Source organism: Sphingosinicella terrae (assembly GCF_003347635.1).
GTDB lineage: Bacteria > Pseudomonadota > Alphaproteobacteria > Sphingomonadales > Sphingomonadaceae > Allosphingosinicella > Allosphingosinicella terrae.
This window is the reverse complement of sequence record NZ_QDFY01000015.1, coordinates 1-84,712: the sequence shown is the minus strand read 5'-3', so window position 1 is coordinate 84,712 and position 84,712 is coordinate 1. Positions and strand designations below refer to the sequence as shown.

Sequence of the window (84,712 nt, the reverse complement as noted above, 5' to 3'; positions counted from 1 at the left end):
CTCGCTCGGAGCCCATGTCGAGAATCTCTACCTCACCGGACGCGAGGCGATCAACGGCACCGGCAACGATCTCGCCAACAAGATCGTCGGCAACAGCGGCTCGAACACGCTTCGGGGCGAAGGCGGCGACGACCTGCTGATAGGCGGCGATCGCTTCGACCGGCTCTACGGCGGCGAAGGCAATGACAGGCTGGAGGGCGGCGCCAATGCCGACCGCTTCTGCTTCGACTCCGCTCTCGGATCGGACAATGTCGATGTCATCCTCGACTTCGCCGGAGGCGAGGACAAGATACTGCTCGACGACGCCGTCTTCCGGGCGTTGCCGTCCGGAGCGCTGGCCGAAGATGCTCTGGGGATCGGCAGCGCGGCCACCACGGCAGCCCATCGCATCGTCTACGATCCCACCAGCGGGGCTTTGTCCTACGACGCCGATGGCGCCGGCGGAGCGGTCGCGGTCCAGTTCGCCAATATCAACGATCTGCCACCGATGCTCGTTGCCAACGACTTCGTCGTGATCTGACGACTCAGTCTTCCGCCGCCAGTGCCGCCAGCTTCTTCGGCGCCACGGCGCGATAGCTTTCGGCGATCCAGCGCTCGAGCAGCTCGAGGTCGGGCGTCTCGCCCGGGGGAAAGCGGCAGCTGATCCAGCCCGAGCGGCCGAGACCGTAGCCGGCCGGCTCGGCGAAATCGAAGACGAGGGCGAAGTCTCGGCTGACGGGAAGCTTGACCGTGAGGCTGAGCCTGCCGTCGCTGCAATCGAGCCAGGTGAAGGTCTTCCCTCTCACCTTGAGCGCGGTATGCCCCCAGGGGAAATCCTCGACGGCCTCGGGAAAGGCGAGGCCGTGCGCCCTGAGCGCAGCAAGGTCCGCCTCGGCCGGCATTGGCGGCTATTCCAGTTCGGCCATGAAAGGCGGATCCGGGATCGCGGCCGCCGCATGGGCGAGCAGGTCGCCCCAGCGCGCCGAAAGATCGTCGAAATAGGAATCGTCGGCTTCGATTCGCCGGGTGAGCGGCGGCCGCCGGTCCGAGGGAATCACCACCAGGTCGAGCGGCCGCGCGATGGCGAGGTTGGAACGGATCGAGGCGTCGAAGGAGAGGAAGCCGATCTTCACCGCTTCCGCCAACGAGGTCGCGGGATCGATGACCCGGTCGAGGATCGGCCGCCCATATTTGTGCTCGCCGATCTGGAAGAAGGGCACGTCCGGCTTGCATTCGATGAAATTGCCTGCGGAATAGACCAGATAGAGGGCCGGCGGCGCCTGGCCGATCCGGCCGCCCACCAGCATGGTCGAGGCGCCGCTGATCTTGATCGAGGCGAGCGCCTGCCCGACCGTGCGATTGGCGACCTGCATCGCCTCGCCGACCAGCTGTGCCGCCCGGAACATCGTGCTCGCACCCTCGATCGTCCGGGTGAGCTGCCCCTCCTCGTCCGCGGGAAGGCCTTCGCGCAGCAAGCTGATGACGGTCTGGCTGGTGGAGAGGTTGCCGGCGGTGGCGACGTAGAGGCTGCGGTCGGGCCGATCGATCAGGCAATGGAGCTTGCGATAGGAGGAGATGTCGTCGACCCCGGCATTGGTCCGGGTATCGGCCATCATGATCAGCCCGGCGTCGAGCAGCAGGCCGAGGCAATAGGTCATGGCGCGGGCGTCCTCCCCCTCAATTCTGTGACTGGGCCTGCGCCTGCCGCATCGCCCGGTCGACCCGTACCTCTACCTTCAGTTCCTCGGCGCCGCCACCCGCCCGCGCGCCGGCCACCGGCGCGGCGTCGCGGTAATCGAGGCCGCTGGCGACTCGGACATAGGCATCGTCGGTGCAGATGCCGTTGACCGGATCGAAAGCGGTCCAGCCGAGATCCTCGATCCAGGCTTCCGCCCAGGCGTGGCCGGCCTCCTGGACCAGCGCACCGTCGCGCCGGAAGAGGTGACCCGAAACATAGCGGGCGGGAAGGCCGATCCGCCGGACCGTCGCGATCATGACATGGGCGAAGTCCTGGCACACGCCGTGGCCGGCGTCGCAGGCCTGCTCGGCGGTGGTGTCGACGGCGGTCGCCTGCGTGTCGAACTGGAACTCCGAATGGAGCCGCGTGGCGAGGGCATGGAGCTTGTCGAGAACCGGGCCGGCGCGGCGCGTGGTCCATCGGGCGAGGCGATCGATGGCCGGCCCGGGCGCGGTGAGCGGCGTCGGGCGGATGAACACGCCGGGCGGAAGATCGTGCGGAAGTCCCTGGATGATCCCGGCGCGATCCTCGGTCAGCACGCGTCCGGCGACGGAAACGGCAAGGCTCGACATCGGCCGATCGATGTAGAGCATTTGGACGATATTGCCGTAACCATCCTGATGCTCGCGAAGCTTCGCGTCGCAATCGACGTCGATCCGCCAGTCGAGAACAGACTGGCCCGCGAAGCTGGCCGGCGTGACGCGCAGCAGCTGGACGATGCGGCGCGGCGGATCCTCGTAATGATATGCGGTGGTGTAGTGGATCGACAGATGCATGAGGGCGTCATCCGAACCTGAATTGCCGCGCGATCGCCTCGTCGAGCGCGGCATTGTCACGGATCTGGTCGTGCAGCCATTCGTGAAGGCCCGACTGGAGGACGGCGCCGATCTGCGTGTCCTCGAGGCGCGCGGAGCGCTTCCGGGCGAGGCGGTCGGCCGGGCCCTGGCGGCCGGTCCGCCCGGCCAGGGCCGAGAGCAGGTTCACGGTCGTATCGGCCGAGGCGGCGAGGGAGCGCGGCATCTCGCGCCGAAGGAGCAGCAACTCGGCCACCAGCCAGGGCTGGAGCGGGCCCTGGTAGAGGTGGCGATAGGCGGTGCGCGCCGCGACCGTCTGCAGAATGGTCGTCCACTGGTCGCGGTCGAGGGTGCCGCCGACCACCTGGCCGGGCGGAAGCAGCAGATAATATTTGACGTCGATGAGGCGCGCCGTGTTGTCGCTGCGCTCGATCACCGAGCCCAGCCGCAGGAACCAGAAGCCCTCGGTGCGCAGCATCCGGCCGACCGCACCTTCGAAGCCGCGCATCTCCGCCTTCAGCTCCTCGACAAGATTGAGCGCGTTCTGCACGCCGCCGGGGCTCGACCGGCCGCGAACCACCTGCCATGCCCGGTTGATCGCTTGCCACACCTCGACCGTGAGCGCGGTCCGCGCCGCCCTGGCATTGTCGCGGGCGGCGGCGATGCAGGAACGGATCGAGCCGCCATTCTCCTCGGTCAGCATCAGATAGCGGGTGGCGTTGAACGGCGTCAGGCCCTCGCCGGCCGCGGCGAAGCTGTCCTCGGCGCCGACGACGCTCAGCGCGCTGCGCCAGGCTGGCTCGGCATCGCCGGGATGGCCGAGCGCGGAGAGCCTTATGGTCGCCTCGATCAGCCGGCAGGCGAATTCCGCGCGCTCCATGTAGCGGCCGATCCAGTAGAGATTGGCGGCGGTGCGCGACAGCATCTCAGCCGCCCTGCGGCGTCGGGGAGAGGATGAAGCTGTCCTTGGTGCCGCCGCCCTGGCTTGAGTTGACGACGAGCGAGCCCTCGCGCAGCGCGACGCGGGTGAGGCCGCCCGGGACGATCCGGAAGCCGTCCGCGCCGGTGAGAACGAAGGGCCGGAAATCGACGTGGCGCGGCGCCACGCCGCGCTCGGTGAAGGTCGGGACGGTCGACAGCGCGAGCGTCGGCTGGGCGATGTAGCGGTGCGGCTCGGCCTTCAGCATGGCGCGAAAGCGCTCGAGATCGGCGCGGGGCGCGGTCGGGCCGACCAGCATGCCGTAGCCGCCCGATCCGTCGACCGGCTTCACCACCAGCTCCTCGAGATGATCGAGCGTGTATCTGAGCGCGTCGCGCTCGCGGCAGCGCCAGGTCTCGACGTTGCGCAGCTTCGGCTCCTCGCCGGTATAGTAGCGGACGATCTCGGGCATGTAGCTGTAGATCGCCTTGTCGTCGGCAATGCCGGTCCCGGGCGCGTTCACCAGGGTGACGTTGCCGGCCAGATAGGCGGCGAGAAGCCCGGGCACGCCGAGCAGCGAATCGGGGCGGAAGAAGAGCGGGTCGAGGAAGGCGTCGTCGATCCGGCGATAGATGACGTCGACGCGGACCGGACCGTCGATGGTGCGCATCCAGACGATGTCGTCGTCGACCTCGAGATCGCTGCCCTCGACCAGCTCGATGCCCATATTGTCGGCCAGGAAGCTGTGCTCGTAATAGGCGCTGTTGTGGTGGCCGGGCGTCAGCAGAACGCAGACCGCGCCCTTCGCCCGCGCCGGCGCGACCGAATGCAGCGTGTCCCGCAGCAGCTCCGGATAGGAATCGACCGGCTCGACGTCGAGAAGCTCGAACAGCTCGGGGCAGAGCCGAAGCATCGCCTCGCGATTCTCGAGCATGTAGGAGACGCCGGACGGGGTGCGGGCATTGTCCTCCAGCACCCAGAAATCATCGGGCCCGGTGCGCACCATGTCGATGCCGCAGATATGGGCATGGATGCCGTGCGGCGGCCGCATCCCGGCGCAGGGGGCGCAATATTGCGCATTGCCGAGGACGATGTCGGCGGGGATGGCGCCGTCGGCAAGAATCCGGCGCTCGCCATAGACATCGTCGAGGAAGGCGTTGATCGCCCGGACCCGCTGCTCGAGGCCGGCGGCGAGCGCCGCCCATTCGCCGGACGTGAAGATGCGCGGGATGATGTCGAACGGGATGATCCGCTCCGCCGCCTGCTCGTCTCCATAGACGGCGAAGGTGATGCCCAGGCTGCGGAAGGCCGCCTCCGCCGCCTGCTGACGGCGGTCGAGCTCGGCCGGCGGCAGATCGCGCAGCCAGGCGGCGAGCGCTTCGAAGCCGGCCCGCGGCGCGCGATTGCGGCTCGCCCCCCACAATTCGTCGAACGCCCCGGCTGCGACCATCGACCCTCGCTCACTCGGGGCCGGCGGCCCCTGCAAGCGCCATCATGCAATGTTCCGCGCCGTCGCGACAGGCGAAAATGCAACCGGCGCCCGCTTCGCGAGAAGCGGGCGCCGGCCGGTGGACATTGGAGTGGAAACGCGAATCAGGCGACCTGGGCGGCCTCCGCCTCGTCGGGCTCGCGCAGCACGTAGCCGCGGCCCCAGACGGTCTCGATGTAATTCTCGCCGCCGCAGGCGAGGCTCAGTTTCTTGCGCAGCTTGCAGATGAAGACGTCGATGATCTTCAGCTCCGGCTCGTCCATGCCGCCATAAAGATGGTTGAGGAACATCTCCTTGGTGAGGGTCGTGCCCTTGCGAAGCGAGAGCAGCTCCAGCATCGCATATTCCTTGCCGGTCAGATGGACGCGGGCGCCGTCGACCTCGACCGTCTTGGCGTCGAGATTGACCGACAGCTTGCCCGTGCGAATGACCGACTGCGAATGCCCCTTGGAGCGGCGGACGATGGCGTGGATGCGCGCGACCAGCTCGTCACGATGGAAGGGCTTGGTGACATAGTCGTCGGCGCCGAAGCCGAGCGCCCGCACCTTCGAATCCATCTCGCTGACGCCGGAGAGGATCAGCACGGGCGTGCCGACCTTGGCGGTGCGCAGCTTCTTGAGCACGTCATAGCCGTGCATGTCGGGCAGGTTGAGATCCAGGCAGATGATATCGTAATCGTACAGCTTGCCCAGATCCAAGCCTTCCTCGCCGAGGTCCGTCGTATAGACGTTGAATCCCTCGGTGGTGAGCATAAGCTCGATGGCCTTCGCCGTGGTCGGCTCGTCTTCGATCAGCAGCACGCGCATCTAATCTGCCCTCCTGTCGCGGACGCCGGCCGACGGCCGTCGAGCGCCCCTCCGACGTGTATTAACCTTTCCACAAGTGAACGCAAAAGGTTAATTTCCTCTTAATCCCATGTAATCCTTGAAAAACCGCACTCGTTGCGGTGGCGATCCGATCATGACAGGGCTCGCCTGAGCCGTTAACGGCTGATCCCGGGCGAGGTTAAGCGGCGTTTACCCAATGATGGAACGAACCGAAAAGCTGCAGGATCGAGTCCTCTTCATAGACGCCGAGGCGCTGGTCATCGACAAGCCGGCGGGCCTCGCCGTCCATGCCGGCCCGTCGACCCGCGAAAGCCTGGAGGATCTTCTTTCCGACCTTCGCTTCGGCTTCCGCCGTCCGCCGAGCGCCGTCCATCGCCTCGACCGCGACACTTCGGGCTGCCTGCTGCTGGCCCGCAATCCCAAGGCGCACAAGCGATTCGCCCAGGCCTTCGAGGAAGGGAGGGCCGAGAAAAGCTATCTGGCGGTGCTGGAGGGCGTCCCGGGGGACGATTCGGGTCGGATCGCCTTGCCTCTGGTCAAGGTATCGAGCCGCGAGGCAGGGTGGCGGATGGTCGCCGATCCGTCCGGCAAGGCGGCGGTGACGGAGTGGCGGACGATCGCGCGGAGGGACGGACGCACGCTCGTGCTGTTCACACCGCGCACCGGACGGACCCACCAGATCCGAGTCCATGCCGCCGAGGGGCTGGGTCATGCCATATCCGGCGACCCGGTCTACGGGCGCGGTGGCGGTGGCATGCTGCTCCATGCCCTGGCGCTGCGCGTCCCGCGCGACCCGAAGCCGGCGATCGAGGCAAGGGCGCCGCTGCCTCGCATCTTTGTCGAGGCGGGGTTCGACGATGCCGGACTTTGACATTCCCGAGGAAGCGCTGAGCGAAACGTTTCTGGCCTCGTCGGGCCCGGGCGGGCAGAATGTCAACAAGGTCGCGACCGCCTGCCAGCTGCGCTGCGACGTCTTCCGACTCGGCTTGGCGCCGTGGGTCTATCAGAAGCTCAAGGAACTGGCCGGGAGCCGGATGAATTCGGCGGGCGAGATCATCATCACGGCGCGCAAGCATCGCACCCAGGAAGCCAATCGCGAGGAAGCACGCGCGAGGCTGGCGGATCTGATCGCGCGTGCCCATGTCAGGGACGCCAAGAGGATCAAGACCCGGCCCAGCCGCTCCGCCAAGGCGAAGCGGGTCGACGTCAAGAAGCAGCGCGGCTCGGTCAAGCAGGGCCGCGGCAGGGTGCGGCTGGACTGACCCGGACGGAAGAAGGAAGACGCCAGCAATGTATGACTTCAGGATCAGCGCCGCGGACAAGCCCGCCCTCTACCGCGAGCTGATCGAGGCCGCGGACGCGCTCACCGCCGGCGAGCCCGACCCGATCGCCAACATGGCCAATGTCGCTGCCCTGCTGTGGGAGGCACTGCCGGACCTCAATTGGGCGGGCTTCTACCGCAATGTCGACGGCGAGCTGGTGCTCGGCCCGTTCCAGGGCCGGCCGGCCTGCATCCGCATTCCCTTCGGCAAGGGCGTATGCGGCGCGGCGGCGGCGACCCTCGAGCCGCAATGCGTGGCCGACGTCGACGCCTTTCCCGGCCACATTGCCTGCGATTCAGCCTCGCGGTCCGAGCTGGTCGTCCCGATTGTCGCCGAGGGCCGGCTGATGGCGGTGCTCGACCTCGACAGTCCCAGCCTGGGCCGCTTCGACGACGAGGATCTGGCCGGCTGTGTCGAATTGGCACAGCGGCTCTCGGCACGGCTGGGCGACGTGGCGATAGCGGCCTGAAGGCGTTAAGACGTTCCTAACCAAGATCCCTGGCGCGCCTCCGTGCCGGGGCAGGTCTGCACAGGGGACGCGGCATGAGAAAGCTTGCCCTTTTCGCGCTTGCGGCGAGCGCGCTCACCGTTCCGACGCTGGCCTCGGCGCAGCATGCCGGCCCGCGCGGAGCCAGCGGTCACAGCTTCGGCCGCGCAGGCGGCAATGCGGGCGTCCGCCATCACAGCATGTCGAACTCCGCCGCGCGCAGCCATTCGACCGCCGTCTCGCGCAGCCATTCGAATGCCGTAGCGCGCAGCCATTCGAACGCCGTGGCGAGCGGGCATTCGCGCCAGATCGTGCGCCATGGCGGCTCCAACGTCGTCGTCCGCCATGGCGGCTCGAACGTCAGCGTCCGCCACGGTGGCGGCCGCCATTTCCGCCATCCCGGCCCGAACTTCCGCCATCACCGCATCCAGCGCGGCGGCTTCGTCCATCCCTACTGGTTCGGGCCGCAATTCCACGTGCAGAACTGGCAGCTCTACGGATTCGCCGAGCCGCCGCGGGATCAGCGCTGGGTCCGCCATTATGACGATGCCTATCTGATCGACCGCCAAGGTCGGGTGCAGGATACGCGCTACGGCCTCGACTGGGACGAATATGGCGAGCGCTGGGATTCGGAAGCCGGCATCCCCTCTTATTACGGACGCGGCGAATATCGCCCGGACGAGCGGGACTATGCCTGGGTGGAGAGCCAGGAGCGCGGCTATGCCGCCGGCGCCGGTCATGACGGCTACGCCGAGGGCTATGACGAGCGCTACGACGACCGGGGCTATGCCGACAGGGGCTATGCCGACAGGGGCTATGCCGAGGAAGGCTATGACGAGCGGAGCGGCGGCGGCGGCGGCTACGCCTACGGCTCGGCCTATCCGCCGCCCGCGGCGGCGTGCCATCCGGCACCGCCTCAGCCCTGCGGCGGCTACGGTGCGGGCTACGGCTATGGATATTATGGCTGGGGCGTCGCCTATCCGGCGATCATCGTCGAGACGACGGTGGTCTCCGGCGGAACCTCCTATGTCGAGGAAGTGACCGAGGAAGTGGTCGAGGTCCGCCGGGCGCAGCGTCCGCGGCGCGCCCACCGGCCGCCGCCGCGCCAGCGTCCGCGCCCGCCCGCCGGCGAGCGGGGCTGAGGCTTCCGCGCGACGCCTGCGCCCTCAGCTCAGCCGGCTGAGAGCATCGTCCTCGAGGCCCGAGGGCACGATGATGAGCGGGCAGGGCAGGCTGCCGGCGACCACGCCGGCAAAATGCGTGATGAGCGGCCCCGGGCCGCCTTCGCGTGCCGCCGCCAGGACCAGAGCGGCGATGTCGTCGCGTTCCTTGAGCAGCTCGCTCACCGCCTTGACCGGCGAGCCCTGCTTGACGGTGATCGAGGGCTTGATCCCGGCTTCCTCGATGATCGCGCCGGAAGCCTGGACGAGCATCGCCTCGGCCCGCAGCCGTGCCTCCTCCTCCATCGCATGCTGGACGCCGCTCCACTGGACGAATTCCTGCTGCGGAATCAGCGCCAGGATCTCGACGCCGCCGCCGGTCCGCGCCGCCCGGCGGGCCGCGAAGCGCAAGGCCGCCTGCGCTTCCTCGGTATCGTCCATCACCACCAGATATGAGCGCATCGGCGCCTCCGAATGACCTTTGAACCCGCCGGCGACGGAACCGTTGCCGCACGGGACGAGTAAACACGCCGACAATCCGGCGACGGTGCGCGATAAGGCGAAATGGCGCAAGTCCGGCTGTTTCGGCCGCCCGGGCTTGACCATGGCCCGGCTGATGCTGTTTGGACGCTCGCGCCGTTCGCGAAAAGGGAAAGCGCTTTTCATGCCGATCGAACTCAAGATGCCCGCACTGTCGCCGACCATGGAGGAGGGCACGCTCGCCAAGTGGCTGGTCAAGGAAGGCGACAGCGTCGCATCCGGCGACATCCTCGCCGAGATCGAGACCGACAAGGCGACGATGGAGTTCGAGGCGGTCGACGAAGGCACGATCGCGAAGATCCTCGTCGCCGAAGGCACGGACGAGGTGAAGGTCGGCACCGTCATCGCGCTCATCGCGGAGGAAGGCGAGGATGCCGCGGCCGCGGCAGCGGCCGCGCCGGCCGCCGCGAAGGAGCCGGTGGCGAAGCAGGGGGGCGAGACCGGCGCCGGCCAGCCGGCGAAGGAGGCTGCATCCGCACCGCCGCCGCCGCCCGCGCCTGCACCCGCTCCCGCTGCATCCGACGGCGGCGACCGCGTCAAGGCGAGCCCGCTCGCCCGCCGTCTCGCCGAGGCGCAGGGCATCGATCTTTCCGGCCTGTCCGGCTCCGGTCCGGGCGGCCGCATCGTCAAGGCCGACATCGAGGCCGCGGCGGGCAAGGCGCCGGCCAAGGCCGCCCCGGCCGCGGCCCCTGCCGCCGAGCGCGCGGCGCCCGCGGCGCCCGCGGCGTTCGACACCGACATTCCGCACGAGGCGGTCAAGCTCTCGAACATGCGCAAGACGATCGCCCGCCGCCTCACCGAGGCCAAGCAGACGATCCCGCACATCTACCTCACCGTCGATATCCAGCTCGACGCGCTGCTCAAGTTGCGCGGCGAGCTCAACAAGGGCCTCGAGAGCCGCGGCGTGAAGCTCAGCGTCAACGACATGCTCATCAAGGCGCTCGCCGCGTCGCTGATGGAAGTGCCGGAATGCAACGTCTCCATCTCGGGCGACCAGTTGCTCAAATATCGCCGCGCCGACATCTCCGTCGCCGTCTCGATCCCGGGCGGGCTGATCACGCCGATCATCGTCGGCGCCGACAGCAAGGCGCTGTCCGCCATCTCGAAGGAGATGGGCGAGCTCGCCGGACGGGCCAAGGAAGGCAAGCTCCAGCCGCACGAATATCAGGGCGGCACGGCGAGCCTTTCGAACATGGGCATGTTCGGGATCAAGCAGTTCGACGCGGTCATCAACCCGCCCCAGGGCATGATCATGGCGATCGGCGCGGGCGAGAAGCGGCCCTACGTGGTCAACGACTCGCTCCAGATCGCGACCGTGATGAGCGCCACCGGCAGCTTCGACCACCGCGCCATAGACGGTGCCGACGGCGCCCGGATGATGCAGGCGTTCAAGCGGCTGGTGGAGAATCCGCTGGCGATGCTGGCGTGACACACCCTCTCCCCTTGCGGGAGGGAGGGATAGCTGCTCGCCCAGCGAGTATGGAAGACGAGCGCTGAGTGACTGCGGGCTTATCGCCGCGGTCAGCGCGCCGGAGCCGCAGAGAGGGGGATTCTCGGTGCACCAGGAGCATCGGTTCGCATTCGTGGCATCCAGGCAACTGAAATTGGCACGAAGCGTATAACTACGACCGAGCTGGCAGCTCTTCAAAGTCAACATGGAACGGAATTCGCCCAGGCCTACCTTACAGGCGCAGGCCGCAATGGCGGCGGGGGAACCTACTACCTCATCCAGGGCACCGACAGGGGCGTCCCAATTCCGATCGGCCCCAATGTCCGGCTGATCAACCACTCCCATCCAGAATTCTTGGACCGTGCGCTTGTCCCACTTCGCTCAAGCCCAGCCGATCAAAATGTGCTACGCATTCTACAACGTGTTGGGTCGCCGCAACGGCAATCGCAGATTGTTCCTGAAGTGGGTAACCCCTTCTATTTTAGAGGTAACTGAGATGACCGAAAGCGTGGAAAATTACGTATACCTTTGGGATGGTTCCCAGACCGGATGGGCACTTCTCACAGCGCCTGAATTGGAGGGGGGGTATTGCATATTCGATGTCGCGAATAGCACGCTCCTGCATATCGACGACAGCGCCCTAAATGCCGCGCTATGCCAGCGCATGAGGGCAGCAGGCTGCGAGGTGATTGACGATCCGGTCAACGCATCCATCGGCGTGGAGACTGTGAAGCCTGACTGATTTGCTGCCGCAAAGGGACCGCGATCTGATAATTTCGCCGCTGACCCTGATCATTGCGGTGGCCTTGGCCGTCGCAATTCTGCGCCCCGGCGATCCGAGCGCGCGACGACGACGAACGGTGCGGGTATTGGCTGCGTCCGCCGCTTTCGTCCTTGCGATAGTGTTCTCGGCGGGAATCGCAACGCACTCACGCCCTCCGAGTCATACGCCGCAACGCTTTGGCAAATGATCTGGGGAGAGGTGTTGACCATCCCCATTCATGTGGCGGGGTTTGGCGTTGCAGATCGGCTGGCAATCCTTGCACAGGCGCGGCGCACGCCCGGCTGGTTTTTTGGCGGCTGTCGTGGCGGCGATGACTTGGTCGATCGTCCTCAACTTCGCACTCACCGGCGATTTCGATCTGAGCGTCGCGCTCGAGTGGGTCGGCATACTCCTTGGAGTAGTGATACCCGGGATCGCGGCCGGCTTCGTCTGGACAAGATTTCTCGCTGCCAGGGAGCAGCAACTAAGCGGCATATTTGAATGATGGGAAGACTAGATCCTGATACTTACGATCTCGTCGTCCTCGGCACCGGCCCCGGCGGCTGTATCGCCGCCATCGGCGTCGAGCAGCTTGGCTCAGGACGGCCATCGACGAGCGCGCGAAGCTGGGCGGAATCTGTCTCACTGGGGCTGCATCCCCACTAAGGCGCTGCTGCGCACTTCAGAGATCAACCATTATCTTACTCACGACTCCGCCTACGGCCTTTCCGCCGAGAAGCTGGGCTTCGGGCTGACGAAGATCGGCGACCGCACCCGCAAGGTCGCCGGCCAGCTTAAAGCCGGCGTCAGAGACCTGGTGAACAAGAACAAAGTGACGGACGTGGGAGGGAGGGCGTCCTCTCCGGCAACAGCATGCTCAAGGTCGCGACGGTGATGAGCGCGACCGGCAGCTTCGACCACAGCGCCATCGACGGTGCCGACGGCGCGCGAATGATGCAGGCGTTCAAGCGGCTGGTGGAGAATCCGCTGGCGATGCTGGCCTGAATCGGCAATCCTCGTCCTCACCGGCAGCGCGAGGTGCGGGGACATGCCTGAAATGCGCGGCGCGAATAGGACCAACTCCGATAAGCTGCCGTCGGGCTTGCTGGGGGGAAGCGCGGCGACGACTGGCTTTGTCCTGGGCTCGATGCACTGGGCGCCGGGGACAGGCCACAGATCATCCTGCATTGACGAGAGTGCCGATTTCACGGGCCTCTGTCCGTGAGCCTTGGCCGGCTCCTCGTCGCGGTGGTGCTGGTTTCTCCGGTGTCGAGCTGCGGCGGGTCGCTTTTCGCCGTCGCCTCGGAATTGTCGCGGGCGGGCGCCGGCCCCGGCTACAGCTCCGACACGATCGTCGCCACGTTCGTCATCGCCGCTATCGTCTCGTTCGTCATCATCTTCGCGGCGCTGCTTGTTGCCGCTCTGCCGCTGACGATGCTGCTCGATCGCTTCGGCATGCCCGGCTTGGCCCGCGATGCCCTTCTCGTCGCCCTCGCCACCGGCGCCGCGATCTGGTTCGTCAGCAGTCTCGGCGCGACGTTCCGGCCGGCCTGGCCGGTCGGGCTCGCTTACGGGTTGCTGACGAGCCTGTTGTGGGTCGCCGCCATACGCCGGCTGTCCCCCCGCCCGCTGTTGGCGGCGGCGGCCGAGGCCCTGTGACGATCGGAAGCTTCGACCAACGTGCCATCGACGGCGACCGGATGATGCAGGCGTTCAACTGGCTGGTGGCGAATCCGATCGCGATGCTTGCCTAGCTTCGCCAGTCATTCCCTCACCCTCCCACCGCTTTGCGGCGGGCCCCTCCCTCTCCCGAAATGGGAGAGGGGCTGGATTGGGCGCTCCCTCGTCGATAAACTCGACCATGAGGGGGCAGTATGAGCGAACTGAGCCTTCGCGCGACTCCGCATGCCTCTCCCCTTGCGGGAGAGGGAGGGGCCCGCTCGCATAGCGAGCGGGAGGGTGAGGGGATCTGGCCTTCGAGGAAGGAGCTTCTCGCCCGAGCCAAATGGATGCGCGCCCATCCGACCGAGGCGGAACGGCGTCTGTGGACCATGCTCCGGGACCGCCGGCTGCAGGCCTTCAAGTTCCGCCGCCAGCAGATCATCGACCCCTATATCGTCGATTTCGTCTGTTTCGCCGAGCGGTTGATCATCGAGGCGGACGGGTCTCAGCGTGCGGACAACAAGGACGATGCGCGCCGCGATTCCTTTCTTCGGCGGCAGGGATTTCGAGTCCTGCGATTCTGGAACAACGAGGTGCTGAGCGAGAGCGATGCGGTTGCCGAGACTATATTTGCGGCGTTGCTGACCCCTCACCCTCCCAAGCCTCCGGCTTGGGCCCCTCCCTCTCCCGCAAGGGGAGAGGGGCTTTAGATGGGCGCTGGCGATCTCATTGGCCTTCTTGGCAGCCTGGTCGGGATCGGCATCGCGGCGTGGTTCGCCCGCAGGCGCCACCTCGCCGATCCGCCGCACGCGACGCGGCTGGGCAGGATCTTCTACGCCGCTTTGGCCTTCGCGCTCGTCCAGCACTTCCAGTATTCGGCCTGGCTCTATCTGCGGCAGGGCGGCAGCGAGCAGCTCGCCGCCAACTTCTTTCCGACCCTCGTAGTCATGCTGTTCGCGGCCTTGCTGATCCTGTTTCCGCTCGAGCTGGTGCTCGGCTGGTTCGTGCCGGTCCGCAGCCGGGCCTGGCTCGCCGGCGCGGTCGCCGTCTTCGCGCTGCTCGGCGCCTTGTTCACCGCCGCGCCCTTCTGGCTGGCGCAGGGAGAGGCCGTGCTCCGGGCCGGACTGATGCTTCCGGCCTTGTCGAGCGCCGCGGCCGCGCTGATCTGGTGGGCCTTCCTGCCGCCGCCGCCGGACCCCGCCTGATCGGCCGCTTGGACATCGCGTCCGGAAGGGTTATTCGGCCCCGATTCCCGACCCGCGCTCGCTCCCGGAGGCTTCATGGCAGACACGTACGACCTCATCGTCCTCGGTTCCGGCCCGGGCGGCTACGTCGCCGCGATCCGAGCCGCGCAGCTCGGCCTGAAGACGGCGATCGTCGAGCGAGAGAAATTGGGCGGCATCTGCCTCAACTGGGGGTGCATCCCGACCAAGGCGCTGCTGCGGACGTCCGAGATCAACCATTATCTGACCCATGCCTCCGCCTACGGCCTGTCGGCGGAGAAAGTGGGTTTCGACCTCGCCCAGATCGTCGACCGCAGCCGCAAGGTCGCCGGCCAATTGAATGCCGGGGTCAAGGGGCTGATGAAGAAGAACAAGATCATTGTCGTCGAAGGGGAGGGCGTGCTCGCCGGCAAGGGGAGGCTAACCGTCACCAAGGGCGCCGGATCGGGGTCCGGGGCAGCCGGGAACAAGACCGAGCTCCAGGCCAAGCACATCATCGTCGCCACCGGCGCCCGCGCCCGCGATCTGCCCTTCGCCAAGGCGGACGGGGAGCGGATCTGGACCTACCGCCACGCCATGGTGCCCAAGGAGATGCCGACCAAGCTGCTCGTCATCGGCTCCGGCGCGATCGGCGTCGAGTTTGCCAGCTTCTATTCGGACATGGGTGCGGAAGTGACGATCGTCGAGATGCTCGACCGCATCCTCCCGGTCGAGGACGAGGACGTCTCCGCCTTCGTCCACAAGGCGCTGACGAAGCAGGGCATGAAGATCCATGTCGGCGCCGGCGTCGAGAAGCTCGAGGCCGGCAAGGCGGGCGTCAAAGCGAGCATCAAGGGCAAGGACGGCAAGTCCGAGACCCAGGAGTTCAGCCACGCCATCGTCGCCATCGGCATCGTCGCCAACACCGAGAATATCGGCCTCGAGGCGCTCGGCGTGAAAACCGACCGCGGGCATATCGCCACCGATGGCTATGGCCGCACCAATGTGGAGGGAATCTACGCGATCGGCGACGTCACCGGCCCGCCCTGGCTCGCGCACAAAGCGAGCCACGAGGGCGTGGTCTGCGTCGAGGCGATCGCCGGCAAGAAGCCGCATCCGTTCGAGACCTGGAACATTCCGGGCTGCACCTATTCGCGCCCGCAGGTCGCCTCGGTCGGGCTCACCGAAGCCAAGGCGAAAGAAGCGGGGCACGAGGTCAAGGTCGGCAAATTCCCCTTCATCGGCAACGGCAAGGCGATCGCGCTCGGCGAGGCGGAGGGCTTCATCAAGACCGTGTTCGACGCGAAGAGCGGGGAGCTGCTCGGCGCCCACATGGTCGGCGCCGAGGTGACGGAGCTGATCCAGGGCTATGCGATCGCGCGCCAGCTCGAGACGACCGAGGCCGAACTCATGCACACGGTCTTCCCGCACCCGACGCTCTCCGAGATGATGCACGAGAGCGTGCTCGACGCCTACGGCCGGGCGATCCATTACTGACCCGATCGGCCTCCGGTCACGGCCGCAGGTGCCGCAGCAGCGGTCGGCGCGCCGTCGTGCCCCCGCACGGCGTCCCGGCGCGGAGCCTCTGGCGCTTCGCCCCCATGGCCGCCTAAGCAGGCGCACAGACATCAGGGGGACCTCCATGCGCCGCTTCTTTCTCGCCTTCGCCGCTTCTGCCGCTGCCCTGGCGGCGCCCGCTTCGGCCGAATCGGTCGTCGTCACCGCCGACCGGATGGTCGACGTGCTCGCCGGCCGGGTCGTCGAGGAGCCGGTGATCGTCATCACCGACGGCCGCATCGCCTCGGTAGTCGGGCGCGGCGGGGCGCGGCCGATCATCCCGGAAGGGGCGACGCGGATCGACCTGCCGGGCCACACCATCCTGCCCGGGCTCATCGACCTGCACGTCCACCTCGATTCGAGCCCTTATTACGGCCCGTACGAATCGCTGCAGTTCACCGACCTGTTCGACGCGGTGCAGGGACCCACTTTCGCGCGCGACATGCTCGAGGCCGGGTTCACCACGGTCCGCAACGTCGGCTCGGACCTCTATGCCGACGTCGCCTACAAGCAGGCGATCGACGAGGGACGGATCCCGGGACCGCGCATCGTCCCGGCCGCCCATGCGCTGAGCGCCACCGGCGGCCATTGCGACGAGACCTTCCTGCCGCCCAGCCTGCACCAGCCGGCGCCGGGCGTCGCCGACGGGCCGCAGGCGCTGCGCAACCGGGTGCGGGAGATGCGCCGCAACGGCGCCGAGGTGATCAAGGTCTGCGCCACCGGCGGCGTCTTCTCCCGCAACACCGAGCCGGGCCAGCAGCAGCTGTCGGAGGACGAACTGCGCGCGATCGCCGAGGAGGCGCATCAATGGGGCCTGAGAGTCGCCGCACATGCCCACGGGGCCGCCGGCATCAGGGCCGCGATCCGCGCCGGCATCGACACGATCGAGCATGCCAGCCTGATCGACGCCGAGGGCATCCGCCTCGCCCGCGAGCGCGGCACCTGGCTGGTGATGGACATCTTCAACACCGAATATACCCAGTCCCAGGGCCGGGCGAACGGGATCCTCGAGGACAATCTTCGCAAGGACCGCGAGATCGCCCAGGCCCAGCGCGACAATTTCCGCGCCGCCCACCGCGCCGGCGTGCGCATGGCCTTCGGATCCGATGCCGGCGTGATGCCGCACGGTAGCGCCGCCGGCCAGTTCCGCTACATGGTCGAATATGGAATGACCCCTCTGGAGGCGATCCAGGCGGCGACCCGCAACGCCGCTCAGGCGCTCGGCCGGGAGGGCGATGTCGGCGCGATCGCGCCGGGCCGGTTCGGGGACATCGTCGCCGTCGACGGCGATCCCCTGGCCGACGTCCGGCAGCTCGAGAGCGTCGACGTCGTCATCCAGAACGGGAGAGTCGTCAGCGACCGCCGCGGCCGCTGAATTGTCCCGCAGCCGGAGACTCGACGATTCGGCGATCGCCCGGCTCTTCGCCGAGCTCGTCAACATGGATCCGGACGAGCTCGAAGCCTGGCTGGAGACACCGGAAAGCCGGAAGGTCGGATCGAAGTCGGAGGGCGGGGAGTCTGTCGGTCATGCCTCCGGCCGGCGGATCGTCGCCATCCTGCGCAAGCCGGCAAGCGGCCGCGACGACGAGGATCGGCGCCACATGCGCAAGGTGGTCGGCTTCATCCGGCGCCATCGCAGCCAGGAGCCGGCCAACATCGTCACCTCGCGCTGGCGCTGGTCGCTGATGAACTGGGGCCACGATCCGCTGAACGGCTGAGGCCGACGCAGCCTGTGTGAGCGCTAACATTAGGTCTTGCCGATCCGCGCCCCGCCCCGCATCAAGGCGGGAAAGCGCCGTACCGAGCGCGGAGGCGGGGAGGAGCATATGGGCGAGGAGGCAGCGGGCGGGCGCCTGGGCGAATATGGCGTGGCCGAGCTGCCGCCGCCGCCGCGCCATGTCGGCCGGATCATCGGCCCGGGCGTGGTCGCCGCCGGGGTCGGCCTCGCCTCGGGCGAGTTCATCCTCTACCCCTACATCGCCAGCCAGGTCGGCCTGGTCTTCGTCTGGGCGGCCGCCCTCGGCCTCGCCACCCAATATTTCATCAACATGGAGATCGAGCGCTACACGCTCGCCACCGGCGAGACGGTGCTCACCGGCTTCAGCCGGCTCGGCCGCCACTGGGGGCTGGTCTTCGTCCTGCTCGCCTTCGCCTCCAATCTGTGGCCGGGATGGGCGACGAGCGCAGCGACCCTCGTCACCTTCCTGCTCGGTGGCAGCGTCAGCTGGATCGCGATCGGCATGCTCGTCGCGATCGGTCTCATCCTCACTCTGTCCCCGGTCGTCTACCGATCGCTCGAGCGGACCCAGTTCCTCAAGGTGCTGGCGGTCGGCGCACTAGTGCTGATCGCCGCGGTCGCCGCGATACCGGGGCCGGTCTGGGCAGAGGCGCCGGCCCGCATCGCCGACGTGCGGCTGCCGACGGCGGAGCTCGGCTGGGCGCTGCTGCTCGGCGCGCTCGCTTATGCCGGCGCGGGCGGCGGGCAGAATCTCTGCCAGTCGAACTGGATCCGCGACAAAGGGTTCGGCATGGGCGCGCACGCGCCGCGCATCGTCAGCCCCTTCACCGGCGAGCCGGTGGCCGCGCCGGGCACCGGCTGGCGCTTCGAGCCGACGCCGGAGGCGATGGAGCACTGGCGACGTTGGTGGCGCTTCGCCAATGCCGAGCAGCTCGCCACCTTCGTCGCGATCAGCTTCGTCACCATCTTGTTTACCTCGCTGCTCGCTTATGCGACCCTGTCGGGCCGCGACGATCTGCCGCGCGACATCTCCTTCCTGGCGGTCGAGGGCGAGGCGCTGTCGGAGCGGGTCGGCCCCTGGTTCGGCCGTTTGTTCTGGGCGGTCGGGGCCTTCTCCCTGTTCGCGGCGGCGCTCGGCATCGTCGATTATTCCAGCCGGCTCGCCGCCGACGTGCTGCGCACCTCCTATTTGCAGGGGCGCAGCGAGAGCGTGCTCTATGCGGCTTTGGTCTGGGGGCTGGTGCTGATCGGCATCACGATCATCGCCAGCGGGCTTACTCAGCCGCTGGTCCTGCTCGTCATCGCCGGCTGCGTCGCCGCCTTCATGATGGTGCTCTATTCGGCGCTTCTCATCCGGCTGAACCGCCGCCTGCTGGCGCCGCCGCTGCGGCCGGCGCCCTACCGGATCGCCGCTCTGATATGGGCCACCGGGCTGTTCGGCATTCTCAGCGCTATCACCGTCTACGACCAGGCCCGGCGCCTGCTCGGCGGGTGAGGTCTTGCGGGCTTGCGCAGCGGCCCGCATTGGGGGAGAGGCGGGGTGCGGCCCCGAGACGATTCCGACCCTCCGGGGGACCGGAACGGAGCCGCGGACGGCCCGTTGATCGACCGAAGGAGCGCTAGGATGAAGGGATATGTCGACAATATCGAGCGGGCGACGGTCGAGAACGAGGATTTCCGCCGCGTCCTCTATACCGGCCGCAACATGCAATTGGTGCTGATGACCCTGCCGCCGGGCTGCGACATCGGCGAGGAGGTGCACGAGGATCGCGACCAGTTCTTCCGGATCGAGGAAGGCGAGGGGGAGATCCGGATCGACGGCGTCGCCAACCGTGTCGAAGACGATTTCGCGGTGATCGTGCCCGCGGGGGCGCGCCACAACGTCGTCAATACGGGCTCGGAGCCGCTTCGGCTCTACACGCTCTACGCGCCGCCCGAGCATCGCGACGGCGTCGTCCACAAGACCAAGGAGCAGGCCGAGCGCGACCACGACAATGACGAGTGGAACGGCGAGACCACGGAATAGGCGGTCGCCAACTCGCAGAGACGGCGCGTAACCGGCAGCCGGTGCTGCCGGCGGAGGCGAGGCTTGTCCCCTTGCGCTGCCTCCGCAATAAACAATGCGAAATTAATGCGGGAGGACGCGGATGACGGGGACGGCCATCCTCTGGCCGACGCTGGCGCTGGTCGCGCTGATCTTCGCGGTCTGGTTCACCCTGTTCGTCCAGCGGCTCGGCCTCATCCGGCGCAACCCGCCGAAGGCGGAGGACTTCGCCACCGGCGCGGCGGCCATGCGCTACTTCGAGCCGGTCGAGATGCCGGCCAACAATCTGCGCAACCTGCTCGAGATGCCGCTTCTCTTTTTCGCGCTGGTGCCGCTGCTGCTGATCACCGGGGAAGCCGGCACGGTCCAGGTCGCCCTCGCCTGGACCTTCGTCGCGCTGCGGGCGGCGCACAGCTGGATCCACATCGTCGTGCGGCGGGTCCCGCTGCGCTTCTTCGTCTATCTCGCCTCCTGCGCGATCCTGTCGGCGATGTGGATCGGCTTCGCGGTCGAGCTCGCTTGGAGCTGAGCCGCTTGCCAACCTCTCCGGCGCGTTCCACCGTCGCGTCATGGCCAAGGGCACCCACGACACGCTCCCGGACCCGCGCAACGCGGACATATTGATCAGCGTCAACGGCGCGCTGAAGCCGCGCGCCGAGGCGACCGTCTCGGTCTTCGACTCCGGCTTCGTCCTCGGTGACGGAATCTGGGAGGGGCTCCGCCTCCACAAGGGCCGGTTCGCCTTTCTCGACGCGCATCTCGACCGCCTGTTCGAAGGCGCCAAGGCGATCGCGATGGATATCGGGCTGGACCGACAGGCGCTCGTGAAGCGTCTTTACGAAACGATCGACGCCAATGGGATGGAAGAGGGCGTCCACGTCCGCCTGATGGTGACGCGGGGGATCCGCTCGACGCCCTATCAGGATCCGCGCGTCGTCGTCTCGCCCGCGACGATCGTGATCATCCCCGAGCACAAGACGCCGCTGCCCGAGACGGTCGAGAAGGGCATCCGCCTCTTCACCGTCCATGTCCGGCGCGGCGATCCCGCGGTCCAGGACCCAAAGCTCAATTCCCATTCCAAGCTCAACTGCATCACCGCGTGCATCCAGGCCGCGCAGGCGGGCGCCGACGAGGCGCTGATGCTCGATCCCCACGGCTTCGTCGCCACCTGCAACTCCACCCATTTCTTCATCGTCCGCAAGGGGGAGGTGTGGACCTCCTCCGGCGACTATTGCCTCGGCGGGATCACGCGCGGCAACGTCATCCGGATCTGCCGGGAGGCCGGAATCCCGGTGTTCGAGAAGAACTTCTCGCTGACCGACGTCTATGGGGCCGACGAGGCCTTCGTCACCGGAACCTTCGCCGGCGTGGTTCCCGTCCGCGAGGTGGACGGTCGCCACCTCACCGACGGGCGCGGGCCGACCGTGGAACGCCTCCAGAACCTCTATCGCGACCTGATCGAAGCCGACGTGGCGACGCGGCAGCGGCCGTGACAGCGCCGATGCGCATCGCCATGTGGTCGGGGCCGCGCAATCTCTCGACCGCGCTCATGCGCAGCTTCGGCAACCGGGCGGACACCTTCGTCACCGACGAGCCCTATTACGGCGCCTTCCTGCGGACGAGCGGGGCGGACCACCCGATGCGGGACCAAGTCATCGCCGCGATGGACTGCGACTGGACGTCGGTCGCGCGCACGCTCGCCGGCCCGGTCCCGGATGGGTCGGCGATCTGGTACCAGAAGCATATGTGGCACCATATGGTCGGTCCGATCGGCCATGGCGATTTCGCCGGCTTCACCCACGCCTTCCTGATCCGCGCGCCGGAGCGGATGATCGCCTCCTATCTGCGCAAGCGCGAGGTGGCTGCATTCGAGGATTTCGGGCTCGACCGGCAGGCCGATTTCTTCGCCCGCGAGGCCGACCGGCTCGGCCGCGCTCCGCCGGTCGTCGATGCCGGCGATATCCTGGCCGACCCGGCAGCCACGCTCGCCGCCTTGTGCGCCGCGCTCGGCATCGCCTTCGACGCGGCGATGCTCGCCTGGCCGGCCGGCCGCCGCGCCACCGACGGCCCGTGGGCGCCGCACTGGTACCAGAAGGTGGAGGCAAGCACCGGATTCGGCGCACCCGAGAGCGACGGCGCCGCGCTTCCCGGAGCGGCTCGCCGTCTGGCCGAGCGTTGCCGCCCTTATTACGAGCGGCTCGCCGCGCATCGCGTCGGCGCTGCGCCTTGTGCGCAGCCCTAGACCTGCTGGCGAGGCTGGACGGTGCGGCCCATCCGAATTATGCTGCACTGCAACAAAATCAGTCGCTCCAGGGTTTTATGGCCTTGCGGGTCGATTCCAGCCCGCGGGAGCAGAATATGCCTTCGATCAGACCAGGACTGCGGCTCCGGCCGAGCCGGAAAGGCTACAGCGCCTTCGCCCCACGGGCGCCCTCGGTGGATCGCCTGACGGACCTGGGGCCCTTCGCCAACAATCCCGGCCATCTCACCGGCCGCTATCACGTGCCCGAGACGGCCAAGGGGTCGATGCCTCTGGTCGTCGTCCTTCACGGGTGCACGCAAAATGCAGCGGTATATGATCAGGGATCGGGCTGGTCCGCCCTTGCCGACCGGCACGGCTTCGCCTTGCTCTTCCCGGAGCAGAGCCGCGACAACAATCCGATGCTCTGCTTCAACTGGTTCTCGGCCAATCACAGCCAGCGCGGCATGGGCGAGGCGGCCTCGATTCGCGCGATGATCGACGCGATGCGCAGAACGCACGATATCGACCCGGACCGCATCTTCGTCACCGGCCTCTCCGCCGGCGGCGCGATGGCTTCGGTCATGCTCGCCACCTATCCCGAGACGTTCGCGGCCGGCGCGATCATCGCCGGGGTCGCTTATGGCTGCGCCAGCGGTGTGGCGGAAGCCTTCGAGTGCATGAACGGGCGCACCCGCGGCGGCGCGCGGGAACTGGGCGACCGCATCCGGCGGGCATCCCCGCACCGGGGAACCTGGCCACGCATCCAGGTCTGGCAGGGCAATGCCGACCGCACCGTCGTCGCGAGCAATGCCGATGCGATCGTCCTGCAATGGACGGACGTTCACGGCCTGCCGCCGCAGCCGAGCCGCAACGACATCGTCGCCGGGCATCCGCGCCGCGCCTGGACGGGTGCCGACGGGAAGGTCCTCGTCGAGCATTACGAGCTGGAGGGGATGGCGCACGGCGTCCCGCTCGATCCGGGAACCGCAGAGGGACAATCGGGTGAAGTAGGCGCACACATGCTGGACGTCGGACTCAGCTCGACCGACACCATCGCCGCCTTCTTCGGGATCGCGCCCGAGCCACAGGCCAGTCCGGCCCGACCGGCGACGGTCAAGGCGCCGGCGGCACCCGTCGGCGGCGCAGGCGCCGGCTTGTCGGCGGCTTCAGGAGTCCAGAAGACGATCGAGGAGGCGCTCCGAAGCGCCGGGCTGCTGAAATAGGACGGCGCGGCCGCGCATGAAAAAGGGAGACGCCGTCGCCGGCGCCTCCCCTGTCCTGCCGGCGCGAGGCCGAGGCTGCGGGCGGTCCGCTCAGAAGCGGAAGCCCAGCGTGGCCGCGACCTGATGGCGGGAAAAGTCCGCTTCGTAGTTCGAATAACGATATTCGAGACCGACGAAGACGTTGCTCGCCACATAATATTGGCCGCCCAGTCCGGCGCGGATGCCATCGGCATTGGCCGCATCGCTGAACGTCGTGGTCCCGACGCGGGCGTCGGCGCGGATGCGGGTGTTGGTGTAGCCGAGCATACCGTAGAGGTTGAAATTCTCGGCCACGGCGCCGGTCACGCGTGCGCCGAGATAGATGTCGCGACCGACGCTGACTTCCGCGAAGTCGTTGCCGTCGACCAGGTCGACATCGGCGGTCGAATCGGTGAGCTCGGCATCGACGCCGATGGACACGGTGTCGCTGACACCGAAATCGTAGCCGGCGCGGATGCCGTAGAGGAAGCCGTCGCGATCGACGTCGCCGAAGCCGAACTCGTCGACGTCGAATTGGCTATTGTCCCAGCCGATGATCGCCTCGACACGGCCGCCGGCAACCGGCGCGGCGATCGAGGGCGTCGCGACAAAGGTCGTCGCGGCGGCGGCAAGCACATGAATCAGTTTCATTTCTACCCCTTATGCTCTCTGGGCTTCGGACCTGCTTCGGATGAAGCGTGCGGCGGGATCGCCGCGGTGCCGGGGCCCCTAGCCACGCCGATTCCGTCGGGAATCGGCGCTGCGACGAAGCTGCTGGAGGGGTCGACGAATCCGCGGCCTGCGCGACGAATCCGTCATTCGGACGGGCGGGGAACCCTCAGTCGCCGCCGGCCGCGATGCCTGCGAGGCAATCGAGCAGGCGCTCGACCTCGGCGAGGGTGGAATAGTGGCAGAGGCCGACGCGAACCAGGCCGCCGCTCTCCCAGAGGCCGAGCCGCCGCACGGGCTCGATCGCATAGAAATGCCCTGACCAGGCATGGATGCGATGGCGCGCCAGCCGCTCGGCGACATCGCGCGGATGAACGCCGTCGAGCGTGAAGGCGAAGGTGGGGACCCGGCCGTCCATCGTCGGCGGTCCGTAGAGGGTCGCGCTCTCGATTTGCCGTAGCCCGTCGAGAAGATGCTCGCCAAGGATCCGCTCGTAGGAGACGCAGCCCTGCATGGCGGCGAGCAGCGCGTCGCGGCGGCTGGCCGGAGGCGTCGGCGCCAGCGCCCGGCCGAGCCACTCCAGATAGTCGATCGTACCGAGCAATCCGGCCTGAGCCTCGAAACTCGGGGTCCCGGTCTCGAAGCGGACCGCCGGCGGCTCGGTCGAGGCCGGACGAACCTTGTAGGCCTCGAGCGTCTTCATCAGCTCCGCACGACCCCAGAGTATGCCCTGATGCGGCCCGAAGAACTTATAGGGCGAGCAGGCGAGGAGGTCGCAGCCGAGCGCACGCACGTCGGTCGGAACGTGCGGCACCGACTGGACCGCATCCACGAAGACGATCGCCTCCGATCCGGCCTTCACGAGGCGAACGATCTCGGCGATGTCGTTGAGGGTGCCGAGCGCGTTGCTTGCCCCGCCGAAGGCGACGAGGCGGGTGCGCGGGCCCACCAGCCCCGGCAGCTGGTCGAGCCGCAACGTCCCGTCCGCTGGATCGAGGTCGAGCCATCGGACCGTCACGTCGCGGTCCTCCGCCGCCATGACCCAAGGCCAGACATTGGCATCATGATCGAGGCGGCTCAGGACGATCTCGTCCCCCGCCCGCCAGTCCCGCGCCAGCGACCGCGATACCGACAGGGTCAGCGAGGTCATGTTCGGACCGAAGGCGATCTCCCCGGCCTCGCCGCCGAGCAGATCAGCCGCGGCCGCATGCGCCCGCTCGCTCATCGCGTCGGTCTCGACGGAGACGGCAAAGGCGCCGCCGGCATTGGCGGTGCCCAAAGCGAGATGGCCTGCCATGGCGTCGATCGCCCGGCGACAGGCCTGGGTGCCGCCGGGCGCGTCGAAGTAGATGCGCGCCCCGCCCGCTTCCTGGACGGCGAGGGCGGGGAATTCCGCGCGCACCTGATCGATGGGAAAGCTCATGTCGCGCTCCGGCTGGTGATGACGGGCGTTCTTCGGATGCCGGTCGCGCCGACGCAAGGGTCCTGGCGTCGTCCGGACCGGACCAGGGCGAGGCCCGCATTTTTTCGGAACAGCCCCCGGAACGCCGCGGCGCCCGCCGCCGTTTACCTCACCCGCGTGCAACTCACCGCAAAGAAAGGACTTTTCATGGCCGACAACCCCCGCGCCACGCTCTATCGCATGGTCCTCGCCGACCACACCTGTCCTTTCGGCGTGCGCGCCCGCCAGCTGCTCGAGCAGAACGGCTTCGCCGTCGAAGACCGGATTCTCTCGAGCCGGGACGAGGTCGAGGCGTTCAAGGTCGAGCACGGAATCGATACGACCCCGCTCATCTTCATCGACGACGCGCGCATCGGCGGCAGCGACGATCTTGAGCGCTATCTTTCCGGACGCGGCTAACCGTCCTGACACGGGACGACGGTGCCGGCGCCGTCGCGACCGCTGGACAGCGTGCGCGACGGCGGTAGAGAGCACCATGCTCGATCACAGAAAGCCGCCCAATCTCTGTCGCACCATGCTCGACGTGCGTGCCGGCATCGATCAGATCGACCGCGAGATCCTGACCCTGATCGGCGAACGCTTCCGATTCATGGAGGCGGCCGCCCGGATCAAACCGGGCCGCGACAAGATCCGCGACGACGGCCGAAAAGCGGAAGTCCTCGGCAACGTGGCCGGCCATGCCGCCGCGAACGGCGTGCCGGCGGAGGTCGCGGCGGAGCTGTACGAGCGGCTTATCGAAGCGTCGATCGCGTACGAGCTGGAGCGCTACGACGATCGCGCTTCCGCGGCCGCTACGGATTGAGCGACATGCTCGGTCCAACCCTGGAGACCGAGCGGCTGATCCTGCGCCCGCCGATCGAGGAGGATCTCGACGGCTGGTCGGCTCTGTTCGGCGACGAGGAGGCCGCCCGGTTCATCGGCGGAACAATGCCGCGTGCGGCAGCCTGGCGGGCGATGGCGGCGATGACCGGTTCCTGGTCGCTCAAGGGCTTCGGCATGTTCTCGGTGATCGAGAAGGCGAGCGGCCGCTGGATCGGCCGTCTCGGCCCCTGGCAGCCGGAAGGCTGGCCCGGCACCGAGGTCGGCTGGGGCCTCCGCCGCGACGCCTGGGGCAGGGGCTATGCCACCGAGGGCGCCGCCCGAGCGATGGACTGGGCCTTCGACCATCTCGGCTGGACCGATGTCATCCACACGATCGATCCGGAGAATGCCGGATCGATCGCCGTCGCGCGGCGGCTCGGCTCCGCCAATCGGGGCGCCGGCAGCCTGCCGGCGCCCTATGAGAGCTTTCGAGTCGACGTCTGGGGCCAGACGCGGGAGCAGTGGCGCCGGCGAGGCTGAGGATCCCTCTTTCCCTGTTTATCCGTCGATGTCCCAACCGAGCGCCACCCGGCCGGAAAGGGCCGCCTGCGGTTTCTCCTGGAGCGGGTGGTAGCGCGCGCCCTGGACATCGCGCCAGGCGCGCTCGAGGCCGAAGGCGCGATAGAAACCGGGGCCGCCGGCCACCTCCATCGCCTTTTCGACCGCGGCGATCGCGCCCTGGGCGACGAGCGTGCGCCCGATCATGGCACGGCTGGTCGTCTCGGGGCCCGGGACTGCCGTCGCGGCATCGGCGATCATCCGATCGAGGGCCATTTCGGCCAGAGCGAAGGCATTCTCCATCTCGCCGACGAGGTAGGGCAGGTGGGGATCGCCGGTGCGACCGCGTGCCGCGGCGATCGCCTGCCGCCGCGCGCCTTCGGCGACGCCGACATAGGTCGAGTAGATGAGCGGAAAGGCGAGCATGGCAATGGCGTGGAACAAGGGATGCCATTTCCCCTGCGGGCGCCGTCCCGAAATGGCGGCGTCGGGCACGAACACGCCTTCGAGCAGGATGTCGTGCGAGCCGGTGCCGCGCATGCCCAGCGTCCGCCAGGTGTCGATCCGCCGCACGCCTGGCGCCTCGATCGGAACGGCGAAATGGAGAACCGTCGGTCCATCCTCTGCCGTCTCATCGACAGCGCTGGTCACCAAGAGGTCGCCGAACGGGCTGCCGCTGGAGAAGGGCTTGCGTGCGGTGATGCGATAGCCGCCTCCGACCTTCACCGCGGTGCCGCCGCTCGGCAGCCAGTCCGAGCCGCCGCTCGAGACCAGCACCAGATCCTCGTTCGCGACCCGTTTCAGCAGGCCGTCCGTCGGTGCCCCCTGGTGACGCCACCGCCAGGCCGCGACGGCGACGAGGTGGCAGTGCATCGAGAAAGCGAGCGCAGTGGACCCGCAGGCGACGCCGATTCGCCGGATGCAGCCGGCAATATCGCGATAGTCGGCACCGCCGCCGCCCAGCTCGACCGGCACCAGCGCCTTGAACAGGCCTGCGGCCTTCAGCCGCGAATAGCCCTCGGCGACGAAGCGGTCCGTTTCGTCATGCGCCGCTGCCTCGATTTCGGCCTCGGCGGCGACCCGCTCTGCTGCCGCCATCCAGTCCACGGCGCCTCCTTCCGCGGCTTCGGCAAGTCCGCATTCCAGCGCCGGCAGCGCCAGACCGTTTGTAATCGACATCAATCGGCTCCTTCTTGTCGCGCGCGCCTCGGCGCATGTCGACTCTCAAGCCCCCGTGCCGCAGATCATGGTCGCCGCTCCGGCCCACGGCTAGTTCAGCAACTGAACTCCGCCGGTATGGAAACTGAACTGGTCACCGGGTCCGGGCGGGCGTAGACTGGAGGTCCAGTGAGGCGTGTCATGGGCGAGCGCAGCTACAGTCAATTCTGTCCGGTCGCGATGGCGGCCGAGCTGCTTTGCACCCGCTGGACGATCCTGATCCTGCGCGAGCTGCTCGCCGGTTCGACCCGGTTCAACGAGCTTCGCCGCGGGGTACCTCGCATGTCGCCGGCTTTGCTTTCGCAGCGACTCAAGGAGCTGGAGAGTGCCGGCATCGTCTGCCGTGTCGCCTCCCGCACCGATCCTGGGATCCACGAATATGCGCTCACCGATGCCGGCGCCGAACTGGGGCCGCTGGTCGAGGCGTTCGGGCGCTGGGGCCAGCGCTGGGTGAGATCGGAGCTGTCGCTGCAGCGGCTCGACGGCACCCTTTTGATGTGGGACATGCGCCGCAACCTGATGCTCTCGCCGCTCACGGGTCAGCGGCAAGTGATCCAGTTCCAATATCCCGAGCAGCCGGACGAGGAGCGGCTCTGGTGGCTCATCGTCGACGAGGACGGTCCGCCCGACCTTTGCCTGATCGATCCCGGGTTCGACGTCGATCTCTATGTCGTCACCGACCTCAGGACGATGACGGCGGTCTGGATGGGCGTCGAGACGGTGCGCGAGGCGGTTTCGCAGGGGCGGGTGATGCTGATCGGCGATGCCGGCCTCGCCGGGACCATGCAGGACTGGCTCGGGCTCAGCCCCTTCGCCCGCGGCGAGCCGGCGCCGGCAGCGCCGAGTCTCCCCAATCCGGTGCCTGCGCTCGACTGAAGCCTCTTCGGAACGCTGTCCGCCCGACTCGACCGCTGGATCACGGGCTGCCGGAGCCCGGCGCCGGTTCAGCGTGCCGGCGGCAGCGGGCGAAGCGCCCGCTCCAGCGCCATCCGCGCCGCCCGGCGCCCGATCTGCTCGCCAGCCTCGTTGGAGAAGCGGTAATGGACGCCCCCGTAGATGCGAGAATCGGACACTTCCTGCGCCCAGGCATTCCAGCTCGGGAAAGTCTGGACCGCGGCGTCGGGACTCAACTGAGAGGCTATCCGGACGCCGCCGGGCGGGCTGACGCCGGTCTCCGCCGTCATCAGTTCGGCGACGGTGCCGGCGACGGTGCAATGGCCGCACGGATATTCGGGGAAGTTAGGCGTCGCCAGCAGCGGCAGCCATTCCGCGTCGGCCGGCGTGGCGTCGTTGCCGTCTTCCGCGCCGTTGCGGATGGCCGTGATCGGGCGCCAGAAATCGTGATGAAGCTTGGCGACCACCATGGCCTGGACCGCATCGTCGAAGGCCATCTGGTAGAGGGCGAACATGCGCGCATTCCGTACCCTGGTCCGCCCCGGCATGTCGCTCACCTGGCGAAGCGCCGGCATCACGTCGCCGGCTTGCCGGTAGCGCGCGACCAAGGTCTGGTGCGCGCTGCGCTCGCGGCTGTCGCGTCCGCCGAGTCGCCTGACCTCCTCATAGTCGCGCGCCCACCGCTCGCTGGCGAGCGGCGGCGGCGGCGGAGGCTGCAGCGAGTCCGTGCTCGACGCCACCCATGGCCGAAGGGTGGCCCAATAGGGCTCGAGCGACGGCAGCGCCGTCGCGACCCATTCGCCCGGGCGCGTCCGCGGCCGGTAGGGGCGCTGCGCAATCGCCGGATCGACCCCGCCGGCCTGGAGGGCGGCAGCGGCCGCGACTTCGCCGACCGCGATTCCCCCCGTCCGAGCGGGGTCGTCCGGAATGGCGGCCATGGCGAGGGCATGGCTTTCCTCGATCGCCGTCCGCTGCGCCGGATAATGGTGGAGCAGCACCCGGTAAGCGGCGGTGACGGCGGCCGCATCCTGCGACGCGCCTGCGTCGGCCGGGGCGAGACCCAGATAGGATTGGTAGCGGCGGTCGATCGCATTCACCGCCTCGAACATGGCGAGCGCGACCCGGCTGCTCGCCCGCTCGGTCTCGGGAGACCGCGGCCCGCGGGCGGCCTGGCCGGCGAGGTAGTAGCGGTTCGCAACTTCCATCCAGTCCGTCACGCTGTCAGCGGCAGCCGGCCGAGCAGCAATCAGCGCCACCGTGGCGGCGAGCAGTCCGATAGCCCTTCTCATGCTTTCCTCCCTTACGAAGGCGCGGGCTTGCGCCTCCCCGGAACAGGAGTATTATTGAAGCAACACACCCAGGAACATGATCCGGGGGGCCAAAGTCATGATCGCCGGTTGCATCGACCAGATGTTGGAGGGCGCCTGCGGCGATTGCGGCCGGCGCGACTCCTGTATCCTCCACCAGTGGCGGGGCCTCGGCCACAGGGCGGGCGCGATGATCGCGGAGCGTCCGAAGCCGACGAATCGCGCGCGTGGCCTGCTTTCCCGCCTCGGCGACCTCGCCAAGGCGATCGAAGCCCAGGCCGGGATCGGCATCGGCCCATTCACCCGCAGGGTGGAAGCCAGCGTCGAGCCGCTGCTCGAAGCGGGCGGCGTCCGCATCGAGGCCGTCGCGCGGGAATTGGGCTGCAGCCGCCAGACGCTGTATCGCCGGCTGAAGGCCGAGAACACGACGTTCGAGCAGGTCGTGGAGCGGCTACGGCGGCGATTGGCCCTGCGCCTGCTGCGCGAGAAGGACGCTTCCGTGAAGGAGGTCGCCTACCGGCTCGGATTTTCCGATCCGGCCGCCTTCTCCCGCGCATTCAAGCGCTGGACGGGATCAAGCCCCAGCCTCGCCTGGAGTCGACAGGAGCGATAGGCTACGCGCCGCCCGCGCCAAGACGATGAGGGGCGTAGAACCGATCATGCCGGTCAGCTCATCGCTGAAACCCTGCGCCGCTCCAGTCGAAGCGCCGCGGCGATGGCAAGGGCGGCAAGGAGGAGTACCGGCAAGGCGGCGAGATTGACGCCGCGCCAGCCGAAGGCGTCGGCCAGGGCTCCGGCGGAGAAGGAGCCGGCGGCGGCCACCCCGACGATGAGGAAATCGTTGAGCGCCTGCACCTTGGCGCGTTCGCTCGGCCGATAGGTGTCGAGGAGCAGGGTGCTGCCCCCGACATAGAGGAAGTTCCAGCCCACTCCGACCAGCACCAGTCCGCTCAGGAAGTTGAGCAGCGCCGTCCCTGAGAGGGCGATAGCGACATGGCCCGCCAGCAGCGCCGTCCCGCCGAGCATGAGCGGGAGAGCGCCGACCCGCCGGATCAGCGGCCCGGAGAAGAAGGAGGGCAGGAACATGCCGAGCACGTGCCACTGGATGACCATGGCGGCGCTGCCGACATCGTGGGCGTGCGCGACCATCGAGATCGGCGTCGCGGTCATCACCGTCACCATCACCCCGAAGGCGGCGGCGGCGCCGATGACCGCAACGCGGAACAGGGGCTGGCGCGCAATCTCGCGCAGCGACCGCGCAGGCGCCTCGCCCGGCGATGACGCCTCCGCTTGCGGCAGCCGCGTGAAGGCGAGCAGGACCGCGGCGGCGAGGCCGAGCAGGAGCACGGCCAGGAACGAACCCGCATAATCGGCCGCGAGCAGGCCCCGCGTCGACGTCCCCAAAGCAGGCCCGGCAAGGGCGGCGATCACGCCGCCGGCCAGCACCCAGGAAATGGCCCGGCCGCGATTCGCCTCCTCCGCAGCTTCGGCGGCGGCGAAGCGGTAATATTGCGCGAACCCCTGATACACTCCCGCCAGCCCCGTGCCTGCACAAAGCAGGACGAAGCTGCCGCTGAGAAGGCCCCACGCGCCGACTGCCCCGGCGCCGGCGCCGGCGAGCGCGCCGATAAGAAAGCCTGCCTTGCGGCCGATCCGCGCCATCAGCAGCGAGGCCGGGACGATCGTGAGCGCCGTGCCGAGCGCGATCGTCGCCAGCGGCAGGGTCGCCATCGCCGGTTCGGGCGCGAGCAGCATTCCGGCGAGCCCGCCGATCGTGACGATCAGCACCGCGCTCGTCTGATGCAGCGCCTGGCTCGCCGCCAGCGCCAGCACGATCCGGCTCTCCGCCTTCATTCGCCTCGCTCCCGTCCGGATCACGCTTTCGCCGGGCGAAAGGCGGCAATCAAGCTGAAAGCCGGACCCGGCCGGTGAATGCGCGCGCCATCACCGCGCGAAACCCAAGCCCGGATGCGCCGATGCGAGCCCGCGTCGCGGCCGGCGCCTCAGCGGGGGCGGCAGACCCGGCGGCTGCGCTGGCGGCCGAAATCGTCATAGACGGCCACGCGCCGGCAGACCTCTTCCGAACGGCCTGCTTCCGGTTCCTGCGCCTCGGCCTCCGGCGGAGCGGCGGGCGCGGGGGTGCCGGTCGCCGGCGGCCGGTCGCCCGGCGCGACCGGTTCCTCCGATTGGGTGGTCAGACGGTCCTGCGCCGCGACGAGCAGCAAGGAGGCAAGCAAGGGAAGGCTCATCCTCAATCTCCCGTTCGAAGCCCCCGGGGCCAGCGCCCCGTCGAGCGGTCGATGCGATCCTCTCTGCCTCGGTTGTCCCCGGTCGCGGCCGAGAGAGCAACGGGAAATTTCAACAATCGATGTCCCGGAAAGGCTCCGAGCCGCGGGTTTCAGGACCTGGCCGGGGCGAGGCTCTCCAGCCACAGCAGGCGGCGGACGGTCTCGTCGAGGCGGCAGCCATCGCGAACCAGCGGCGCCATCGTTTCGCTTTCAAGCGCCGCCTCGGCGTCGCAGCGCACCCAGCGCGTGGCGACCCATTCCGCCTGCGCTTCCGCGAGCCCGCGCCCGGCCGCCGCCGCGGCGGCATCGAGGCGCGGCTGCAGCCGCGCCAGCTCGGCTTCGACGCATTCGTGCGATCCGGCCTCGATGTAGCCGCGATCGGCCATGCAGGCGAAATGCTCGACGCTGATCACCCGATCGGACGCGCCGTCCGGGATGATGAAGGCCGCATAATCAGGAACCGCCGCCGCTGCCGGCGCAGCCAGCAATGTCGCCGCGAGGAGGTGCCGACCTCGCAACATGGAGATCATGGTCCGGACCATCTTCGCCTCTCGTCTCACCCGGCGACGGAATAGACGAGCAGGGCGCGGGTGGCCAGCCGGCGCCAGGGCTCCTGGGGCAGACCGTCGGCGATATCGTATCCGTCACCCTTTTCGGCAACGAGGATGTGCCGCTCCAGCCGGGTCGCCGTGGGCAGGTGGAATTGGCCCATGCCGATGGCGATTCGGTTTCCCTCGTCCGGTCCGTTGGCGCGTAGGGGCGGGGAGGCAAGCGTCTTTCAGCGTGCCTCGTCGGCCAGCCGCGCCGCCAGCCTCTGCTCGCTAGTGTCGGCATAAGCGCGACACGCTGCCGGGTCGATGAAGGGATTGGGCACGCGCCCAGCGGCCAGGCGGGAGATCCGCGAAGCCTGTTGCTGGTCGGGGTGCGAGGTCAGCAGAATATCGCAGGGCATAGCCCGGAAGACGGCGTGGCTGGTCCTGAACGTCGCCACCACCTCGGGATGTGCGCTGAACCGGTAGCCGTCGGCCGAAACCGGGTTGAGGCTCGCCGCGAAGACGATATTCGCGCAGCCGGCTTGCTCGCAGGAGCGCCAGCGCCAGCTCATGCTCCCGACGGTATGTCCCGGCGTCGCCACGGCAACCACCTCGGTATCGCCGAGCCGCAGCGTCTCTCCGTCGGCCACGACGCGGACGGTCTCGACCGCAGGGAAGGGCGGCAGGTGCGCCGCCTGCGGATCTTCGGGACCGACGCGGCCGCTGCGCAACACCTCGGCCGCGGCTGCGCTCGCCACCACGGTGGCGCCGCTGTCGCGCGCCAGAGCGGCGATGCCGCCAGCATGATCGTAATGCGGCTCCGTGCTGAAGATGTAGCGGACGTCGTCGATCGAGAATCCGAGCCGGCGAATGTTCGCCTCGACCTCGTCCACCGCCTGGGGAACCGCGCCGTCGAACAGGAGCAGGCCGTCGCCGGTATCGACGAGCACGACGTTCAACCCCTCGAAACCGACGGCATGGGTCCGCCCATGTATCCGAGCCGGCGCCTGCGCGCCGAGCCATCGAGCCGAATATTCCGGGGCGATCGGCCGGGTCAGCGGGTCGTCGGCCGGCTGCGCCTGCGCCGCCACGGCCAGCGCGGCCGCCATCAATCCTGCCATGAACTGCATCCTTGTCTTCATCCTGGCCTCCCTTGCCGGTCGCCGATCGATGCCCGCTACCGTCCGAGGGCACAAAGCATCTTCTCTCGACGAAGCCATGAGAAGCATTCATGGATCGGCCATGGAACGCGCCCAGCTCCCGCTCAACCAGCTCCGCGCCTTCGAGGCCGCCGCCCGCCATCTCAACTTCACCCGCGCCGCCATCGAACTATGCGTCAGCCAGGGCGCGGTCAGCCATCAGGTCGCCCTGCTCGAGCAGCGTCTCGGCGCGCGGCTGTTCCGCCGGTTGCCCCGCGGTCTCGCCCTGACCGACGAGGGCGCCGCGCTCGTCCCGGTGCTCGCCGAGAGCTTCGATCGGGTCGGAGCCACGCTCGACCTGTTCGTCGGCGGCCGCTTCCGCGAGGTGCTCAATGTCGGCGTGATCGGCACCTTCGCGGTGGGTTGGCTCCTTCCCCGTCTCCACCGCTTCGCGCGCGATCATCCCGGCATCGACCTGCGGCTGATGACCAACAACAACCGCGTCGACCTCGCCGGCGAGGGCCTCGACTGCGCGATCCGCTATGGCGACGGCGCCTGGCACGGCACCCAGGCCGTGCCGATTCTGGACGCGCCTCTCGCGCCGCTCGCCGCGCCGCCGGTGGCGGCGCGTCTCAAGGCGCCCGCCGACCTGCAGCGTGAGACGCTGCTGCGCTCCTACCGCGCCGACGAATGGCCGCGTTGGTTCGCGCTGGCCGGCGCCGCCAGTCCGCCGCTGCGCGGGCCGGTCTTCGACAGTTCGGCCCTGATGATCGCCGCGGCTTTGTCCGGCCATGGCATCGCGCTCGCGCCGCCGGTGATGTTCGCGAACGAGTTGTCGGCCGAACGGCTCGTACAGCCGTTCGCGATCGCGCTCCCGGCCGGCCGCTATTGGCTGACCCGGCTGAATTCACGGCGCGAGACAGCGGCGATGCGCGTCTTTCGCGAATGGCTCGAGGGGGAGGCCGCCGCCTAGACGGCCGGCGCCACCATGCGGCGCTAGTCCTATGGGCCGGGCTGGGCTAGGAACGCGTCGCCGGACCTTCCGGCGAGGAGAGCAGTCATGGCCAAGGGGCAGAAGAAGAGCAACAAGGAGGCCCGCAAGCCGAAGAAGGAGGTGGCGAAGAAGATCGCCGCCAATCCCTCGACCAAGGGCGTGGTGGCAAGGACCTGATGGCGCGTCCGTTCGTCCGTCATCGCCAGCCCTGGACGAGCGAGGAAATCGCGAAGCTGCGCGTGCTGGCCGGCAAGGGCATGGGGCTCAAGGCAATCGCCAAGGCCCTGACCCGCAGCGAGGAATCGGTCGAGGACCGCGCCAGGACCGACGGCATTCGGATCGCGAAGCTGCGATAGAGCCGGGAAGGCACCTGGCGGCGGCCAGCACCAAGCGCGATGGAGCGACACCGGACCGGTCGCGAGTCCCGGCGGCGCCGGCCGGGCGCCCGCCTGCACGGCCGGCGACGGGGTCGATCTCCGCCCTGGAAATCGGCCGCGAGCGCTCGGATCACCAGGCTCACGCCTCGCCTTCTCGCGCATGAAACGAAGATTCTGTCACCGGCCGAGCACCATTCCCCGCTGCACCCGCAGCACCGGACGGCGCAGGATCTCGATATCCACCGTCGGATCGCCATCGAAGGCGAGCAGGTTCGCCTCGGCGCCCTCGGCGAAGCGGCCGATCGCTGCCTCCGGGAACATGGCGCGGGCGGTATCGGCGGTGGCGCGGCGGAGCAGCTCTCCCCGGGGAAAGATGCCGAGCCCGTCGAGATAGACGAGCTCGTCCACCACCGTGCCCATCACATCGTCGCTGCCGAGCGCGAGCGTGACGCCCGCATCACGAAGGAGGCGGAGATTTTCGCGCTGGAGCGCCTGCAGGGTCGCGGCGTTTTCCGGCCTGCGCGCCATGTCGTGCCGGGCGACGCCGGCGGTGGTGATGACGATGGTTCCGCGCCGGGCGGCTTCGGCGACGATGGCGTCGGAAAGACGGTAATTGGCCGCGTTCATCCCAGGGGCGATCCGGTAGCCCGGCAAATGGGCGATGATGTCGGCTCCGGCCCGGACGGCGATAGCGAAGTCCGCCGCAGTGTCGGCGTGGGCGACGACGCGAATGCCGGCCCGGTGGGCGCGTTCGACGATCGGAACGACCAGGGCCGGATCGATTCCGCGAAAGCCGAAGGTGGACGGGTCGGCGAGCTCCTGGGCACGCCGCTCGCTGTTGATGAGGATGATCTTGATGAGGCGCGGCCTACGCTCCAGCAATTCCGGCCACAGGCGGTCCAGATCCGCAAGCGTGTCGACGGGATCGTAGAAGCGCCGCGCCTCCGCCGGCTCCATCTCGATTCCGAACTGCCGGGAGGACGCCAAGGCGATGCCGAGGGGGTGGCCGTCCGCGGCGGAGAGGCAGGCCTCCGCATAGCGCACCGTCATCATCCCCGGTTGGCCGAAGAATCCGCCATAGTCCTCCCGCGCGGACGGTCGCGAGCAGAGCTGGATCGAATGGAATATGCCCGCATGCATGTTCTTGGCATTGGAAATCGCGCCAAATCGACCGCTTTGGGCGTCGTGATTGTGCGCCTCGATGAGCGACGGGAGGATGAAGCGGCCAGTGAGGTCGAGGACGGCGTCGATCCTTTCCGGCCGGCTCGCCGTCAGTCTGCCGTCGATCGAATACCAGGAGCCGGGCGAGAAGCGCTCGCCGTCGAACCACAGCCCTCCGCGCAGCTCGAGCGCCGGCGCCGGTGCTTCGGCAGCGGGACGCTGCAAGGCGAAGGCGGGCGTGGCGGCGAGAAGCAGAGCGGCAAGCAGTCGGAAGGGGAGCATGGCGGCCTCCGGTCGAACATCCGCCGCCCCGTGCGGCTGCTCGTACCTCAGAGACAAGGGCGGCGGACCAGTCCGGGCGCCAGCCGTGCGCCGCAAGGCACGAGCCGGGACCAGCGTCTCCCGCACGACGCGACCAGGCGGGATGATCTGATTGCCTCAGATCATCCGGTCAGCGTCTTGGTTTGCCGCGATTGACTGGTCCCATCCGACTAGAAACCGCTCTTGCGCCCGAGCGCCCGCTCCAGCGCCGGACGATGGGTTCGGCTCAGCGGCACCGTGGCGCCGCTGCGCAGCCGCAGGTCGGCGTCGCCATTGCGCCTTTCGGTTATCGTCTCGACGGCTCCGGCGCGGACGAGCGCGGACCGGTGGACGCGAACGAAACCGGCCGGGCCGAGCCGATCGGCGAGGACCGCCAGCGCCTCGCGAAGCAGATGCACCCGTCCGTCGGCGTGGATGCAAAGATAATGGCCCGCCGCCTCGACAAGATCGATCGCGTCGATCGGCACCAGATCGGTTCGGCTCCCATCGCGAACGGCGATATGCCTCGATGGGGCGTGCGCCTCGGTTCCGGCGGCCAAGCGGCGTCGCGCACGATCGAGCGCCCTCGCCAGCGCCTCCTCGCCGACCGGCTTCAGCAGATAATCGATCGCTTCGACCTCGAAGGCGGGGAGGGCGTGGTCGGCGCGCGCGGTGAGGAAGATGACCAGCGGGCGCTGCTCGCGGGGCAGGCCGCGGATCAGGTCCGGCCCTTCGCCGTCGGGCAGAGTGACGTCGAGGAAGAGCAGGTCGGGCTCGGCCGAGCGGATGAGGGCGGCGCCGCGCTTCATGTCGCCGGCCTCGCCGACCAGCCGCAGATCGCCGTGGACCTGGAGCATGTGACGCAGCCGATCGCGGGCGAGCGCCACATCCTCGATCATCGCCGCGCGGATCATGAGGATTCGGCGACGAAAGGCAGGCGCAGGACCGTCCGTGCCCTGCCGCCGGCGAGCCCGAAGTCGAGCGTCGACCGGCCGGGATGGGCCACAGCGAGCCGGGCTTCGACGTTGGCGATGCCGATCCGGGGCCTCGGCGACTCTCCGGCGCGTGCCGGCGCGTCGTTCGCGATCTCGATGATCAAATCATCGCAATCGCGCGTAGCGACAATGGTGAGGCGCCCTCCCTCGGGAAGCCGGGAAAGGCCGTGGACGAGGGCGTTCTCGACCAGCGGCTGGAGCAGCAGTGCCGGCACCTCTCCTTTCCAGGCATCGGCCTCGACTTCGAGATCGAAGGTCAGCCGGTCGCCGAGCAGCAAGCGGTGAAGCTCGACCTGATCGCAGATCAGCATCAGCTCGTCACGAAGCGATGTTCGCTCCGGACGTTCCAGCGTCGCGCGAAGCAGCGCTGCGAGCCTGACCATGGCGCGATCCGCCTGGGCCGGATCGGAATAGCCGAGCGCCGAGATCGCGTTCAGCGCATTGAACAGGAAGTGCGGAGCGACCTGGACCCGCAAGGCGTCGGCGCGGGCCTTCGACAAGAGACGCTCGCGGCGCCGATCGCGCTCCACGAACGCCATCGTCTGTCCGATCGCGACCAGGGCCAGATAGGTGGGAAAGGCGAAAAGGCCGGTGATCAGGACGGCTTGCCAGAAGCCGGCGAGTGCTTCGCCCGGACCCAAGCCCCCCGCTGCGCCCAGCAGGAGGCGCGAGACGGCCGTGCCCGCCGCGGTGAACAGCGGCACGACGGCCAGCGAGAGCAAGGCGAACAGCGCGACATGGCGGCGCCCGCTGGGGCCGACGCCGATCGGAAAACGGCGTGCGAGGGCGAGAAACCAGGGCACCGAGAGCGCCCATGGCGCGAAATGGATCAGATTCAGCAGCAGCGCCGAACCCAGCGCCGCTACCTCGAAGACGGCCCCGGGGCCGATGAGCAAGGTTGCGGGCGTCCACGCGATCGAAATGCCCGCCCACAAGGCCGCGACCTTTGCCCAGCCGCGCGCATCCAGCCAAAGCCGCTCGTCCCCGTCCACGGCACCCTTATGCCGGAAGATGCGGTGCCGGTCATTCCGCCACAGAGGCGCCGCCGCGCGCGAGGCGCCGGGCTCGGGCCTGATCAAACCTGATGACGGGGTGCGTACGCGCCATGCGAACGAACGCATCGGCGGAGCGCCGCCCCGGTCATTGCTCCGCCACGATCAGGCAGACCGAGCTTCGCACCAGCGCAATCGCCTGCTCGCGCGTGCGCGGCGTCGCCGGCGGCGCAGGGGCGAGCAAAGGCGCCGCATATTCGGCCTTGACGGCCCAGTTGACGTTCTGAGGCAAGGCCCCGGTGTTGCTGTAGAAGGGCTCGATCGCGGCGGTTGCGGAGATGATCCCCACCACCTGGCCCGATTCGGTGACCACCGGACCGCCCGAGTTGCCGGGCTGGATTGGGATCGACGTCTGAAGGAAGGAATTCTCGCCGGCCACCGAGAGCGCGCTGATCGTGCCGTCGGTGAAGCGGGGCTCGCTGCCCAGCATCTGCACCGCCGGAAAGCCGATGGTGAAGACCCGGTCGCCCTCGCGCGCCGAGCCGGCAGGCGCGAAGCCGAGATAGTGCGTGGGGCGCCGGTCGACCTGGAGCAGGGCCAGGTCGGTCGCCGCGCTCGACCGGACGACGCGCGCATCGTGCACCTGCCCGTCCACGGTGCGGCAGCCGATGCGGCGGGCGCCCTCGACGACATGATAGCTGGTGAGAACGTGCCCGGCGGCGCCGATGAAGAAGCCGGTGCCGGAGGAAAGGCCCGATCCTTCGGCCGCCGCGTGGGCGCCTCCGGCCTCGAACGCGGCCAGCGAATGGGCGAGGGGATCGGTAATGCCGCTTTCGCGCGCTGCCGTCTCGCCGCAGACGACCTCCAGCATGGCCTGGCCCAGGCTCATGGTCTGCGGGACCTGGACGCCGTCGGCGCTATGATCGGTGACCCCGATCTCGCGGGCCTCCGCGTCGAAACGCGTGCGCTCGCCGACGGCGTAGCGCCGCGCCCGACAGTCCCAGGCGAAGAAGGCCCTTGAGGCGACCTCGCCGTCCGCGTCGGGCGCGATCCTGTGGGTGAAGACCCAGCCCCAGATCACCGTCTTGCCGTCATTGTCGGCCGATTCGTTCTCGATGTAGGCATTGAAGCTCTCTCGGCCTTCGCCCCAGGTCCCCAGCCAATGCCAGTCGACGGCGGAAGCTGCGGACGACGTGCCGAGCAGCAGAAGGAGAAGAACGGAGCGGAGCTTCATCATACCCCCGATCTGGTCGGGACCCCACCGTTTCGCACGCGAACCAAGTTGATTTCGGACCAACGCAGATCGCGTAGCTTGACGGGGAGTCGAGCCATCTGCCAAGGTGGCACAAAGCAGGAACAGGGTCAATGGAATCGAGGGTCGGCACGTCCCGTTTTCGATCAGGGCCGTAGTCGATTCGGCTCGGCGAACTTGCCTGCGCAAGACTTCGCTCGCATTTCCAGGCACAGTGACTCGAGGTGAGGCCGAACCGATGCCGAAAGTCTTTCCTTCCTGCCTGAACGCGGTCGCGATAGCTCTCGCCGCGCCGGCGGCGGCGCAGGATCCGCCGCCCCCAGGCAGTCCGGACATCCTCGTTACCGGCAACCCGGAGGTCGAAGCCCAGATCCGGGACTTCGTCGCGGCGCTGACCGCGGCGCCGCCGCGGACCCAGATCGGCCGTTTCGAGATCGGCGTCTGCCCCGTCGCCGTCGGCCTCTCCGAGAGCCAGCGCAGCGCGGTGGCGCGGCGGATGCGCCAGGTCGCGGAAGGGGCGGGACTCGCGGTGGGCGACGCCGATTGCACGCCCAACGTCGTGGTGGCCGTGACCCCGAACAAAAGGGCCTTCCTCGAGGGGCTGAGGCAACGCCATTCCTACTATTTCAGCGGGCTCTCCTCGCCGGCGATCCGCCGGCTGACGCGCGGGCCGGGCCCGGCTGCCGCCTGGCATGTGCAGGGGCCGCCCCGCAATGCCAGCGGGGTCGAGCTGCAATCGGATGGCGGCAGCGACCTCGTCGTCAACCGGACGATCACGCCGGGTTCCCGAATCACCGCGGCCGCTCGCCCGCAGTTCGCGGCGGCGATGGTGGTGGTGGAGTCGGGCGCCCTCAGCGGCCTCTCGACCACGCAGCTGGCCGATTATGCGGCGATGCGGGCCTATGCCCGCCTCGACCCCTCGGGGCTTGGTGCGCTCCGCGCGCCAACCATCCTCACCGTGCTGGAGGCTCCGGAAGGAAGCGTGATACCGATCACCCTGACCCGCTGGGACCTCGCCTTCCTGCGCGGACTCTATAGCAGCCCGCACAACTTCTACAGCCAGGCCGTCCGCGCCGAGATCCGACGCGCGATCGAATCGGAGATCGTCGGGACCGGCGAGGGGCGGCAATGATCAGTCGTCGTCGCGAGCATCGTGGCTGAGCGCGCCGCCTTCGGCGGCCAGCGTGCCGCTGTCGATGCCGGCGCCCGACGGCTCCGCCTGGCCCTCGCCGTGCTGCTGATCTGGGCGCTCATCGCCTTCGCCTTGGCGTTGCAAGGCTATCTGACGGCGAGGAGCGCCGGCCGGCCTCAGGATTGGTGGCCGTCCTTCGGCTACAGCCTGGCCATCTTCTCGATCTGGGCTGCCCTGACCTGGCCCATGCTGCTGGCGGTCCGCTGGATCGAGGCGCGCGCCCTGGGCGCAGCCCTGCGCGCCCTGCTGTACGCGGCCGGTCTGGCCGTCGTGGCTGCCGCCCATGTCGGGCTGTTCGCAGCCCTCTACTGGCCGCTCTACAATGACGGCGGGCGGATCGCGTCGCGCTGGGCGATGGGCGAGATCATGTTCGTCCGCAACCTCGGTACCAATGCGATCCTCTACGCGGTCGTCGTGCTGGCGAGCAGGTGGTCCCATCGCCGGGAGCAGCCGGCGCCCGCCGCCGTCGGCCACTTGCGGGCGCGCCGGCGCGGCGGCGTGCGGCTGGTTGCGCTCGACGAAGTGGAGTGGATCGGCGCCGCCGGAAACCATGCGGAGGCGCACACCGCTTCGGGGGCCATCCTCCTCGACGATCCGCTCGCGAGGCTGGAGCAGATGCTGCCGGCAAACGCCTTCGCCCGGGTGCATCGCGGCGCCATCGTCCGCCTCGACCGGATCGCCGAGCTGCGCAGCCTGGGGCGAGGCGACGCCGAGATCCGTCTCCGCAGCGGCCACAGGCTGAGGCTCAGCCGACGCTACCGGACGGCCATCTCAGCCTGGCTGAGCGGGCGCTGACCCGCTCGTCCGACGGGCGGTCCCGCCTGCACCTTTTGGCCTGGGACGGGCGCCCGGCCCTGATAGGCGGCAACCATGATCAGACCTTCCCTCCTCCTCGCGGCCATCGCCGCCGCACTGGCGGCCGCCGCCCCGTCAGGGGCACAATCCGTCGATCCGCGCGCCGACGGCGTCTATATCGTTGGCGCCCTCCAGCGCCTGCACGAGCGTGAGCCGTCCTTCACCTACGGCCGACTGCGCGACATCCTGGACCGACTCGACCCCGATCTCGTGGTGCTCGAGGTGCGGCCCGACGAGCTCGCCCGGCGGACGGACACGCCGGGGCGTCCGGAATATCCGGCTGTGGTGTGGCCGTGGCTGGCGCACCGAAACGTCGCCGCGGCGGCGATGGAGCCCGGCGGCCCGACCTTCGCCGCCATGGTCGAGGCGGCTTCGGCCCGTTTCGAGGCGCTGGAGCGCGACCGGCCGGAGTCGGCCGCCTATCTCGCCAGCCTGAACCGCTCGCTCTCCCGCGTCCTGGAGGCACATTGGACGCATCCCGCGGACAGCCAGGACCGGGTCACGCGCGACCTGCTGCGCGCTCATGGCCTCGCCCAGGCCGCACTCGGCGGACCGGAGTTCGCGCGGGGACAGGCCGAATGGGACGACTATATGATCGCGCGGACACGCGAGGCCGTGGCCGCGCATCCCGGCCGGCGGATCCTGGTGCTCGCCAGCTACCGCAACCTGGACGCCTTCCTCGAGGCGTTCAGGGACGAGCCGCGTCTGGCGGACAGCGAAGCCTGGCTGCGCGCATCCTTTCCGGAATAGGCCTTGCCCGGGAGCCTTTGGCAGGCGATGAAGAAGGTCGGCCGATGCCGCGCGCACCGCCGCTTCGGCCCCCTTGCAAACTTCCCCCGTTGACCCATATCGGCTCGGCGGTTATAGGCCGCCGCGCCCGGGGCTGGTGGTGGCTGACAAGCCAGACGCTGTCTCGTGACGGGCGCATTTAGAGCTGAACACTGCTGCGCGTATGCAAAGGCCTGGGGGGCCGACAGGGCCGCCGGGTCCTTTGCGCATTCTGGCGTCGCGGTAGAGTAACTGAAGGAAGTGAAGGGCTTCATGCCGACGATCAACCAGCTGATCCGCAAGGGTCGGGAGCCGCAGAAGGCGAAATCCAAGGTTCCCGCGATGGAGCAGAATCCCCAGAAGAGGGGCGTCTGCACGCGCGTCTACACCACCACTCCGAAGAAGCCGAACTCGGCGCTTCGCAAGGTCGCCAAGGTCCGCCTGACCAACCAGCGCGAGGTGATCAGCTACATTCCCGGCGAAGGGCACAACCTTCAGGAGCATAGCGTCGTCCTCATCCGCGGCGGCCGCGTGCGCGATCTGCCCGGCGTGCGCTACCACGTCCTTCGCGGCGTCCTCGACACCCAGGGTGTGAAGGACCGCCGCCAGTCCCGTTCCAAGTACGGCGCCAAGCGCCCGAAATAACCGCGCGAGTAAGCCCCGGACGGGTTCCGGACCAGGCTGAAGAGAAAGGAAAGCTACCCCATGTCCCGTCGCCGCCGCCCAGAGAAGCGCGAAATCCTTCCCGATCCGAAGTTCGGGGACATCGTCCTGTCGAAGTTCATGAACAGCGTCATGCTCGACGGCAAGAAGTCGGTCGCCGAAGGCATCGTCTACGGCGCCCTCGACAATGTCGAGGCCCGCGCCAAGAAGGAGCCGATCGGCGTGTTCCACGACGCGCTCAACAACGTGAAGCCGGGCATCGAGGTCCGCTCCCGCCGCGTCGGCGGCGCGACCTACCAGGTGCCGGTCGAGGTTCGCCCGGAGCGCGCACAGGCGCTCGCCATCCGCTGGCTGATCTCGGCGGCGCGCGCCCGCTCGGAGAAGACCATGGCCGGCCGCCTGTCGGGCGAGCTGCTCGACGCTTCGAACAATCGCGGCAACGCGGTCAAGAAGCGCGAGGACACGCACCGCATGGCCGAAGCCAATCGCGCCTTCTCGCATTACCGCTGGTAAGACAATTCTAACGCCGGGCCGGACCCCGGCCCTGGAGACAAGACATGGCCCGCAGCCACCCGCTCGAGCGCTACCGCAATATCGGCATCATGGCCCACATCGATGCCGGCAAGACGACGACGACCGAGCGCATCCTCTATTACACCGGCAAGTCCTACAAGATCGGCGAGGTCCATGAGGGCACCGCCACCATGGACTGGATGGAGCAGGAGCAGGAGCGCGGGATCACGATCACGTCGGCCGCGACGACCTGCTTCTGGAACGACCACCGGGTCAACATCATCGACACGCCGGGCCACGTCGACTTCACCATCGAGGTGGAGCGGTCGCTGCGCGTCCTCGACGGCGCCATCGCCGTGTTCGACGGCGTCGCCGGCGTCGAGCCGCAGTCGGAGACGGTCTGGCGGCAGGCGGACAAGTACAAGGTTCCGCGGATGTGCTTCGTCAACAAGCTCGACCGCATGGGCGCGAGCTTCGACCGCTGCGTCGGCATGATCAAGGATCGGCTCGGCGCCCGTCCGCTCGTCCTGCAGCTGCCGATCGGCCTCGAGAGCGACTTCGTCGGCGTCATCGACCTGGTCAACAACAACGCGATCGTCTGGCTCGAGGAGAGCCTCGGCGCCAAGTTCGAGATCCGCGACATCCCCGATGACATGAAGGACGCCGCCGAGGCGGCCCGCATGGAGCTGGTCGAGATGGCGGTCGAGCAGGACGAGGAGGTCATGGTGGCCTATCTCGAGGGCAACGAGCCCGACGTCGCGACCCTGAAGAAGCTGATCCGCAAGGGCACGCTCAACTTCTCGTTCGTGCCCGTGCTGACCGGCTCGGCGTTCAAGAACAAGGGCGTGCAGCCGATGCTGGACGCGGTCATCGACTATCTGCCGAGCCCGCTCGACGTCCCCGCGATCAAGGGCGTCAAGATGGACGGCGAGACCGAGGACACCCGCCCGGCCGACGACAATGCGCCGTTCGCCGCGCTCGCCTTCAAGATCATGACCGATCCCTTCGTCGGCACCCTGACCTTCGCCCGCATCTATTCGGGCAAGCTCGAGAGCGCCTCGGTGGTGATGAACTCGGTCAAGGACAAGAAGGAGAAGGTCGGCCGCATGCTGCTGATGCACGCGAACGACCGCGAGGACATCAAGGAGGCGAATGCCGGCGACATCGTCGCCCTGGTCGGCCTCAAGGACACGACCACCGGCGACACCCTATGCGCGCCGAACGCGCCGATCATCCTCGAGCGGATGGAGTTTCCGGACCCGGTCATCGAGGTCGCCGTCGAGCCGAAGACGAAAGCCGACCAGGAGAAGATGGGCATCGCCCTGTCGCGCCTGGCCGCCGAGGATCCGAGCTTCCGCGTCTCCTCCGATGCGGAGAGCGGCCAGACGATCATCAAGGGGATGGGCGAGCTCCACCTCGAGATCCTCGTCGACCGCATGAAGCGCGAGTTCAAGGTCGACGCCAATGTCGGCGCGCCGCAGGTCGCCTATCGTGAGTCGCTGTCTCGCCCGGTCGAGCTGGTCTATACCCACAAGAAGCAGTCGGGCGGCTCCGGCCAGTTCGGCGAGGTCAAGGTCGCCCTGAAGCCGGGCGAGCGCGGATCGGGCATCACCTTCATCGACGAGGTCAAGGGCGGCAACATCCCGCGTGAATACATCCCGTCGGTCGAGAAGGGCATGCGCGAGACCGCCGAGACCGGATCGCTGATCGGCTTCCCGATCATCGATTTCGAGATCCGGCTGCTCGACGGCAAGTATCACGACGTCGATTCGTCGGCCCTCGCCTTCGAGATCACCGGCCGCGGCGCGATGCGCGAAGGCGCCCAGAAGTCGGGCATCAAGCTGCTCGAGCCGATCATGAAGGTTGAGGTCGTGACCCCGGAGGACTATCTCGGCGACGTCATCGGCGATCTCAACAGCCGGCGCGGCCAGATCCAGGGCACGGACAGCCGCGGCAATGCGCAGGTCGTCGAGGCGATGGTCCCGCTTGCCAATATGTTCGGCTACGTTAATGAGCTCCGGTCCTTCACCCAGGGCCGTGCTCAGTACACGATGCAGTTCTCGCACTATGACGAGGTGCCGGCGAACGTCGCCGAAGAGGTCAAGGCGAAGCTCGCCTGAGCGGCTGCCGGAATGAAGTGAACACCAGAAACGAGGTTAGGGAAAATGGCGAAAGCTAAGTTTGAGCGGACGAAGCCGCACTGCAACATCGGCACCATCGGTCACGTCGACCATGGCAAGACCTCGCTGACCGCGGCGATCACCAAGGTGCTCGCCGAGACCGGCGGCGCGACCTTCACCAGCTACGACAATATCGACAAGGCGCCGGAAGAGCGCGAGCGCGGCATCACCATCTCGACCGCTCACGTCGAGTATGAGACCGAGGCGCGCCACTACGCCCACGTCGATTGCCCCGGCCACGCCGACTATGTGAAGAACATGATCACCGGCGCCGCCCAGATGGACGGTGCGATCCTGGTCGTGTCGGCCGCCGACGGCCCGATGCCGCAGACCCGCGAGCACATCCTGCTCGCCCGCCAGGTCGGCGTGCCGGCGCTGGTCGTGTTCATGAACAAGGTCGACCAGGTCGACGACGAGGAGCTGCTCGAGCTCGTCGAGCTCGAGATCCGCGAGCTGCTCTCGTCCTACGACTTCCCGGGCGACGACATTCCGATCGTCAAGGGCTCGGCGCTCGCCGCGCTCGAGGACAAGGACGCCAAGATGGGCCACGACGCCATCCTGGAGCTGATGAAGGCGGTCGACGATTACATTCCGCAGCCGGAGCGTCCGCTCGACCGTCCGTTCCTGATGCCGATCGAGGACGTGTTCTCGATCTCGGGCCGCGGCACCGTCGTCACCGGCCGCGTCGAGACCGGCATCGTCAAGGTCGGCGAGGAAGTCGAGATCGTCGGCATCCGCGACACCCAGAAGACGGTCGTCACCGGCGTCGAAATGTTCCGCAAGCTGCTCGACCAGGGCCAGGCGGGCGACAATATCGGTGCGCTGCTCCGCGGCGTTGGCCGTGACGAGGTCGAGCGCGGCCAGGTCCTGGCCAAGCCGGGCTCGATCACCCCGCACACCGACTTCAAGGCCGAGGTCTATGTCCTCTCGAAGGAGGAGGGTGGCCGTCACACGCCGTTCTTCGCCAACTACCGTCCCCAGTTCTACTTCCGCACGACCGACGTGACGGGCGAGGTGGAGCTGCCGGAGGGCACCGAGATGGTCATGCCCGGCGACAACGTGAACCTGGGCGTCAAGCTGATCGCCCCGATCGCCATGGACCAGGGCCTGCGCTTCGCCATCCGCGAAGGCGGCCGGACCGTCGGCGCAGGGGTTGTCGCCGAGATCACGAAGTAATATAGGGCGCAAGCCGCCCGGGTCTGAAGAGATTCGGGCGGCTTCCGCTTTCGCCTCTGGCTGCAGCGGACAAGCGCCAGAATTTGGTAATGTTTAAGCCTCGTCGAGGCTCGGGCCGGCATGCCGGCCGAAGCTTCAGCGAAGGCCGGCTCTTTCGCATCGGTAAGTTGGAATGGAAACGCAGAATATCCGCATTCGCCTGAAGGCGTTCGATCATCGTGTGCTCGATCAGGCGACCGGCGACATCGCCGATACGGCCCGCCGTACCGGCGCGCTCATTCGCGGCCCCATTCCGCTGCCGACGCGGATCGAGAAGTTCACCGTCAACCGCTCGCCGCACATCGACAAGAAGTCGCGCGAGCAGTTCGAGGTGCGCACCTACAAGAGGCTGCTCGACATCGTGCAGCCGACGCCGCAGACGGTCGACGCGCTGATGAAGCTCGACCTCGCCGCCGGCGTCGACGTGGAGATCAAGCTCGCTTAAGCGGGCTTAACCCCCGGCGAAGGTCGGGGTCTGGTGGAGAGGGGCTGCGGCCGTTCTTCATCGTCATCCTGGCGGAAGCCAGGATCTCTCTTCTTCCTGCTGAAGGAAGGGAGCTTCCGGCTTTCGCCGGAATGACGGAAGGGTTTTCGGACCCAAGCAGGGATACCGCGGGAGCCTCGCTCCCGGCTGCGTCCCCGCCGCTTCGCTGATGCGGAGCATGAGCCCAGGCGGGGCACGCATCGTTTTGATGGGCTTGAACACGCCCCCCGGGATGGTCCCGCGGGGCCTCTGTCATAGGAGTTTGGATCATGCGCACTGGCGTGATCGCCAAGAAGGTGGGGATGACCCGCTTGTTTCAGGAGGACGGCCGGCACGTGCCGGTGACCGTTCTCGCGCTCGACGGTGTCCAGGTCGTCGGCCGCCGCGAGACGGAGCGTGACGGCTACACCGCCGTCCAGCTCGGTGCCGGCACGGCCAAGGCGAAGAATCTGAGCAAGCCCGAGCGCGGCCATTTCGGCAAGGCCGAGGTCGAGCCCAAGGCCCGGCTGGTGGAGTTCCGCGTCGCCGAGGATGCGCTCCTCGACGTCGGCGCCGAGCTCTCCGCCGACCATTTCGTCGCCGGCCAGCTGGTCGACGTCTCGGGCGTCACCCAGGGCAAGGGCTTTGCCGGCGCGATGAAGCGCTGGGGTTTCAGCGGCCTTCGCGCCACCCACGGCGTTTCGGTTTCGCACCGCTCGCACGGCTCCACCGGCAACCGCCAGGATCCGGGCCGCGTCTTCAAGAACAAGAAGATGGCCGGCCATATGGGCGCGCGCAATCGCACCCAGCAGAATCTCGAGGTCGTCCGCACCGACAACGAGCGCGGCCTCATCTTCGTCCGTGGCTCGGTGCCGGGCCACAAGGGCAGCTGGCTCCTCGTCCGCGACGCCGTCAAGGTGGCGCGGCCGGAGAACCTGCCTTACCCCGCCGGCCTGAAGCAGGCCGCCAACGCCAATAACGAGGCGCCCGCCGAGACTCCGGCCGAGACCGAAGTCGCGGCCGAGGCCACCGAAGGCCAGGAAGGCTAAGTCATGAAGGTCAAGGTTCAGACCCTCGATGCCGGCGGCAAGGGCGGCGACATCGAATTGAACGACGCCGTATTCGGCGTCGAGCCGCGCGGCGACATCCTCCACCGCGTCGTCACCTGGCAGCTCGAGAAGCGCCGCGGCACTGCCCGCGCCGCCCGCGAGCGCAGCGACGTCGCCCGGACCGGCAAGAAGTTCGGCCGCCAGAAGGGCGGCGGCACCGCCCGTCACGGCGACCGCCGCGCTCCGATCTTCGTCGGCGGCGGCAAGGCGCACGGTCCGCGTGTCCGCGATTTCAACCCGTCGCTGAACAAGAAGATCCGCGCCCTCGGCCTGCGCATGGCGCTGTCGGCCAAGGCGAAGGACGGCAATCTGATCGTGCTCGACAATCTCGATCTTCAGGAAGCCAAGACGGCGGCGCTGAAGGCGCAGCTCGGCAAGCTCGGGCTCGGCAAGAACGCGCTGGTGATCGACGGCGACGCGCTCAATGTCGGCTTCGCCAACGCTTCGGCGAACCTGCGCGAGATCAACCTGCTGCCGGCGGTCGGGGCGAACGTCTACGACATTCTCAATCACGAGACTCTGGTGCTGACCCGCGCCGCGGTCGAGAAGCTGGAGGCCCGGTTCAATGGCTAAGGCGAAGAAGCAGGCGCAGGGCGCGGTCGACATCAGCCATTACGATGTCGTGCTGAGCCCGCACATCACCGAGAAGTCGACCCTGCTCTCCGAGCATAATGCGGTCGTCTTCAAGGTCGCCCCGCGCTCCACCAAGCCGCAGATCAAGGCGGCCGTCGAGGCGCTGTTCGGCGTCAGCGTGGTCGGGATCAATACGATCACGACCAAGGGCAAGACCAAGCGCTGGAAGGGCCGGCCCTATGTGCGCTCGGACGTCAAGAAGGCGATCGTGACGCTGGCCGAGGGCCAGTCGATCGACGTCACCACCGGTATCTGAGGCGAGAGCAATGGCACTCAAGCAGTACAACCCGACCACCTCGTCGCAGCGCGGCCTGATCCTGGTCGACAAGTCGGCGCTCTGGAAGGGCAAGCCGGTGAAGGCGCTGACCGAGGGCAAGCGCAAGACCGGCGGCCGCAACAACAAGGGCCATGTGACGTCGCGCGGCATCGCCGGCGGCCACAAGCAGAAGTACCGCTATATCGACTTCAAGCGTCGCAAGTGGGACATGCCGGCCACCGTCGAGCGGCTCGAATATGATCCGAACCGCACCGCCTTCATCGCGCTGGTCAAGTATGAGGATGGCGAGCTCGCCTACATCCTGGCGCCGCAGCGGCTCGGGCCGGGCGACAGCATCGTCGCCGGCCGCAAGGTCGACGTGAAGCCGGGCAATGCGATGGAGCTGGGCCAGATGCCGGTCGGCACCATCGTCCACAATGTCGAGATGAAGCCGGGCAAGGGCGGCCAGATCGCCCGCTCCGCCGGCACCTATGTCCAGGTCGTCGGTCGCGACCGCGGCATGGTCATCGTCCGGCTGAACTCGGGCGAGCAGCGCTACATCCGCTCCGACTGCATGGCGACGGTCGGCGCGGTGTCGAACCCGGACAACCAGAACCAGAACTTCGCCAAGGCCGGCCGCAGCCGCTGGATGGGCAAGCGTCCGCTCACCCGTGGCGTCGCCAAGAACCCGGTCGACCACCCGCACGGCGGCGGCGAAGGCCGCACATCGGGCGGCCGCCATCCGGTCACGCCGTGGGGCAAGCCGACCAAGGGCGCCCGGACCCGCAAGAACAAGGCGACGGACAAGATGATCATCCGTTCGCGTCACGCGAAGAAGAAGAGGTAAGAGATGGCCCGCTCCGTCTGGAAAGGTCCGTTCGTCGAGCTGTCGCTGCTGAAGAAGGCAGAGACGGCGCAGGAAGCCGGTGGCCGCGCCCCGATCAAGACCTGGTCGCGTCGCTCCACCATCCTTCCGCAGTTCGTCGGGCTCACGTTCAATGTCTATAACGGCCGCAAGTTCGTTCCCGTTTCGGTGAACGAGGACATGGTCGGAATGAAGCTCGGCGAGTTTGCACCGACCCGCTTCTTCCCGGGCCACGCCGCCGACCGCAAGGGCAAGAGGTAAGCCATGGGCAAGGAAAAGGCTCCCCGCCGGGTCGCCGAGAACGAGGCGCTCGCCGTCGGCACGCAGATCCGCGGCTCGGCGCAGAAGCTCAACCTCGTCGCCGGCCTGATCCGCGGCAAGAAGGCCGAGGAGGCGCTCAGCATCCTCACCTTCTCGCCCAAGGCGATGGCGCGCGACGTCAGGAAGGTGCTCGCCTCGGCGATCGCCAATGCCGAGAACAACCACAATCTCGACGTCGACAGCCTCGTCGTCGCGGAGGCCAGCGTCGGCAAGAGCCTGTCGATGAAGCGCTGGAACCCGCGGGCCCGCGGCCGCTCGGCCCGGATCGTCAAACCGTTCAGCCGCGTGCGCATCGTCGTCCGCGAGCAGCAGGAAGCGTAAGCATGGGTCAGAAATCCTCTCCGATCGGCCTCAGGCTGCAGATCAACCGGACCTGGGACAGCCGCTGGTTCGCCGAAGGCGACGATTACGGCCGGCTGCTGCTCGAGGATCTCAAGATCCGCCGCTTCATCATGGAGGCGCTGCCGCAGGCGGCCATCTCCAAGGTGGTGATCGAGCGTCCGGCCAAGCTGTGCCGCGTCTCCATCTATGCGGCGCGCCCCGGCGTGATCATCGGCAAGAAGGGCGCCGACATCGAGAAGCTCCGCAAGCAGCTCGGCGCGATGACCTCGTCCGACGTCAGCCTCAACATCGTCGAGATCCGCAAGCCGGAGATCGACTCGCGGCTGGTCGCGCAGGGTGTCGCCGACCAACTCGAGCGCCGCGTCGCGTTCCGCCGGGCCATGAAGCGCGCCGTCCAGTCGGCGCTGCGCCTTGGCGCGGAAGGAATCCGCATTACATGTTCGGGACGGCTCGGCGGCGCCGAGATCGCCCGGACCGAATGGTATCGCGAAGGCCGCGTTCCGCTGCATACGCTGCGCGCCAACGTCGACTATGCCGAGGCTACCGCACACACCGCCTATGGCGTCTGCGGCGTCAAGGTCTGGATCTTCAAGGGCGAGATCCTGGGCCACGATCCGCTCGCCCAGGACCGGCTGATGATGGAGGCTCAAACCTCCGGCGTCCGTCCGGCCCGCTGAGCTCATTGGGATAGAGAACAATGCTGCAACCCAAACGCACCAAGTTCCGCAAGGCCCACAAGGGCCGTATCCATGGCGATGCCAAGGGCGGCACGGCGCTGAACTTCGGCGCCTACGGCCTCAAGGCGATGGAGCCGGAGCGGATCACGGCGCGCCAGATCGAGGCGGCTCGCCGCGCGATCACCCGCCACATCAAGCGCCAGGGGCGTTTGTGGATCCGCATCTTCCCGGATCTGCCGATCTCGTCGAAGCCGGCCGAGGTCCGCATGGGCTCGGGCAAGGGCAGCCCTGAATATTGGGCAGCGCGGGTGAAGCCGGGTCGGATCCTGTTCGAGCTGGACGGAATCCCCGGTCCGCTCGCCAAGGCCGCGTTCGAGCGCGCCGCGGAGAAGCTGCCCATCAAGACCAAGGTGGTCGCCCGCCTTGGCGAATCGCTGCTTGAGGACGCCTGATCATGGCCAACACTGAAGACCTTCGCAGCCGCAGCGACGATCAGCTCGGGGAGGAGCTGGCGCAGCTGAAGCGTGAGCAGTTCAACCTGCGCTTTCAGGCGGCGACGAACCAGATCGAGAAGCCGTCGCGGGTGCGCGAGGTGCGCCGCACCATCGCCCGCATCCGCACGCTCCAGAACGAACGCGCCCGCGCCGCTCAGGCCAAGGCGTAAGGAGAAGACGAGATGCCCAAGCGCGTCCTGACCGGCACGATCGTGTCCGACAAGACCGACAAGACGGTGGTGGTGCGTGTCGAGCGGCGGGTGAAGCACCCGCTCTACGGCAAGATCATCAAGCGGTCGAAGAAGTACCACGCCCATGACGAGGGCAACGAGTTCAAGGAAGGCCAGATCGTCCGGATCGAGGAGACCCGGCCGATCTCGAAGCTGAAGACCTGGCGCGTGATCGGCACGGCCGATTCCGGCGCCGCCGCTTCGCAGGCCGGTTCCAAGGCCGCCGACAAGGCCCGCGCCGAGAAGGTCGAGGCCGAAGGCGCCGAGGCCTGAGGGTAAGACGCTCCGGTCCGCCGGGGCGGCATGTTGAAGCTGATCGCCGGACGCGTTCCGGTTGAAGTGAAGAAGGAATGGATCGATGATCCAGATGCAGTCCAACCTCGACGTCGCTGACAATAGCGGCGCCAAGCGCGTCCAGTGCATCAAGGTGCTGGGCGGCTCGAAGCGCCGCTTCGCCGGTGTCGGCGATATCATCGTCGTCTCCGTCAAGGAGGCCGCCCCGCGCGGCCGCGTCAAGAAGGGCGACGTCCACAAGGCGGTCATCGTCCGCACCGCCAAGGACATCCATCGTCCGGACGGCTCGACGATCCGTTTCGATTCGAACGCCGCGGTCCTGGTCAACAACAACCAGGAGCCGATCGGCACTCGCATCTTCGGCCCGGTCGTGCGCGAGCTGCGCGCGAAGAAGCACATGAAGATCATCAGTCTCGCGCCGGAGGTTTTGTAATGGCCGCGAAGATCAAGAAGGGCGACCGCGTCGTGGTCCTGTCCGGCAAGGACAAGGGCAAGCATGGCGAAGTCGTGAAGTCGATGCCCAAGGAGGGCAAGGTGGTGGTGTCCGGCGTCAATGTCGCCGCCCGTCACCGCAAGCCCACCCAGGCCGATCCGCAGGGCGGCATCGAGCGCCGCGAGGCGCCGCTGCACGTGTCCAAGGTGGCGCTCGAGGATCCGAAGACGGGCAAGCCGACGCGCGTCCGCTTCGAGGAGCGCGAGGGAAAGAAGGTCCGCGTCGCAGTGCGGTCCGGGGAGCTGATCAATGGCTGATGCCAAGTACCTGCCGCGCCTGAGGCGCGATTATGACGAGCGCATCGTCCAGGCGATGATCGAAAAGTTCGGTTACAAGAACCGGCTCGAGGTCCCGCGGATCGACAAGATCGTCCTCAACATGGGCGTCGGCGAGGCGACCCAGGACAAGAAGCGCGTCGAGACCGCCGCCGCCGAGATGGAGCTGATCGCAGGCCAGAAGCCGGTAATCACCAAGGCGAAGAAGTCGATCGCCCAGTTCAAGCTGCGCGAAGGCATGCCGATCGGCGTCAAGGTCACGCTGCGCCGGGAGCGCATGTACGAGTTCCTGGACCGGCTGGTCACGATCGCGCTGCCGCGCGTTCGCGACTTCCGCGGACTCAATCCGCGCTCGTTCGACGGCCGGGGCAACTATGCCATGGGCCTTCGCGAGCAGATCGTCTTCCCGGAGATCAACTACGACCGCATCGACAAGGTGCGCGGGATGGACATCATCGTCACCACGACCGCGAAGACGGACGACGAGGCGCGCGAGCTGCTGCGCCTCTTCAACTTCCCGTTCCCGGCCGAGCAGGAGCAGAAGCAGGCGGCCTGAGGCCGACCCTGCTCGAGAGAGAAGGAAGAGAACTTAAGTCATGGCGAAACTGAGTTCGATCAACAAGAACGAGCGTCGCAAGAAGCTGGTGAAGAAATATGCCGGCCAGTATGCGAAGCTCAAGGCGATCGCGGACGACGAGTCCCGCGACGACACCGAGCGCCTGATCGCGCGCCTCAAGATGGCCGAGCTGCCGCGCAACGCGAACCCGACCCGGGTCCGCAACCGCTGCGAGCTCACCGGGCGTTCACGGGCTTATTATCGCAAGTTCAAGCTGTCGCGCGTCATGCTGCGCGAGCTTGGCAACAAGGGCCTGATCCCGGGCCTCACCAAGTCGAGCTGGTAAGGGTTAGATCATGCCGATGACCGATCCTTTGGGTGATATGCTCACCCGCATCCGCAATGGCCAGCAGGCGCGCAAGGACAGCGTGGTCAGCCCCGCGTCCAAGCTGCGCGCCCGCGTCCTCGATGTCCTCCAGCGCGAAGGCTATATCCGCGGCTATCGCGAGGAAGCCCTCGGGCAGCATCGCGGCCTGCGGATCGAGCTGAAATATTTCGAGGGCCAGCCCGCGATCCAGCATCTGTCGCGCGTCTCCAAGCCGGGCCGCCGGGTCTATTCCGGCGCCCAGGAGCTGCCGCGGGTGCGCAACGGGCTGGGCATCACCATCGTCTCGACGCCAAAGGGCGTTCTGTCCGACGCCGAGGCGCGTCAGCAGAATGTCGGCGGCGAAGTGCTTGCGGAGGTGTTCTGATGAGCCGCATCGGAAAGGTGCCGGTGGCGCTGCCGGCGAACGTCTCGGCGTCGGCCGAGGGCTCCGTGCTGACCGTCAAGGGTCCGCGCGGTACCCTCACCATGCCGATGCTCGAGGATATCAGCTACGGCATCGAGGACGGCCGCATCGTCGTCCGCCCGGCCAATGAGAGCAAGCGCGCCCGTTCCTTCTGGGGCATGCACCGCACTCTGGTGCAGAACCTGGTCACCGGCGTCACCGAGGGCTTCACCAAGGTCCTCGAGATTACCGGCGTCGGCTACCGCGCCGCGGCGCAGGGCAAGAATCTTCGCCTGCAGCTCGGCTACAGCCACGACGTCAACATCGCGGTGCCGGAAGGCCTCGAGGTGAAGACGCCGGACCAGACGACGGTCGAGATCTCGGGCAATGACCGCCAGAAGGTCGGACAGCTCGCCGCCGAGATCCGGCGCTGGCGCAAGCCCGAGCCCTACAAGGGCAAGGGCATCAAGTATCGCGGCGAGTTTATCTTCCGCAAAGAAGGCAAGAAGAAATAGCCATGGCGAGATTCAACCCCTTCGAGAAGAGGCGCCAGCGCGTCCGCACCTCGCTTCGCCAGCGCGCCGGCGATCGGCCGCGCCTGTCGATCCACCGTTCCGGTCGGCATATCTACGCCCAGGTCATCCTGGACGCGGAGGGCCGTACCGTCGCTGCCGCTTCGACGCTGGAGAAGGAAGCCCGGGCGACGACCGGCGCGACCATCGCCTCCGCGCAGGAAGTCGGCCGCCGCATCGCCGAGCGGGCGAAGGCCGCCGGCGTCACCCGCGTGGTCTTCGACCGCGGCGGTTTCCTGTTCCACGGGCGCGTGAAGGCTCTTGCCGACGCGGCGCGCGAGGGCGGATTGGAGTTTTAAGAAATGGCTGACGAGAACAACCAGACCCCCGGCGCTGCGGAGCAGTCCAGCCCGCCGACCGGGGCCGCGGAGACCGTCCAGGCGACGGCCGAGCCGCGCCGCGAGCGCGGTGGGCGTGGCGGCCGGGGCGGCGGACGCGACGGCGGCCGCGGCGGCCGCGGCCGGCGCGACGACCGCCGTGGCGGTCCGGGCCGCGACGACGATGGCGGCGAGGAGCTGATCGAGAAGCTGGTCCACATCAACCGCGTCTCCAAGACCGTGAAGGGCGGCAAGCGCTTCGGCTTCGCGGCTCTGGTCGTGGTCGGCGACGGCAAGGGCCGCGCAGGCTTCGGCCACGGCAAGGCGCGCGAAGTGCCCGAGGCGATCTCCAAGGCGACCGCGGCGGCCAAGAAGGCGATGGTCCGCGTGCCGCTGCGCGAGGGCCGCACCCTGCACCATGACGGGATGGGCCATTTCGGCGCCGGCCGCGTCTATGTCCGCTCGGCCCCGCAGGGCACCGGCATCATCGCCGGCGGTCCGATGCGTGCCGTCTTCGAGAGCCTGGGCGTCGCCGACGTGGTCACCAAGTCGGTCGGCACCTCCAATCCCTACAACATGATCCGCGCGACCTTCGAGGCGCTCGGCGACCAGACCAGCCCGAAGTCGGTGGCGCAGCGTCGCGGCAAGAAGATTGCCGACCTGATGGCGCGCCGCGAGGGCCTGTCCGGAGCCGAGGCCGAGGCCCAGGCCGAGGCGGTGACGGAGTAATCGACGTGGCGAAGCTGAAGATCACGCAGACCGGATCGCCGATCCGCCGCACCCCCGACCAGCGCAAGACGCTGATCGGACTTGGCCTCAACAAGATGCATCGGACGGTCGAGCTCGACGACACCCCCGAGGTGCGCGGCATGATCCGCAAGGTGCAGCATATGGTGAATGTGGCGGAGTAGCGCGGCTGCTCCGTCATCCCGGACCTGGTCCGGGATCTCCCTGCCCATGCGGCAGCGGCGAGAAGCCAACGAGATCCCAGCTTCCCGCTGGGGTGTCGAAATCGGGTCCGGACATCCGGGCCTTGCGCGAACATAGCGAAAGCGAGTGCAAGATATGAAACTGAACGATCTTCGCGACAACAAGGGCGCCCGCAAGAGCCGGGTGCGCGTCGGCCGCGGCATCGGCTCCGGCCTGGGCAAGACTGCCGGCCGCGGCCAGAAGGGCCAGAAGAGCCGCTCCGGCGTCTCGATCTGGGGCTTCGAGGGCGGCCAGATGCCGCTCCACATGCGGCTGCCGAAGCGCGGCTTCAACAACATCTTCGCCAGGGATTATGCTGAGGTGAACGTAGGCGCGATCCAGAAGGCGATCGACGCCGGCAAGCTCGACGCCAAGGGCACGCTCGACCATGATGCGCTCAAGGCCGCCGGCCTCGCCCGCGGCGGCAAGGACGGCGTCCGCATCCTCGGCAAGGGCGAACTGAAGGCGAAGCTGGCGGTCCGCGTTGCCGGAATCTCGGCCGGTGCGCGCCAGGCGATCGAAGGTGCCGGCGGCTCGGTCGAGCTGATCGAGCGCGCCGATCCCGCCGAGAAGGCCGCCGCCAAGAAGGGCAAGGGCCAGCGCCGGACCAAGGCCGAAGCCTGAGCTTTCGCGGCCGCAAAGGCTGACAAGACCGATACGGTGACTATATGGGGCGGCGGGGGGCCATTCGGTCATCCGCCGCCGCACGATTTTCAGGACTGATATTCTATGGCATCCGCAGCCGAACAGATGGCAGCCAGCCTCAGCCTGGCGAACTTCGCCAAGGCGACCGACCTCAAGAAAAGGCTCTGGTTCACGCTCGGCGCCCTCATCGTTTTCCGGATGCTCTCCTTCGTGCCGCTGCCCGGCATCGACCCGCGCGCGCTCGGCACCCTGTTCGAGACGACCCGCGGCGGTGTCCTCGACTTCTTCAACATGTTCTCGGGCGGAAGCCTCGAGCGCATGAGCCTGATTGCCTTGGGGGTGATGCCCTACATCACCGCCTCGATCGTCATGCAGCTCGCCAGCAGCATGTCGCCGACCCTTGCCGCCCTCAAGAAGGAGGGCGAGAGCGGCCGCAAGAAGATCAACCAGTATACGCGCTACGGCACCGTCCTGCTCTGCGCCATCCAGGGCTATTTCATGGCGGTGGCGCTGGAGACTTGGGGCGGCGGATCGGCCGTGATCGATCCCGGCATGATGTTCCGCATCACCGTCGTCATCAGCCTCGTCGGCGGCACCATGTTCCTGATGTGGCTCGGCGAGCAGATCACCAGCCGCGGCGTAGGCAACGGCATCTCGCTGATCATCATGGCGGGCATCGTCGCCCAGCTGCCGACCGCGCTTGCGCAGATGTTCGAGGGCGGCCGCACCGGCAGCCTCGATCCGTTCGTCATCCTGGTCATCGTCGCCCTGGCGGTGGTCCTGATCCTGTTCATCTGCTTCATGGAGCGCGCCCAGCGCCGGGTGCTGATCCAATATCCCAAGCGCCAGACCGCGCGCGGCCAGATCCAGCAGGAGCGCTCGCACCTGCCGCTCAAGGTCAATACCGCCAACGTCATCCCGCCGATCTTCGCCTCGTCGCTGCTGCTGATGCCGCTGACCATCGCGCAATTCGCCGGCCAGGATCAGACCGGCGACACCTGGTGGAGCGAGTTCGTCATCACGGTGACGACCGCGCTGCAGCACGGCGCGCCGCTCTACATGTTCCTCTACGGCGCCGGCATCGTCTTCTTCTGCTTCTTCTACACCTCGGTCGTGTTCAATCCCGAGGAGACGGCGGAGAATCTCAAGAAATATGGCGGTTTCATCCCCGGCATCCGCCCGGGCAAGCGCACCGAGGAGTATCTCGATTACGTCCTCACCCGTGTCACCGTGGTGGGCGCCGCCTACCTCACCCTGACCTGCCTCATCCCCGAATGGCTGATCGCGCGGGCAGGCATCCCCTTCTATCTCGGCGGCACCAGCCTGATCATCGTCGTCAACGTGACGATGGATACCGTCTCGCAGATCCAGAGCCACCTGATCGCCCACCAATATGGCGACCTGATCAAGAAGGCGAAGCTGAAAGGCGGCGGCCTGAGAGGACGCTGACCGCAGCGTCGCCCCGACCGGGAGTCCGATCCGATGAACATCATCCTGCTGGGCCCGCCGGGGGCGGGAAAGGGGACGCAGGCGTCGCGCCTGGTCGAGGAGCGGGGCATGGTCCAGCTCTCCACCGGCGACATGCTCCGCGCGGCGGTCAAGGCCGGCACGCCGGTCGGGCTGCAGGCCAAGGCGGTGATGGAGGCGGGGGAACTCGTCTCCGATGCGATCGTCTCTGCGCTCATCGGTGAGCGGCTCGATTCCGCCGGGGCACATGGCGGCGCCATCTTCGACGGCTATCCGCGCACCCAGGCCCAGGCCGAGGCGCTCGACCTGCTGCTCGACGAGCGCGGCGAGAAGCTCGACTACGTCGTCGAGCTGACCGTCGACGAGGAGGCGCTGGTCGACCGCATCACCGGCCGATTCACCTGCGCCACCTGCGGCGAGGGCTATCACGACCGCTACAAGCTGCCGAAGGTCCAGGATACGTGCGACGTCTGCGGCAGCCATGAGTTCAAGCGTCGTCCGGACGACAATGCCGAGACGGTCCGCACGCGCATGGCCGAATATCGCGCCAAGACAGCGCCAATCCTCCCCTTCTACGAGACGAGAGGCCTTGTCCGCCGGGTCGACGGCATGGCCCCGATCGCCGAGGTAGGCGCCCAGATCGACGCGATCCTCGACGGGGCCGCCTGACGGCGAGCCCGTTCGGCCGGCCGCCGCCTCGCGCCCCGATCTCCTTCTCGTCGCGCCGGCAGCCATCTTCGTCCCGTGGGGCTTCTCCGCGCGTAAAAAATGCTATGCTCGCTCCATTGACGAGTCCGGCGGGTGGCCGGACCGATCGAGGGAGATTGGGGAATGAACAGGGGTGGTGACGGTCCGACCGTGGATGCCGTTTTGATCGCAGAGCCGCGCAATTCCGAGCATGTCGACCTGAACGGATTCATGGAGGGGGTGAAGCGCCGCAATCCGGGCCAGCCCGAATTCGTGCAGGCGGTCCAGGAAGTCGCCGAGGACATTTTCGAGTTCATCGCCGACAAGGAGCAATATCATCGCTGGCAGATCCTGCGCCGGATCGCCGAACCCGACCGCGTCGTCTCCTTCCGGGTCTGCTGGGAGGACGATAATCACAATATCCGCGTCCAGCGCGGCTACCGGGTTCAGAACAACAATGCGATCGGTCCTTATAAGGGCGGCATCCGCTTCCACCCCAGCGTCAACGAATCGATCCTGAAGTTCCTCGCCTTCGAGCAGACCTTCAAGAACGCGCTGACGGGTCTGCCGATGGGCGGCGGCAAGGGCGGCGCCAATTTCAATCCCAAGGGCAAGAGCGACGGCGAGATCATGCGCTTCTGCCAGAGCTTCATGACGGAGCTCTATCGCCATATCGGCGCGGACGTGGACGTGCCGGCGGGCGACATCGGAGTCGGTTCCCGCGAGATCGGCTACATGTTCGGCCAGTACAAGCGCATCACCAACAGCTTCGAGGGCGTCCTGACCGGCAAGGGCATGGAATATGGCGGATCGCTGATCCGCACCGAGGCGACCGGCTATGGCGCCGTCTACTTCCTCGAGAACATGCTCAGGACCAAGGGGCTGGACCTCGCCGGCAAGACGGCCGTCATCTCCGGATCGGGCAATGTCGCCACCCACGCGGCCGAGAAGATCAACCAGCTCGGCGGCAAGGTGCTGACCTTGTCGGACAGCGAGGGCTTCGTCCACGATCCCGAGGGCATCACCCAGGAGAAGATCGAGTGGGTGAAGACCCACAAGACCCGGCGGCGCGGCCGGATCAGCCAATATGCCGAGGAATATAGGAGCGCGACCTTCCACGCCGGCAAGCGGCCCTGGGGCGTCCCCTGCGACGTCGCCCTGCCGTGCGCGACCCAGAACGAGCTGCTCGGCGAGGATGCCCGTACGCTCGTCGCCAATGGCTGCATCGGCATCTCCGAAGGGGCGAACATGCCGACCGACCTGGAAGGCGTCCACGTCTTCCGGGACGCCCGCATCCTCTATGCCCCCGGCAAGGCCTCCAATGCCGGCGGCGTCGCCGTCTCGGGCCTGGAGATGAGCCAGAACAGCGCCCGGATCAGCTGGAAGGAAGATCAGCTCCAGCAGCTGCTGCGCGACATCATGGACGGCATCCACCAGCGCTGCCTGGAATATGGCGAGGAGAGCGGCGGCCATATCGACTATGTGAAGGGCGCCAACATCGCCGGCTTCAAGAAGGTCGCCGACGCGATGCTCGCCTTCGGGGTGGTGTGATACGGCAAGGGCCGGCGCGGAGGAGGACGCCCCTGCCGATCGGAGGCGGACGAATGCTGCCCGCCGCCCGTCGCAAGGGCAGGTGCCGGAGCCTTCGGACGTGAACGGGACGGCAGGTCCAGCGCCTGCGACGCGCCGGCGCGAAGGCCGGGCGCCGACCATCCACGACGTCGCCCGCCACGCGGGCGTGTCGCGGATGACGGTGTCGCGCGTCATCAACGGCGAGAAGGGCGTCCGGCCGGCGACCCGGCGGGCGGTGGAGGCGGCCGTCGAGGCGCTGGGCTACGCGCCCAATGCGGCGGCGCGCACGCTGGCCGGCGCCGCGGCGCTCCGCATCGGCCTTCTCTACAGGATCCCGAACCCGGCCTATTTGACCGAGTTCCTGCTCGGCGCGCTCGAGAGCTGCAGCCTGATCAACGTCCAGCTCATCGTCCAGCGCCACCAGATCAGCGCCGGCGAGGCGGCGGCGGCCGACGCGCTCATCGGCGCCCGGCTGGACGGCGTGATCCTGCCGCCACCGCTGGGCGATGCCCATCTCCTGGTCGACCGGCTGCGCGAGGCGGGGATCGCGGTGGTCGCGACCGGCTCCACCCGGCCCGCACCCCTGCTCGCCTCGGTCGGCATCGACGACCGCGGCGCCGCGCTCGAGATGACGCGCCACCTGATCAAGCTCGGCCATCGCCGCATCGGCTTCATCACCGGACGCCCCAACCATGCCTCCAGCGGTCTTCGGGAGCAGGGCTTTTGCGCCGCCCTCGAGGAAGCCGGCATCGCCATGGACGAGAGCCTGGTCGCGACCGGCAACTTCACCTATCGCTCCGGCCTCGAGGCAGCCGATCACCTGCTCTCGCTCGATCCGGTGCCGACCGCGATCTTCGCCAGCAACGACGACATGGCCGCCGCCACCATCGCCGCCGCCCACCGCTTCGGGCTCGACGTGCCGGCCGACCTGTCGGTCTGCGGCTTCGACGATACGCCGCTTGCCACCACCATCTGGCCGGAACTGACGACGATCCGCCAGCCGGTCGCGGCGATGGCGGACGAGGCGGTGACGATGCTCGCCGACCTCATCCGCCGCTCGCGTGAAGGTCCGGTGCCCGAAGTGCCCCACCGCCTGCTCGATTTCGAGCTGATCCGCCGCCAGTCGGACGCCCCGCCGCGGCGCAGCCGACTGTAGAAGCCACCTGACCGAGCCAGAGACCAGGCGCGCCTTCGCGGTCAGACCTCGGCGCGCACCCGGTCCCAATCGAGCCCGAAGCGAAGCAGATATTTGCGCAGCCGGTCAGCGTCGTTCGAGGAGGCGCGGCGGGTCCGCGACACGCTGAACAGGACGCGCCCGGCCTCGGACAGCGAGCGGCTGCGACGGCAGACACGGATCGCCTCGGAGAGCTGGACGCGGTCGAACGGATCGATCTCGGCCAGCCTGTCGCCGCACAGCGCCTCGAGCAGGGCCTCTGCCGGCGCCGACGGCCGGCTTCCCGACCACAGCCGCGTCAGCCGCTGGATTTCGGTCTCGACATTGGCGACGTCGATCCGGCCGGAAGGCGCGAAAGTCGCCATCCGGGTGACGCTGGCGGCAAGATCGCGGAAATTGCCGCTCCATGCCGCTTCGGGCGAGACGGCGAAACCGACATAGGCCTTGCGGGCCTCGCGGTTGAAGCCGACGCGAACTCCCTCGCGCTCCGCGAAACGGTCGAGCTCGTAGTCGAGATTGGGCTCGATATCCTCCGTCCGGTCGCGCAGCGCCGGCAGCACGAAGGTCCACAGGTTGAGCCGGGCGAGGAGGTCGTCGCGAAACGTACCCGCGGCCACGGCGAGGCCGAGATCGCGGTTGGTGCCGGCGATCAGCTGGAACTCGGACGAGACCTCGCGATCGGCACCGACCGGGAAGAACTTCTTCTCCTCGATCGCCCTCAGGATCATCGCCTGCTCGTCGAGACCGAGCTCGCCTATCTCATCCAGGAACAGCACGCCCTTGTCCGCCGAACGGAGCAGGCCCGGCCGGTCGGCCGCAGCGCCGGTGAACGCACCCCTGCGATGGCCGAACAGCGCCGACATCGCGCTGTCCCCCTTCAGGGTCGCGCAGTTCACCTCGACGAATCCGCCGGAAACCTGGTGCTTGGCGCGCTTCAGCTCGAAGATGCGCCTGGCGAGCTGCGACTTGCCGGCGCCTGTCGGCCCCATCAGCAGCAGCGGCGCGCGCGACCGGATCGCAACCTGCTCGATCTCGTCGATCATTCGGTTGAAGGCGGCGTTGCGCGTCTCGATCCCGGACTTGAGGAACGAGCTTCCTTCCGCCGCGGCTGCCGCGAAGCGGGTGGCGATGCTGTCGTAACGCGAAAGGTCAAGATCGATGACGCTCCACATGCCGGCAGCCGAGACCTCGCCGCGCGACGGATTGGTTTGGAGCAGCCGCCCGGGAAGGAAGCGCGCCTCGGTCAGCAGGAAGAGGCAGATCTGGGCGACATGGGTGCCGGTGGTGATGTGGACGAGATAGTCCTCATTGTCCGGATCGAACGGATAGAGGCGGGCGAAGTCGAGCAGCCGGCCATAGACTTCTTCGAAGTCCCAGGCGTTCGCGAAGTCCATTCGGTGCAGGCGGACCTCGGTCTCGGGCGAGACGTCGGCGATATCGCGGCTGACATAGCGAGCGAGACCCTCATGCTGCCCCCCATGGATCAGCTCGAGCCGGTCGATGCGCAGATCCTCCTGCATGCACATGCCGACGGTCGGGCGCCACTTGCTCCAGCGGGTGGGGCCCCTCTTGCTGGCGTCGAGAGTCGAGCCGAGGAAGCCGAGGACGATCGTAGGCCGCATTCATATACCATGATCTAAGAAGCGATATCTGTCGATACGAAATCGATAGGCCTTGGCTTTCGCCCCGGCTAGCCCGCTATACCAGCCATCGATCGATTGCAGTTAAGTTGCAATGGCTTACGATTCACGTGCGACGGCGTCGGCGATCTTGGCACGGCCCCTGCACTGCAGGTGGCGTCCGGATGACGAGCGCTGGCTGGATCCGGGCAAGCGGCGGAAGGGGCGGCCGGAATGGGCCGGCCGCCCCGAGAGCCGCCGATCTGAGCGGTTCGGAGTGGATTATCGGTGAGCGCGCGGGCGCGGTTTGGCCTCCAAAGCCAGGACCAGCTGGTTCGACTCCAGCCACCGGTGCCACCGATGAGAGAAGGAAGATGTCATGGCCAACAAGAGCCTCTTTGCTTCCGCGATGGCGAAGCTCCTCCCCGACGCGCGCAACCGCGAGGGGGCGCCGGCTTATGCCTATGGGCCGGAGCATCGCCTCGCCCAGCTGGCGGCCACCGGGACGCTGCAGGACGTCTTCTACGCGACGGCGCAGACGCAGCTCTCCGAGTTGCTCGACGCGGCGCGCGCCGTCGAACCGCTCTTCGCGGCAAAGGCTGCGGTCTATGCCCGCTCGCGCGGTTCGATGAAGGACATGCCGGCCTTGCTGGCGGCCTTCCTCACCGTGGTGGAGCCGGACCTGGCGGTCCGGGTATTCGATCGGGTGATCGACAATGGGAGGATGCTCCGCAGTTTCGTCCAGATCATGCGCTCCGGCGCGGTCGGGCGGACGTCGCTGGGGACGCGACCGAAACGCCTCGTCCAGCTCTGGCTGGAGCAAGCGTCGATGCGGTCGCTGATGCAGGCGGCGACGGGAAACGATCCGTCGCTGGCCGACATCGTCCGCATGGTCCATCCCAAGCCAGCGGACGAGAGCCGTCGCGCCTTCTACGCCTGGCTGATCGGTCGCCCTTATGACGTGGCCGCGCTGCCAGCGGAGATCGCCGCCTTCGAGGCGTGGAAGCGGGACAGCTCGCTTCCGCTCCCGGACGTGCCTTTCGAGTGGCTCACGGCCTTTCCGCTTCGAGCGGAGCAGTGGGCGGTGCTCGCCGTCCGGATGGGGTGGCAGGCGCTCAGGATGAACCTCAACACGGTGGCGCGCAGCGGCGCGTTCGCGGTCGAAGGGGTCGCCGAGGCGGTGGCCACGCGGCTGGCCGATCCGGAGGCGTTGGCACGGGCGCGGGTGCTGCCCTACCAGCTGATGGTCGCCCTCGACACGGTCGGGGACGGCGTTCCCCTGGCGGTGCAGGCGGCGCTCGAGCAGGCGCTCGAATCCTCGCTCGCCTCGGTCCCGGCGGTGCCGGGCCGGGTCGTGGTCTGCCCCGACGTGTCGGGCTCGATGAGCTCGCCGGTGACCGGCTACCGCAAAGGCGCCTCGTCCAAGGTGCGCTGCATCGATGTCGCGGCCTTGGTGGCGGCGGCGGTGCTGCGGCGCAATTCCGCGGCGCGGGTGCTGCCGTTCGAATGCGACGTCGTGCCGATGGCGCTCGATCCGGTCGCCCGCATCGCCGTCAATGCGGCGCGGCTGGCGGCGATCGGCGGAGGCGGAACCAATGTCTCGGCGCCGCTTGCCCTGCTCAACCGGGAGCGGGCCGAGGTCGACCTCGTCGTCATCGTCTCGGACAACCAGTCCTGGGTCGATGCCGGGCGGGGAGGGGCCGCAACGGCGACCCTGACCGAGTGGGAAAGGCTGCGGCGGCGGGTGCCGACGGCGAAGCTCGTCTGCATCGACCTGCAGCCCTACGGCACGACGCAGGCGAAGAGCCGCCCCGACATTCTCAATGTCGGGGGATTTTCCGACGCGGTGTTCGAGACGCTGGCGCGCTTCGCCTCGGGCAAGGCCGACAGGGACTGGGTCGCCGAAGTGAACGAAACGGAGGTGTGAAGAAGAAGAAGAAGGGTCGTGGCGAATGCCGGCGGGACTACATCCCACCACCCAGGTCCGACGAGTAAAGCGCCCGGGCGACCGGGAGATGCGAGTTCGAATCTCGCCTTTGGGAAGTAGCTTAAGGACCGCGTCTCGCCATTCTCGTCGCCACGACCCTTCGACATTGCCGAAACGGCGGGAATGCCGACCGGGACTACATCTTTGCCAAGACCGAGCGTCCCGGTCACCTTCTCGTCCCGCCGAACCGGCAGCAGCCGGCGAATGCCAATTGGACTACATGGGAGAGCGCCTCCCGCGAGGGAGGAGGACGGCGGTTCGAACCCGCCTCCGGGCGACCGGATAGCTCAGCAAGAAATGTCCGGTCATGCCTCGTCGCCGGCACCCGGCGCGGCGAATGCCGCCGGGACTACATGGGTAGCAAAGGAGGTTCGAACCCTCCCCCCGGCCTTGCCGGGAGATGTCCTGGCCCTGTTGTCGCCGCGCCGAATGGCTTTAGACACATGATCAAGGAGGGCCCGATGGCCGAGCAGACATTCGAATATATGGCCGTCGAAGGCGGCGCGCCGGTGAAGATGTGGACCCGCGGGGTCCCGGTGGAGCCGATGGCGCGCGAGCAGCTTTCGCGGGCGGCGAAGATGCCGTTCCTGTTCAAGCATGTCGCGGTCATGCCCGACGTCCATGTCGGCATCGGCGCCACCGTAGGCTCGGTCATCCCGACCAAGGGCGCGGTCATTCCGGCCGCGGTCGGGGTCGATATCGGCTGCGGAATGATGGCGGCGAGGACCTCGCTCCATGCCGCCGACCTGCCCGACAGTCTGGAAGCGATCCGAGGCGCGATCGAGCAGGCGGTTCCGCACGGCCGCGACGTCGGCCGGGGCAAGCGCGACAAGGGCAGCTGGGGCGACCCGCCGCCCGAGATCGTCGCCGCCTGGGCGACGCTCGCCGAGCGGTTCAAGCGGATCACCGACAAATATCCGAAGCTCGAGAAGACGAACCATCTCGTCCATCTCGGCACGCTCGGGACCGGAAATCACTTCATCGAGCTCTGTCTCGACGAGACGGACCGGGTGTGGGTGATGCTCCATTCGGGCTCGCGCGGCGTCGGCAACGCGATCGGCAGCTTCTTCATCGAGCTGGCGAAGCGCGACATGCGCAAATGGTTCATCAACCTGCCCGACGAGAACCTGGCTTACTTTCCGGAAGGGACCGATCATTTCGACGATTATGTCGAGGCGGTCGGCTGGGCGCAGGATTTCGCGGCGTTGAATCGCCGGATGATGATGACGAACGTGATCCGCGCCATTCGCACGGTCATCGCCAAGCCGTTCGAGGCGGAGCTGGAGGCGATCAACTGCCACCACAACTACGTCCAGAGAGAGCGGCATTTCGGCGAGGACGTGCTCGTCACCCGCAAGGGGGCGGTTCGGGCGGCCGAGGGCGTGATGGGGATCATCCCCGGATCGATGGGCGCCAAGTCCTTCATCGTGCGTGGCCGCGGCAACAAGGAAGCGTTCGAGAGCTGCAGCCATGGCGCGGGACGGCTGATGTCGCGCACCGAGGCGAAGAAGCGCTTCACCCTCGACGACCATATCGTCGCGACGGAGGGGGTGGAGTGCCGCAAGGACGCGGAGGTGATCGACGAGACGCCGGCGGCCTACAAGCCGATCGACAAGGTCATGGCCGCCCAGGCCGACCTGGTCGAGATCGTCCATACCTTGAAGCAGGTGGTGTGCGTGAAGGGGTGAGCCCCTTCTCGCCGCCATCGGAGAAGCATCAATGATCATCATCGACGGCTCCGAAGGGGAGGGCGGGGGGCAGGTGCTGCGCACCGCGCTGGCGCTCTCCATCGTGACGGGGCAGCCGTTCCGGATCGAGAAGATCCGCGCCGGCCGGCAGCGGCCGGGACTGATGCGTCAGCACGTGACCGCAATCGAGGCCGCCTGCGCGATCGGCGGCGCCGAATGCGGAGAGCTTGCCGTGGGCGCGGCGGAGCTCCACTTCACCCCGGGCAAGATCGCGCCGGGCGAGCATGAATTCGCCGTCGGCACGGCCGGCAGCGCCACTCTCGTCCTGCAGACGGTGCTCCCGGCCCTGCTGCTGGCTGATCGGCCGTCGCGGCTGGTCCTGTCCGGCGGCACCCACAATCCCAGCGCGCCGCCGTTCGAGTTCCTCGAACGAGTATTCCTGCCGCTGCTGCGGCGGATGGGGGCGGACGTCGAGGCGCGCCTCGAGCGGCCGGGCTTCTACCCGGCCGGCGGCGGATGCATGGCGGTGGAGGTCCGCCCTGGGGCGGCGCAGTTGGACGGGCTCGAGCTGCTCGACCGCGGGCTGCTGCGCCGGACGGAGGCGCGCGTGCTGATCGCCGCGCTGCCGGGGGAGATCGCCGCCCGCGAGCTCGCGACGGTAAGCGAGGTGCTCGGATGGCCTGAGGAGGCGCGGCGGATCGACCAGCTTCCGGAGCGCGTCGGTCCCGGCAACGTGCTGCTGCTCGAGGCGGCGTTCGACCAAGTCACCGAGGTCGTTGCCGGCTTCGGCCGCATCGGCGTGTCGGCCGAACGGGTCGCCGAGCAGGCGGCGAAGCGGATGCGCGGGTTCCTGGAGTCGAAGGCGGCGGTCGGCCCCTATCTTGCCGACCAGCTGTTGCTGCCGCTGGCGCTCGCCGGGGGCGGGTCCTTCACCACGGTAAAGCCTTCGCTTCATTGCCGCACGGCGGCGGCGGTGATCGAGCGCTTCCTCGGCGTCGGCATCGCCTTCTCGGAGAGGGACGATGGCTGCCACCTCGTCGCCGTGCGCAGCGGTTGACAGCGCTCGCCCGAAATCCTATCTGACCCCTATCCCGCTAACCGGTCGTCCGGCGGCGCCTTCGCGCGCGCGTCGGCTTTGCCTGTTTGGCGGGCGATCAAAGCGCTGAGATAGGGCGGTTGCCAGCCGTCCTGTGGAGCAGGAGAATCAAACCCTATGGCACGTATTGCGGGCGTCAACATCCCGACGAACAAGCGCGTCGAAATCGCGCTTACCTACATCCACGGCATCGGCCGCACCAAGGCGAAAGAGATCGCCGCCAAGCTCAACATTCCGCCCGAGCGCCGGGTCCAGGACCTCACCGACCAGGAGGTCCTTCATCTGCGCGAGACGATCGACGCCGAGCACACGGTGGAGGGCGACCTCCGCCGCCAGACGGCGATGAACATCAAGCGGCTGATGGATCTGGCCTGCTATCGCGGCCTGCGCCATCGCAAGGGCCTGCCCGTCCGCGGACAGCGCACGCATACCAATGCGCGCACCCGCAAGGGCAAGGCCAAGCCGATCGCCGGCAAGAAGAAGTAATCCGGCCCCTCAGAGGCCGGATCGCTTCCGCGCGATCTCTTTTGCAGATTTCTGGATCAAGGTAGTCTCGATATGGCACGCGAACCTCAGCGCCTCAGGCGGCGCGAGCGCAAGAACATCACCGCCGGCGTCGCTCACGTGAACGCCAGCTTCAACAACACGATGATCACCATCACCGATGCCCAGGGCAATGCGATCGCCTGGTCGAGCGCCGGCATGATGGGCTTCAAGGGCTCGCGCAAGTCGACGCCTTATGCCGCCCAGGTGGCCGCCGAGGATGCCGGCCGCAAGGCGGCGGAGCATGGCGTCCGCACCCTCGAGGTCGAGGTGAAGGGCCCCGGATCGGGCCGCGAGAGCGCGCTGCGGGCGCTGCAGGCGGTGGGCTTCACCATCACCTCCATCCGCGACGTGACGCCGATCCCGCACAACGGCGTGCGTCCTTCCAAGCGCCGCCGCGTCTGATTTCGCGGGGGGCCGTCCGGCGGCCCCTCGCCCGAGTTTCAAAGGCGGAATTCCCGCCCAAGTCCAAGGGAAGACCATGGCCGTCAACGCAAAGAACTGGCAGGAAATGAAGAAGCCCAACGCGCTCGAGAAGAAGCCGACCGGCGACAGCCGGCGCAAGGCGACCTTCGTGGCCGAGCCGCTAGAGCGTGGCTTCGGCCTCACGCTCGGCAACTCGCTGCGCCGCGTGCTTCTCTCCTCGCTCCAGGGTGCCGCCGTCACTTCGATCAAGATCGAAGGCGTGCTCCACGAATTCTCGAGCCTCGCCGGCGTCCGCGAGGACGTCACCGACATCGTCCTCAACGTGAAGCAAATCGCGCTGAAGATGGAAGGCGAGGGGCCGAAGCGGCTCCAGCTTTCCGCGACCGGGCCCGGCGAAGTGACCGCCGGCCAGATCGCCACGACCGGCGACATCGAGGTGATGAACCCCGATCTGGTCATCTGCCATCTCGACGAGGGTGCGACGCTCAACATGGAGCTGACCGCCGAGACCGGGAAGGGCTATGTCGCCGCCGCCGCCAATCGGCCGATCGACGCGCCCATCGGCCTCATTCCGGTCGACGCGCTCTACTCGCCGGTCCGCCAGGTCAGCTACAAGGTCGAGAATACCCGCGTCGGCCAGGAGCTCGACTATGACAAGCTCACGCTGACCGTCGAGACGGACGGCACGGTGTCGCCGGACGACGCGCTCGCTTATGCCGCGCGCATCCTCCAGGACCAGCTCCAGCTCTTCGTCCATTTCGACGAGGGCATGGGCCCGATGACGAGCATGCCCACGGGCGTCGCCGTCGCCGCGGTCGAGACCGAGGCGGATGCCAATCAGCTCAACCGCTACCTGCTCAAGAAGGTGGACGAGCTCGAGCTGTCGGTGCGCAGCGCCAACTGCCTCAAGAACGACAACATCATCTATATCGGCGACCTCGTCCAGAAGACCGAGGCGGAGATGCTTCGCACTCCGAACTTCGGCCGCAAGTCGCTGAACGAGATCAAGGAAGTTCTCGCCTCGATGGGCCTGCGACTCGGCATGGATATCCCCGGCTGGCCGCCGGAGAATATCGAGGAGATGGCGAAGAAGCTCGAGCAGGAACTGCTGGGCTGAGCCGCCTCAAAGCGAAACGTATGAAGGGGCCGCCTCCGGGCGGCCCTTTTTTTTCAGCTGAGGGAATAGCCGCCCCGGGCTCCGCGTGCGCGTCCAGCGCTATTCCTGGGCAGCGGCGCTTCTGAACCTCGCGCGAAGACGCGGAGGCTGAGGTCAGGGCGGTGCGCGCGACGGTGCACCGGCCGAGGAGCGCGTCAGGAGCCTCTATCCTGCCGTTGCCGGACCAGGCGCGCCGTCTCGATCGGCGTGGCGAAGGAGGTTCCGGTGGCGACCGCCGGGGCGCCGTCGGCCATGGCGGTCGGCACATCGACGCCCAGCTGCCAAGCATAATGATAGCCGGTCATGCCCGCTTCGGGGCGGTTCGTGCCCGCCCATGGAGTCCCGGTCGCGTCGAGCGCGCCGACCAGAACGGCATAGGGAAAGGCTTCGCGCGCCAGGGTCAGATTGCTGGGATGGTCGAGGCCGTCATTGCCGGCGGCGAGGGTGACGGTGATGCCGGCCTGCGCCGCATCCCTGATCGCGTTCACGATGCGCGGATCGTCGGACAAGGTGAGGGAGATGTTGATCGCATCGACTCGCAGCCGTGCCGCCTGCCGGATGGCGCGCGCCACCCGGACTGGATCCTGCTGACAAGGTGGGCTGATCTGCTCTGGGCAACCGGCCGGATCGTCGATCCTGAGCGAGACGATCCGAACCTGGCGCATCAGCGATCGCGCGAGGATGGTCGCCACCATGGTGCCATGGTCGTAGCGCGGATGGAAAGCGGGCCGAGCCCGGGACGAGGCCATGTCATATTCGCCGACGAGGAGGGGTGCGAGCTCGCTCGTCCGGCCGATGCCGCTGTCGATCACTGCGACGAGGGGCAGATCGGAAGGCGCCGCCATTGCCGGCACGCCGCCGATCAGCAGCGAAAGACATGAAATCAGCAGACGAATTCCCACCCCGAGCTCCCTCGATGCCGTCCGGGAGCGTGCGCAGCGAGCGGGACGAAGCGGGTGCCTGAACCCGCGGATCGCCGCGCCCGTTGAAGGGCCGCAGCATCATTCCCGGCTTGCAGAGAGCCGCCCCCCCGGACGAGTCTCGATAGCGAAGGATGGTTAACAACTTCTTCACATTGCGCAATCCGCCTTTACAATCGGTGACTTCGGCTGCGGCGCGACGCGGTTGCGGTGAAGGTTCAGGTTGACTTTTCGCCGCTCTTGCGCTTTGGGATCGCGCACGGGCGGGCCGCTGGTCCGCCTTTTCTCATGGGGTCGGGGCCGTCCCCCATATGACGGCCTGGCCCGGGGTACCTCATTCGGCTCCGGGACGAACGAAGGAAGAAGACATGCGTCACCGCGTCGGCGGCCGTAAGCTCGGCCGCACCTCCAGCCATCGCCTTGCCATGTTCCGGAACATGGCCGCCGCGCTGATCAAGCACGAGCAGATCACGACCACGCTTCCCAAGGCTAAGGAGCTTCGGCCCTATGTCGAGAAGCTGATCACCTTGGCCAAGAAGGGCGGCCTCTCGAACCGGCGCCTTGCCCATTCCCGGTTGCTCGACGACGCGCAGCTCACCAAGCTGTTCGACGTGCTGGCGCCGCGCTACGCCGATCGTAACGGTGGATATACCCGGGTGATCAAGGCCGGCATCCGTGCCAGCGATGCCGCTCCGATGGGCATCATCGAGCTGGTCGACCGCGATCCCGACGCCAAGGGCCAGGACAGCGGGCCCGTTATGGGCGACGAGGAGATGGAAGCCGCCGCCTGACGGCGCCTCCCCCGGACGTTTAGAAAGGGCCGTCCCGCCGGGGCGGCCCTTTTTTCGTCCGCCGCCGCCGCATCCTCGGCCGACACAATTGAAACATCATTCTCCCTGCCGCGGCATCGCCGCGTCACCTCCTGCGCAGAGATCGGGGCCGTCGCCGCCCAGCGCGTCGGCCCGGGATCAGCCGCCGCGTCAGCCGGCGGCGGCCCCGTCTTCGAATACGGGGGACCAACAAGGAGGCGCCGGGGCCGGCTTCAGGCCGCCACGAGCGCGAGGAGACGTTTCAATGGCTGTTACCGCAACCTTTCTCCCGAGTGCAGGCATATTGAGCACGTTCGGGGACAATCTTGGCAATAACATCACCTTCAGCCGCGACGCCGCAGGCAAGCTCCGCGTCAATGGCGGCGCCGTCAACATCCTGGGCGGCACGCCGACCGTCGCGAACACCGCCTTCATCCAGGCCTTCGGCCAAGGCGGCGACGATGTGATCACGCTCGATGAGACCAATGGCGCTCTGATGCGGGCCGTGCTGTTCGGCGGCACCGGCAACGACACGTTGACCAGCGGATCGGGCAACGACCAGCTGTTCGGCCAGGCAGGTAACGACAAGCTCCTCGGCAAAGGCGGGAACGATCAGCTGTTCGGCGGGGCCGGAGACGACGAGCTGACCGGGGGCGATGCCGACGATCAGGTCTTCGGCGAAAGCGGAAACGACCGCTTCATCTGGAATCCCGGCGACGATACCGACCTGTACGAGGGCGGCGCCGGCACCGACACGACCGTGGTCAATGGTGGCGGCGGTGCCGAGGTCTTCACCCTGACCGCCAATGGCAGCCGCACGCGCTTCGATCGGCTCGATCCGGCGCCTTTCGCGCTCGACATGGGCACGATGGAAAAGATCGTCGTCAACATGAACGGCGGCAATGACCGATTCTCGGCGACCGGGAATCTCGCCGCTTTGATCGGCGTGACCGTCGACGGCGGCGCCGGCGACGACACCATCCTCGGCAGCAACGGGCAGGACCTCCTTATCGGCGGGGAAGGCAACGACTTCATCGATGGCCAGCAAGGCAATGACGTCGCGCTCCTCGGTGCCGGCGACGACGTCTTCCAATGGGACCCGGGCGACGGCAGCGACACCGTGGAAGGCCAAGCCGGCGACGACCGGTTGCGGTTCAATGGCAGCGCCGGAGCCGAGCAGTTCGCGCTCTCCGCCAATGGCGGCCGGGCGCTCTTCACCCGCAATCTCGGCAACATCGTCATGGACCTGGACGATCTGGAGACGGTCGAGGTCAACGCCCTCGGCGCTGCCGACACCGTCACCGTCAACGACATGTCCGGAACCGACGTGACCAAGGTTGAGGTGCGGCTGTCCGGAACCCTCGGCGGCAGCGCCGGCGACGCCGCGGCCGACACGGTGATCGCCAATGCCACCAATGGCGGCGACATCATCGACGTCTTCGGATCGGGGACGAACGTCTCGGTGCTCGGTCTGGCGACCCGGATCGACATCAGTGGATCCGAAGGGGCCAACGATTCGCTCGTCATCAACGGCCTCGGCGGCAATGACGGGATCACCGCCACCACCATGCCCGCCGGCGTGATCAAGCTGACGCTGGACGGCGGCGCCGGCGACGACACCCTGCTCGGCAGTCAGGGCGCGGATACCCTCCTCGGAGGCTCCGGCAACGACTTCGTCTTCGGCGACAACGGCAATGACGTCGCCTTCCTCGGCGCCGGCGACGACATCTTCCAATGGGATCCGGGCGACGGCAACGATACCGTCGAGGGCCAGGAGGGCACCGACACGCTGCTCTTCTTCGGCTCGAATGGGGCGGAGAACATCAACATCGTCGCCAACGGCGGACGCACCCTGTTCCTGCGCGACGTCGCCAATGTTACCATGGACCTCAACGACGTGGAGAAGTTGGAGTATCGCGCGCTCGGCGGTGCGGACAACATCGTCATCGGCGATCTTTCCGGCACCGACGTCACCAACATCGGCATCGATCTACGCGGTCCCAACGGTGGCGGCGATGGTGCTGCGGACACGATCACCAGCAATGGGACCCAAGGCGCGGACATCGTCGAGGTTACAGGTGACGCGGGCGGGATCACCGTCTTCGGCCTGAGCGCCCAGGTGGGGATATTCCACCAGGAGCAGGCCAATGACCGGCTGACCATCAACGGCCTGGGCGGCAACGACCTCATCGATGCTACCAGCCTCGAGGCCGACGGGATCCAGCTGACGATGAACGGCGGGCTCGGCAACGACGTCCTGCTCGGTTCCGAAGGGGACGATCTCTTTAACGGCGGGGACGGCGACGATGTCGCCTTCATGGGTGACGGCGACGACGATTTCGCCTGGAACCCGGGCGACGACAATGACGTGCTCGAGGGGCAGTCGGGCTTCGACACGATGACGTTCAACGGTTCCAACGCCGGTGAGATCATCACCATCTCGGCCAATGGCGGGCGGGTGCTGTTCGATCGCAACATCGCCAATGTCGTCATGGACCTCAACGACATGGAATCGATCGATTTCAACGCTTTGGGCGGTGCCGATACGATCAATGTAGGCGATCTCAGCGGCACCGACGTCACCGAGGTCAACATCAATCTCGCCGGGCCGGGCGGAACGGGCGACGGCGCCGTCGACACGATCATCATCAACGCCACCGACGGGGACGATGTGGTGCTGGTGGTCGGCGGCGATGGCGGGCTCTCGGTGCTGGGTCTCGCGGCGACGGTCAACATCGCCGGCTTCGAGGCGGGGATCGATCGCCTCATCATCAACACCCTTGGCGGGGACGATGTCGTCGAGGGCTCCGGCGCCGACGTGAGCGCCGCCTTCCAGGCCGATGGCGGCGACGGCAATGACGTGCTGATCGGCGGCGCCGGGAACGACTTCCTGTTCGGCGGGCTCGGCGACGACGTCCTGATCGGCGGGCTCGGCCTCGACGTCCTCGACGGCGGCTTCGGAGATAACGTCGTCATCCAGTGACCGCGGTTCCCGGCAAGGCCGGGATGCGTACGCGATCCAGTAAGCGGGCGGCGCCCCTCACGCGCCGCCCGTTTTCGCGCCGACCGGGTTCAGTCCGCCGAGCCCGGCTCGACCTCGACCTCGTCCTCGGCGTAGACCAGCAGGTCGCCGGGCTGGCAATCGAGGAAGCGGCAGATCCGGTCGAGCGTCTCGAACCTGATTCCCTTCACCCGGCCGGATTTCAGCAGCGACAGGTTGGTCTCGGTGATCCCGACATAGGCGGCGAGGTCCTTCGACTTGGCCTTGCGCAATGCCAGCATCACGTCGAGTCGGACGATGATCGCCATGGCGGCTCAGACGATCTGGCTGGCATCGTCGGCGATGCGCTGGGCTTCGTCCAGCAGGCGCGCCACGAGGAAAAGCAGTCCGGTCACGAACAACATCAGCACGTCTGCGCCGGCAAGCGCGAAGACGGCCCGGCCGCTGCCGGCGGCCGCCGCCAGGGCAAGCTGGATGAACGGTGGCAGCAGGATCGAGGCCAGAACCGACAGGAAGAGGAAGCGCGCGAATCCGCGCAGGGGGCGGGCGGTCGCGAAGGGCCGGCCAGCCTCGACTTCCCCAAGCATGCGGGCCAGCTGGAGCAGTGCCACGGCAAGCAGCGCGCCGCTCGCCAGCTGGACCAGCGCCGCCGGGACAGGGGGAAGACCGAACCTGTCTATCTCGATGGCGCCGCCGGCCGCGCCGACGCGATCGGTAAAGAGGAGGGTCGCGGCCGCAGCGGTCACCAGGACCAGCAGGAGAGTTGCGCCGAGCGTCGCCAGGCGCAGCCGGCGGGCGGCCCGGCGAGTGGAAGGCTGCAGTCCAATCATCGATTGACATCCAAAAATCATCGTTATACGAAAAGATATGGTTGTATTACGAGGCTAACCTGTCCCTGCGTGTGCAGCAAGCCCCCATGGAGGCACAATGATGAACCGAATGAGGATGTCCCTGCTTGCGCTCGCCGGGGGTTTCGCGCTGGCAGCGGCAGCGCCCGTCGCCGGCAACGAATTCGACGCCATTTTCGAGGCGGCCGGACGCGGGGATCTGGCGCCGATGGAGCGACAGGCCGCCGCCGCGACCACGCCGGAGGCGCGCGCGCTCCTTGACGCGGCGCTCGCTGCAGCGCGGCTCGATCCAGAGGCGGCCAGCGATCCGGCGCTCGCACGGCTGGCGGGCGATGATCGCGTGCCGGAGATGCGTCGTGCAGCGCTCGAAGTTCTGTCCTCGGTCACCTTCCTCAAAGGCGATTATGCGGCGGCCGCGCGCTTCGGGGATTCGCTCGAGCAGGCGTTGCGGGCGGCCGGGGAGACGGAACGGGCCGAGCAGGCGGCACGTCTGCACGGCGTCGCCGCCCTGCTCTCCGGCAGTCCGCCGCAAAGGGTCGAGGGGAGCGTCGCCGTCCGCGCCATTCCGCTCCATTACGACCGGGTCGGCCTCCCCCGCGTCGAGGTCGTCGTCAACGGTCAGCGCCAGGAAGCGGTGGTCGACACCGGCGCCAACCTCACCGTCCTGTCGGGCGAGACGGCGCGGCGGATGGGGATCGCCTTCCGCGACTCGGAGACACGGGTCGGCAACGGGGTCGACGGCACCGTGCCGGTCCGCCTCGGCATCGCCGACCGTTTCGAGATTGCGGGCACGACGCTGCGCAACGTCGCCATCCTGGTCATCGACGACGAGCAACTCACCTTCCCATTGCCGGGCGGCTACGACATCCGCGCGATCGTCGGCCTGCCGGTGCTGCGCGCGCTCGGACGGATCGAGATCGACAATGACGGCTCCTTCGCGGTCGGCCCCGGGGGCGATCCGGCCGCCGCGGGCTCACCACTGCGGGCGAGCGGCAACGACCTGTTCGTCGATGTCGAGATCGATGGACGGATCCTGCCGCTCCATCTCGACACCGGCGCCAACCTGACCGGCCTCAGCGCCCGCTTTGCAGCGGCGCATCCGGGCGTCGTCGCCGGCCTCGCAATCGAGGAGGCACGGCTGGCGAGCGCGGGCGGCACGCGCCAGGCGCAGCGCGCGACCTGGCGTAATCCGCCGCTCCGCCTCGGCGGCCGGACATTGGCGCTGGCGGAGCTCCCGGTGACGCTTGCCGCCGAGGAGCCGGAACCGCGGTTCAACGGCACCTTGGGGTCGAACGCGCTGCGCACTTTCGAAAGTTATGCGATCGACTTCCGCGCCATGCGGCTCGAGCTCGGACCGGACAGGGCGCCGGTGGCGGTGCCGACGCCGTCGGCGTCCTGACCTGTCAGAGCATCGTCACCCGCACCACGTTACCGCGATCGCTCGTAACGGTGCGTGTACGGCCGCGGACGAACGGTTCGGCATAAGGCCAGCATTCGCGGCGCGCGTTCGGCCAGTCGAAGCAGAGACGGCGGCCGGCGACCCGCCAGCGTCCGTCGAGATGGCGGCGGCCGAAGGCGGCGCGAACGCTGCCGTCGCCGCGGAAGCGGAGGGTCGTGACCTGGCCATTGGCGGCGGCCATGCGAAGGGTGCGGCCGGCTAAGTCGCCTTCCGGGGCGGCGCCGCGGCCGGTCGCGCAGCCTGCGAGCAAAGCGAAGGCGGCGAAGGTGAGGAGTCGGCTGGTCATGAGCGGCGGAAGCCGCGGACGGCGAAATGGTTCCGGGCGCGGAACGCTGGTGAGATGAATCGTGGGCCGCGGCGGGCTGGCCGATCCGCAGGAGTGGATCCCCATCCCCGCTTCAGGGGATGGGGATTCCGGGTGACGCCTAAGCGGCGGCCATGCCGTGCTTCAGGGCGCTGGCGCGGTCGTGTCCCGCGCGGACCGACTGATAGGCGTCGCGGATGACGGCGAGCGTCTCCGGCGACAGCTGGTTGTCCTGCAACGCCGTCTCGTACTTGCCCTTGATATAGTCCTCGCCGCGCTCGACCTCCGCGATCACTTCCTTGTCGCCGCCGCCACTGATCGCGTCGCGCAAGTCGACCCATCGGCGATGGAGATCCGCCTTGAGCGAGCCATCGTCATTGGGCGTTCCGCCGAGGGTGCGGACCCGCTCCTGCAACTGGCCGACGGCCTGGCGCCGTTCCTGCGCGAATTCGCCGAACATCTGCTTGAACCGGGCGGCGTCGGCATCCTCCATCGAGCGCTCGAAGCCGTTGGCGCTGTCGATGGTAGTAGTGATCAGGGTATTGAGGACGGTGATGTCATGGTCGTTGCCCATATTGTGCTCCTTGGCTGGGGGATGCGGATTCAACGAAGCGGCGCGGCCAAAGGTCCGGCTCTCCGGCAAGAGTCCGGCGGCCCGACCGCCGGAACGGCTCCGCCTGCCGATGGGTTGAGCCGAACGAGGAGATGCGGTCATGAAGCTCAAGCCGGTTGCGGAGCAGGTCATCGTCATCACCGGCGGCTCGTCCGGGATCGGGCTGGCGACCGCGAAGCGGGCGGCGCGGATGGGGGCACGGCTGGTGCTCGCCGCGCGCACCCGGCCCGCCCTCGCCAAGGCGGCCGACATGGTCGCCCAGGCTGGCGGCCAGGCGGCCTTTGTCGTCGCCGACGTCGCCAGGCGAACCGATGTCGACCGGATCGCCGAAGAGGCCGTGAAGCGTTTCGGCGGATTCGACAGCTGGGTGAACGATGCCGGCGTGATGGTCTGGGGCAAGGTCGGCGAGGTGCCGGAGGAGGACATGCGCCAGCTGTTCGAGACCAATTTCTGGGGCATGGTCCACGGCAGCGAGGTCGCCATCGCCTATCTGCGCGAGAGAGGCGGCGCCCTCATCAATGTCGGATCGGTGGAATCCGATCGCGCCTTCCCGCTCCAGGCCGCTTATTCGGCGAGCAAGCATGCGGTGAAGGGCTTCACCGACGCCCTGCGCATGGAGCTTGCCGCAGACGGCGCGCCGGTCTCCGTCACCCTGGTAAAACCCGCATCGATAGGAACGCCGATGCCTCAGCATGGCCGCGACTTTACCGGCCGCGAGCCGCGCTTCCCGCCGCCGGTCTACGCGCCCGAGGAAGTCGCCGCGACGATCCTGCGCGCTTGCGAGCGGCCGGTCCGCGACGCCTTCGTCGGCGGCAGCGCCCGGCTGATCAGCACCCTCGGCAGCCATGCCCCCGGAACGACCGACTGGATCAGCCGCACCTTCCTGCTTCCGCAGGAACGAGGGAAAAGGCCGGCCACGCCGACCGACAATCTCTATGAGGGCCGCTCCGAGGCGCGGGTCCATGGCGATCACCAGGGCAGCTTGATCCGCCCCAGCCTGTACAGCCGCGCAGCCCGCAATCCCGGGGCCACCATGGCCATCGCCGCTGCCGCCGTCGGCCTCGGCGCCCTGCTGCTGCGGCGCGGCAGGGTCAGGGAAGGGGCCTAGGAACGCGCCGCCTTCCTTCCTCTACGCGTCGACTTTCACCGGAAAATATTCCGCCAGTGCGTCGATCGTGTCGCGCGCGCTGCGGTGGTGGACGAAGACGCCGCCCATCTCCTCCCACAGGTGGCGATGTTTCAGCTGATCGTCGACGAGCACGTCGCCGTGCTTGGCGTGGTTGCGCTTGTTCCGGGCCATCGTCGTGATGATCTTCGTTCCGGGAAAATAGTGGGCGGCCCATCTCACCTTCTGGTCCGCCGCCCAATTGCCGCGGGGAAGGCCGGTGAGGATCACCGGATGGAGATGGCGGACCGCTTCGAACAGCTCCATCGCGTCGGGCGTCAGCGGCAGCCCAAAATAGAAATCGGGCGCGGACGCAAGCTTCTGCCAGAATCGTCCGATGCCGTGGCGCCGCTCATAGGCCTGCGGGCCAAGGCCGAGGACGGCGGTGGCGCCCTTGTCGAAATCGGCGAGCACGCCGTCGCAGTCGAGGTAGAGCTGGCGCTTCACGGCAATCACTCAGTCGAAGCGGACCGGGACGAGGCGGACCGGCATGGGCAGGTCGAACTCGCGCCAGCCGCGCCGGGCAATGACGTCGTTGCTCTCCTTGGCCTCGCGGCCCGGCTCCAGCGACCAGGTGATATGATAGGTGCCGCCGCCGGGACGATCCGTGCTGCCGTCGATGGCGACGACCATCGCCTCCACGCCCTCGCCATCATCCGCGCATCCGACGATCTCACCGGTCACCGCCTCCGGCAGGGGCGCGCGCCGGCCGGCATTCGTCTTCAGCGTGACGTGATCGGCCACAGCCTGGCGGAAACGGGGCGGGAATTGCTGCAGGAGCTCCCTGCGCTGTTCCTCGTCCAGCCTCCAGCCGATGACGGTATCGCCGTCGCCAGCGTTGGCGACGGCCTCTTGCGCGGTCGATGTCATGCCGTTTCAACCCGTGCGGCCCCGGACCCGTTCCCGGCCAGCAGACGTTGGTGGCGGTGAAGGAGGAGGAAATGGACCAGGACCGCAAGACGGACGACCTGCCGCACCGGGACCGCGAGCATCTCGACGAAATCGAAGGCGAAGCGCGCAAGAGCCGCAAGGATTTGGACTCGGTGCCGCCGCCGGGCACCGACCCGCTTCACGAGGGGCCGTAAGCCGCGCGCGCGGATTGACCCACTGCGCTTTCGCCCTCAGCCGCCGAGGAAATCTTCCAGCCGCTTGCGACCGTCCGCGCTCATGACCAAGCCGAGCTTGGTCCGCCGCCAGAGAATGTCTTCCGCAGTCCGGGCAAACTCCCGCTCGACCAAATAGCGGACCTCGGCTTCGTAGAGGCCGGCACCGAAATGGCGGCCGAGATCGGCCAGCGCACCGGCGCCGTCGAGCAGGCCGTCCAGACGCGTGCCGTAGGCGCGACAGAAGCGGCGGAGCAAGGGGGCCGGCAGCCAGCCGGCTAGCTCGGCCAGCCGCTCGTCGAAGGCGGACCCGAAGTCGCCGCCGGGCAGCGGCGAGGTGGCGGTGAACGGGGCCGCGTCGACACCGAGTCGCTTCAGCGCCTCTTCCGCCAAGGCCCGGGCGGTGGTGATCTTGCCGCCGAAGACCGAGAGCAACTTCGCGCCGTCTCGTTCGGCGAGTTCGAGGCGGTAGTCGCGGGTGACGTCCTTCGCCTCGACCGAGCCATCGTCGAAGAGGGACCGCACCCCCGAATAGGCCCAGACGACGTCGGTCGGCGCCGTCTGGCGGGTGAAATAGGCGTTCACCGCGGCGCAGAGATAACGGGTCTCCTCGGGCGTGATCGCAGCATCCTCCGGACGACCCACCGGAATGTCGGTGGTGCCGACGAGGCTGAAGGCGTCATAGGGCAAAGCGAAGACGACACGTCCGTCGGGCTGCTGCAGGATATAGGCCTGCTCGCCTTCCCACAGGCGCGGCACGACGATGTGGCTCCCCTTGACCAGTCGCACGCCGCTGGCGCCGTCGACGCCGAGCGGCCCGCGCAGCAGTTCGGCGACCCACGGACCGGCCGCGTTGACGACCATGGAGGCGCGGACGCGGCGACCGCCGCCGAGCTCCGCTTCCCAGGCGTCCATGTCGCGGCGGGCCGAGACCAAGGGGGTTCGGGTGGCGATCTCCGCGCCTTTGTCGGCGGCGTCGACCGCGTTCAGCACCACCAGCCGGGCATCGTCCACCCACGCATCCCAATAGGCGCCGAGGCGGAAGGTTCCCTTGAGCGGCCGGCCGAGCGCCGCGTCGGCGGCGCCGAGCCCGCGCGATCGCGGCAGGCTGCCGCGGCCGGCGAGCAGGTCGTAGATCCACAGGCCGAGGCGGATCATCCACCAGGGGCGGCCGCCGGGCGGATCCGGGAGGACGAACTCCAAAGGGCGGACGAGGTGGGGCGCCGTCCTCAGCAGCACCTCGCGCTCGTGCAGCGATTCGCGCACCAGGCCGAATTCATACTGCTCGAGATAGCGCAGGCCGCCATGGATGAGCTTCGACGAAGCCGAGCTGGTATGGGCGGCGAGATCGTCCTTCTCGACGAGCAGCACCTTGAGGCCGCGGCCCGCCGCGTCGCGGGCGATCGCGGTGCCATTGATTCCGCCGCCGATGACGAGGAGGTCGACCCTGTCCATCAGCCTGCTGTTACGGCATTTCCGGCGGCGCTGGAATCCGCGCCGGTCTCGTGTCACCAAGGGCCATGGCCGGAGACCATCTGCTCGTCATCGACGAAGGCACGACCAGCACGCGCGCCATGCTGTTCGCGCCCGACGGCGCTTGTGCGGAGGTGGAGCAATCCGATCTCGACCAGCATTATCCGCGCGCCGGCTGGGTGGAGCATGACGCGCAGGAAATCTGGGACAAGAGCCTCGCCTGCGCACGCGCGGCCGTGTCGCGCGCCGGTGGTGCCGACCGGGTGGCCGCGATCGGAATCACCAACCAGCGCGAGACCATCCTGTTCTGGAGCCGGCGGACCGGCCGGCCGCTGGGGCCGGCGATCGTCTGGCAGGACCGGCGGACGGCGGAATTATGCGCCGATCTCGCCGCGCGGGGCCATGAGCGGTCCCTCCAGGCGAAGACCGGCCTGCTGCTCGATCCCTATTTCAGCGGCAGCAAGATCGCCTGGGCCATGGCGAACTGGCCGCAGCTGCGCGAGGCCGGCGACGATCTCGCCATCGGCACCGTCGAGAGCTGGCTGGTCTGGAAGCTGACCGGCGGCCTCCATGTCAGCGACGCCACCAATGCCTCGAGGACTGCCTTGATGGACATCGGTCTCGGCGGCTGGGACTCCGGATTGTGCGACCTGTTCGACGCGCCGCCGCACGCGCTTCCCGAGATCGTCGACTGCGCGGGCGAATATGGCCGCAGCGATCCGGCGCTGCTCGGCGCATCGATCCCGATCTGCGGGATGGCCGGGGACCAGCAGGCCGCCGCGATCGGCCAGGCCTGTCTGTCCCCCGGCGAGACCAAGGCGACCTATGGGACCGGCGCCTTCGTCCTCACCCATGTCGGGCGCAGCCAGCCGGTTTCCGACCACCGCCTGCTGGCGACGATCGCCTGGCGGCTCGGCGGGCAAACCGCTTACGCGCTCGAAGGCTCGGTCTTCGTCGCCGGCAGCCTGATCAAGTGGCTCCGCGACGAGCTTCGCCTGATCGCGACCTCGGCCGAGACGGCGGCGATCGCCGGCGCCATCGAGGGGAGCGGCGGCGTCTATGTCGTGCCGGCGCATTGCGGCCTCGGCGCGCCGCACTGGCGTCCGGAGGCGCGGGCGATCATCTCGGGCCTCAGCTTCGCGACCGGACGGGACCATGTCGTCCGTGCCTCGCTCGAGGCGATGGCGCACCAGACGCACGATCTGATGACCGCCTTCGCCCGCGACGGGGCGGCCTGGGAATGCCTGAAGATCGACGGCGGCATGGCGGCGAACGACTGGCTCGCCCAGGATCTGGCGGACGTGCTCGACATCCCGGTCGAGCGCCCCGCCTTCGTCGAGACGACAGCGCTCGGCGCGGCGATGCTGGCCGGCCTGGGCTGCGGACTGTTCGGGTCGCTCGAAGAGGCCGCGGCGATGCGAGGGCAGGTCGAGCGCTTCGATCCTGCTATGGGCGGCGCGGCGAGAGCGCAGCGGCTGTCTGGTTGGCGGATCGCCGTCGAAGCGGTGCTGGAAGCCGAAAGCAAAGGACGCTGAGCCCTCCTGTTCCCAACGCCGGCCGGCGGGGAGAGGCGCTCAGCCCCGCGACGTGGTCACCGGCGGGGCCGGCGCCTGCGTTCCGTCCGGGGCCTGCCAGCTGTCGTCGATCATCTTGATGATCGCCGAGAAATCCTTGCGGCCGCCGCCGAGCCGCTCGAACCGGGCGTAGAGCTCCTCGGCATGCGAGCCCATCGGCGTATAGGCGTCTGCGGACGAGGCGGCTTCCATGGCGAGCTTGAGGTCCTTGAGCATCAGGGCGGCGGCGAAGCCGCCATCATAGTCGCGGTCGGCGGGCGTCTCCGG

Annotated in this window: 100 protein-coding genes, 1 tRNA gene and 3 pseudogenes; 74 read left to right on the top strand and 30 right to left on the bottom strand. The window is 68.0% G+C overall.

Features of this window, described 5'->3' with window-relative positions:
- Positions 1-520: pseudogene (locus DDE10_RS20680) on the top strand (M10 family metallopeptidase); the annotation flags it as partial.
- Between the two features lie 4 nt (positions 521-524).
- Here DDE10_RS20680 and DDE10_RS20675 read toward each other — a convergent pair.
- From DDE10_RS20675 to ctrA, 6 genes are all read right to left on the bottom strand, one after another.
- The gene (locus DDE10_RS20675; protein WP_114954702.1) at positions 525-881 is read right to left on the bottom strand and encodes an MmcQ/YjbR family DNA-binding protein; all 357 of its coding nucleotides are present in this window, start codon (positions 879-881) and stop codon (positions 525-527) included.
- A gap of 6 nt (positions 882-887) precedes the next feature.
- On the bottom strand, positions 888-1,637 hold the full coding sequence (locus DDE10_RS20670; protein WP_114954701.1) for a proteasome-type protease: 750 nt from the start codon (positions 1,635-1,637) through the stop codon (positions 888-890).
- Between the two features lie 19 nt (positions 1,638-1,656).
- On the bottom strand, positions 1,657-2,493 hold the full coding sequence (locus tag DDE10_RS20665) for a transglutaminase family protein (protein WP_162806767.1): 837 nt from the start codon (positions 2,491-2,493) through the stop codon (positions 1,657-1,659).
- Between the two features lie 7 nt (positions 2,494-2,500).
- Positions 2,501-3,436 (bottom strand): alpha-E domain-containing protein, encoded by a 936-nt coding sequence (locus tag DDE10_RS20660; RefSeq protein ID WP_114954699.1) that lies wholly within the window; start codon positions 3,434-3,436, stop codon positions 2,501-2,503.
- Between the two features lies 1 nt (position 3,437).
- Positions 3,438-4,880, bottom strand: coding sequence for a circularly permuted type 2 ATP-grasp protein (locus tag DDE10_RS20655; protein ID WP_114954698.1), 1,443 nt, complete (start codon positions 4,878-4,880; stop codon positions 3,438-3,440).
- A 143-nt stretch (positions 4,881-5,023) separates the two neighbouring features.
- Complete coding sequence (gene ctrA / locus DDE10_RS20650; protein ID WP_114954697.1) at positions 5,024-5,725, bottom strand: response regulator transcription factor CtrA; 702 nt, start codon at positions 5,723-5,725, stop codon at positions 5,024-5,026.
- Between the two features lie 217 nt (positions 5,726-5,942).
- Between ctrA and DDE10_RS20645 the strand changes: the two genes are divergently transcribed.
- The 4 genes from DDE10_RS20645 to DDE10_RS20630 all read left to right on the top strand — a co-directional run bounded on the left by DDE10_RS20645 (position 5,943) and on the right by DDE10_RS20630 (position 8,697).
- Positions 5,943-6,617, top strand: coding sequence for an RluA family pseudouridine synthase (locus DDE10_RS20645; RefSeq protein ID WP_284734797.1), 675 nt, complete (start codon positions 5,943-5,945; stop codon positions 6,615-6,617).
- Positions 6,604-7,008 (top strand): alternative ribosome rescue aminoacyl-tRNA hydrolase ArfB, encoded by a 405-nt coding sequence (gene arfB / locus DDE10_RS20640; RefSeq protein WP_114954696.1) that lies wholly within the window; start codon positions 6,604-6,606, stop codon positions 7,006-7,008. Before DDE10_RS20645 ends, arfB begins: the two co-directional genes overlap by 14 nt.
- A gap of 28 nt (positions 7,009-7,036) precedes the next feature.
- Positions 7,037-7,537, top strand: a complete 501-nt coding sequence (locus DDE10_RS20635) for a GAF domain-containing protein (RefSeq protein ID WP_114954695.1) — start codon at positions 7,037-7,039, stop codon at positions 7,535-7,537.
- Between the two features lie 74 nt (positions 7,538-7,611).
- Positions 7,612-8,697, top strand: a complete 1,086-nt coding sequence (locus DDE10_RS20630; protein ID WP_114954694.1) for an RcnB family protein — start codon at positions 7,612-7,614, stop codon at positions 8,695-8,697.
- Between the two features lie 24 nt (positions 8,698-8,721).
- Here the strand turns inward: DDE10_RS20630 and DDE10_RS20625 are convergent, their stop codons facing one another.
- A complete protein-coding gene (locus DDE10_RS20625) occupies positions 8,722-9,177 on the bottom strand; it encodes a universal stress protein (protein ID WP_114954707.1) in 456 nt (151 codons plus the stop codon).
- Positions 9,178-9,379: 202 nt separating this feature from the next.
- Here DDE10_RS20625 and DDE10_RS20620 point away from each other — a divergent pair, with 202 nt between their 5' ends.
- The 17 genes and pseudogenes from DDE10_RS20620 to DDE10_RS20550 all read left to right on the top strand — a co-directional run bounded on the left by DDE10_RS20620 (position 9,380) and on the right by DDE10_RS20550 (position 23,136).
- Positions 9,380-10,684, top strand: coding sequence for a pyruvate dehydrogenase complex dihydrolipoamide acetyltransferase (locus DDE10_RS20620; RefSeq protein WP_114954693.1), 1,305 nt, complete (start codon positions 9,380-9,382; stop codon positions 10,682-10,684).
- A 388-nt stretch (positions 10,685-11,072) separates the two neighbouring features.
- Positions 11,073-11,447, top strand: coding sequence for a hypothetical protein (locus tag DDE10_RS23630; protein ID WP_162806766.1), 375 nt, complete (start codon positions 11,073-11,075; stop codon positions 11,445-11,447).
- Positions 11,448-11,718: 271 nt separating this feature from the next.
- On the top strand, positions 11,719-11,973 hold the full coding sequence (locus DDE10_RS20615; protein ID WP_162806765.1) for a hypothetical protein: 255 nt from the start codon (positions 11,719-11,721) through the stop codon (positions 11,971-11,973).
- Positions 11,973-12,303 (top strand): annotated as a pseudogene (locus DDE10_RS23950) (FAD-dependent oxidoreductase); the annotation flags it as partial. The gene DDE10_RS20615 and the pseudogene DDE10_RS23950, both read left to right, overlap by 1 nt.
- 41 nt (positions 12,304-12,344) lie before the next feature.
- Positions 12,345-12,473 (top strand): annotated as a pseudogene (locus DDE10_RS20610) (2-oxo acid dehydrogenase subunit E2); the annotation flags it as partial.
- A gap of 216 nt (positions 12,474-12,689) precedes the next feature.
- Positions 12,690-13,127, top strand: coding sequence for a hypothetical protein (locus tag DDE10_RS20605; RefSeq protein ID WP_114954690.1), 438 nt, complete (start codon positions 12,690-12,692; stop codon positions 13,125-13,127).
- Positions 13,128-13,477: 350 nt separating this feature from the next.
- Complete coding sequence (locus DDE10_RS20600; protein ID WP_432653746.1) at positions 13,478-13,840, top strand: endonuclease domain-containing protein; 363 nt, start codon at positions 13,478-13,480, stop codon at positions 13,838-13,840.
- A complete protein-coding gene (locus DDE10_RS20595; protein WP_114954688.1) occupies positions 13,841-14,335 on the top strand; it encodes a hypothetical protein in 495 nt (164 codons plus the stop codon).
- 75 nt (positions 14,336-14,410) lie between these two features.
- Positions 14,411-15,829 (top strand): dihydrolipoyl dehydrogenase, encoded by a 1,419-nt coding sequence (gene lpdA / locus DDE10_RS20590; protein WP_114954687.1) that lies wholly within the window; start codon positions 14,411-14,413, stop codon positions 15,827-15,829.
- Positions 15,830-15,974: 145 nt separating this feature from the next.
- The gene (locus DDE10_RS20585) at positions 15,975-17,264 is read left to right on the top strand and encodes a Xaa-Pro dipeptidase (RefSeq protein WP_114954686.1); all 1,290 of its coding nucleotides are present in this window, start codon (positions 15,975-15,977) and stop codon (positions 17,262-17,264) included.
- Between the two features lies 1 nt (position 17,265).
- Positions 17,266-17,607 carry a DUF3140 domain-containing protein gene (locus DDE10_RS20580; RefSeq protein ID WP_284734796.1) on the top strand — a complete coding sequence of 114 codons (342 nt, stop codon included), beginning with the start codon at positions 17,266-17,268 and terminating at the stop codon, positions 17,605-17,607.
- Positions 17,608-17,715: 108 nt separating this feature from the next.
- Positions 17,716-19,122, top strand: a complete 1,407-nt coding sequence (locus DDE10_RS20575) for an Nramp family divalent metal transporter (RefSeq protein ID WP_114954685.1) — start codon at positions 17,716-17,718, stop codon at positions 19,120-19,122.
- A 129-nt stretch (positions 19,123-19,251) separates the two neighbouring features.
- Positions 19,252-19,653 carry a cupin domain-containing protein gene (locus tag DDE10_RS20570; RefSeq protein WP_114954684.1) on the top strand — a complete coding sequence of 134 codons (402 nt, stop codon included), beginning with the start codon at positions 19,252-19,254 and terminating at the stop codon, positions 19,651-19,653.
- 121 nt (positions 19,654-19,774) lie between these two features.
- The gene (locus DDE10_RS20565; RefSeq protein WP_114954683.1) at positions 19,775-20,200 is read left to right on the top strand and encodes an MAPEG family protein; all 426 of its coding nucleotides are present in this window, start codon (positions 19,775-19,777) and stop codon (positions 20,198-20,200) included.
- Between the two features lie 40 nt (positions 20,201-20,240).
- The gene (locus DDE10_RS20560; RefSeq protein WP_114954682.1) at positions 20,241-21,164 is read left to right on the top strand and encodes an aminotransferase class IV; all 924 of its coding nucleotides are present in this window, start codon (positions 20,241-20,243) and stop codon (positions 21,162-21,164) included.
- Positions 21,161-21,913 carry a sulfotransferase-like domain-containing protein gene (locus tag DDE10_RS20555; protein ID WP_284734795.1) on the top strand — a complete coding sequence of 251 codons (753 nt, stop codon included), beginning with the start codon at positions 21,161-21,163 and terminating at the stop codon, positions 21,911-21,913. Before DDE10_RS20560 ends, DDE10_RS20555 begins: the two co-directional genes overlap by 4 nt.
- A gap of 194 nt (positions 21,914-22,107) precedes the next feature.
- Positions 22,108-23,136, top strand: coding sequence for an extracellular catalytic domain type 1 short-chain-length polyhydroxyalkanoate depolymerase (locus DDE10_RS20550; protein WP_284734794.1), 1,029 nt, complete (start codon positions 22,108-22,110; stop codon positions 23,134-23,136).
- Between the two features lie 90 nt (positions 23,137-23,226).
- On the opposite strand, the gene DDE10_RS20545 is transcribed toward DDE10_RS20550, so the two are convergent.
- A complete protein-coding gene (locus DDE10_RS20545) occupies positions 23,227-23,805 on the bottom strand; it encodes an outer membrane protein (RefSeq protein ID WP_114954680.1) in 579 nt (192 codons plus the stop codon).
- Between the two features lie 187 nt (positions 23,806-23,992).
- Positions 23,993-25,246: a cysteine desulfurase-like protein gene (locus DDE10_RS20540; RefSeq protein WP_114954679.1), complete on the bottom strand. Its 1,254-nt coding sequence runs from the start codon at positions 25,244-25,246 to the stop codon at positions 23,993-23,995.
- A 186-nt stretch (positions 25,247-25,432) separates the two neighbouring features.
- On the opposite strand from DDE10_RS20540, the gene DDE10_RS20535 reads away from it, so the two are divergent.
- The 3 genes from DDE10_RS20535 (at position 25,433) to DDE10_RS20525 (ending at position 26,626) form a co-directional block, all read left to right on the top strand.
- Entirely contained in the window at positions 25,433-25,684 is a 252-nt protein-coding gene (locus tag DDE10_RS20535) for a glutaredoxin domain-containing protein (RefSeq protein ID WP_114954678.1), read from the top strand.
- Positions 25,685-25,799: 115 nt separating this feature from the next.
- Positions 25,800-26,087, top strand: coding sequence for a chorismate mutase (locus DDE10_RS20530; protein WP_284734793.1), 288 nt, complete (start codon positions 25,800-25,802; stop codon positions 26,085-26,087).
- A gap of 5 nt (positions 26,088-26,092) precedes the next feature.
- Positions 26,093-26,626: a GNAT family N-acetyltransferase gene (locus tag DDE10_RS20525; protein WP_114954676.1), complete on the top strand. Its 534-nt coding sequence runs from the start codon at positions 26,093-26,095 to the stop codon at positions 26,624-26,626.
- An 18-nt stretch (positions 26,627-26,644) separates the two neighbouring features.
- On the opposite strand, the gene DDE10_RS20520 is transcribed toward DDE10_RS20525, so the two are convergent.
- Positions 26,645-27,823 carry an acyl-CoA dehydrogenase family protein gene (locus DDE10_RS20520; RefSeq protein WP_114954675.1) on the bottom strand — a complete coding sequence of 393 codons (1,179 nt, stop codon included), beginning with the start codon at positions 27,821-27,823 and terminating at the stop codon, positions 26,645-26,647.
- A 168-nt stretch (positions 27,824-27,991) separates the two neighbouring features.
- Here DDE10_RS20520 and DDE10_RS20515 point away from each other — a divergent pair, with 168 nt between their 5' ends.
- Positions 27,992-28,738 (top strand): winged helix-turn-helix transcriptional regulator, encoded by a 747-nt coding sequence (locus DDE10_RS20515; protein ID WP_284734792.1) that lies wholly within the window; start codon positions 27,992-27,994, stop codon positions 28,736-28,738.
- A 68-nt stretch (positions 28,739-28,806) separates the two neighbouring features.
- On the opposite strand, the gene DDE10_RS20510 is transcribed toward DDE10_RS20515, so the two are convergent.
- On the bottom strand, positions 28,807-30,045 hold the full coding sequence (locus DDE10_RS20510) for a vanadium-dependent haloperoxidase (RefSeq protein WP_114954673.1): 1,239 nt from the start codon (positions 30,043-30,045) through the stop codon (positions 28,807-28,809).
- Between the two features lie 76 nt (positions 30,046-30,121).
- Between DDE10_RS20510 and DDE10_RS20505 the strand changes: the two genes are divergently transcribed.
- The gene (locus DDE10_RS20505) at positions 30,122-30,676 is read left to right on the top strand and encodes a helix-turn-helix domain-containing protein (protein ID WP_114954672.1); all 555 of its coding nucleotides are present in this window, start codon (positions 30,122-30,124) and stop codon (positions 30,674-30,676) included.
- Positions 30,677-30,729: 53 nt separating this feature from the next.
- Here DDE10_RS20505 and DDE10_RS20500 read toward each other — a convergent pair whose 3' ends face one another.
- From DDE10_RS20500 to bla, 5 genes are all read right to left on the bottom strand, one after another.
- On the bottom strand, positions 30,730-31,917 hold the full coding sequence (locus DDE10_RS20500) for an MFS transporter (protein WP_114954671.1): 1,188 nt from the start codon (positions 31,915-31,917) through the stop codon (positions 30,730-30,732).
- A gap of 149 nt (positions 31,918-32,066) precedes the next feature.
- Positions 32,067-32,312 carry a hypothetical protein gene (locus DDE10_RS20495; protein WP_114954670.1) on the bottom strand — a complete coding sequence of 82 codons (246 nt, stop codon included), beginning with the start codon at positions 32,310-32,312 and terminating at the stop codon, positions 32,067-32,069.
- A gap of 149 nt (positions 32,313-32,461) precedes the next feature.
- Complete coding sequence (locus tag DDE10_RS20490) at positions 32,462-32,893, bottom strand: lysozyme inhibitor LprI family protein (protein WP_114954669.1); 432 nt, start codon at positions 32,891-32,893, stop codon at positions 32,462-32,464.
- 14 nt (positions 32,894-32,907) lie between these two features.
- The gene (locus DDE10_RS23620; RefSeq protein WP_162806763.1) at positions 32,908-33,063 is read right to left on the bottom strand and encodes a GFA family protein; all 156 of its coding nucleotides are present in this window, start codon (positions 33,061-33,063) and stop codon (positions 32,908-32,910) included.
- A gap of 66 nt (positions 33,064-33,129) precedes the next feature.
- Entirely contained in the window at positions 33,130-34,026 is an 897-nt protein-coding gene (gene bla, locus DDE10_RS20485; RefSeq protein WP_432653745.1) for a subclass B3 metallo-beta-lactamase, read from the bottom strand.
- A gap of 100 nt (positions 34,027-34,126) precedes the next feature.
- On the opposite strand from bla, the gene DDE10_RS20480 reads away from it, so the two are divergent.
- Together DDE10_RS20480 and DDE10_RS20475 are read left to right on the top strand one after the other, a co-directional pair.
- On the top strand, positions 34,127-34,996 hold the full coding sequence (locus tag DDE10_RS20480; protein ID WP_114954668.1) for a LysR family transcriptional regulator: 870 nt from the start codon (positions 34,127-34,129) through the stop codon (positions 34,994-34,996).
- Positions 34,997-35,193: 197 nt separating this feature from the next.
- A complete protein-coding gene (locus tag DDE10_RS20475; RefSeq protein ID WP_114954667.1) occupies positions 35,194-35,373 on the top strand; it encodes a hypothetical protein in 180 nt (59 codons plus the stop codon).
- A gap of 198 nt (positions 35,374-35,571) precedes the next feature.
- Here the strand turns inward: DDE10_RS20475 and DDE10_RS20470 are convergent, their stop codons facing one another.
- The 4 genes from DDE10_RS20470 to DDE10_RS20455 form a co-directional block, all read right to left on the bottom strand.
- The gene (locus tag DDE10_RS20470) at positions 35,572-36,837 is read right to left on the bottom strand and encodes an amidohydrolase family protein (protein WP_114954666.1); all 1,266 of its coding nucleotides are present in this window, start codon (positions 36,835-36,837) and stop codon (positions 35,572-35,574) included.
- Between the two features lie 209 nt (positions 36,838-37,046).
- The gene (locus tag DDE10_RS20465) at positions 37,047-37,769 is read right to left on the bottom strand and encodes a LytR/AlgR family response regulator transcription factor (protein WP_114954665.1); all 723 of its coding nucleotides are present in this window, start codon (positions 37,767-37,769) and stop codon (positions 37,047-37,049) included.
- On the bottom strand, positions 37,766-38,842 hold the full coding sequence (locus DDE10_RS20460; protein WP_162806762.1) for a sensor histidine kinase: 1,077 nt from the start codon (positions 38,840-38,842) through the stop codon (positions 37,766-37,768). Before DDE10_RS20460 ends, DDE10_RS20465 begins: the two co-directional genes overlap by 4 nt.
- A 148-nt stretch (positions 38,843-38,990) precedes the next feature.
- Positions 38,991-40,076 carry a S1C family serine protease gene (locus DDE10_RS20455; RefSeq protein ID WP_162806761.1) on the bottom strand — a complete coding sequence of 362 codons (1,086 nt, stop codon included), beginning with the start codon at positions 40,074-40,076 and terminating at the stop codon, positions 38,991-38,993.
- Between the two features lie 256 nt (positions 40,077-40,332).
- On the opposite strand from DDE10_RS20455, the gene DDE10_RS20450 reads away from it, so the two are divergent.
- The 32 genes from DDE10_RS20450 to DDE10_RS20295 all read left to right on the top strand — a co-directional run bounded on the left by DDE10_RS20450 (position 40,333) and on the right by DDE10_RS20295 (position 62,643).
- Positions 40,333-41,226 carry a hypothetical protein gene (locus DDE10_RS20450; protein ID WP_114954662.1) on the top strand — a complete coding sequence of 298 codons (894 nt, stop codon included), beginning with the start codon at positions 40,333-40,335 and terminating at the stop codon, positions 41,224-41,226.
- A 21-nt stretch (positions 41,227-41,247) separates the two neighbouring features.
- Positions 41,248-42,081, top strand: coding sequence for a LytTR family DNA-binding domain-containing protein (locus DDE10_RS20445; RefSeq protein WP_114954661.1), 834 nt, complete (start codon positions 41,248-41,250; stop codon positions 42,079-42,081).
- A 75-nt stretch (positions 42,082-42,156) separates the two neighbouring features.
- Positions 42,157-42,891, top strand: coding sequence for a TraB/GumN family protein (locus tag DDE10_RS20440; protein WP_114954660.1), 735 nt, complete (start codon positions 42,157-42,159; stop codon positions 42,889-42,891).
- 291 nt (positions 42,892-43,182) lie between these two features.
- Complete coding sequence (gene rpsL, locus DDE10_RS20435) at positions 43,183-43,554, top strand: 30S ribosomal protein S12 (RefSeq protein WP_028969180.1); 372 nt, start codon at positions 43,183-43,185, stop codon at positions 43,552-43,554.
- A 60-nt stretch (positions 43,555-43,614) separates the two neighbouring features.
- Complete coding sequence (gene rpsG, locus DDE10_RS20430; protein ID WP_114954659.1) at positions 43,615-44,085, top strand: 30S ribosomal protein S7; 471 nt, start codon at positions 43,615-43,617, stop codon at positions 44,083-44,085.
- 44 nt (positions 44,086-44,129) lie between these two features.
- Positions 44,130-46,205 carry an elongation factor G gene (fusA, locus tag DDE10_RS20425; RefSeq protein WP_114954658.1) on the top strand — a complete coding sequence of 692 codons (2,076 nt, stop codon included), beginning with the start codon at positions 44,130-44,132 and terminating at the stop codon, positions 46,203-46,205.
- A gap of 45 nt (positions 46,206-46,250) precedes the next feature.
- Positions 46,251-47,441: an elongation factor Tu gene (tuf, locus tag DDE10_RS20420; RefSeq protein WP_114954657.1), complete on the top strand. Its 1,191-nt coding sequence runs from the start codon at positions 46,251-46,253 to the stop codon at positions 47,439-47,441.
- Positions 47,442-47,613: 172 nt separating this feature from the next.
- On the top strand, positions 47,614-47,925 hold the full coding sequence (gene rpsJ, locus DDE10_RS20415; RefSeq protein ID WP_044450118.1) for a 30S ribosomal protein S10: 312 nt from the start codon (positions 47,614-47,616) through the stop codon (positions 47,923-47,925).
- Between the two features lie 308 nt (positions 47,926-48,233).
- Positions 48,234-48,992 carry a 50S ribosomal protein L3 gene (rplC, locus tag DDE10_RS20410; RefSeq protein WP_114954656.1) on the top strand — a complete coding sequence of 253 codons (759 nt, stop codon included), beginning with the start codon at positions 48,234-48,236 and terminating at the stop codon, positions 48,990-48,992.
- A 3-nt stretch (positions 48,993-48,995) separates the two neighbouring features.
- Positions 48,996-49,625: a 50S ribosomal protein L4 gene (rplD, locus tag DDE10_RS20405; protein ID WP_114954655.1), complete on the top strand. Its 630-nt coding sequence runs from the start codon at positions 48,996-48,998 to the stop codon at positions 49,623-49,625.
- The gene (locus tag DDE10_RS20400) at positions 49,618-49,941 is read left to right on the top strand and encodes a 50S ribosomal protein L23 (RefSeq protein WP_114954654.1); all 324 of its coding nucleotides are present in this window, start codon (positions 49,618-49,620) and stop codon (positions 49,939-49,941) included. The genes rplD and DDE10_RS20400 overlap by 8 nt, the downstream gene beginning before the upstream one ends.
- A gap of 10 nt (positions 49,942-49,951) precedes the next feature.
- Entirely contained in the window at positions 49,952-50,788 is an 837-nt protein-coding gene (rplB, locus tag DDE10_RS20395; RefSeq protein WP_114954653.1) for a 50S ribosomal protein L2, read from the top strand.
- A gap of 3 nt (positions 50,789-50,791) precedes the next feature.
- Positions 50,792-51,067, top strand: a complete 276-nt coding sequence (rpsS, locus tag DDE10_RS20390; RefSeq protein WP_114954652.1) for a 30S ribosomal protein S19 — start codon at positions 50,792-50,794, stop codon at positions 51,065-51,067.
- Positions 51,068-51,070: 3 nt separating this feature from the next.
- Positions 51,071-51,448, top strand: coding sequence for a 50S ribosomal protein L22 (rplV, locus tag DDE10_RS20385; RefSeq protein ID WP_114954651.1), 378 nt, complete (start codon positions 51,071-51,073; stop codon positions 51,446-51,448).
- 2 nt (positions 51,449-51,450) lie between these two features.
- The gene (gene rpsC, locus DDE10_RS20380; protein ID WP_114954650.1) at positions 51,451-52,146 is read left to right on the top strand and encodes a 30S ribosomal protein S3; all 696 of its coding nucleotides are present in this window, start codon (positions 51,451-51,453) and stop codon (positions 52,144-52,146) included.
- A gap of 20 nt (positions 52,147-52,166) precedes the next feature.
- Positions 52,167-52,598, top strand: coding sequence for a 50S ribosomal protein L16 (rplP, locus tag DDE10_RS20375; RefSeq protein ID WP_114954649.1), 432 nt, complete (start codon positions 52,167-52,169; stop codon positions 52,596-52,598).
- Positions 52,599-52,600: 2 nt separating this feature from the next.
- Positions 52,601-52,810 carry a 50S ribosomal protein L29 gene (rpmC, locus tag DDE10_RS20370; RefSeq protein ID WP_114954648.1) on the top strand — a complete coding sequence of 70 codons (210 nt, stop codon included), beginning with the start codon at positions 52,601-52,603 and terminating at the stop codon, positions 52,808-52,810.
- Between the two features lie 12 nt (positions 52,811-52,822).
- Complete coding sequence (gene rpsQ / locus DDE10_RS20365; protein ID WP_114954647.1) at positions 52,823-53,143, top strand: 30S ribosomal protein S17; 321 nt, start codon at positions 52,823-52,825, stop codon at positions 53,141-53,143.
- Positions 53,144-53,228: 85 nt separating this feature from the next.
- Positions 53,229-53,597, top strand: a complete 369-nt coding sequence (gene rplN, locus DDE10_RS20360) for a 50S ribosomal protein L14 (protein ID WP_114954646.1) — start codon at positions 53,229-53,231, stop codon at positions 53,595-53,597.
- Positions 53,597-53,914 carry a 50S ribosomal protein L24 gene (gene rplX / locus DDE10_RS20355; protein ID WP_114954645.1) on the top strand — a complete coding sequence of 106 codons (318 nt, stop codon included), beginning with the start codon at positions 53,597-53,599 and terminating at the stop codon, positions 53,912-53,914. The genes rplN and rplX overlap by 1 nt, the downstream gene beginning before the upstream one ends.
- Positions 53,907-54,488, top strand: a complete 582-nt coding sequence (gene rplE, locus DDE10_RS20350; RefSeq protein ID WP_114954644.1) for a 50S ribosomal protein L5 — start codon at positions 53,907-53,909, stop codon at positions 54,486-54,488. The genes rplX and rplE overlap by 8 nt, the downstream gene beginning before the upstream one ends.
- A gap of 40 nt (positions 54,489-54,528) precedes the next feature.
- Positions 54,529-54,834: a 30S ribosomal protein S14 gene (gene rpsN / locus DDE10_RS20345; RefSeq protein ID WP_114954643.1), complete on the top strand. Its 306-nt coding sequence runs from the start codon at positions 54,529-54,531 to the stop codon at positions 54,832-54,834.
- Positions 54,835-54,844: 10 nt separating this feature from the next.
- Positions 54,845-55,240 carry a 30S ribosomal protein S8 gene (gene rpsH / locus DDE10_RS20340; protein WP_114954642.1) on the top strand — a complete coding sequence of 132 codons (396 nt, stop codon included), beginning with the start codon at positions 54,845-54,847 and terminating at the stop codon, positions 55,238-55,240.
- Positions 55,240-55,773 carry a 50S ribosomal protein L6 gene (gene rplF / locus DDE10_RS20335; RefSeq protein WP_114954641.1) on the top strand — a complete coding sequence of 178 codons (534 nt, stop codon included), beginning with the start codon at positions 55,240-55,242 and terminating at the stop codon, positions 55,771-55,773. Before rpsH ends, rplF begins: the two co-directional genes overlap by 1 nt.
- A gap of 2 nt (positions 55,774-55,775) precedes the next feature.
- Positions 55,776-56,129, top strand: coding sequence for a 50S ribosomal protein L18 (gene rplR / locus DDE10_RS20330; protein WP_114954640.1), 354 nt, complete (start codon positions 55,776-55,778; stop codon positions 56,127-56,129).
- A gap of 3 nt (positions 56,130-56,132) precedes the next feature.
- Complete coding sequence (rpsE, locus tag DDE10_RS20325; protein WP_114954639.1) at positions 56,133-56,876, top strand: 30S ribosomal protein S5; 744 nt, start codon at positions 56,133-56,135, stop codon at positions 56,874-56,876.
- 5 nt (positions 56,877-56,881) lie between these two features.
- A complete protein-coding gene (rpmD, locus tag DDE10_RS20320; RefSeq protein WP_114954638.1) occupies positions 56,882-57,058 on the top strand; it encodes a 50S ribosomal protein L30 in 177 nt (58 codons plus the stop codon).
- 154 nt (positions 57,059-57,212) lie between these two features.
- The gene (rplO, locus tag DDE10_RS20315) at positions 57,213-57,740 is read left to right on the top strand and encodes a 50S ribosomal protein L15 (protein ID WP_114954637.1); all 528 of its coding nucleotides are present in this window, start codon (positions 57,213-57,215) and stop codon (positions 57,738-57,740) included.
- 105 nt (positions 57,741-57,845) lie between these two features.
- A complete protein-coding gene (gene secY / locus DDE10_RS20310; protein WP_114954636.1) occupies positions 57,846-59,210 on the top strand; it encodes a preprotein translocase subunit SecY in 1,365 nt (454 codons plus the stop codon).
- Between the two features lie 33 nt (positions 59,211-59,243).
- Entirely contained in the window at positions 59,244-59,897 is a 654-nt protein-coding gene (locus DDE10_RS20305) for an adenylate kinase (RefSeq protein WP_114954635.1), read from the top strand.
- Between the two features lie 162 nt (positions 59,898-60,059).
- Positions 60,060-61,466 (top strand): NADP-specific glutamate dehydrogenase, encoded by a 1,407-nt coding sequence (gene gdhA, locus DDE10_RS20300; RefSeq protein WP_114954634.1) that lies wholly within the window; start codon positions 60,060-60,062, stop codon positions 61,464-61,466.
- Between the two features lie 100 nt (positions 61,467-61,566).
- The gene (locus tag DDE10_RS20295; protein ID WP_284734791.1) at positions 61,567-62,643 is read left to right on the top strand and encodes a LacI family DNA-binding transcriptional regulator; all 1,077 of its coding nucleotides are present in this window, start codon (positions 61,567-61,569) and stop codon (positions 62,641-62,643) included.
- 41 nt (positions 62,644-62,684) lie between these two features.
- On the opposite strand, the gene rtcR is transcribed toward DDE10_RS20295, so the two are convergent.
- A complete protein-coding gene (gene rtcR / locus DDE10_RS20290; protein ID WP_114954633.1) occupies positions 62,685-64,283 on the bottom strand; it encodes an RNA repair transcriptional activator RtcR in 1,599 nt (532 codons plus the stop codon).
- A gap of 281 nt (positions 64,284-64,564) precedes the next feature.
- Here rtcR and DDE10_RS23615 point away from each other — a divergent pair.
- The 7 genes from DDE10_RS23615 to DDE10_RS20260 all read left to right on the top strand — a co-directional run bounded on the left by DDE10_RS23615 (position 64,565) and on the right by DDE10_RS20260 (position 71,137).
- Positions 64,565-64,637 (top strand) — tRNA-Trp (locus DDE10_RS23615).
- A gap of 22 nt (positions 64,638-64,659) precedes the next feature.
- Entirely contained in the window at positions 64,660-66,207 is a 1,548-nt protein-coding gene (locus tag DDE10_RS20285) for a vWA domain-containing protein (protein ID WP_114954632.1), read from the top strand.
- A 521-nt stretch (positions 66,208-66,728) separates the two neighbouring features.
- Complete coding sequence (locus tag DDE10_RS20280; protein ID WP_114954631.1) at positions 66,729-67,955, top strand: RtcB family protein; 1,227 nt, start codon at positions 66,729-66,731, stop codon at positions 67,953-67,955.
- A gap of 31 nt (positions 67,956-67,986) precedes the next feature.
- A complete protein-coding gene (gene rtcA, locus DDE10_RS20275) occupies positions 67,987-69,012 on the top strand; it encodes an RNA 3'-terminal phosphate cyclase (RefSeq protein WP_114954630.1) in 1,026 nt (341 codons plus the stop codon).
- A 156-nt stretch (positions 69,013-69,168) separates the two neighbouring features.
- Positions 69,169-69,537: a 30S ribosomal protein S13 gene (gene rpsM / locus DDE10_RS20270; protein ID WP_114954629.1), complete on the top strand. Its 369-nt coding sequence runs from the start codon at positions 69,169-69,171 to the stop codon at positions 69,535-69,537.
- 72 nt (positions 69,538-69,609) lie between these two features.
- Complete coding sequence (gene rpsK / locus DDE10_RS20265) at positions 69,610-69,999, top strand: 30S ribosomal protein S11 (protein WP_114954628.1); 390 nt, start codon at positions 69,610-69,612, stop codon at positions 69,997-69,999.
- A gap of 76 nt (positions 70,000-70,075) precedes the next feature.
- Positions 70,076-71,137: a DNA-directed RNA polymerase subunit alpha gene (locus DDE10_RS20260; protein WP_114954627.1), complete on the top strand. Its 1,062-nt coding sequence runs from the start codon at positions 70,076-70,078 to the stop codon at positions 71,135-71,137.
- 194 nt (positions 71,138-71,331) lie between these two features.
- Here DDE10_RS20260 and DDE10_RS20255 read toward each other — a convergent pair whose 3' ends face one another.
- Complete coding sequence (locus DDE10_RS20255) at positions 71,332-72,078, bottom strand: S8 family peptidase (protein ID WP_114954626.1); 747 nt, start codon at positions 72,076-72,078, stop codon at positions 71,332-71,334.
- 386 nt (positions 72,079-72,464) lie between these two features.
- Here DDE10_RS20255 and rplQ point away from each other — a divergent pair, with 386 nt between their 5' ends.
- Both rplQ and DDE10_RS20245 read left to right on the top strand, forming a co-directional pair.
- Complete coding sequence (gene rplQ / locus DDE10_RS20250; protein ID WP_114954625.1) at positions 72,465-72,887, top strand: 50S ribosomal protein L17; 423 nt, start codon at positions 72,465-72,467, stop codon at positions 72,885-72,887.
- 283 nt (positions 72,888-73,170) lie between these two features.
- Positions 73,171-75,888: a beta strand repeat-containing protein gene (locus DDE10_RS20245; RefSeq protein ID WP_114954624.1), complete on the top strand. Its 2,718-nt coding sequence runs from the start codon at positions 73,171-73,173 to the stop codon at positions 75,886-75,888.
- Between the two features lie 89 nt (positions 75,889-75,977).
- Here the strand turns inward: DDE10_RS20245 and DDE10_RS20240 are convergent, their stop codons facing one another.
- Positions 75,978-76,214 (bottom strand): helix-turn-helix domain-containing protein, encoded by a 237-nt coding sequence (locus DDE10_RS20240; protein ID WP_114954623.1) that lies wholly within the window; start codon positions 76,212-76,214, stop codon positions 75,978-75,980.
- Positions 76,215-76,220: 6 nt separating this feature from the next.
- The gene (locus DDE10_RS20235) at positions 76,221-76,736 is read right to left on the bottom strand and encodes a hypothetical protein (RefSeq protein ID WP_114954622.1); all 516 of its coding nucleotides are present in this window, start codon (positions 76,734-76,736) and stop codon (positions 76,221-76,223) included.
- A 109-nt stretch (positions 76,737-76,845) separates the two neighbouring features.
- On the opposite strand from DDE10_RS20235, the gene DDE10_RS20230 reads away from it, so the two are divergent.
- Positions 76,846-78,153, top strand: a complete 1,308-nt coding sequence (locus DDE10_RS20230) for a pepsin/retropepsin-like aspartic protease family protein (protein ID WP_162806760.1) — start codon at positions 76,846-76,848, stop codon at positions 78,151-78,153.
- A gap of 4 nt (positions 78,154-78,157) precedes the next feature.
- Here the strand turns inward: DDE10_RS20230 and DDE10_RS20225 are convergent, their stop codons facing one another.
- Positions 78,158-78,499, bottom strand: a complete 342-nt coding sequence (locus tag DDE10_RS20225) for a hypothetical protein (RefSeq protein WP_114954620.1) — start codon at positions 78,497-78,499, stop codon at positions 78,158-78,160.
- Between the two features lie 139 nt (positions 78,500-78,638).
- Positions 78,639-79,091: a PA2169 family four-helix-bundle protein gene (locus tag DDE10_RS20220; RefSeq protein WP_114954619.1), complete on the bottom strand. Its 453-nt coding sequence runs from the start codon at positions 79,089-79,091 to the stop codon at positions 78,639-78,641.
- Between the two features lie 139 nt (positions 79,092-79,230).
- On the opposite strand from DDE10_RS20220, the gene DDE10_RS20215 reads away from it, so the two are divergent.
- Positions 79,231-80,238, top strand: coding sequence for an SDR family oxidoreductase (locus DDE10_RS20215; RefSeq protein ID WP_114954618.1), 1,008 nt, complete (start codon positions 79,231-79,233; stop codon positions 80,236-80,238).
- Between the two features lie 21 nt (positions 80,239-80,259).
- On the opposite strand, the gene DDE10_RS20210 is transcribed toward DDE10_RS20215, so the two are convergent.
- Both DDE10_RS20210 and DDE10_RS20205 read right to left on the bottom strand, forming a co-directional pair.
- Positions 80,260-80,742: an HAD family hydrolase gene (locus tag DDE10_RS20210; RefSeq protein WP_114954617.1), complete on the bottom strand. Its 483-nt coding sequence runs from the start codon at positions 80,740-80,742 to the stop codon at positions 80,260-80,262.
- Positions 80,743-80,751: 9 nt separating this feature from the next.
- Positions 80,752-81,165, bottom strand: coding sequence for a hypothetical protein (locus DDE10_RS20205; protein WP_114954616.1), 414 nt, complete (start codon positions 81,163-81,165; stop codon positions 80,752-80,754).
- A gap of 71 nt (positions 81,166-81,236) precedes the next feature.
- Between DDE10_RS20205 and DDE10_RS23610 the strand changes: the two genes are divergently transcribed.
- Positions 81,237-81,380 (top strand): hypothetical protein, encoded by a 144-nt coding sequence (locus DDE10_RS23610; RefSeq protein ID WP_162806759.1) that lies wholly within the window; start codon positions 81,237-81,239, stop codon positions 81,378-81,380.
- 36 nt (positions 81,381-81,416) lie between these two features.
- Here the strand turns inward: DDE10_RS23610 and glpD are convergent, their stop codons facing one another.
- Positions 81,417-82,853, bottom strand: coding sequence for a glycerol-3-phosphate dehydrogenase (gene glpD / locus DDE10_RS20200; RefSeq protein ID WP_114954615.1), 1,437 nt, complete (start codon positions 82,851-82,853; stop codon positions 81,417-81,419).
- A 65-nt stretch (positions 82,854-82,918) separates the two neighbouring features.
- Between glpD and DDE10_RS20195 the strand changes: the two genes are divergently transcribed.
- Positions 82,919-84,406, top strand: coding sequence for an FGGY family carbohydrate kinase (locus tag DDE10_RS20195; RefSeq protein WP_114954614.1), 1,488 nt, complete (start codon positions 82,919-82,921; stop codon positions 84,404-84,406).
- 39 nt (positions 84,407-84,445) lie between these two features.
- Here DDE10_RS20195 and DDE10_RS20190 read toward each other — a convergent pair.
- Positions 84,446-84,712: NAD-binding protein (locus DDE10_RS20190; protein ID WP_162806758.1), on the bottom strand; the 267-nt coding region annotated here is incomplete at its 5' end.

What these genes read in the sequence shown, in the direction of transcription:
- DDE10_RS20675 (WP_114954702.1), bottom strand. Translation starts at nt 881, where the DNA reads ATGCCGGCCGAGGCGGACCTTGCTGCGCTCAGGGCGCACGGCCTCGCC.
- DDE10_RS20670 (WP_114954701.1), bottom strand. Translation starts at nt 1,637, where the DNA reads ATGACCTATTGCCTCGGCCTGCTGCTCGACGCCGGGCTGATCATGATG.
- DDE10_RS20665 (WP_162806767.1), bottom strand. Translation starts at nt 2,493, where the DNA reads ATGCATCTGTCGATCCACTACACCACCGCATATCATTACGAGGATCCG.
- DDE10_RS20660 (WP_114954699.1), bottom strand. Translation starts at nt 3,436, where the DNA reads ATGCTGTCGCGCACCGCCGCCAATCTCTACTGGATCGGCCGCTACATG.
- DDE10_RS20655 (WP_114954698.1), bottom strand. Translation starts at nt 4,880, where the DNA reads ATGGTCGCAGCCGGGGCGTTCGACGAATTGTGGGGGGCGAGCCGCAAT.
- ctrA (WP_114954697.1), bottom strand. Translation starts at nt 5,725, where the DNA reads ATGCGCGTGCTGCTGATCGAAGACGAGCCGACCACGGCGAAGGCCATC.
- DDE10_RS20645 (WP_284734797.1), top strand. Translation starts at nt 5,943, where the DNA reads ATGATGGAACGAACCGAAAAGCTGCAGGATCGAGTCCTCTTCATAGAC.
- arfB (WP_114954696.1), top strand. Translation starts at nt 6,604, where the DNA reads ATGCCGGACTTTGACATTCCCGAGGAAGCGCTGAGCGAAACGTTTCTG.
- DDE10_RS20635 (WP_114954695.1), top strand. Translation starts at nt 7,037, where the DNA reads ATGTATGACTTCAGGATCAGCGCCGCGGACAAGCCCGCCCTCTACCGC.
- DDE10_RS20630 (WP_114954694.1), top strand. Translation starts at nt 7,612, where the DNA reads ATGAGAAAGCTTGCCCTTTTCGCGCTTGCGGCGAGCGCGCTCACCGTT.
- DDE10_RS20625 (WP_114954707.1), bottom strand. Translation starts at nt 9,177, where the DNA reads ATGCGCTCATATCTGGTGGTGATGGACGATACCGAGGAAGCGCAGGCG.
- DDE10_RS20620 (WP_114954693.1), top strand. Translation starts at nt 9,380, where the DNA reads ATGCCGATCGAACTCAAGATGCCCGCACTGTCGCCGACCATGGAGGAG.
- DDE10_RS20600 (WP_432653746.1), top strand. Translation starts at nt 13,478, where the DNA reads ATGCGCGCCCATCCGACCGAGGCGGAACGGCGTCTGTGGACCATGCTC.
- DDE10_RS20595 (WP_114954688.1), top strand. Translation starts at nt 13,841, where the DNA reads ATGGGCGCTGGCGATCTCATTGGCCTTCTTGGCAGCCTGGTCGGGATC.
- lpdA (WP_114954687.1), top strand. Translation starts at nt 14,411, where the DNA reads ATGGCAGACACGTACGACCTCATCGTCCTCGGTTCCGGCCCGGGCGGC.
- DDE10_RS20585 (WP_114954686.1), top strand. Translation starts at nt 15,975, where the DNA reads ATGCGCCGCTTCTTTCTCGCCTTCGCCGCTTCTGCCGCTGCCCTGGCG.
- DDE10_RS20575 (WP_114954685.1), top strand. Translation starts at nt 17,716, where the DNA reads ATGGGCGAGGAGGCAGCGGGCGGGCGCCTGGGCGAATATGGCGTGGCC.
- DDE10_RS20570 (WP_114954684.1), top strand. Translation starts at nt 19,252, where the DNA reads ATGAAGGGATATGTCGACAATATCGAGCGGGCGACGGTCGAGAACGAG.
- DDE10_RS20565 (WP_114954683.1), top strand. Translation starts at nt 19,775, where the DNA reads ATGACGGGGACGGCCATCCTCTGGCCGACGCTGGCGCTGGTCGCGCTG.
- DDE10_RS20560 (WP_114954682.1), top strand. Translation starts at nt 20,241, where the DNA reads ATGGCCAAGGGCACCCACGACACGCTCCCGGACCCGCGCAACGCGGAC.
- DDE10_RS20545 (WP_114954680.1), bottom strand. Translation starts at nt 23,805, where the DNA reads ATGAAACTGATTCATGTGCTTGCCGCCGCCGCGACGACCTTTGTCGCG.
- DDE10_RS20540 (WP_114954679.1), bottom strand. Translation starts at nt 25,246, where the DNA reads ATGAGCTTTCCCATCGATCAGGTGCGCGCGGAATTCCCCGCCCTCGCC.
- DDE10_RS20535 (WP_114954678.1), top strand. Translation starts at nt 25,433, where the DNA reads ATGGCCGACAACCCCCGCGCCACGCTCTATCGCATGGTCCTCGCCGAC.
- DDE10_RS20530 (WP_284734793.1), top strand. Translation starts at nt 25,800, where the DNA reads ATGCTCGACGTGCGTGCCGGCATCGATCAGATCGACCGCGAGATCCTG.
- DDE10_RS20525 (WP_114954676.1), top strand. Translation starts at nt 26,093, where the DNA reads ATGCTCGGTCCAACCCTGGAGACCGAGCGGCTGATCCTGCGCCCGCCG.
- DDE10_RS20520 (WP_114954675.1), bottom strand. Translation starts at nt 27,823, where the DNA reads ATGTCGATTACAAACGGTCTGGCGCTGCCGGCGCTGGAATGCGGACTT.
- DDE10_RS20510 (WP_114954673.1), bottom strand. Translation starts at nt 30,045, where the DNA reads ATGAGAAGGGCTATCGGACTGCTCGCCGCCACGGTGGCGCTGATTGCT.
- DDE10_RS20505 (WP_114954672.1), top strand. Translation starts at nt 30,122, where the DNA reads ATGATCCGGGGGGCCAAAGTCATGATCGCCGGTTGCATCGACCAGATG.
- DDE10_RS20500 (WP_114954671.1), bottom strand. Translation starts at nt 31,917, where the DNA reads ATGAAGGCGGAGAGCCGGATCGTGCTGGCGCTGGCGGCGAGCCAGGCG.
- DDE10_RS20495 (WP_114954670.1), bottom strand. Translation starts at nt 32,312, where the DNA reads ATGAGCCTTCCCTTGCTTGCCTCCTTGCTGCTCGTCGCGGCGCAGGAC.
- DDE10_RS20490 (WP_114954669.1), bottom strand. Translation starts at nt 32,893, where the DNA reads ATGGTCCGGACCATGATCTCCATGTTGCGAGGTCGGCACCTCCTCGCG.
- DDE10_RS23620 (WP_162806763.1), bottom strand. Translation starts at nt 33,063, where the DNA reads ATGGGCCAATTCCACCTGCCCACGGCGACCCGGCTGGAGCGGCACATC.
- bla (WP_432653745.1), bottom strand. Translation starts at nt 34,026, where the DNA reads ATGAAGACAAGGATGCAGTTCATGGCAGGATTGATGGCGGCCGCGCTG.
- DDE10_RS20480 (WP_114954668.1), top strand. Translation starts at nt 34,127, where the DNA reads ATGGAACGCGCCCAGCTCCCGCTCAACCAGCTCCGCGCCTTCGAGGCC.
- DDE10_RS20475 (WP_114954667.1), top strand. Translation starts at nt 35,194, where the DNA reads ATGGCGCGTCCGTTCGTCCGTCATCGCCAGCCCTGGACGAGCGAGGAA.
- DDE10_RS20470 (WP_114954666.1), bottom strand. Translation starts at nt 36,837, where the DNA reads ATGCTCCCCTTCCGACTGCTTGCCGCTCTGCTTCTCGCCGCCACGCCC.
- DDE10_RS20465 (WP_114954665.1), bottom strand. Translation starts at nt 37,769, where the DNA reads ATGATCCGCGCGGCGATGATCGAGGATGTGGCGCTCGCCCGCGATCGG.
- DDE10_RS20455 (WP_162806761.1), bottom strand. Translation starts at nt 40,076, where the DNA reads ATGAAGCTCCGCTCCGTTCTTCTCCTTCTGCTGCTCGGCACGTCGTCC.
- DDE10_RS20450 (WP_114954662.1), top strand. Translation starts at nt 40,333, where the DNA reads ATGCCGAAAGTCTTTCCTTCCTGCCTGAACGCGGTCGCGATAGCTCTC.
- DDE10_RS20440 (WP_114954660.1), top strand. Translation starts at nt 42,157, where the DNA reads ATGATCAGACCTTCCCTCCTCCTCGCGGCCATCGCCGCCGCACTGGCG.
- rpsL (WP_028969180.1), top strand. Translation starts at nt 43,183, where the DNA reads ATGCCGACGATCAACCAGCTGATCCGCAAGGGTCGGGAGCCGCAGAAG.
- rpsG (WP_114954659.1), top strand. Translation starts at nt 43,615, where the DNA reads ATGTCCCGTCGCCGCCGCCCAGAGAAGCGCGAAATCCTTCCCGATCCG.
- fusA (WP_114954658.1), top strand. Translation starts at nt 44,130, where the DNA reads ATGGCCCGCAGCCACCCGCTCGAGCGCTACCGCAATATCGGCATCATG.
- tuf (WP_114954657.1), top strand. Translation starts at nt 46,251, where the DNA reads ATGGCGAAAGCTAAGTTTGAGCGGACGAAGCCGCACTGCAACATCGGC.
- rpsJ (WP_044450118.1), top strand. Translation starts at nt 47,614, where the DNA reads ATGGAAACGCAGAATATCCGCATTCGCCTGAAGGCGTTCGATCATCGT.
- rplC (WP_114954656.1), top strand. Translation starts at nt 48,234, where the DNA reads ATGCGCACTGGCGTGATCGCCAAGAAGGTGGGGATGACCCGCTTGTTT.
- rplD (WP_114954655.1), top strand. Translation starts at nt 48,996, where the DNA reads ATGAAGGTCAAGGTTCAGACCCTCGATGCCGGCGGCAAGGGCGGCGAC.
- DDE10_RS20400 (WP_114954654.1), top strand. Translation starts at nt 49,618, where the DNA reads ATGGCTAAGGCGAAGAAGCAGGCGCAGGGCGCGGTCGACATCAGCCAT.
- rplB (WP_114954653.1), top strand. Translation starts at nt 49,952, where the DNA reads ATGGCACTCAAGCAGTACAACCCGACCACCTCGTCGCAGCGCGGCCTG.
- rpsS (WP_114954652.1), top strand. Translation starts at nt 50,792, where the DNA reads ATGGCCCGCTCCGTCTGGAAAGGTCCGTTCGTCGAGCTGTCGCTGCTG.
- rplV (WP_114954651.1), top strand. Translation starts at nt 51,071, where the DNA reads ATGGGCAAGGAAAAGGCTCCCCGCCGGGTCGCCGAGAACGAGGCGCTC.
- rpsC (WP_114954650.1), top strand. Translation starts at nt 51,451, where the DNA reads ATGGGTCAGAAATCCTCTCCGATCGGCCTCAGGCTGCAGATCAACCGG.
- rplP (WP_114954649.1), top strand. Translation starts at nt 52,167, where the DNA reads ATGCTGCAACCCAAACGCACCAAGTTCCGCAAGGCCCACAAGGGCCGT.
- rpmC (WP_114954648.1), top strand. Translation starts at nt 52,601, where the DNA reads ATGGCCAACACTGAAGACCTTCGCAGCCGCAGCGACGATCAGCTCGGG.
- rpsQ (WP_114954647.1), top strand. Translation starts at nt 52,823, where the DNA reads ATGCCCAAGCGCGTCCTGACCGGCACGATCGTGTCCGACAAGACCGAC.
- rplN (WP_114954646.1), top strand. Translation starts at nt 53,229, where the DNA reads ATGATCCAGATGCAGTCCAACCTCGACGTCGCTGACAATAGCGGCGCC.
- rplX (WP_114954645.1), top strand. Translation starts at nt 53,597, where the DNA reads ATGGCCGCGAAGATCAAGAAGGGCGACCGCGTCGTGGTCCTGTCCGGC.
- rplE (WP_114954644.1), top strand. Translation starts at nt 53,907, where the DNA reads ATGGCTGATGCCAAGTACCTGCCGCGCCTGAGGCGCGATTATGACGAG.
- rpsN (WP_114954643.1), top strand. Translation starts at nt 54,529, where the DNA reads ATGGCGAAACTGAGTTCGATCAACAAGAACGAGCGTCGCAAGAAGCTG.
- rpsH (WP_114954642.1), top strand. Translation starts at nt 54,845, where the DNA reads ATGCCGATGACCGATCCTTTGGGTGATATGCTCACCCGCATCCGCAAT.
- rplF (WP_114954641.1), top strand. Translation starts at nt 55,240, where the DNA reads ATGAGCCGCATCGGAAAGGTGCCGGTGGCGCTGCCGGCGAACGTCTCG.
- rplR (WP_114954640.1), top strand. Translation starts at nt 55,776, where the DNA reads ATGGCGAGATTCAACCCCTTCGAGAAGAGGCGCCAGCGCGTCCGCACC.
- rpsE (WP_114954639.1), top strand. Translation starts at nt 56,133, where the DNA reads ATGGCTGACGAGAACAACCAGACCCCCGGCGCTGCGGAGCAGTCCAGC.
- rplO (WP_114954637.1), top strand. Translation starts at nt 57,213, where the DNA reads ATGAAACTGAACGATCTTCGCGACAACAAGGGCGCCCGCAAGAGCCGG.
- secY (WP_114954636.1), top strand. Translation starts at nt 57,846, where the DNA reads ATGGCATCCGCAGCCGAACAGATGGCAGCCAGCCTCAGCCTGGCGAAC.
- DDE10_RS20305 (WP_114954635.1), top strand. Translation starts at nt 59,244, where the DNA reads ATGAACATCATCCTGCTGGGCCCGCCGGGGGCGGGAAAGGGGACGCAG.
- gdhA (WP_114954634.1), top strand. Translation starts at nt 60,060, where the DNA reads ATGAACAGGGGTGGTGACGGTCCGACCGTGGATGCCGTTTTGATCGCA.
- rtcR (WP_114954633.1), bottom strand. Translation starts at nt 64,283, where the DNA reads ATGCGGCCTACGATCGTCCTCGGCTTCCTCGGCTCGACTCTCGACGCC.
- DDE10_RS20285 (WP_114954632.1), top strand. Translation starts at nt 64,660, where the DNA reads ATGGCCAACAAGAGCCTCTTTGCTTCCGCGATGGCGAAGCTCCTCCCC.
- DDE10_RS20280 (WP_114954631.1), top strand. Translation starts at nt 66,729, where the DNA reads ATGGCCGAGCAGACATTCGAATATATGGCCGTCGAAGGCGGCGCGCCG.
- rtcA (WP_114954630.1), top strand. Translation starts at nt 67,987, where the DNA reads ATGATCATCATCGACGGCTCCGAAGGGGAGGGCGGGGGGCAGGTGCTG.
- rpsM (WP_114954629.1), top strand. Translation starts at nt 69,169, where the DNA reads ATGGCACGTATTGCGGGCGTCAACATCCCGACGAACAAGCGCGTCGAA.
- rpsK (WP_114954628.1), top strand. Translation starts at nt 69,610, where the DNA reads ATGGCACGCGAACCTCAGCGCCTCAGGCGGCGCGAGCGCAAGAACATC.
- DDE10_RS20260 (WP_114954627.1), top strand. Translation starts at nt 70,076, where the DNA reads ATGGCCGTCAACGCAAAGAACTGGCAGGAAATGAAGAAGCCCAACGCG.
- rplQ (WP_114954625.1), top strand. Translation starts at nt 72,465, where the DNA reads ATGCGTCACCGCGTCGGCGGCCGTAAGCTCGGCCGCACCTCCAGCCAT.
- DDE10_RS20245 (WP_114954624.1), top strand. Translation starts at nt 73,171, where the DNA reads ATGGCTGTTACCGCAACCTTTCTCCCGAGTGCAGGCATATTGAGCACG.
- DDE10_RS20240 (WP_114954623.1), bottom strand. Translation starts at nt 76,214, where the DNA reads ATGGCGATCATCGTCCGACTCGACGTGATGCTGGCATTGCGCAAGGCC.
- DDE10_RS20235 (WP_114954622.1), bottom strand. Translation starts at nt 76,736, where the DNA reads ATGATTGGACTGCAGCCTTCCACTCGCCGGGCCGCCCGCCGGCTGCGC.
- DDE10_RS20230 (WP_162806760.1), top strand. Translation starts at nt 76,846, where the DNA reads ATGAGGATGTCCCTGCTTGCGCTCGCCGGGGGTTTCGCGCTGGCAGCG.
- DDE10_RS20225 (WP_114954620.1), bottom strand. Translation starts at nt 78,499, where the DNA reads ATGACCAGCCGACTCCTCACCTTCGCCGCCTTCGCTTTGCTCGCAGGC.
- DDE10_RS20220 (WP_114954619.1), bottom strand. Translation starts at nt 79,091, where the DNA reads ATGGGCAACGACCATGACATCACCGTCCTCAATACCCTGATCACTACT.
- DDE10_RS20215 (WP_114954618.1), top strand. Translation starts at nt 79,231, where the DNA reads ATGAAGCTCAAGCCGGTTGCGGAGCAGGTCATCGTCATCACCGGCGGC.
- DDE10_RS20205 (WP_114954616.1), bottom strand. Translation starts at nt 81,165, where the DNA reads ATGACATCGACCGCGCAAGAGGCCGTCGCCAACGCTGGCGACGGCGAT.
- DDE10_RS23610 (WP_162806759.1), top strand. Translation starts at nt 81,237, where the DNA reads ATGGACCAGGACCGCAAGACGGACGACCTGCCGCACCGGGACCGCGAG.
- glpD (WP_114954615.1), bottom strand. Translation starts at nt 82,853, where the DNA reads ATGGACAGGGTCGACCTCCTCGTCATCGGCGGCGGAATCAATGGCACC.
- DDE10_RS20195 (WP_114954614.1), top strand. Translation starts at nt 82,919, where the DNA reads ATGGCCGGAGACCATCTGCTCGTCATCGACGAAGGCACGACCAGCACG.